103 protein-coding genes, 1 tRNA gene and 1 pseudogene are annotated in these 115,343 nt (G+C 61.5%); 61 read left to right on the top strand and 44 right to left on the bottom strand.

Translation table 11 applies throughout. The features are described from left to right. Positions 1–19: 19 nt before the first annotated feature. Entirely contained in the window at positions 20–967 is a 948-nt protein-coding gene (locus tag SFY93_RS01335; RefSeq protein WP_320445785.1) for a GlxA family transcriptional regulator, read from the top strand. Positions 968–979: 12 nt separating this feature from the next. On the opposite strand, the gene SFY93_RS01330 is transcribed toward SFY93_RS01335, so the two are convergent. Both SFY93_RS01330 and SFY93_RS01325 read right to left on the bottom strand, forming a co-directional pair. Continuing rightward, positions 980–1,942 carry an acetyl-CoA carboxylase carboxyltransferase subunit alpha gene (locus tag SFY93_RS01330; RefSeq protein WP_093757526.1) on the bottom strand — a complete coding sequence of 321 codons (963 nt, stop codon included), beginning with the start codon at positions 1,940–1,942 and terminating at the stop codon, positions 980–982. A gap of 138 nt (positions 1,943–2,080) precedes the next feature. Continuing rightward, positions 2,081–2,731, bottom strand: coding sequence for a DedA family protein (locus SFY93_RS01325; protein WP_320445784.1), 651 nt, complete (start codon positions 2,729–2,731; stop codon positions 2,081–2,083). A 297-nt stretch (positions 2,732–3,028) separates the two neighbouring features. On the opposite strand from SFY93_RS01325, the gene cobS reads away from it, so the two are divergent. The 3 genes from cobS to SFY93_RS01310 all read left to right on the top strand — a co-directional run bounded on the left by cobS (position 3,029) and on the right by SFY93_RS01310 (position 7,139). After that, on the top strand, positions 3,029–4,036 hold the full coding sequence (cobS, locus tag SFY93_RS01320; protein WP_068729504.1) for a cobaltochelatase subunit CobS: 1,008 nt from the start codon (positions 3,029–3,031) through the stop codon (positions 4,034–4,036). A 97-nt stretch (positions 4,037–4,133) separates the two neighbouring features. Then, positions 4,134–6,035 carry a cobaltochelatase subunit CobT gene (gene cobT / locus SFY93_RS01315; protein WP_231078892.1) on the top strand — a complete coding sequence of 634 codons (1,902 nt, stop codon included), beginning with the start codon at positions 4,134–4,136 and terminating at the stop codon, positions 6,033–6,035. A gap of 51 nt (positions 6,036–6,086) precedes the next feature. Then, complete coding sequence (locus SFY93_RS01310) at positions 6,087–7,139, top strand: esterase-like activity of phytase family protein (RefSeq protein ID WP_320445783.1); 1,053 nt, start codon at positions 6,087–6,089, stop codon at positions 7,137–7,139. Positions 7,140–7,143: 4 nt separating this feature from the next. Here the strand turns inward: SFY93_RS01310 and SFY93_RS01305 are convergent, their stop codons facing one another. The 3 genes from SFY93_RS01305 to SFY93_RS01295 form a co-directional block, all read right to left on the bottom strand. Then, positions 7,144–9,873: a bifunctional diguanylate cyclase/phosphodiesterase gene (locus tag SFY93_RS01305; RefSeq protein ID WP_320445782.1), complete on the bottom strand. Its 2,730-nt coding sequence runs from the start codon at positions 9,871–9,873 to the stop codon at positions 7,144–7,146. A 124-nt stretch (positions 9,874–9,997) separates the two neighbouring features. Continuing rightward, on the bottom strand, positions 9,998–11,488 hold the full coding sequence (locus SFY93_RS01300; RefSeq protein ID WP_320445781.1) for a diguanylate cyclase: 1,491 nt from the start codon (positions 11,486–11,488) through the stop codon (positions 9,998–10,000). Positions 11,489–11,728: 240 nt separating this feature from the next. Further along, positions 11,729–12,478, bottom strand: coding sequence for an SDR family NAD(P)-dependent oxidoreductase (locus SFY93_RS01295; protein ID WP_320445780.1), 750 nt, complete (start codon positions 12,476–12,478; stop codon positions 11,729–11,731). Positions 12,479–12,827: 349 nt separating this feature from the next. Between SFY93_RS01295 and SFY93_RS01290 the strand changes: the two genes are divergently transcribed. Continuing rightward, the gene (locus SFY93_RS01290; RefSeq protein ID WP_231078897.1) at positions 12,828–13,754 is read left to right on the top strand and encodes an AraC family transcriptional regulator; all 927 of its coding nucleotides are present in this window, start codon (positions 12,828–12,830) and stop codon (positions 13,752–13,754) included. 296 nt (positions 13,755–14,050) lie between these two features. Continuing rightward, positions 14,051–14,683, top strand: a complete 633-nt coding sequence (locus SFY93_RS01285) for an HAD-IA family hydrolase (RefSeq protein ID WP_320445779.1) — start codon at positions 14,051–14,053, stop codon at positions 14,681–14,683. A gap of 166 nt (positions 14,684–14,849) precedes the next feature. Here SFY93_RS01285 and SFY93_RS01280 read toward each other — a convergent pair whose 3' ends face one another. The 3 genes from SFY93_RS01280 to SFY93_RS01270 all read right to left on the bottom strand — a co-directional run bounded on the left by SFY93_RS01280 (position 14,850) and on the right by SFY93_RS01270 (position 16,805). Further along, the gene (locus SFY93_RS01280; protein WP_320444434.1) at positions 14,850–15,788 is read right to left on the bottom strand and encodes an IS110 family RNA-guided transposase; all 939 of its coding nucleotides are present in this window, start codon (positions 15,786–15,788) and stop codon (positions 14,850–14,852) included. Positions 15,789–16,054: 266 nt separating this feature from the next. Then, entirely contained in the window at positions 16,055–16,387 is a 333-nt protein-coding gene (locus SFY93_RS01275; protein ID WP_175368097.1) for a PepSY domain-containing protein, read from the bottom strand. 244 nt (positions 16,388–16,631) lie between these two features. After that, positions 16,632–16,805 carry a DUF2283 domain-containing protein gene (locus tag SFY93_RS01270; RefSeq protein ID WP_349255062.1) on the bottom strand — a complete coding sequence of 58 codons (174 nt, stop codon included), beginning with the start codon at positions 16,803–16,805 and terminating at the stop codon, positions 16,632–16,634. A 128-nt stretch (positions 16,806–16,933) separates the two neighbouring features. Between SFY93_RS01270 and SFY93_RS01265 the strand changes: the two genes are divergently transcribed. The 5 genes from SFY93_RS01265 to SFY93_RS01245 all read left to right on the top strand — a co-directional run bounded on the left by SFY93_RS01265 (position 16,934) and on the right by SFY93_RS01245 (position 19,305). Then, a complete protein-coding gene (locus tag SFY93_RS01265) occupies positions 16,934–17,377 on the top strand; it encodes an SRPBCC family protein (RefSeq protein WP_320445778.1) in 444 nt (147 codons plus the stop codon). A gap of 60 nt (positions 17,378–17,437) precedes the next feature. Beyond that, a complete protein-coding gene (locus SFY93_RS01260; protein ID WP_320445777.1) occupies positions 17,438–18,091 on the top strand; it encodes a dihydrofolate reductase family protein in 654 nt (217 codons plus the stop codon). Positions 18,092–18,423: 332 nt separating this feature from the next. Further along, positions 18,424–18,690 carry a hypothetical protein gene (locus SFY93_RS01255; RefSeq protein WP_320447661.1) on the top strand — a complete coding sequence of 89 codons (267 nt, stop codon included), beginning with the start codon at positions 18,424–18,426 and terminating at the stop codon, positions 18,688–18,690. A 251-nt stretch (positions 18,691–18,941) separates the two neighbouring features. Continuing rightward, positions 18,942–19,124: a hypothetical protein gene (locus tag SFY93_RS01250; RefSeq protein ID WP_320445776.1), complete on the top strand. Its 183-nt coding sequence runs from the start codon at positions 18,942–18,944 to the stop codon at positions 19,122–19,124. A 49-nt stretch (positions 19,125–19,173) separates the two neighbouring features. After that, positions 19,174–19,305, top strand: a complete 132-nt coding sequence (locus tag SFY93_RS01245; RefSeq protein ID WP_320445775.1) for a helix-turn-helix domain-containing protein — start codon at positions 19,174–19,176, stop codon at positions 19,303–19,305. A 131-nt stretch (positions 19,306–19,436) separates the two neighbouring features. On the opposite strand, the gene SFY93_RS01240 is transcribed toward SFY93_RS01245, so the two are convergent. Both SFY93_RS01240 and rpmB read right to left on the bottom strand, forming a co-directional pair. Then, a complete protein-coding gene (locus tag SFY93_RS01240; RefSeq protein ID WP_320445774.1) occupies positions 19,437–22,829 on the bottom strand; it encodes a P-loop NTPase fold protein in 3,393 nt (1,130 codons plus the stop codon). Positions 22,830–23,091: 262 nt separating this feature from the next. Further along, a complete protein-coding gene (rpmB, locus tag SFY93_RS01235; protein WP_089267758.1) occupies positions 23,092–23,394 on the bottom strand; it encodes a 50S ribosomal protein L28 in 303 nt (100 codons plus the stop codon). A 372-nt stretch (positions 23,395–23,766) separates the two neighbouring features. Between rpmB and SFY93_RS01230 the strand changes: the two genes are divergently transcribed. From SFY93_RS01230 to SFY93_RS01210, 5 genes are all read left to right on the top strand, one after another. Then, positions 23,767–24,738, top strand: coding sequence for a DUF3108 domain-containing protein (locus SFY93_RS01230; RefSeq protein WP_320445773.1), 972 nt, complete (start codon positions 23,767–23,769; stop codon positions 24,736–24,738). Between the two features lie 515 nt (positions 24,739–25,253). Beyond that, positions 25,254–28,721 carry a helicase-related protein gene (locus SFY93_RS01225; protein WP_320445772.1) on the top strand — a complete coding sequence of 1,156 codons (3,468 nt, stop codon included), beginning with the start codon at positions 25,254–25,256 and terminating at the stop codon, positions 28,719–28,721. A 48-nt stretch (positions 28,722–28,769) separates the two neighbouring features. Continuing rightward, the gene (locus SFY93_RS01220; protein WP_320445771.1) at positions 28,770–29,039 is read left to right on the top strand and encodes an RNA-binding S4 domain-containing protein; all 270 of its coding nucleotides are present in this window, start codon (positions 28,770–28,772) and stop codon (positions 29,037–29,039) included. Positions 29,040–29,190: 151 nt separating this feature from the next. Next, positions 29,191–29,529, top strand: coding sequence for a ferredoxin FdxA (fdxA, locus tag SFY93_RS01215; protein WP_068730400.1), 339 nt, complete (start codon positions 29,191–29,193; stop codon positions 29,527–29,529). Between the two features lie 259 nt (positions 29,530–29,788). Beyond that, positions 29,789–30,853: a CarD family transcriptional regulator gene (locus SFY93_RS01210; RefSeq protein WP_414717033.1), complete on the top strand. Its 1,065-nt coding sequence runs from the start codon at positions 29,789–29,791 to the stop codon at positions 30,851–30,853. 84 nt (positions 30,854–30,937) lie between these two features. Here SFY93_RS01210 and SFY93_RS01205 read toward each other — a convergent pair whose 3' ends face one another. Together SFY93_RS01205 and SFY93_RS01200 are read right to left on the bottom strand one after the other, a co-directional pair. Next, positions 30,938–32,401, bottom strand: a complete 1,464-nt coding sequence (locus SFY93_RS01205; protein ID WP_414716832.1) for a M48 family metalloprotease — start codon at positions 32,399–32,401, stop codon at positions 30,938–30,940. A gap of 101 nt (positions 32,402–32,502) precedes the next feature. Then, a complete protein-coding gene (locus tag SFY93_RS01200; protein ID WP_320445770.1) occupies positions 32,503–33,291 on the bottom strand; it encodes a thermonuclease family protein in 789 nt (262 codons plus the stop codon). A 231-nt stretch (positions 33,292–33,522) separates the two neighbouring features. On the opposite strand from SFY93_RS01200, the gene SFY93_RS01195 reads away from it, so the two are divergent. The 4 genes from SFY93_RS01195 to SFY93_RS01180 all read left to right on the top strand — a co-directional run bounded on the left by SFY93_RS01195 (position 33,523) and on the right by SFY93_RS01180 (position 38,534). Further along, the gene (locus tag SFY93_RS01195) at positions 33,523–34,692 is read left to right on the top strand and encodes an ABC transporter substrate-binding protein (protein WP_414717128.1); all 1,170 of its coding nucleotides are present in this window, start codon (positions 33,523–33,525) and stop codon (positions 34,690–34,692) included. A gap of 52 nt (positions 34,693–34,744) precedes the next feature. Further along, complete coding sequence (locus SFY93_RS01190) at positions 34,745–35,533, top strand: enoyl-CoA hydratase (RefSeq protein WP_320445768.1); 789 nt, start codon at positions 34,745–34,747, stop codon at positions 35,531–35,533. Positions 35,534–35,535: 2 nt separating this feature from the next. Next, positions 35,536–36,297, top strand: a complete 762-nt coding sequence (locus tag SFY93_RS01185; RefSeq protein WP_414717032.1) for a VOC family protein — start codon at positions 35,536–35,538, stop codon at positions 36,295–36,297. Positions 36,298–36,407: 110 nt separating this feature from the next. After that, entirely contained in the window at positions 36,408–38,534 is a 2,127-nt protein-coding gene (locus SFY93_RS01180; protein ID WP_320445767.1) for an acetate--CoA ligase family protein, read from the top strand. A 100-nt stretch (positions 38,535–38,634) separates the two neighbouring features. On the opposite strand, the gene SFY93_RS01175 is transcribed toward SFY93_RS01180, so the two are convergent. From SFY93_RS01175 to SFY93_RS01165, 3 genes are all read right to left on the bottom strand, one after another. Further along, positions 38,635–39,441 (bottom strand): enoyl-CoA hydratase/isomerase family protein, encoded by an 807-nt coding sequence (locus tag SFY93_RS01175; protein ID WP_320445766.1) that lies wholly within the window; start codon positions 39,439–39,441, stop codon positions 38,635–38,637. A 133-nt stretch (positions 39,442–39,574) separates the two neighbouring features. Then, positions 39,575–40,735 carry an acyl-CoA dehydrogenase family protein gene (locus tag SFY93_RS01170; protein WP_320445765.1) on the bottom strand — a complete coding sequence of 387 codons (1,161 nt, stop codon included), beginning with the start codon at positions 40,733–40,735 and terminating at the stop codon, positions 39,575–39,577. A gap of 27 nt (positions 40,736–40,762) precedes the next feature. Next, positions 40,763–41,827 carry an acyl-CoA dehydrogenase family protein gene (locus SFY93_RS01165; protein ID WP_320445764.1) on the bottom strand — a complete coding sequence of 355 codons (1,065 nt, stop codon included), beginning with the start codon at positions 41,825–41,827 and terminating at the stop codon, positions 40,763–40,765. A gap of 256 nt (positions 41,828–42,083) precedes the next feature. Between SFY93_RS01165 and SFY93_RS01160 the strand changes: the two genes are divergently transcribed. Then, positions 42,084–42,869, top strand: a complete 786-nt coding sequence (locus tag SFY93_RS01160) for an SDR family NAD(P)-dependent oxidoreductase (RefSeq protein ID WP_320445763.1) — start codon at positions 42,084–42,086, stop codon at positions 42,867–42,869. 74 nt (positions 42,870–42,943) lie between these two features. On the opposite strand, the gene SFY93_RS01155 is transcribed toward SFY93_RS01160, so the two are convergent. Together SFY93_RS01155 and SFY93_RS01150 are read right to left on the bottom strand one after the other, a co-directional pair. Beyond that, positions 42,944–43,213 carry a GlsB/YeaQ/YmgE family stress response membrane protein gene (locus tag SFY93_RS01155; RefSeq protein ID WP_184512203.1) on the bottom strand — a complete coding sequence of 90 codons (270 nt, stop codon included), beginning with the start codon at positions 43,211–43,213 and terminating at the stop codon, positions 42,944–42,946. Between the two features lie 27 nt (positions 43,214–43,240). Further along, positions 43,241–43,870, bottom strand: a complete 630-nt coding sequence (locus SFY93_RS01150) for a YidB family protein (protein ID WP_089267854.1) — start codon at positions 43,868–43,870, stop codon at positions 43,241–43,243. Between the two features lie 133 nt (positions 43,871–44,003). Between SFY93_RS01150 and SFY93_RS01145 the strand changes: the two genes are divergently transcribed. From SFY93_RS01145 to SFY93_RS01135, 3 genes are all read left to right on the top strand, one after another. Further along, entirely contained in the window at positions 44,004–45,020 is a 1,017-nt protein-coding gene (locus tag SFY93_RS01145; protein ID WP_320445762.1) for a 2-dehydropantoate 2-reductase, read from the top strand. 474 nt (positions 45,021–45,494) lie between these two features. Next, positions 45,495–45,752 (top strand): hypothetical protein, encoded by a 258-nt coding sequence (locus SFY93_RS01140; RefSeq protein ID WP_244628328.1) that lies wholly within the window; start codon positions 45,495–45,497, stop codon positions 45,750–45,752. 310 nt (positions 45,753–46,062) lie between these two features. Beyond that, positions 46,063–46,527, top strand: a complete 465-nt coding sequence (locus SFY93_RS01135; protein WP_320445761.1) for a CAP domain-containing protein — start codon at positions 46,063–46,065, stop codon at positions 46,525–46,527. A gap of 21 nt (positions 46,528–46,548) precedes the next feature. On the opposite strand, the gene SFY93_RS01130 is transcribed toward SFY93_RS01135, so the two are convergent. Together SFY93_RS01130 and SFY93_RS01125 are read right to left on the bottom strand one after the other, a co-directional pair. Further along, positions 46,549–47,274, bottom strand: coding sequence for a hypothetical protein (locus tag SFY93_RS01130; RefSeq protein ID WP_320445760.1), 726 nt, complete (start codon positions 47,272–47,274; stop codon positions 46,549–46,551). Positions 47,275–47,611: 337 nt separating this feature from the next. Further along, complete coding sequence (locus SFY93_RS01125) at positions 47,612–47,980, bottom strand: hypothetical protein (protein WP_320445759.1); 369 nt, start codon at positions 47,978–47,980, stop codon at positions 47,612–47,614. A 204-nt stretch (positions 47,981–48,184) separates the two neighbouring features. Between SFY93_RS01125 and SFY93_RS01120 the strand changes: the two genes are divergently transcribed. Next, positions 48,185–48,261: transfer RNA gene (locus SFY93_RS01120), tRNA-Arg, on the top strand. Positions 48,262–48,321: 60 nt separating this feature from the next. Here the strand turns inward: SFY93_RS01120 and SFY93_RS01115 are convergent. Both SFY93_RS01115 and SFY93_RS01110 read right to left on the bottom strand, forming a co-directional pair. Then, on the bottom strand, positions 48,322–51,051 hold the full coding sequence (locus tag SFY93_RS01115; RefSeq protein ID WP_320445758.1) for a bifunctional diguanylate cyclase/phosphodiesterase: 2,730 nt from the start codon (positions 51,049–51,051) through the stop codon (positions 48,322–48,324). Positions 51,052–51,157: 106 nt separating this feature from the next. Next, positions 51,158–51,907 (bottom strand): GntR family transcriptional regulator, encoded by a 750-nt coding sequence (locus tag SFY93_RS01110; protein WP_092150091.1) that lies wholly within the window; start codon positions 51,905–51,907, stop codon positions 51,158–51,160. A 227-nt stretch (positions 51,908–52,134) separates the two neighbouring features. Between SFY93_RS01110 and SFY93_RS01105 the strand changes: the two genes are divergently transcribed. The 23 genes and pseudogenes from SFY93_RS01105 to SFY93_RS00995 all read left to right on the top strand — a co-directional run bounded on the left by SFY93_RS01105 (position 52,135) and on the right by SFY93_RS00995 (position 73,724). Continuing rightward, entirely contained in the window at positions 52,135–53,376 is a 1,242-nt protein-coding gene (locus SFY93_RS01105) for an alpha/beta hydrolase family protein (protein ID WP_320445757.1), read from the top strand. A 2-nt stretch (positions 53,377–53,378) separates the two neighbouring features. Further along, the gene (locus tag SFY93_RS01100) at positions 53,379–54,026 is read left to right on the top strand and encodes a cysteine hydrolase family protein (RefSeq protein ID WP_320445756.1); all 648 of its coding nucleotides are present in this window, start codon (positions 53,379–53,381) and stop codon (positions 54,024–54,026) included. A gap of 37 nt (positions 54,027–54,063) precedes the next feature. After that, positions 54,064–54,948, top strand: coding sequence for a polysaccharide deacetylase family protein (locus SFY93_RS01095; RefSeq protein WP_320445755.1), 885 nt, complete (start codon positions 54,064–54,066; stop codon positions 54,946–54,948). After that, on the top strand, positions 54,945–55,652 hold the full coding sequence (locus SFY93_RS01090; RefSeq protein ID WP_320445754.1) for a fumarylacetoacetate hydrolase family protein: 708 nt from the start codon (positions 54,945–54,947) through the stop codon (positions 55,650–55,652). The genes SFY93_RS01095 and SFY93_RS01090 overlap by 4 nt, the downstream gene beginning before the upstream one ends. 2 nt (positions 55,653–55,654) lie before the next feature. After that, the gene (locus SFY93_RS01085; RefSeq protein ID WP_320445753.1) at positions 55,655–56,539 is read left to right on the top strand and encodes a polysaccharide deacetylase family protein; all 885 of its coding nucleotides are present in this window, start codon (positions 55,655–55,657) and stop codon (positions 56,537–56,539) included. 19 nt (positions 56,540–56,558) lie between these two features. After that, positions 56,559–57,410, top strand: coding sequence for a branched-chain amino acid ABC transporter permease (locus tag SFY93_RS01080; RefSeq protein ID WP_320445752.1), 852 nt, complete (start codon positions 56,559–56,561; stop codon positions 57,408–57,410). Beyond that, positions 57,407–58,369 (top strand): branched-chain amino acid ABC transporter permease, encoded by a 963-nt coding sequence (locus tag SFY93_RS01075; protein ID WP_320445751.1) that lies wholly within the window; start codon positions 57,407–57,409, stop codon positions 58,367–58,369. Before SFY93_RS01080 ends, SFY93_RS01075 begins: the two co-directional genes overlap by 4 nt. Positions 58,370–58,414: 45 nt before the next feature. Next, entirely contained in the window at positions 58,415–59,674 is a 1,260-nt protein-coding gene (locus SFY93_RS01070) for an ABC transporter substrate-binding protein (protein WP_320445750.1), read from the top strand. A 62-nt stretch (positions 59,675–59,736) separates the two neighbouring features. Then, entirely contained in the window at positions 59,737–60,492 is a 756-nt protein-coding gene (locus SFY93_RS01065) for an ABC transporter ATP-binding protein (protein ID WP_320445749.1), read from the top strand. Continuing rightward, positions 60,485–61,189: an ABC transporter ATP-binding protein gene (locus tag SFY93_RS01060; protein ID WP_320445748.1), complete on the top strand. Its 705-nt coding sequence runs from the start codon at positions 60,485–60,487 to the stop codon at positions 61,187–61,189. Before SFY93_RS01065 ends, SFY93_RS01060 begins: the two co-directional genes overlap by 8 nt. A 7-nt stretch (positions 61,190–61,196) precedes the next feature. Continuing rightward, complete coding sequence (locus tag SFY93_RS01055) at positions 61,197–61,391, top strand: hypothetical protein (protein ID WP_147421581.1); 195 nt, start codon at positions 61,197–61,199, stop codon at positions 61,389–61,391. After that, a complete protein-coding gene (locus tag SFY93_RS01050; RefSeq protein WP_320445747.1) occupies positions 61,391–62,776 on the top strand; it encodes an amidase in 1,386 nt (461 codons plus the stop codon). Before SFY93_RS01055 ends, SFY93_RS01050 begins: the two co-directional genes overlap by 1 nt. A gap of 16 nt (positions 62,777–62,792) precedes the next feature. After that, on the top strand, positions 62,793–63,782 hold the full coding sequence (locus tag SFY93_RS01045; RefSeq protein WP_320445746.1) for an amidohydrolase family protein: 990 nt from the start codon (positions 62,793–62,795) through the stop codon (positions 63,780–63,782). A 48-nt stretch (positions 63,783–63,830) separates the two neighbouring features. Further along, positions 63,831–64,469, top strand: a complete 639-nt coding sequence (locus SFY93_RS01040; RefSeq protein ID WP_320445745.1) for a flavin reductase family protein — start codon at positions 63,831–63,833, stop codon at positions 64,467–64,469. A 116-nt stretch (positions 64,470–64,585) separates the two neighbouring features. Then, positions 64,586–64,936 carry a VanZ family protein gene (locus SFY93_RS01035; protein ID WP_320445744.1) on the top strand — a complete coding sequence of 117 codons (351 nt, stop codon included), beginning with the start codon at positions 64,586–64,588 and terminating at the stop codon, positions 64,934–64,936. Positions 64,937–65,279: 343 nt separating this feature from the next. Continuing rightward, positions 65,280–66,182, top strand: coding sequence for a LysR family transcriptional regulator (locus SFY93_RS01030; protein ID WP_320445743.1), 903 nt, complete (start codon positions 65,280–65,282; stop codon positions 66,180–66,182). A 154-nt stretch (positions 66,183–66,336) separates the two neighbouring features. Continuing rightward, on the top strand, positions 66,337–66,771 hold the full coding sequence (locus tag SFY93_RS01025) for a TadE/TadG family type IV pilus assembly protein (RefSeq protein WP_089267729.1): 435 nt from the start codon (positions 66,337–66,339) through the stop codon (positions 66,769–66,771). A 12-nt stretch (positions 66,772–66,783) separates the two neighbouring features. Continuing rightward, positions 66,784–68,442, top strand: coding sequence for a TadG family pilus assembly protein (locus tag SFY93_RS01020; RefSeq protein ID WP_320445742.1), 1,659 nt, complete (start codon positions 66,784–66,786; stop codon positions 68,440–68,442). 70 nt (positions 68,443–68,512) lie between these two features. Next, positions 68,513–68,878 carry a ribbon-helix-helix domain-containing protein gene (locus SFY93_RS01015; RefSeq protein WP_320445741.1) on the top strand — a complete coding sequence of 122 codons (366 nt, stop codon included), beginning with the start codon at positions 68,513–68,515 and terminating at the stop codon, positions 68,876–68,878. Between the two features lie 114 nt (positions 68,879–68,992). Further along, positions 68,993–70,574 (top strand): annotated as a pseudogene (locus tag SFY93_RS01010) (methyl-accepting chemotaxis protein). A gap of 55 nt (positions 70,575–70,629) precedes the next feature. Beyond that, positions 70,630–71,259 carry an NUDIX hydrolase gene (locus tag SFY93_RS01005; RefSeq protein ID WP_320445740.1) on the top strand — a complete coding sequence of 210 codons (630 nt, stop codon included), beginning with the start codon at positions 70,630–70,632 and terminating at the stop codon, positions 71,257–71,259. A 74-nt stretch (positions 71,260–71,333) separates the two neighbouring features. Continuing rightward, on the top strand, positions 71,334–72,314 hold the full coding sequence (locus SFY93_RS01000; protein ID WP_320445739.1) for a Bug family tripartite tricarboxylate transporter substrate binding protein: 981 nt from the start codon (positions 71,334–71,336) through the stop codon (positions 72,312–72,314). 216 nt (positions 72,315–72,530) lie between these two features. Further along, positions 72,531–73,724 (top strand): hypothetical protein, encoded by a 1,194-nt coding sequence (locus SFY93_RS00995; protein ID WP_320445738.1) that lies wholly within the window; start codon positions 72,531–72,533, stop codon positions 73,722–73,724. Positions 73,725–73,778: 54 nt separating this feature from the next. On the opposite strand, the gene SFY93_RS00990 is transcribed toward SFY93_RS00995, so the two are convergent. From SFY93_RS00990 to SFY93_RS00970, 5 genes are all read right to left on the bottom strand, one after another. Beyond that, complete coding sequence (locus SFY93_RS00990) at positions 73,779–74,558, bottom strand: DUF4167 domain-containing protein (RefSeq protein ID WP_320445737.1); 780 nt, start codon at positions 74,556–74,558, stop codon at positions 73,779–73,781. Positions 74,559–75,052: 494 nt separating this feature from the next. After that, positions 75,053–75,928 (bottom strand): peptide chain release factor N(5)-glutamine methyltransferase, encoded by an 876-nt coding sequence (prmC, locus tag SFY93_RS00985; protein WP_320447659.1) that lies wholly within the window; start codon positions 75,926–75,928, stop codon positions 75,053–75,055. Positions 75,929–75,939: 11 nt separating this feature from the next. Continuing rightward, a complete protein-coding gene (gene prfA / locus SFY93_RS00980) occupies positions 75,940–77,025 on the bottom strand; it encodes a peptide chain release factor 1 (RefSeq protein ID WP_320445736.1) in 1,086 nt (361 codons plus the stop codon). 55 nt (positions 77,026–77,080) lie between these two features. Beyond that, a complete protein-coding gene (gene ptsP, locus SFY93_RS00975) occupies positions 77,081–79,348 on the bottom strand; it encodes a phosphoenolpyruvate--protein phosphotransferase (RefSeq protein WP_320445735.1) in 2,268 nt (755 codons plus the stop codon). A gap of 266 nt (positions 79,349–79,614) precedes the next feature. Next, entirely contained in the window at positions 79,615–80,868 is a 1,254-nt protein-coding gene (locus tag SFY93_RS00970; RefSeq protein ID WP_089267720.1) for an aspartate kinase, read from the bottom strand. Positions 80,869–81,023: 155 nt separating this feature from the next. Between SFY93_RS00970 and SFY93_RS00965 the strand changes: the two genes are divergently transcribed. Together SFY93_RS00965 and ubiG are read left to right on the top strand one after the other, a co-directional pair. Beyond that, on the top strand, positions 81,024–81,491 hold the full coding sequence (locus SFY93_RS00965; RefSeq protein WP_120287359.1) for a PH domain-containing protein: 468 nt from the start codon (positions 81,024–81,026) through the stop codon (positions 81,489–81,491). Positions 81,492–81,506: 15 nt separating this feature from the next. Continuing rightward, positions 81,507–82,265 (top strand): bifunctional 2-polyprenyl-6-hydroxyphenol methylase/3-demethylubiquinol 3-O-methyltransferase UbiG, encoded by a 759-nt coding sequence (ubiG, locus tag SFY93_RS00960; protein ID WP_175368066.1) that lies wholly within the window; start codon positions 81,507–81,509, stop codon positions 82,263–82,265. Positions 82,266–82,302: 37 nt separating this feature from the next. Here ubiG and SFY93_RS00955 read toward each other — a convergent pair whose 3' ends face one another. Then, positions 82,303–83,136: an MBL fold metallo-hydrolase gene (locus SFY93_RS00955; RefSeq protein ID WP_320445734.1), complete on the bottom strand. Its 834-nt coding sequence runs from the start codon at positions 83,134–83,136 to the stop codon at positions 82,303–82,305. Positions 83,137–83,355: 219 nt separating this feature from the next. Here SFY93_RS00955 and SFY93_RS00950 point away from each other — a divergent pair, with 219 nt between their 5' ends. Next, positions 83,356–84,279, top strand: coding sequence for a GAF domain-containing DNA-binding protein (locus SFY93_RS00950; protein ID WP_320445733.1), 924 nt, complete (start codon positions 83,356–83,358; stop codon positions 84,277–84,279). Between the two features lie 217 nt (positions 84,280–84,496). Here the strand turns inward: SFY93_RS00950 and SFY93_RS00945 are convergent, their stop codons facing one another. Then, positions 84,497–84,667 carry a hypothetical protein gene (locus SFY93_RS00945; protein ID WP_320445732.1) on the bottom strand — a complete coding sequence of 57 codons (171 nt, stop codon included), beginning with the start codon at positions 84,665–84,667 and terminating at the stop codon, positions 84,497–84,499. Here SFY93_RS00945 and SFY93_RS00940 point away from each other — a divergent pair. The 5 genes from SFY93_RS00940 to SFY93_RS00920 all read left to right on the top strand — a co-directional run bounded on the left by SFY93_RS00940 (position 84,651) and on the right by SFY93_RS00920 (position 95,028). Further along, a complete protein-coding gene (locus SFY93_RS00940; protein ID WP_320445731.1) occupies positions 84,651–90,707 on the top strand; it encodes an autotransporter-associated beta strand repeat-containing protein in 6,057 nt (2,018 codons plus the stop codon). The genes SFY93_RS00945 and SFY93_RS00940 overlap by 17 nt on opposite strands. Positions 90,708–90,818: 111 nt before the next feature. After that, positions 90,819–91,718, top strand: a complete 900-nt coding sequence (locus tag SFY93_RS00935; RefSeq protein ID WP_320445730.1) for an EamA family transporter — start codon at positions 90,819–90,821, stop codon at positions 91,716–91,718. Between the two features lie 91 nt (positions 91,719–91,809). Beyond that, complete coding sequence (locus tag SFY93_RS00930; RefSeq protein WP_320445729.1) at positions 91,810–92,571, top strand: thermonuclease family protein; 762 nt, start codon at positions 91,810–91,812, stop codon at positions 92,569–92,571. A gap of 132 nt (positions 92,572–92,703) precedes the next feature. Beyond that, positions 92,704–93,651, top strand: coding sequence for an AAA family ATPase (locus SFY93_RS00925; protein ID WP_320445728.1), 948 nt, complete (start codon positions 92,704–92,706; stop codon positions 93,649–93,651). Positions 93,652–93,654: 3 nt separating this feature from the next. After that, the gene (locus SFY93_RS00920) at positions 93,655–95,028 is read left to right on the top strand and encodes a VWA domain-containing protein (protein WP_320445727.1); all 1,374 of its coding nucleotides are present in this window, start codon (positions 93,655–93,657) and stop codon (positions 95,026–95,028) included. A 9-nt stretch (positions 95,029–95,037) separates the two neighbouring features. On the opposite strand, the gene SFY93_RS29635 is transcribed toward SFY93_RS00920, so the two are convergent. The 3 genes from SFY93_RS29635 to SFY93_RS00910 all read right to left on the bottom strand — a co-directional run bounded on the left by SFY93_RS29635 (position 95,038) and on the right by SFY93_RS00910 (position 97,097). After that, positions 95,038–95,586, bottom strand: coding sequence for a hypothetical protein (locus SFY93_RS29635; RefSeq protein WP_414717127.1), 549 nt, complete (start codon positions 95,584–95,586; stop codon positions 95,038–95,040). Positions 95,587–95,677: 91 nt separating this feature from the next. After that, the gene (locus SFY93_RS29630) at positions 95,678–96,580 is read right to left on the bottom strand and encodes a cytochrome c biogenesis CcdA family protein (protein ID WP_414717031.1); all 903 of its coding nucleotides are present in this window, start codon (positions 96,578–96,580) and stop codon (positions 95,678–95,680) included. Between the two features lie 94 nt (positions 96,581–96,674). Next, complete coding sequence (locus SFY93_RS00910; RefSeq protein ID WP_320445726.1) at positions 96,675–97,097, bottom strand: organic hydroperoxide resistance protein; 423 nt, start codon at positions 97,095–97,097, stop codon at positions 96,675–96,677. 152 nt (positions 97,098–97,249) lie between these two features. Here SFY93_RS00910 and SFY93_RS00905 point away from each other — a divergent pair, with 152 nt between their 5' ends. From SFY93_RS00905 to SFY93_RS00895, 3 genes are all read left to right on the top strand, one after another. Then, positions 97,250–97,720, top strand: coding sequence for a MarR family winged helix-turn-helix transcriptional regulator (locus SFY93_RS00905; protein WP_231078961.1), 471 nt, complete (start codon positions 97,250–97,252; stop codon positions 97,718–97,720). A 93-nt stretch (positions 97,721–97,813) separates the two neighbouring features. Further along, on the top strand, positions 97,814–99,025 hold the full coding sequence (locus SFY93_RS00900; RefSeq protein WP_320445725.1) for an amidohydrolase family protein: 1,212 nt from the start codon (positions 97,814–97,816) through the stop codon (positions 99,023–99,025). 68 nt (positions 99,026–99,093) lie between these two features. Continuing rightward, on the top strand, positions 99,094–100,683 hold the full coding sequence (locus tag SFY93_RS00895) for a gamma-glutamyltransferase family protein (RefSeq protein ID WP_320445724.1): 1,590 nt from the start codon (positions 99,094–99,096) through the stop codon (positions 100,681–100,683). Here SFY93_RS00895 and SFY93_RS00890 read toward each other — a convergent pair whose 3' ends face one another. From SFY93_RS00890 to SFY93_RS00845, 10 genes are all read right to left on the bottom strand, one after another. Next, positions 100,684–102,276 carry a class I adenylate-forming enzyme family protein gene (locus SFY93_RS00890; protein WP_320445723.1) on the bottom strand — a complete coding sequence of 531 codons (1,593 nt, stop codon included), beginning with the start codon at positions 102,274–102,276 and terminating at the stop codon, positions 100,684–100,686. Positions 102,277–102,414: 138 nt separating this feature from the next. Continuing rightward, entirely contained in the window at positions 102,415–103,341 is a 927-nt protein-coding gene (gene dmeF, locus SFY93_RS00885; RefSeq protein ID WP_320445722.1) for a CDF family Co(II)/Ni(II) efflux transporter DmeF, read from the bottom strand. Positions 103,342–103,352: 11 nt separating this feature from the next. Continuing rightward, positions 103,353–103,628 (bottom strand): metal/formaldehyde-sensitive transcriptional repressor, encoded by a 276-nt coding sequence (locus SFY93_RS00880; RefSeq protein ID WP_320445721.1) that lies wholly within the window; start codon positions 103,626–103,628, stop codon positions 103,353–103,355. Between the two features lie 96 nt (positions 103,629–103,724). Next, positions 103,725–105,260 (bottom strand): SpoVR family protein, encoded by a 1,536-nt coding sequence (locus SFY93_RS00875; protein WP_320445720.1) that lies wholly within the window; start codon positions 105,258–105,260, stop codon positions 103,725–103,727. Then, on the bottom strand, positions 105,257–106,528 hold the full coding sequence (locus tag SFY93_RS00870) for a YeaH/YhbH family protein (RefSeq protein WP_170849644.1): 1,272 nt from the start codon (positions 106,526–106,528) through the stop codon (positions 105,257–105,259). Before SFY93_RS00870 ends, SFY93_RS00875 begins: the two co-directional genes overlap by 4 nt. 25 nt (positions 106,529–106,553) lie before the next feature. Further along, positions 106,554–108,497 (bottom strand): PrkA family serine protein kinase, encoded by a 1,944-nt coding sequence (locus SFY93_RS00865; protein ID WP_089267701.1) that lies wholly within the window; start codon positions 108,495–108,497, stop codon positions 106,554–106,556. A gap of 352 nt (positions 108,498–108,849) precedes the next feature. Continuing rightward, entirely contained in the window at positions 108,850–109,308 is a 459-nt protein-coding gene (locus SFY93_RS00860) for a DUF1178 family protein (protein ID WP_089267700.1), read from the bottom strand. Next, positions 109,305–110,204 carry a carbon-nitrogen hydrolase family protein gene (locus SFY93_RS00855; RefSeq protein ID WP_320445719.1) on the bottom strand — a complete coding sequence of 300 codons (900 nt, stop codon included), beginning with the start codon at positions 110,202–110,204 and terminating at the stop codon, positions 109,305–109,307. Before SFY93_RS00855 ends, SFY93_RS00860 begins: the two co-directional genes overlap by 4 nt. Next, complete coding sequence (gene grxC / locus SFY93_RS00850; protein WP_068729362.1) at positions 110,201–110,476, bottom strand: glutaredoxin 3; 276 nt, start codon at positions 110,474–110,476, stop codon at positions 110,201–110,203. Before grxC ends, SFY93_RS00855 begins: the two co-directional genes overlap by 4 nt. Before the next feature lie 30 nt (positions 110,477–110,506). Then, complete coding sequence (locus tag SFY93_RS00845) at positions 110,507–111,316, bottom strand: ComF family protein (RefSeq protein WP_414717030.1); 810 nt, start codon at positions 111,314–111,316, stop codon at positions 110,507–110,509. Between the two features lie 77 nt (positions 111,317–111,393). On the opposite strand from SFY93_RS00845, the gene SFY93_RS00840 reads away from it, so the two are divergent. After that, on the top strand, positions 111,394–112,242 hold the full coding sequence (locus tag SFY93_RS00840) for a methyltransferase domain-containing protein (RefSeq protein ID WP_320445717.1): 849 nt from the start codon (positions 111,394–111,396) through the stop codon (positions 112,240–112,242). On the opposite strand, the gene SFY93_RS00835 is transcribed toward SFY93_RS00840, so the two are convergent. The 3 genes from SFY93_RS00835 to SFY93_RS00825 form a co-directional block, all read right to left on the bottom strand. After that, a complete protein-coding gene (locus tag SFY93_RS00835; RefSeq protein WP_120287336.1) occupies positions 112,239–112,637 on the bottom strand; it encodes a (deoxy)nucleoside triphosphate pyrophosphohydrolase in 399 nt (132 codons plus the stop codon). The genes SFY93_RS00840 and SFY93_RS00835 overlap by 4 nt on opposite strands. Continuing rightward, the gene (gene argJ, locus SFY93_RS00830) at positions 112,634–113,881 is read right to left on the bottom strand and encodes a bifunctional glutamate N-acetyltransferase/amino-acid acetyltransferase ArgJ (RefSeq protein ID WP_320445716.1); all 1,248 of its coding nucleotides are present in this window, start codon (positions 113,879–113,881) and stop codon (positions 112,634–112,636) included. The genes SFY93_RS00835 and argJ overlap by 4 nt, the downstream gene beginning before the upstream one ends. A 149-nt stretch (positions 113,882–114,030) precedes the next feature. Continuing rightward, complete coding sequence (locus SFY93_RS00825; protein WP_176454733.1) at positions 114,031–114,333, bottom strand: hypothetical protein; 303 nt, start codon at positions 114,331–114,333, stop codon at positions 114,031–114,033. A 200-nt stretch (positions 114,334–114,533) separates the two neighbouring features. Here SFY93_RS00825 and SFY93_RS00820 point away from each other — a divergent pair, with 200 nt between their 5' ends. Beyond that, positions 114,534–115,010, top strand: coding sequence for a hypothetical protein (locus tag SFY93_RS00820; protein WP_320445715.1), 477 nt, complete (start codon positions 114,534–114,536; stop codon positions 115,008–115,010). Positions 115,011–115,343 lie beyond the last annotated feature (333 nt).

Below are 115,343 nucleotides of genomic sequence, written 5' to 3'. Positions count from 1 at the left end.
GTCCTGGGGGAGCGAACACATGCAGCGCATCGGCCTTGTTGTTTCCCCGGGGTGCTCGCCCATCAGCCTTGCGGCGATGTCGGTCTTTGAACTGGCCAATATGCTGACCGATCCGCCCACCTACGATCTGCATGTGTTGTCGGAGCGGGGCAGTCAGGTCGGCACCTCGCTGGGCATGAGTTTGACCACCGAACCGTTCAATGCGGTTGATGCCTATGATACGCTGATCATTGCCGGCGGTCTGACGGTCGAATCTGCGACGCCCGGCCTGATCGATTTCGTGCGACAGGCGCCCAAACATGCGCGGCGTGTTGCGTCCATCTGTATCGGCGCCTTCGTGCTCGCCGAAGCCGGCATTCTCGATCAACGGCGCGCGACCACGCACTGGTTCTATGCGCGCGACATGCAGAAGCAATTTCCGAAAGTGAGGGTCGATGAAGACCGCATCTTCGTGAATGACGGTCCGGTCTGGACCTCGGCCGGCATGACCGCGGGCATCGATCTCGCACTGGCGATGGTCGAGGCTGATCTCGGCGAGGACGTCGCACGCAACATCGCGAAAAAGATGGTCGTGTATCACCGCCGTGCCGGCGGTCAGTCGCAGTTTTCCGCGCTGCTGGAATTGGCGCCGAAGTCGGACCGTATCCAGAAGGCGCTCGCTTTCGCGCGCGACAATCTGCAAAAGCCACTGACGGTGAATGATCTCGCCGATGCTGCGAGCCTGAGTCCGAGGCAGTTCAGCCGCGCCTTTCACGCCGAGACAGGCCAATCGCCCGCCAAGGCCGTCGAGCATCTGCGGCTGGAGGCCGCGCGGTTGATGATGGAGCAGAGCCGGCATCCCATCGACACCGTCGCGCAGCAGACGGGGTTTGCCGATCGTGACCGCATGCGCCGCGCATTTCTGCGCGCCTATGGCCAGCCGCCGCAGGTGATCCGCCGAAATGCGCGGTCTCAGATGGACGCGTGAGAGAACGTCAGCTCAGCCGATCTTGCGGCCGATATCCAGAAACTTCTGCCGGCGCTGCTGACGAATAGTCGCCGCGTCCATGCCGCGCATGTCGTTGAAGGCCTGGGCGATGGCGTCGCCGGTGATAGCAATCATGGCGGCGGGGTCGCGGTGGGCGCCCCCCGGCGGCTCTTTCAGGATGGAATCGATCACACCGAAGCGCAGCAAATCCTGCGCCGTGATCTTCATATTGGTCGCGGCTTCCTGCGCCTTGGATGAGTCGCGCCACAGGATCGACGATGCCGCTTCCGGCGAGATCACGCTGTAGATGGCGTGTTCCAGCATCAGCACCTTGTTGGCGGTGGCAATGGCGATGGCGCCGCCCGAGCCGCCTTCGCCGATGATCACAGCGACATTGGCAACGCCAAGGCCGAGGCAGGCATCGGTGGAACGTGCGATGGCTTCAGCCTGGCCGCGCTCTTCGGCGCCGATGCCGGGATAGGCGCCGGCGGTGTCGACCAGCGACAGCACGGGAATGTTGAAACGGTCGGCCATCTCCATCAGGCGAACGGCCTTGCGGTAGCCTTCGGGGCGGGCCATGCCGAAATTATGCTTGAGGCGGCTCTCGGTGGTGTTTCCCTTTTCCTGGCCGAGCACGCAGACGCTCTCGCCGCGGAAACGGCCGAAGCCGGCCACCAGCGCTTCATCTTCGCCGAATTTCCGGTCGCCGGCGAGCGGCGTGAATTCGGTGATCAGCGCTTCCACGTAATTCATGCAATGCGGGCGCTGCGGATGCCGCGCGACCTGGGTCTTTTGCCACGGCGTCAGGTTCGCATAGAGCTCGTGCAGCGCGGCGACGGCCTTGTCCTCGATGCGCACGATCTCTTCGCCGATGTCGCTGCCGCTGGCGGCCAGCGTGCGCAATTCATCGATCTTGGAATCCAGCTCGGCGACGGGCTTTTCAAAGTCGAGATAGCTGCGCATGGGTTCGGACATTCACTGGATATGGGAAGGACGGACGGCGGGCGAAACTGCCGGTGCAGGCTTTTCAAGTCAATCGGGGCTGCAAGTCAAGCCGCGAAGGTGTCATTTACTTTGAAAAATCAAAGAGATATTTCAACGTTCAAGCGCCTTTTATGACGTTTCCATTGCTGTGTTGCGCTTGCGGCGATGCCACCACCAGATGGTGGCGCCGGCCAGCACGGCCGCCACGATCACGGCCTGAATCCAGTAGTGTTTGGCTTGGCCTTCGAGGCCGGCAATGCCGCCATAGCGGTCCAGCACCGACACTGCGAGCACGCCGGGTAACACGTGCGCCGGCGCCCAGAGCAATGCTGCGGAGATGTTTACGGCATAGAATTTCGTCGGTGCGGTCCCCAATGCTCCGGCCGTGACCGGCACGAAAGCGCGGATGGGCGGAACGAAGCGGCCGAGGAACACGGCCAGCGTGCCGAAGCGATGGAAGAAGGCCTCGCTCTGCGCCACCACGCCTGGGTAATTCGATAGCGGCCACGCGTCGAGCAGTTGCCGTTGCCGGACATGCCCGATCCAGAATGCGATCCCGTCGCCGAGCACTGCGCCCGCCACGGCGGCCACCAGCACCGCCACCAGATCGAGGTCGCCTGCCGGGATCAGGGCGCTCAGCGCCAGAATGACCGTGGTGCCTGGGATGAATGTTCCGAGCACCGGCACGGCTTCCAGCAAGGCAGCGAGGAAAATAGTGAGGTAGCCCAGCCAGGCATGCGCGGCGACAAAATGGGTCAGGGAATCGATGAAGGACGTCACGAAATTCCGATCCAGCGCGGGGTGCCTCAGCCAACTGACCGCATATATGATTGAAATGGCCGGCCGCGCCGTTCGATTCCCAAATACCGCTGCAAATTGATCGACCCGGAGCATCGGCTGATTCGCAGGGCAGACTTCCAAAAATTGCCGTTAGAACCTATCTCGATGATAACATTCGGGAACTTTGATGAAGAGCTGGGCTTTGTCCAGCCGCGGCTCTCTGATACGTTCCACAAAGCACCCCATCCGCAGCCATTACTAGACTGGTTTCGGGATATCCGGGACCACGGAGGATTGATGACCGCCGCCTCGACCAAACTGCAAGAAAAGACCGACGCGTTGATTGGCATTCCCGACAAGATGGTGTCGGTGCGCAAGTTGTTCGGCATCGATTCCGACCTCGAAGTGCCTGCCTTCTCCGAATCCGATCCGCATGTGCCGGACACCGATCCCGATTACCGGTTCGATCGCGCCACCACGCTTGCCATTCTCGCCGGCTTCTCGCGCAACCGCCGCGTGATGGTCACGGGCTTCCACGGCACCGGCAAATCGACCCATATCGAGCAGGTCGCTGCCCGCCTCAACTGGCCGTGTGTGCGCGTCAATCTCGACAGCCACATCAGCCGTATCGACCTCGTCGGCAAGGACTCCATCGTGGTCCGCGACGGCAAGCAGGTCACCGAATTCCGTGACGGCATTCTGCCCTGGGCGCTGCAGCACAATGTCGCGCTGGTGTTCGACGAATACGACGCCGGCCGTCCGGACGTGATGTTCGTCATTCAGCGCGTGCTGGAAGTCTCCGGCCGCCTGACGCTGCTCGACCAGAACAAGGTGATCAAGCCGCATCCGGCGTTCCGTCTGTTTGCGACCGCGAACACCATCGGTCTCGGTGACACGTCGGGCCTCTATCACGGCACGCAGCAGATCAATCAGGGCCAGATGGATCGCTGGTCGATCGTCACCACGCTGAACTATCTGGCGCATGACGAGGAAGTCGAGATCGTGCTGGCGAAGGCCAAGCACTATCAGAACCCCGAGGGCCGCGACATCGTCAACAAGATGGTGCGCCTCGCGGATCTCACGCGTAACGCCTTCGCCAATGGCGATCTGTCGACGGTGATGAGCCCGCGTACGGTGATCACCTGGGCCGAGAATGCCGACATCTTCAACGATATCGGCTTCGCGTTCCGCGTGACCTTCCTGAACAAGTGCGACGAACTCGAGCGTCCGCTGGTCGCCGAATTCTATCAGCGCTGCTTCAATGCAGAGCTGGCGGAAAGCTCGGTGAATGTGGCGCTGAGCTAAGACGTCTTCTTCCCCTCTCTTCCAAGAGAGGGGAATGCACCTCCGCATTCAATCGGTTGCTCCCGCATGCGCGGTGACGACCCGCGCAAAGGCTGCGATGAGCACGACGACCACCAACAAATTCCGCCCCGGCTCCAAGGAAGCGCCGACCGAGCCGTTCAAGCGCGCGGTGACGTCGTGTTTGCGCGCCATCGCCAAAGCACCGGAGCTTGAAGTGACCTTCGCGGCCGAGCGGCCGGGTCTCTCACCGGGCAAAGCCCGTCTTCCTGAACCCGCGCGAAAAATGAGCAAGCGCGACGCCGCCATCGTGCGCGGCCACGCGGATTCGATCGCGCTCAAACTCGCCTGTCACGATCCCAAGGTTCATCGCAAGCTGATGCCGGGCAATCCACAGGCGCGCGGCGTGTTCGAAGCCGTCGAGCAGGCCCGCGTGGAAGCGCTCGGGTCGCGCCGCATGGCCGGCGTTGCCAAGAACCTCACGGCGATGCTCGACGATCATTTCCATCGCGGCAAGTTCGACGAAATCACCGACCGCGCCGATGCGCCGCTGGCCGATGCGTTGGCGATGCTGGTGCGCGAGCGCCTGACCGGCATGGCGCCGCCGGCCGCCGCGAAGAAGATGGTCGACCTCTGGCGGCCGGTCCTCGAAGACAAGATCAGCGATCGCCTCGACCAGCTCGATCGGTTCGCAGAGAACCAGGCCAAGTTCGGCGATGCCGTGCATGACCTGCTGTCGGCGCTGGAGCTCGGCGACGATCGCAATGCCGAGCCGGATGACGAGGAGAGCGAGGACGACGAGCGCCAGGGCGAGAACGATCAGGCCGGCGCCGAAGGCTCGCCGGAGAGCGACGCCTCCCAGGAAATGAGCGCCGATCAGGCGCAGCAGTCGTCCGACGAAATGTCTGACAGTTCGATGGAGAGCGCGCAGGCGTCTGCCTCGGATACGTTCGACGAAGACGGCGAGATGGGCGACGACGAGACGCCCGGCGAAGCCACGCGTCCGAATTCGCGCGGCGCGAACGAGCCGCGCGGTCCCGAATATCACGCCTTCGCGCCGAAATTCGACGAGGTCATCGCAGCCGAAGACCTCTGCGATCACGACGAGCTCGAACGGCTGCGCTCCTATCTCGACAAGCAGCTCGCACATCTGCAGGGCGTCGTCGCGCGCCTCGCCAACCGCCTGCAGCGCAAGCTGATGGCGCAGCAGAACCGCGCCTGGGACTTCGACCTCGAAGAAGGCATCCTCGATCCCGCGCGCCTGTCGCGCGTGGTGACCGACCCGCATCATCCGCTGTCCTTCATGCATGAGAAGGAAGCGACCTTCCGTGATACGGTGGTGACGCTGCTGCTGGACAATTCCGGTTCGATGCGCGGGCGCCCAATCACCGTGGCTGCGACCTGCGCCGATATTCTCGCGCGCACGCTGGAGCGCTGCGGCGTCAAGGTCGAGATTCTCGGCTTCACGACGCGCGCCTGGAAGGGCGGGCAGTCGCGTGAGGCGTGGCTCGGCGCCGGCAAGCCGGCCAATCCCGGCCGCCTCAACGATCTCCGTCACATCATCTACAAGTCGGCGGACGCGCCGTGGCGCCGCGCGCGCAAAAATCTCGGCCTGATGATGCGCGAAGGTCTGCTCAAGGAGAATATCGACGGCGAGGCGCTCGACTGGGCGCACAAGCGACTGCTCGGCCGTCCCGAGCAGCGCAAGATCCTGATGATGATCTCGGACGGCGCGCCGGTGGACGACAGCACGTTGTCGGTCAATCCCGGCAACTATCTGGAACGCCACCTGCGCCACATCATCGAAGAGATCGAGACCCGCTCGCCGGTCGAACTGATCGCCATCGGCATCGGCCATGACGTGACGCGCTACTATCGCCGTGCCGTGACCATCGTCGACGCCGAAGAACTCGGCGGCGCCATTACCGAGAAGCTGGCGGAATTGTTCAGCGAAACGGCAGGGCCGGCACCGACCCATGGTCGGCGACGCAAGACGCATTAGGCTTTACAGGATGGGTTTTGCTTTGCTCTACCCATCCTCCAGGGCCATCGTTTGACCGCTCATCTCACCCGTCGTCATTTTCTTGCAGTCGCGGCTTCAGCAGCCGCGCTGCCATCGCTTGCCCGTGCGCAGCCCGTGCTGGCGCCGGCAACGCCATCGGCCCGTGCGCCGGTGTCGATCGAGATCGAAGCGCGGCCGATCCCGGCTTTCGATACGCGCGATCGCGCGCATACACGGTTCGGGTCGCTGCAATATCGCAGCGGACTAGTCCTGACGTCGCGCTACAAGGACTTCGGCGGCATCTCCGGTCTTCGCCTAGATGACAAGGGTGAGGGTTTCATCGCCATCAGCGACAAGGGCAACTGGTTCACCGGCAAGATCGCCTATAGCAGCGATGCCATGGTCGGCATTATCGATGTCGAGGCGGCGCCGATGCTGGGCGCCGACGGCAGGCCGATCACCGCGCGCGGCTGGTACGATACCGAGTCGATCGCGGTGGACGGACCGACGGTCTATATCGGCCTCGAACGCGTGCATCAGATCCTGAAATTCGACTTCGGCCGCGATGGCGTGCGCGCCCGGGGCGAACCGATCCCGCAGCCGCCGGGCATGCGCAAGCTGCCCAGCAATGGCAGTCTCGAAGCGCTGGTGATGGTGCGCAGGGACAGGTTCAAGACCTCGCCGCTGGCAGGCATGCTGCTTGCGATCTCGGAGCGCGGGCTAGACAGCGCCGGCAATATTGCGGCCTGGATCATCGGCGGGAAGGCGCCGGCGAACTTCTCGGTCCGCCGCACCAAAAATTACGACATCAGCGATGCGGCGCTGCTGCCATCCGGCGATCTGCTGCTGCTCGAACGCAAGTTCTCGCTGTTCGGCGACACCGGCGTCCGCATCCGCCGGATTCCCCTCGCATCGATCGTGCCGGACGCCGTCATCGACGGTCCCACCATCTTCGATGCGGATCTCGGCTACGAGATCGACAATTTCGAAGGGCTCGATGTGCATGTCACGCCGGAGGGCGACACGGTGCTGACGCTAATCTCGGACGACAATTTCTCGATGCTGCAGCGAACGCTGCTGATGCAGTTCACACTGCTGGAATAGGCGGTCAGGCTGCCGCCTCGGCCTTGTTGGCCTGATGCGCGATCAACAGATCCCGCAATTCTGCTGCAGGTCTCGCGGCGCTGAACAGATAGCCCTGCATCTCGGTGCAGCCGAGCGCGCGCAGCAGCTCCTTCTGCCGGGGCGTTTCGACGCCTTCGGCTGTCGTCGTCATGTTGCGCGAACTCGCGATATTGACCACGGCCTGCACGATCGAGGACGACCCCTGTGCATCGGCGATATCGGTCACGAAACAACGGTCGATCTTGATCTTGTCGAACGGGAAGCGCTGCAGATAGCTCAGGCTCGAATAGCCGGTGCCGAAATCGTCCAGCGCAATGCGCACGCCGATCTCGCGCAGCCCGTGCAGAATTTCCAGTGCGGTTTCGTCGTCGCGGATCAGCACGGCCTCGGTGATTTCGAGCTCCAGCCGCCGTGCCGGCAGACCGGAAGCGGCGAGGGCGGCGGTCACCTTCAGGGCGAGCGACGCGCAGCGGAACTGGACCGGCGAGACATTGACCGCCACCCGGACGTCGTCGGGCCAGCTGGCAGCCTCGGCGCAGGCGGTGTTCATCACCCATTCGCCGAGCTCATTGATGATGCCGATATCTTCGGCGACCGGAATGAACTCGGCCGGTGAGATCATGCCGCGTTCGGGATGACGCCAGCGCAACAAAGCCTCGCAGCCCACGATGGTGTCGTCGCGCAGCGTCAGCAGCGGTTGATAATACACTTCGAAGCCGCCTTTGGCGAAGCCGCCATCACCGGCGGCGTGACGCAGTTCAAGCTCGAGCGAGCGACGGGCCTGCACACGCGCATCCATTTCGGGTTCGAAGAAACGGAACGTGCGGCGGCCGTCGGCCTTGGCGCCATACATGGCAAGGTCGGCATTCTTGAGCAGCGTATCGAGGTCTGCGCCGTCGCGTGGCGCCAGCGCGATGCCGATCGACGCGTCGGTGAGCAGGCTGTGGCCGAGACAATCGAATGGCTGGCGGATCGCATCATAGATGCGGCCGACGAGATCTGTGATGTCGGCATGGCTCTCGACGCCGGTCTGCACGATGGCGAATTCGTCACCGCCGAGCCGCGCTACCACGTCGGAGCCGCGCACGCAGGCGCGCAGCCGCAGTGCAATGCCCTTGAGCAGTTCGTCGCCGACGGGATGGCCGAGCGAGTCGTTGATGCCCTTGAATTCGTCGATGTCGATATAGAGCACCGCGCATTGCGCGCCGCGCGCGACGCGCTTCAATTCGCGTTCGAGCTCGTTGCGGAATAGCGTGCGGTTCGGCAGGTCGGTCAGCGCATCGTAATGCGCCAGATGCGCGATCTTCTCCTCGGCATTGCGCCGCTCGGTGATGTCTTCATGGGTCGCAACCCACCCGCCATCGGCCACCGGCCGCGACGAGATCTGGATGGTGCGGCCATCGGCGGTCTGCATGATCTGGATGTGCGACCGCCCGACGTCGCGCAACACTTCCGCCACATAAGCGTCAACGCTGCCAGCGAATGAGCCCGTGTCCTTGCGATGCGCGATCACGTCACGGAACGGCCGGCCGGGTGTGATGACCTCGCGCGACAGCCCGTACATGTCGAGATAGCGCTGGTTGCACACCACCACGCGCGCCTGCGCGTCGAACAGCAGCAGGCCCTGCGTCATGTTGTTGATGGCGGTGTCGAGGCGGTTCTTCTCCAGCGTCATCTGCAACTGCGCTGCACGGTTCTGCCGCTGGATGTGACGGATCATCAGATAAAGCAGGCCTGCCAGGATCAGGGCCGACAGCGTCGCGAGGGTCACGAGAAATTTGGTCTGGTCGCGCCAGTTGGCCAGTGTGCCCTCCACCGTCGTGGTTGCGACCAGCGCGACCGGAAAGTTTTGCAGCAGTCGGATCGAGCCGAGCCGATCGATATTGTCGATGGGGCTGACGGTGCGGATGGTCGCTGGCGCGTCGCTGAAGCGCAGGTGCTGCAGCAGCGGGCCGCTATTGAAAACCTTGCCGATCGCCGAGGGCGTCTGCGGGTAGCGCGCCAGCAACGTGCCATTGCGGTGGAACATTGCGATGGTCCCGTTTTCGCCGAGCGAGACGGAGGCAAAGAATTTTTCGAATTGCTGCGGTTCGACGCTGCGCGTCACGATGCCGAAGAATTCGCCCTTGGGCCCTGTAATGCGACGTGCGAACAGCGTCTTCCACCGGCCGGTGATGCGGCTCAGGACGGGCTGCACGATCTCTTCGTCCTGAGTGAAGGTCTGCGATTTGAGTTTCTGGAAATATTCGCGGTCGGCCAGCACCAGATCCGGTCCGGGCCAGGCTCCTGTCCAGTTGACCAGACGGCCTTCGGCATCGAGAACGGTGATGTCGTTGACGAATTCATCATCCACCTTCGACTTCAGCATCATGTGGGATTCGTAGCTCGACATGCTGCTGGCAAAGCTGTGGACCGACATCACGCCGTTGGCGAGAAGATGAGCCGTGAGGCTCTTCTGGATGCGCTGCAGATCCTGGAACTGCTGATCGAAATGCCGGCTGAGCAGCAGCACGGTGTTTTCAAGTTCGCGGTTGGAATTGTCGATCGTGCGCTGGCGGAAATTGTTCACGGTCATCGCCGTGCCGGCGGCAATGGTGACGATCAGCACGGCGCCAACGAGCACGAGCCAGCGCACCGGCGCGCGGCGTGTCGTCGAGCGCCCGTCGCTATGTTCGGCGGAGCCCGGCGCTGAAGCGCGCACGTCGTTCGTCATTCGCCTCCCCAGCAGCCGCATGGATCCCTACCCCCGTGCATAGGAATACCCGGGCAAGGGTGGAAGACGCGTTAGGAAGTCAGGTGAACTGCGGGTTAATTACAACCGTACAAATGGTATCATGTTACGCAGCAAGGCTTTTCTGCCGCGGTGCGACCGGCCATGTCTGGTTGCGACCGTGCGCTTTTGCAGCATAGAGCGCACTGTCGGCATTGCTGATCAGGTCGTTCGACGTGGTCAGCGATGACGGCACGAGACACGCTGCGCCAACGCTGATCGTCGTCGTTGTCATGCCGTCGCGCTCGAGATGGCCCACCTCGATACGGATTCGTTCGCCGAGTTCGATGGCGTCGGCCAGAGAGAGGCCCGGCAGGATCAGCGCGAATTCCTCGCCGCCATAGCGCGCGGCGCAATCGCTGGCGCGTTTGGCATGCCGGGCGATGCTCCAGGCGATCCCGCACAGAACGAGGTCACCGGCCTGATGGCCGAAATTGTCGTTGAACACCTTGAAGTGGTCGGCGTCGATCATCAGCAGCGAGATCGGCGCGCGGGCGCGCTGGGCGCGCTGCCATTCCTTGTCCAGCACCACATCGAAATGGCGTCGGTTGGCAAGGCCGGTGAGGCCGTCGGTCATGGCGAGGCGCGCCATCCTGTCTTCCGTCTCGCCGCGCTTGCCCATCTCGCGCGCCAGGGTCAGCATCAGCGCGCAGGCGATCAGGCCGAGCGCGGCCATGGCGCCGCCGATCTGCAGCGCATCCTTGCGCCACTGGCCGAAGATCACGTCGGTGGACCGCCCCACCATCACGATCAGCGGATGCGAGCCTTCACGCCAGACAAATAGGCGCCTCACGCCGTCTACGGCGGAATCGCCGATATGGGAGCCGGAGAAATAGGCCAGCGCTTTCTGTACGCCCGGGACCCGACTGAGATCGCGGCCGATGATCTCCATGTCGAACGGTGCGCGCATGATCAACACGCCGTCCTGCCGGATGACGGAAATCAGGTCGTTCGGCTCGAGCTGCAGGCGATCGGAGATCTCGTGGAAATAGCTGTAGCGGATGAAGCCGGCGACGATGCCCAGAAAAGTTCCGTCGCGCGCCGCGATGCGGCGGCTCAGCACGATGCCGTAACTGCCCTGATGCAGCATCGGCTTGGAGATATAGAGGCCGAACAGCGGATCGCGCTTGTGGACCTTGAAGAATTCCTCATCCGCGAAATTCTGCGGCTTCGGATCCAGCGTCGACGAATCCAGCGTCACGTTGCCGGCGACGTCCGTGACCTGGATGGCGCCGAAGTGGCGCGCGGTGGCGGCGTGGTCGAACAGGATCAGTTGCCGCATCGGCCGCGAAATCTCGACCAGTTCCGGCGAGGTCATGTTGCTGACCACGTTGCGCAGCGAGAGGTCGTAGAGTTCCACATTGCGGGCGACATCGGCATCGATGCTGGAAGCGAGGTTGCCGAGCGTCTGGTGCGCCAGCTTCTCGTCGCCGCGCCGCATGCTGAGCAGTACGCTGCCGCAGATGACTGTGAATCCGACAACGACGATCGCCGCAGCGGCCAGCAGCCAGCGCGGGGAGATCCGGCGGGTCGTCTCGGATGTATTACGGGCCAGCATTGGCTTTCGTCGATCAAAAAGGACTGCGTTACAATCACCGACGCATAGCATCAGAACCGGTAATTCTTTGACAGCTACGCGGTGATCAACAGTTTCGTTTCGCCGTTTTGTGACGGGCGGTTAATAGGATGTGAAAGAAATCGAGACGCTTTGGTCGGCGAATGCGCAAAAAGAAATATGGGCGTGCCGCGCAGGCACGCCCATAAACGTCGGGAGGAACCTGGAAAGCGGGTTCCCGCATCACCGCATGGCGCCGGCCACCATGATGTCGCGGCCGGAACGATCAGCACTGTCGTCGCAGGTCAGCGCCACGGCGATGTCGGCGATACTGTCGGGCGCGTGGTTGCGCGCAGCGGGCAAAGCGATGAACTGCCGGTTCCGCACGCTGCCGTCGAGCACGTCGATGGCGGCGGGTTCCTCCGGGCCGAGCATGCCGGGCGCGATGGTGCTGACGCGGACATTGCGCGTGCCATAGGCGCGCGACAGCCCGCGGGTCATGGCATCGATGGCGGCGTCGGCGCCGGGGTCCGGCAGCGATGCGGGCGCTGTCGGAATGCCATCGAGCGCGGTGAGATTGACGATACTGCCGCCGGCGACGCCGAACATCCGCACCGCCTCCTGGCACAGCAGCATGGCACCGAACACTTTCAGCTCGCGCTGCCGGTGCAACTCGTCCTCGGACACCACGTCCGCCGCCTCGCTGCGCGCGAAGGCGCCGTTGTTGATGAGAATGTCGAGCCGGCCGAAGGTCGCCGCGATTTCCTCATAGAGCCGCCGCACGTCCGGCCAGCGGGCGATGTCGCCCTGCACGGCGATGGCGCGGCCGCCGCGCCACACGATTTCGGCGACCACGCGCGCCGCGCCGCGGGGATCGTCCGCGTGATGCACGATCACTGCCGCGCCTTCTGCGCCGAAGCGCCGTGCAATGCCCGCGCCGATGCCGTCCGCGGCGCCGGTCACGAGCGCAACTTTTCCTGCCAGTCTTGTCATGGCATGTCCTTAGATCTGGATGATGTCTGTCTTGATCGTTAGTCGTGTGCGTAGATTTTGAGGCGGAATCGATCCCGGCGTGATCGCGCCCCGACAACAGTCTGGACGCGCAAGGCGGGGAGTTCGACCCGATACCCGTATGGCCTGGCAGATCCGAGGCCCGCGGGCGGCTCGCCGATCTGCTCTGTGGCTGACGCTGTTATCGCAAACGCAGCCGCGTCGGTGTTAGCGCGATCCTGCATCTGTTTTGCACGATCCTGCAAAAGTGATCCCGCAGCCATTTCCCTGCCACGGCACTGCACCTAGATACACCTCGGCATAAAAGGCCTGCCGCTTGAGGGGTTTGCGTGTGACCGAGACGATTCGTGAGATTGCCGACATCATTGCCCGTTACGCCGCCAATGGCAGCGACCATCCGACCGGCCTCGCCAGCCTCTATCTGAAGCGGCAGACCGAGCCGACGCAGCTCGTGCATACCGCGCAATGGCCGTGTTTCGGCCTCGTGGCGCAGGGCGCCAAGCGGCTGCAACTGGGCACCGAAACCTACACCTATGCCGCCGGCGATTATGTGCTGGTATCGCTCGATCTGCCGATGTCGTCCTGCATCGTCGAGGCCTCGGAAGCGCAGCCGCATCTCGGCATGGGCTTTGCGATCGATCCGCAGCTGTTGAAGGAGGTGCTCGGCCGGTTCGGCAACGGCCATGCCGATGCGCCCGCGCATCCGCAGCTCCCCGAGCGCGGCGTTGTCGTCGCCAAGGCCTCCGCCGATCTGCTCGACGCCACGCTGCGGCTGCTCCGCCTGCTCGACCGGCCGCAGGACATTCCGGTGATGGCGCCGCTGCTCGAACAGGAAGTGCTGTATCGCCTGCTCGTCGGCCCCTATGGCGCACGTCTGCGGCAGATCGCGCTGGCCGAGAGCCCGAGCAACAAGGTCGCCAAGGCGATCTCCTGGCTGCGCAGCAATTATGCCAGCCCGCTCCGCATTGAGGATCTCGCCGACCGCGTCGGCATGAGCGAATCGTCGCTGCATCACAATTTCAAGACCGTCACCGCGATGACGCCGATGCAGTATCAGAAGCAACTCCGCCTGCACGAGGCGCGCCGCCTGATGCTGGTCGAGCGGCTCGATGTCGGCAGCGCCGGCTATGCGGTCGGCTATCAGAGCCCGTCGCAATTCTCCCGCGAATATGCCCGGCTCTACGGCCAGCCCCCGATCCGCGACGTCGGCTCCGCGCGCGGCCCGGTGCTCGGAGGCGAGGCCCGCGTCGCGGGGTAGCTCTTTCTTCCCTCTCCCCCAGGCGAAGCGAAGCTTCGCTAGGCGGGAGAGGGTGGCGCGTAGCGCCGGGAGAGGGGGACTTTCCGCACGCGCGGAGTTCGCTTCAGCCGCGCTCCGTCCTCTCCCCACGTCATTGCCGGGCAGCGCGAAGCGAGCTTCGCTAGATGACCCGGCAATCCACCTTAAGCCGCGAGCGCAGACGAAGATGGATACGCGGGTCAAGCCCGCGTATGACGTCGGAGTGTGAGGCGGCGTGGTCGATTCATAAAAGCGGCCGGGTAACAAAAGGGAAGAACATGATCTCTGCGGTGATCTTTGATTTCGGCGGGGTGATCACCTCCTCGCCCTTCGAGGCCTTTGCGCATTACGAGCAGAGCCATGGCCTGCCGAAGGACATCATCCGCCGCACCAATGCGGACAACCATTTCGAGAATGCCTGGGCGAAATTCGAGCGCGCCGAAATCGATCTCGCCACCTTCGATGCGCTGTTCGCCGCCGAGTCCAAAGCGCTCGGCGCCGAAGTGCCCGGCCGCGATGTGGTCAAGCTGCTGAAAGGCGAGATCCGCCCGGAGATGGTCGAGGCGCTGCGCCGCATCAAGCAAACATTCAAGACCGGCTGCATCACCAACAACCTGCCGGCCAATGCCATGGGCTCCACCGACGGCCGCGCGCTCTATGTGGCCGAGGTGATGGTGCTGTTCGATCACGTCATCGAGTCCGCCAAGATCGGCCTGCGCAAACCCGATCCGCGCATCTACACGATGATGACCGACAAACTCGCAGTCGATCCGAAGACTTGCGTCTATCTCGACGACCTCGGCGTCAACCTCAAGCCCGCGCGCGAGCTCGGCATGACCACCATCAAGGTGACGAGTGGTGCGCAGGCGCTGGCCGAGCTCGAAGCCGCGACGGGATTGAAATTGAGGTAGGCGCTGACGCTACTCCAGTGTCACGACGCACCGTCGGTCATGCCCCCTCTCCCCTTGCGGGAGAGGGTCGGGGAGAGGGGTAGCCACAAACTCCGTCGCCCGCGGCCCCCTCTCCCGGCGCTACGCGCCACCCTCTCCCGCAAGGGGAGAGCGACTGTCTTTTTGGTCAAGCGTTTTGATGCTGCCATGGGGTCTTGTCTCGCAGGATGGCGTTGAGGATGGTGAGCAGCTTGCGGGCGACGGCGATGATAGCGACGAGCTTGGGCTTGCCGGCGGCGACGAGCTTGTCGCGGAACAGTTTGAGCTGCGGATTGAAGCGGGCGGCCACCATCGCTCCCATGAACAACACGCGGCGTACATTGGCCCGGCCGCCGCCGATGAAGCTCTTGCCGCGCCACTGGCCGGATTGCCGGGTCCATGGCGCCAAACCGGCGAGAGCCGCAATCTGACGACGATCGAGTGTGCCGAGCTCCGGCAGTTCGGCAATCAGGCTGCGCGCGATGGTCGGACCGATGCCGGGCACCGACGCCAGCAAGTCTTCTTTCTCGGCCCAGGCCGGCGATCCCCGCACGTGATCGCCGATGTCGTCGTCCAGTTCGGACAACTCCTTCTCCAGTGCCTTGTGGAGCCGGGCGATGCTCTTCTTCAGGCGCGGATTGCTGACGCGCCGCGCACGCTGGCCTTCCGCGGCCATCATCTCAACGATCTGGCGCCGACGCGCCACCAGATCGGCTAGCAGCCGCGTCGTGGCATCGGGAAGCGGCCGCAGTTGCGGTTTGGTCGCCTCGGTAAAATGCGCGATCACCATGGCATCGATCGGATCGGTCTTGGCGCGCTTGCCGAGGGCGTTGGCAAAGGCGCGCACCTGTGCCGGATTGACCACCACCACAGGCAGATCGGCGCCGGCCAATCCTGCGGCGACCACCGTCTCGAAGCCGCCGGTCGCCTCGATCGCCACCACCAGTGGCGGTCGCGCTTTCAGCCGCGCGATCAGATCATCGATCCCCGCACCATTGCGGGCAACCGCAAAACTCTCACCGCCCGGACGCATCGCCACGTCCAACCGATCCTTCGACACATCGATGCCAACATAAATCGCGTCCATCTGATCCCATCCTTGCGCAACCGGGCTTGCTGAGCGGCCCAAGCGACTGTTCGGGTTCGATGGAACGGCAAGCAAGGACCCGCGCTCTCCCACGGGCTTGGTGTCCCTCAGGTTACTCGGTCTCCCGCCTGCCACCGCTCCGCATAGCTTAGCAGAAACGGCGGGAGGCAAGTTACAAGGGGAGCCATTCGCGTCGGCGCCTCAAAAGCACACACAAAAAACAAACGGCGCGCTCATCGCGCGCCGCTTGCTCACTTCCCACCCGATCAGATAATCGACCGATCCACATGGCGCACTTCGCCGGTGCGCGCATCGATGTCGACCTGGATCCACTTGCCGTATTGATCGCGGCCCTCGATCTCCCATTCGTTGTCATCGAAATGGGTGTTCTGCACCGTCACCACGCCGATCCCCGAGGCGATCGCCAGCGCATCCTGCAGCGTCAGCGGGCCCGATGGCACCACCACGGCGGCCCGCGGGGCGGGCTGCCGCATATAGACGTCGGCGGCGAACGCCGGCGCAGCCGAACCGAGCGCGCCCGCCAGTGCCAGCGGAAGCAAGGCCTTCGAAAATACGGCCTTCTTCAAAATCTGTTGCATCGAAATCTCCTCATCTGTCCCACGCGCCGCATGCGGCGCAACCGGGTTAAGAACGGTGCACGCTGCACTGCGTTCCCGGAGGAAATGAGGCGATTTGGTGCGGGAAAAGCGGTGATGCGCTATACTGGCAGCAGCACATCAGCACTCTCACGAATGAGATTTTTGGTCGAGGTCAGTGATGACAAAGAAAGCTGGCAAAGCGTTGGTGAAAAACCGCAACGTCCGCGGGTGAGGGGCCTTGCGCTTACTCTGCTGCGCTCACCGCTGGCAGCGCGAACGTCTCGATGCGCGTGAGGTCGCGCTTGCCGAATGCCTGATCGATAGCGAAGCCCACCACATCGCCGTTGGCATCGAGATCGACCATCAGCCCTGCGACGATTTCCCGGCTCCCGGCGCCGGGCGCATCCTTCAGCGCGATATAGAGACTAGGATTTTTATTCCGCTGAGATGTCGGGGCCTGGCGGCCCCGTTCGTCATGGATGTATCGGGCGGCGGAAGCTGCCCGCCGGACGACAACCGAAGTAACCGAGCCACAGGAAGAAGCCCATGCCCAGCACGATCCGTCTGCATCGCGTCATTGCCGCCAGGCCGCAGAAGCTCTATCGCGCGTTCCTCGAACCAGACGCGATTGCGAGTTGGCTCCCACCCTACGGATTCACATGCACCGTCCATGAGCTGGATGCGAAGGTCGGTGGCCATCACAGGATGTCATTCCGGAACTTCACCACGGGCGGCAGTCACGCCTTTGGCGGGACCTATCTGGAGCTCGTTCCCGGTGAGCGTCTCGTCTACACCGACCGCTTCGATGATCCCAACCTGCCGGGCGAGATGAAGGTCACGGTGACGTTGAAGGCCGTGTCTGTCGGCACGGAGGTGAACATCGAGCAGCAGGGCGTGCCCGACGTGATCCCGCCCGAGGCCTGCTATCTCGGCTGGCAGGAATCCCTGCGCAAGCTCACGAAACTCGTCGAGCCCGAGATCAATCAGTAGCGCTGTCGCTTCCGGAACGGCTTGGGGAAATTCAATCAACAGCAGGAAGGAGCGCCAGCCATGGCACTCGCCCGTGTCCAACATGTCTCCGTCTCGCTCGACGGTTTCGCCACCGGCGAAGGCCAGAGCCTTGACGCGCCGTTCGGCCATGCCGGCGAGCGGCTGCACCAATGGATGTTCGCGACCCGATGGGGGCGCCAGATGCTCGGCCAGCCCGGCGGCACGGCGGGCATCGACGACGCGTTCCTGCGGCTGTTCGCGCCCGGGATCGGCGCCGAGATCATGGGCGCCAGGAAGTTCGGTCCTCCCACATGGCATGAGGATCCGGACTGGAAAGGCTGGTGGGGTCCCAACCCGCCGTTCCACACGCCGGTCTTCGTTCTCACCCATCATCCGCGCGCATCGATCGAAATGGAGGGCGGCACGGTGTTCCACTTCATCGACGCTTCGCCTGCCGAGGCCCTTGAGACCGCCCGCGAGGCTGCGGCCGGCAAGGACGTGCGCATCGGCGGCGGTCCCACCACGATCCGCGACTTCCTTGCCGCCGGGCTCGTCGATCACATGCACATCGTGGTGGTTCCGATCCTGCTTGGCCGCGGCGTGCGCCTGTGGGATGGCGTGGAGGGTCTTGAGAAGGACTACGAGATCGAGACGACATGCTCTCCCGGCGGGGTCGCACACATGACATTCGCTCGAAAGCACCAACCGCTATGAGAAACTGCGCCAGAAACCGATCCCAAAATCCCATGTCGTCGAACTGCCGAAGGCGTTCGGTAACGGCGCGCTCCACGACATGAGGAACCGATGGTCCGTTTGGCGTAGGGGAGTGCCGAGACCACCAGATCGATGATGAGCGTTTCGTCGCAGCCTGTGATCGGAATATTCGTAAAGCGCCTCAGGTCGCGCCGGGGCAGCCTCGGGAGGCCGGGGCTGGCTGGCGCGATGCGCGGAAACTGCAATGTTGCATTGCGGTATTGAACTGTTGCAATGCAGCAAAAGAAGTCTAGGCTCCCTCGTTCAATCCTACGAGGAGATTAACAGTGAAGATGACCTTATCGATCGCCGTCGCGGCCGTGATCTCGATTGCGGGTGGCTGCGCCGGCTTCGCTGCGGAGTTGCCGACCTATGGATCGGCGGGTTTGCCGATATCGGCGGTGCAGGTTCGCGTGCTGGGAGCTGCGAACGTCCAGGAACAGTCGGCGGCGCCAACCTCCACGGCGTCCGTGCATCAGCTGAGAGTTCTGGCACCGCGGACGGAAATGACGACCGCGACGGCACCAACCCGGACCGAAACCGCTCGCTCACTTCGTTGACCGGCACCTCGTACCGATATCGCCGCGTCTTTCATTTTCGAAAGGGCTTCGCGTGCACATCAGGGCGGTGCCGCACCTCTCCCCGCCGGGGAGAGGTCGCCGCGTCTTCGCGGCGGTGAGGGGGCTCAGGGCAGACGGGCGATCCATCTGCTCAATGTTACCAATCCCGTGATATCTCTATCAGACGAGAGGTTCGCGATGACCTCGACAGCTAAAAAACCCGACTAACAAAGGGCGCGAAAAAGCGTGCGATGACGGCCGGCAAAAAGGCCGGGACAACACGCGTGAAAAAGGGCAACACGCGCCTGACCCTGGAGCTGCTGGAAACGGCGCGTCACATGCACGCCGGCGGTGTTCTGACGGACGTTGTCCGCGACAAGATCACGATGCGTCACCTCGGCGGTGCCGCCACTCTTGCAGATCGGGTGAACTGACGGGCGCGGACATCAAGGCGCTTGCGAGCAGGCCAATCTCAGCCAGGCGGTGTTTGCAAGCTACCTGAAGCTGACGGTCGGCTATGTCTCCAAGCTCGAGCGCGGCACGGAAAGCCCGAAAGGACCGACGCTTGTGCTGCTCGATGTCATCCGCCGCAAGGGCTTTGAGGCGATTCTTTGAGTGCGATAAGAGCCGTGAGTTGCGCGCGCCGCGTGCGGCGCAACCGGGTTAAGAACGATGCACGCTGCACTGCATTCCCCGGAGGAAATGAGGCGATGTAGTGGAAGATTGTAAGGAGAGGTAGTGTGAATCTAGTCCGTCCTTTCCTTATCCTCTTCCTTATCCTCTCCGCTATCCTCACTCCGTTGTTCGGCTTGCTTTCGCTTCTTGGTGAGATTGATTCCGAGCGATTTCGCTACTGTAGTTGCGGGTTCGGAACTTTCAGATTCAGAAAGAGCGACTAATTTTTCGACTACGTACTCTTTAGTTGATCGATCCGCTCTTGATATCCATCCCTTTATTTCTGCTTTATTCTCTGCAAACCAAGGTGTGCTTGCGTCTAATCGATCAACGAGTGGCAGCACAATTTTTCGAACGGCGTCGTCCGGTCGACTTCTAAAATCGCCTCCGGTCAGAAGGCGACTCTCGCCAGCAAGGATGATGTCTGTAGAATGGACGTTCGATGGCGCGTTCAGAATCTTATCTTTTATCTCTTTTAGAAGGATGTCTGCTCTGTTTTCGTCGAGCAGGCCCATGACGATAAACCAACTTTTTATCTTCGAGAGGCTAGCCGCACCATTTTCTAATGTGCTTTCAAATGAGGCCATCAGTCCTCGAAGAAGAGAGTCTCCCATCGTGCTTCCTTGACCGCCAAACTTCACCGCATTCAAAATGGCGGGCATCGGGTCGGCGCCGTCTAAAAGTCGACCGGACCATTCCGTTTCGTCGAAGTTAGAAGCCTTTTTCAGTACTAACTCTCTAAAATGCTCGCCTGTCGTTGTGTCCTTGGAGATAAAATAATTTACTATGCTACACTTACTATCATTTAAATCACCATCCTCCATGCATTCCCAAAACGTTTCGTATTCGGGAAGCTGCTCGATGAATGCCGCCTGATCGTTTGAATCTAGGAGATTTGCATAGATTGGGAGCCGTTCGACAATATCGCTGACAGGCAGGCGACCGAGTGTCTTCGCCCGCACTCTCTTGGAAAATATCGGTTTTAGGATCTTTGATATCTCTGCATTCTTGCCAGAAGAGGCCACAAACTCAGCGAACGTTCCGTATAACCGAATTCTATTATCGACGATGTCGTAGAGTTCAGGGCGGTCATTCAACGTCGTCGTCATATCGGCAGCTAGTTGCCGCCCGGCCTCCGAGTTTCCTATGGCCGTCGGCTGTTGAAAGGTTGGGTTCACGAGAATCAAGAGGCAAATCAATGCTGCCTCAAGTTCGCGTTGGTTCTGACTGTGTGCATTATATAGTGCATCCAGCAGTGTACCTTCCGACAGCGATTTTAGTTTAGCGTTTAGCGCTTTGTTCGGTGCAAGCATCCGCATTCGACCAAGAAGGTCGAGCGCATTCATGTCAGCTACGTCATTTCGAGCGCCAGCTTCAATATGCTGACCGGCGGCGTCTACTAGAGGGCTCCAGTCCCAAGAGGTCTTTATTTTCGACAGCTTCTGCAATCTGGGTACAGAATCGAGTTTAAAGCTCGAACCCGAGGCGTCTAAGGACGCCTGATTGATAACGGCGGCGATCGTCGAGCTCGGCCGAAGGTAGCTTAAGAGGATTGAATCAACGGCGGTAAGGTCTGCTACACTTAGGAAGAATGTTGCATCGCCAGGAACTCGAAGAGTTTGAACGTCTGTTCTTGCGTTAGCAGTTCCGCGAACTATTGCCTCAGCCGAAGCTTGCCAGTGCTTCGCGTTATTTTCGATTGCGGGAAATGTATCGTGTACTCCTTGCAGGGTTGCTTCGACCCGATAAGTGAAAAGCGGCTGCTCATTTGCTGGACAGCTAACCAGCTGCGCCGTAATCCCCGAGGCCGTGAGAGGCGACATCTCACGCCACGGCTTCGGATTGGAATAGCTGGTTCGTAGAATCTTCTCGATTTCGATAAGTCTGGGGGAGCGCTTTAAGTCTGCGGCCGCCATTAGAGCGGACGCCCTGGCGCCAAGCTCTATGTCGTATGGTTGCTGTGTCAGCCCATCTTCGATTGCCTTCTGAAGCACCGCCTCAAATCCTACCGCAACGGATAAGTCCTTGAAGAAGGCGACCTCGTCATCTGAGTTGTCATAGAGGGACGAATTTATCTTCGGGAGAAGTAAGACTTGAAGCACCCGGTCAGGGGGGACACCGTAATGTATGGCTGCAATACCTTCCGCCCAGCGCTCATCAAATCGCTTTATGTAGAGATCGTCTGAATTCAGGTACCGCTGGAAGTCGTTTTCGATGCCGGGGCGATTTATGGCATAATAGCATAGTGTGCTGAAGGGTATTTCATTTTGCCACTGCGACTGGAGGGTCGCTATTTCGTTTATCAGAGCGTTTATGTTCCGTGGGGTAACGCCGCTGCTCGTTTCAATAATCCAAACCTCGTAGAGTTTAGTCGCGATAAAGATGTCTTCATCTGTAATTCCGTTGAATGTATTGCGTAGTTTTTCGGCCAGATAGCCGTGCCAGCCAGACTGAACTGGTGGATTTACTCGAAAAACTAGATCGAAAGTCTTGTCGATAAACGACTGGGCAAGCTCCTTGGCATCCTCCTTGGCCTTGCCATACATTTTATGAATGGCGCTTGGATCTAGAGGTAGCAGGACCGTCGGCGATCCCTCAGTCTTCTGCGCTTGGTTGAAATTTTTCGTTTCATCGACGAAGAAGCTGCGAACCGTGGACCAAATGGCAATAGCCTCTGTCTCAGGTATTCGATCAAGGTTGTCGATAACGAAAACAAAACGGCGATCGGTAGCTTGAACGCTAGCCATAACTCGCTTGAATACCTCTTGAAATTCAATTGCAGTGGGATCAGGCGTTTTTATTGTTCTCGTTTTGATGCGTTCGACTGCTTTGTTCACAAACATTGAAAACACGGCCGTAGTGTCACCCGTCCTTCGAAGCAAAACGTAAGCTGCGATCGCAGCAAAAACCGGAGCTGCTATCAGAAAATACCCAATAGTCGCTACTGAGAGTGTGTGCCCAAACCACGTTGTGGTCAGTTTGCTGTCCGCAAGTTTCCATCCGTATGCAGTGATCAGAAGCGATGCGGTGATCAACTTGCCTGGTAGGGTGAGAGTGGGAGTTGTTGTTATGTCATTGTCTTCAACACGGCGATTTAAGCGATCTAAATCGTACTCCCACTCCTTGGCCGTCGTTAGCCCCTGTGAGACGAGGAAGCGGATAAGGCTTTCGATGAATGATCGCCTAGGCGGGTCGTTTTGATGAAGCCACGTGTCATAGGTGAAAAAGAATGTTTTCTTATTATCGAGGTCCGGTTGACCTAGTTTGCCTTCTACAAGTCGAACGATAGTGGACTTGCCGCTGCCCCATGGCCCGAGGATGCCAACTACTCGAGTCTGAACCGATGACTGTATGACGCGAGCTATGACTCTTGCGACCCGTTCATGTGATCCAAAGAAGTCTTCCGGAGCAGCTTGATCGGATATGAAGGTAGGGGAGGCAATCTGAGTGGCTTCGTGGTCCATACTTCCCCCAGGTTGTTGGACATCAAGCGCCGTAGTCTCCCACGGCACTTTGTCTTTCCAGTATTCTTCTTGTTAATTTGCAACTAGCACGATTCTTGCGCGCGGGCGAAGCTTGTCGGGCGTCCGCGTAGCCATTTAGGCGCATGGCACGATTCCAAGACTTTCGATTGATCGCACTCGATCTCGCAGTCGCACGCAAAAACGGCCGGATCTCGCGATCCGGCCGTTCTGAATTCTAAAACTTAAAGTCCGATCGAAGCGATCAGGCCGCGACTGCTGCGGTCTCGGCCTTCTTCTTTTCGATGGCGCGCTTGAGCAGCACGGCCTTCTGGGAGAGCTCGCTCTCGCGGGCCTTGATCAGATAGGCGTCGAAGCCACCGCGGTGGTCGACCGACTTCACGGCATTCGCCGACACGCGCAGACGCACGCCGCGGCCGAGCACGTCGGACAGGAAGGTCACATTGACCAGGTTCGGCAGAAACCGGCGCTTGGTCTTGATGTTCGAGTGGCTCACCTTGTGGCCCACCTGGGGGCCCTTCAGTGTCAGTTCACAGCGCCGAGACATGGCGAAAATCCTCTGTCATCCCCGCAGCTAAAAGGCGAAGAGCCCAAAGCCGGGCAGGGGGTCAAAAATCACGTCCATTTCAGGAGTGGCGGACGTATAGGGGGCTTGGCCGCGATCGTCAAGATATCCGGCCAGCGAAAGTCGCGGCAAAACCGGCAAAAGCCTGCGCTTTCGGGGGCTGTATAGCCCGTCCTACGAGCGGAAACCACATGGAATCTGGCGCGGTTCCCATCATATAAACGACGTATTCGGGCCGGAAACAGGTCGCTCCAGCCCAATTGAGCGATGCGGCCCTGCGCCTTTGGCCGGGGATCGCCGACCAGGTGATATCAGCAAGTGAGCCTTCGCACGCCCCGCTTTGTGACCCGACCGGTGACCACCCCGCGGACCGCCACGCCTGCAAGAGTGCGATTTGCGGGCTTTGGCGCGCGTTTCGCCGTCGCCGCGGGCCTGATGCTGCCGGTTTTGCCGGTGGAGGCCTCGGCGCAGGCGCAAGGCCAGATCCAAAGCCAGACGCAAGGCCAAGCTCAAGGCCAGAGCCCGGCCGCCGTGCCGGTTCAGGCCCCCGCGCAAGCGGTGTTGGCGGGCGGCAAGCTTGAAGCCAAATATGAAGCCAGCCTCGCCGGCATTGCGGTGGGCAAGGGCCAGTGGGCCATCGACATCAACGAAGACCAGTATTCCGCGACCGCCAGTGGCGGCACCGCAGGTCTGCTGAAGGCATTTGCCGGCGGCTCGGGCTCCGGCCAGTCCACCGGCCGCGTGGTCGCGGGCGCGCTGGTGCCGTCGAATTATCAGGCCGTCACCACCTCCGCGAAGAAGTCCGAGACGATCAAGATGCTGATCACGCCGGGCTATGTGAAGGAGTTCTCCATCGAGCCGGAGCCGCCGCTCGATCCCGAGAAGATTCCGATCACCGATGCGCATCGCCGCAACGTGATCGATCCGATGACCGGCTCGCTGATGCGCGTCGGCGGCACCGGCGAATTGCTGACGCCGGATTCGTGCCGCACCGGCGCGTCGATCTTCGACGGCCGCATGCGCTACGATCTCAAGCTGGACTACAAGCGCATGGAAAGCGTGAAGGCCGAGAAGGGCTATCGCGGGCCTGCCATCGTCTGCGCCGTCTATTTCACGCCGATCGCCGGCTATGTGCCCGACCGCGCCGCCATCAAATATCTTGCCGCCCAGCGCAATATCGAAGTGACCCTGGTGCCGATCGCCGGAACCCGCGTACTGGTGCCCTATCGCATGGTGGTGCCAACCCCGCTCGGCGTTGCCATGCTGGAAGCCACCGAATTCGTCACCACCCCCGCGCCGGCCAAGGCCGTGGCGAAGACGAACTGAGAGAACGAGGCAAGTTCTAAAGGAGGCGGCTCCACACACCGGCCTCATCCTGAGGAGCCGCGCCCTTGCGCGGCGTCTCGAAGGATGGTGACGGGTCTTGGCCCCGCCAGCTCATGGTTCAAGACGCGCGAAGCCGCGCTCCTCACCATGAGGGACCGAGACGGGACGCTGCCGCAGCTTGGCCGCAAGACAAAGTGCGCCATCGCAGCATCGTCGCAAACGCGCCGCAGGATTTGCGCAGGATCCCGGCTTGACTCAAAGCCGGTTCGGAGTCCGTGCGCTGTTCATAACTTCGGGGATTTGTCGGCCCTTGTTGCGCTGTCACAAACTTGATCTAGTCAGTCTCGGAGAATGTCAGCGCGAGATGTTGGGGTGACGCGGCCAGGGAGGTGCCGAGTCACCGATTCGGGCCGCTTTCGTTCCGGACTCGTTCCAAACCATCAAAAAGCGCGGCTCTGAAGCGTCGTAACCTGTCTCGGTCTTGACAGTCGGCGACGCGGAAATATCTGAAAAACATGGCCTTTTTGTCTTCTCCGCCCACGCTGTCCAACGGCAGGGCCCCCGGCGCCGGCGTCACCGCAGTGCTCGGCCCCACCAATACCGGCAAGACCCATCTCGCCATCGAGCGCATGCTCGCGCATTCGTCGGGCATTATCGGCCTGCCGCTGCGGCTGCTGGCGCGCGAGGTCTATAATAAAATTTTGGACCGCGTCGGCCCCGAAGCCGTGGCGCTGATCACCGGGGAAGAGAAGATCAAGCCCGCCAAGCCGCGCTACTGGGTGTCCACCGTCGAGGCGATGCCGCGGGATCTCGACGTGTCGTTTCTGGCCGTTGATGAAATCCAGATCGCCGCTGATCTGGAGCGCGGTCACGTCTTCACCGATCGCATCCTGCATCGCCGCGGCCGCGACGAGACGCTGCTGCTCGGCGCCGCCACCATGCGCCCGATCATCGAGCGGCTGCTGCCCGGCGCGAGCATTGTGACACGGCCGCGTCTGTCGCATCTGGAATTTGCCGGCGATCGCAAGATCACGCGGCAGCCGCGCAGGACAGCGATTGTCGCGTTTTCGGCCGACGAAGTTTACGCCATCGCCGAACTCATCAAGCGCCAGCACGGCGGCGCGGCAGTCGTATTGGGCTCGCTGTCGCCGCGCACCCGCAATGCGCAGGTCGCGATGTTCCAGAACGGCGACGTTGACTACCTAGTAGCAACCGACGCGGTCGGAATGGGCCTCAATCTCGACGTCGACCACGTCGCCTTTGCCAGCGATCGCAAATATGACGGCTACCAATTCCGCCGCCTGACGCCGTCGGAATTCGCGCAGATCGCCGGCCGCGCCGGCCGCGCGACACGCAACGGTACCTTCGGCACCACAGGCCGCTGCGAGCCGTTTGAGCCGGAGCTCGTCAATCAGTTGCAGAACCACATCTTCGAGCCGGTGAAGGTGCTGCAATGGCGCAATTCGAAGCTGGATTTCTCATCGATCGCGTCGCTGCAGGTGTCGCTAGCGGAGGTGCCGCGCCACGAGGCGCTGACCCGTGCGCCGATCGCCGAGGACCTGCGCGTGCTCGATCATGCCGTCCGTGACGTCGACGTGCGCGAAATGGCGCAGGGCAAGGCCGCCGTCGAGAAACTGTGGGATGCGTGCCAGATTCCAGATTACCGCCGCATCGCGCCCGCTGCACACGCAGAGCTGGTAGTCACTATCTTCAACTTCCTGATGCAGCGTGGGCGCATCCCCGATGCCTGGTTTGGCGCTCAAATCGCGCAAGCGGACCGAACCGATGGCGATATCGACACATTATCGGGCCGAATCGCGCAAATCCGGACCTGGACATTCGTGGCAAATCGTCCCGATTGGCTCTCAGATCCTGATCATTGGCAGGGAATTTCGCGCGAATTGGAAAATAAACTGTCAGATGCCCTTCATGAGAGGCTCACTGAGCGTTTCGTTGATCGTCGTACCAGTGTATTGATGCGCCGCTTGCGGGAAAACACGATGCTGAATACTGAAATTGGTAAGACGGGCGAAGTGATCGTAGAGGGCCATGTAATTGGCCGTCTCGACGGATTTACATTTTTGCCCGATGCGGCCGAGGCTGGCTCGGATGCGAAGGCCTTGCAGGCCACGGCGCTGAAGGCGCTGGCCGGCGAGATCGACGCGCGCGCCGAGAAACTCGGCAATGCACCGGACGATCAGTTCGTGCTCGCCTCCGACGGCACCATGCGCTGGACCGGCGATGCGGTGGCCCGTCTGGTCGCAGCCGACGATGTGCTGCATCCCCGTCTCCGCATCATCGCTGATGAGCGCCTCTCCGGCGCGCCGCGCGATGCGGTTCAGGCTCGCCTCGATCTCTGGCTGAAGACGCATATCGAGAAACTGCTCGGGCCGCTGTTCGATCTCACCAAGGCCGAAGACATCACCGGCATCGCGCGCGGCATCGCCTTCCAGCTCACTGAAGCGCTGGGCGTGCTGGAGCGGCAGAAGATCGCGACCGAGATGAAGGACCTCGATCAGCCGTCGCGCGCGACCTTGCGCAAATACGGCGTGCGCTTCGGCGCCTATCACATCTATATCCCTGGCCTGCTGAAGCCTGCGGGGCGTTCGCTCGCGGCGCTGCTCTGGGCGTTGAAGCAGGACAATGTCGACATGTCGGCGCTGTCGAGCGCACAGCATCTCGCAGGGTCGGGCCGTACATCCTTCCCGGTCGACAAGCTGCTCGATCGCGATGCCTATCGCGTGCTGGGCTATCGCCAGTGCGGGGAGCGCGCCGTGCGCGTCGATATTCTCGAACGTCTGGCCGACCTGATCCGTCCTGCATTGGCGTGGCGTGAAGCGTCGCCCGGCGAGAAGCCCGCCGGTGCGTTCGATGGCCGCCACTTCGTGGTGACGCAGGCGATGACCTCGCTCACCGGCTCGGCCGGCGAGGATTTCGCCTCGATCCTGCGTGCCCTGGGCTATCGCATGGAGAAGAAGACGCCGCTGCCGCCGGCACCGCCGAAGCCGGTCGCTGCGACGACGCCGATTGAGGTCAAGGCTGACGACAACACCGGCGATCAGCCCGACGCCCTGGTAGGACTTGCCGAGTCTGACAAGCCCGGTGAGGACAATGTCATTGCGGTCGAGGCTGCCGCTGAGGCGGCCGAGACGGCTGAGATCGCGGCTACGGATGTCGCACCTGCCGAGGTTGCGACCGAAGCAGCCCCGGCCGAGGAAGCTGCAGCCGCCCCGTCGGCATCGCTGTTGCCTGAAGTCGCGCTGGTGCCCAGCACCGCGCCTGAGGCTGCGCCCGTTGAAGAGACGGCTTCCGTCGAAGCGCAGCCAGAGCCCGCTGCGGCCGTTGCCGAAACCGGGACTGTTGCCGAGACCGCAGCGGCTGATGCTGCTGCGCCTGCCGAGAGCGACCCCGCTGCGGCGGTTCCTGCCGTCGCTGCCGAGCCCGAACTGGTCGAAGTCTGGCGCCCGGGTGGCCGTTCGGAAGAACGCCGTCCGCCGCGCCATGACCGCAACCGCCACCATCGCAACACCAACGCCCCGCAGGGCGCTGCGCAGTCGGCTCCCGCCGAAGGCGCCGTGGCCGATGGCGCGCAGCGTGAGCGGCACGATCGCGGAGGTCAGGGCCGCCGCGATCGCAACAATAACAACGAGTTCCGCCGTCCGCGCAGCGATGCACCGGCCGCCGCGGTCTCCGCTGAAGGTGCGCCGAACCGCGACAACCGTGGCAATCGCGGTAACCGCGACGGCAAGCCGGGCGAGGGTGGCCGTCCGCCGCGTGAGCGCGAACGCTTCCAGGGCAAGGGTAAAGGCCCCTTCAAGGGCGGCGACAAGGGCCGCGAGGGCCGTGGCAACGACCGCGGCGGGGCGACCCGTCCGTTCGCCACATCGGCCGCACCGCGCGAACGGGACCGTCCGATCGATCCGAACTCCCCCTTCGCGAAACTCGCCGCGCTCAAGGAACAGCTCAGCGGTCGCAAGGATTGATACAGGTCATGTGAGGCGGCGCCGTGCCGCCATTTGGTGGTGTGTCGATTGGAGCGCCAGCGTCTCGATAAATGGCTGTGGCACGCGCGGGTGGTCAAGGCCCGCACCAGTGCCGCTGCGCTGGTGGAAGGCGGTAAGATTCGCATCAATGGCGAGCGCGAGAAATCGCCGAGCCACGGTGTGAAGATCGGCGACGTGCTCACGGTCGCGCTGGATCGCACCGTGCGGGTGATGAAGGTCGAGGGCTTCTCGGAACGGCGCGGCGATGCCACTGCGGCGCGCGTGCTCTATACCGATTTGCAACACGTTCCGGAGTAACTATCTAGGCCAGATGCCGCGTCCAACGATGGTTTCGTGGCAGGCTTTTCCCTTGGTCGAAATGCCCTGACCTATGCCGGCCGCATCCCTTGCGGCAGCGGGGTTGGTGCGCTACGCAAACACTGAATATCGATCGTTTCCGGAGTTCTGGATGACTTACGTCGTCACCGACAATTGCATCAAATGTAAATACACCGACTGCGTCGAAGTCTGTCCCGTGGACTGCTTCTACGAGGGTGAAAACATGCTGGTCATCCATCCGGACGAATGCATTGATTGCGGTGTCTGCGAGCCCGAATGCCCGGCGGACGCGATCAAGCCTGATACCGAAGGCAATATCGAGAAGTGGCTGCAGATCAATCTGGAACACGCCAAGACGTGGCCGAACATCACCCAGAAAATCGACGAACTGCCCGAAGCCAAGGAATTCGATGGTCAGGAAGGCAAGTACGAGAAGTATTTCTCGGCGGCGCCTGGTAAGGGCGACTGAGTTCCCCGGTCACAGCGATCAAGCAATTGATTGGGTGACCCCGATACCCCCAGCCACACGAAATTTACCCTAGCCCCGATTATGCCCCGGAAGCGGCCGCCCAGCGGCTGCGACAGGGCATAAATCATTGATTTTTGCGGGAAATGTGCTATAATAGGCACAATTCAAGAAGCTGGACCATGTGGTGCCGCTCGATTTGGCCCTGCCGGGTTCCCGTTTAAACATCAAACAGGGGCGTGGCGGTTTCCACGCGCAGGCTGTGTCACAGAAAACGCGTAAAAAGAGTGTTTCCAAGGCTGCTGTTTCGAAGAAGGCTACTGCTTCGAAGGTTTTGGATCCGAAGGCTTCCAAGAAAACAACTGCGGCGAGCCGCGTTGTGAAGGGTCCTGCTGCGAAGAATTCTGTCACCAAAGGCCGTGCCCGGGCCCCTGTCAAGGACACCCGGACCGCCGCGAAGGCTGCGGCTGAAAAGTCCTCCAAAAATAAAAGAAGTGCAATGCCCAACAAGACTGCGAAACCTGCCCCGAAGGCTGCTGCTTCGAAGACCACTGCCGCCAAGCCTGCTGCGCCGAAGACGGCTGCGAAGGCTCCTGTGGCCAAGGCTCCGGTTGCTGCGCCCGCTGTGAAGGCTGCTGCGCCGAAGGAAGCTGCCAAGGTTGCTGCAAAGCCCGTGGCCGCCAAGCCGGCGCCCGCTGCGGCTCCGCGCGTCGAAGAGCCGAAGAAGCCACTGACCCAGCGTCAGGGCTTCAAGACCAACGAATTCGTTGTCTATCCGGCGCATGGTGTTGGCCAGATCCTCGCCATCGAAGAGCAGGAAATTGCAGGCGCCAGGCTTGAACTCTTCGTGATCAATTTCATGAAGGACAAGATGACCCTGCGCGTTCCGACCGCGAAGGTCGCGAATGTCGGCATGCGCAAGCTGTCCGAGCCCGCGCTGGTCAAGCGCGCGCTGGAGACACTGAAGGGCCGTGCCCGCATCAAGCGCACCATGTGGTCGCGCCGCGCACAGGAATACGAAGCGAAGATCAACTCGGGTGATATCGTTGCCATCGCCGAAGTGGTCCGCGATCTGTTCCGCTCCGACTCGCAGCCCGAGCAGTCCTACAGCGAACGTCAGCTGTATGAAGCAGCTCTCGATCGTCTGTCGCGCGAAATCGCTGTGGTTCAGCACGTCACCGAAACCGAAGCGGTCAAGGAGATCGAAGGCCAGCTCGCCAAGAGCCCGCGCCGTGGCGCCAAGGCCGAGGCAGGCGCCGAAGCCGGTGCTGACGAGGCCGACAGCGATGGTGACGATGATGTCGCCGCCGCGGACGAGGCTGCATAAGCAGCGTCTCGCAAGTTGAATACGAAAAGCCCGGCCGAGAGGCCGGGCTTTTTTGTTGTCGATGAGCAAGTACTTGGGTGGATCTCAATCCACCACGACCTTGACGCGGTCGCGGGCTTTCACGCTGGCATTGTTCTCGAGCCCGTTCAATACGCGGAAGCGCTCCAGTGGACGATCGACGCCGCTCATGCGATGCGACAGTGACTCCACGGTGTCTCCGGGCTGCACGGTGATCACCTTGATGCGCAGCGGACGGGCGGCCTGAATCTCGGCCAGGGTCAGGCGGCGGAACGAGTTGACGGTGTCGCGGGCGTTGCGTTCGCTCTCGGTGCTCTTCTGCTTGGCAGCGAAGATGAAGCGGTAGACGTCGCTGCCGAAGCGCAACGCGTAAACGCGGAATTGCCACTGGTCGCCGCGCGCGATGGCGGACGCTGCCGGGAAGCCGTTGATGGTCAGTTCTTCCGTGGTGGCTTTGTCGACATTCTCCATCCATCCGGAATTGAGGTAGTCGCTCAGCGTCTGTTCGGATGGTACGCGGACCACGTCGAAGCGCATGGCCTGATTGCCGCCTTCGCGCACGCCGATCACCGCCTGCGCCGTATTGTCGAGGGTGAAGGCCTCCGGCGCCTGGAAGGTGAAGCCGAGCTTGGGATGCAGGAAGCGGCGGCCCCGCACGAAACCCTCGCTCGGGTCCTCGCCATAGACGATGCCGTCGATGGCCGAGAGATAGGTCTCGCGATCGCGCTCGCCGCCGTCGGGCGAGGAATATTGCCGCGCATTGGCCTGCGCGTTCTGCACGCGCTCCGGCGTTGCCGGATGCGAGGACAGGAAGTCCTGCGCGCGGGGGTCCAGCGGTGTGCGGCTGGCCTTGAGCGCGGCGTTACGCTCCATCGCCGCGAGAAAGCGCGACGCGCCATAGGGGTCGAACTTTGCGCGGGCCGAGATGCCTACGCCTATGCCGTCGGCTTCGAATTCCTGCGCGCGAGAGAAGCTCGCCATTGTCAGTTTGGATTTGGCGAGCGCGAGCGCAGTGAGATCGGGATCGCTGCCCATATCGGTGACGACGCGCGTGACGATCGATGCCTGCCGTGCCTGCTCCTCGCGGATGGACGCGTGTTTGGCGAGCACATGCGCCATCTCGTGCGACAGCACCGATGAAATCTCGGATGTATCACTGGCCAGCGCGATCAGGCCGCGCGTGACATAGAGTTGTCCGGTCGGCAGGGCGAAGGCGTTGACGGCGCCCGAATTGAGGATCGTGACCTTGTAGGCCAAGTCCGGTCGCTCAGAGGCTGCGACCAGCCGATCGACGGTCTTGGTGATCAGTGATTCCAGCCGCGGGTCGTCATAGGCGCCGCCATAGGATGCGAGGATGCGCTCGTGTTCTTTCTCGGCGGCCGGGGTCTGCACCACGGCAGGCTTCGGCGGCTTGGCTGGCACCGTCGGCTTGACCGACGAGGCGGCCTCGAACCGGCTGGCATCGCCGCAGGCCGATAGAGCGAGCGCGGCGCACAGCAGGGCAGGCGCAGCCCAAAGGCGGCGGCTCAAGCTGGTTTGCCGTCCCACACCCGTCACGTCGTCCACTCTCTGCCCAAACAGCCCATTCGCCCAAATCATCTTCGCTCAAGCGGTCTTGCTGCCCAAGTGGCCTACTTGTCCCCGACCACTTCGATCTGCCACACCCCGAGCGCCTCGATCCGCGGCCCGCCGCGCCTCTCGATCCATCCCCGAACGCGAATATGTCGTCTTTCCAGGGACTTAAGCATAATTCCTGCCGTCTCGAAGGCGGCTATCATGCGCCTTGAAACGGTCACCGCAAAGTCCTCAGTCCAGCGACGCCCGAAATTGACGTAGGTCACCGTCCCGGCCTGGCGAACCGACAGAACCCGCCCCTCGACCACCCCGAAACGCCCCACATCGGCCAAGATATCGCCGGGACTTTCCGCGTTTTTTATGACGTTGGTTTGAGCCCAGATTCCGCGCTTCAGCCGGCGGGCCCAGCCTTCTGCAGCGGCGAGTTCCGCCGCACAGGCCTTGTCGGAAATCGCGCCAGAGGCGAGGGCGGCGCCCTGTGCCAGAAGCTGCGCCTGGAGCGACGGCGCAGTGGGATCGACGAAGACAAAAGCCGGTTGTCGGCCGTAGCGATCCGGCATGTCGCTTTCGCCGTACAAGGTGACATTACGGCCGGAGGCCAGTGCGAAGAGATCATTCGTCGGCCCTGATGAGTTTGCGATCGGCTCGATCCCCGCCAGACGGATCACGTTGCCGTCGCTCAAACGCAATGTTCTGACATCGATCACGTCGGCGACACGACCTTCGCCCTGGGCGGCGAACATGCAGGCCGCCGACGCAGATTGCGCGGATGTTGAAATGGCGATCACTGCCAGCAACAGCGTTGCGGCATGCGACACGTCACACTTTGCTGATGCGGCACGCATCACGCCACCTTGCGAGCTCCGGTCAACCTCTCGTCTATCATAGCCAGCAATCCATTCCGCTTTGCGGAAAACCTTGATGTCTTTGCAGCTATTCTTGGCAGCGCCGCCGCTTGCCGCTCTTGTTCCATTGCGGCATGATCGCGATAACAACAACACCGCGCACGAACAACAACGGCGCGTCTGAGGGAGGGACTTTTGAAGAAGATCATTTCAGGTCTGCTGGCGTCAGCAATGGCATTCGCGGCCACAAGTGCCATGGCGCAGACCAAGCCGCTGAAGCTCGGTGCAATTCTCGATATGTCGGGCCTGTATGCCGATATCACCGGCGTTGGCAGCGAGACCGCTGCTAAGATGGCTGCGGAAGATTTCGGCGGTGAAGTGCTGGGCCGTAAGATCGAGATCATTGCTGCGGACCATCTCAACAAGGCCGATCTGTCCGCCAACATTGCGCGCGACATGCTTGATAATCAGGGCGTCGAGGCGATCATCGACGTTGCGGCATCGGCGACCGCGCTGGCTGCGAGTGAAATCGCGCGCGCGCGCAACAAGATCATCATCTTCAACGGTCCAGGCTCAATCCGCCTCAGCAACGAGGCCTGCGGCCCCTATACGGTGCATTATGTGTTCGACACTTACGCGCAGGCCAATGTGACCGGTCTCGCCACGGTGAAAAACGGTCTCGACACCTGGTTCTTCCTGTCAGCCGACTATGCATTCGGCGCGGACCTTGAGAAAGACACCACGGCCGTCGTCACCAAAGCTGGCGGCAAGGTGCTGGGCTCGGTCAAGCATCCGCTGAATACGTCGGACTTCTCGTCCTTCCTGCTGCAGGCGCAGAGCTCCAAGGCCAAGGTCGTCGGCCTCGCCAATGCCGGCGGTGACACCATCACCGCGATCAAGCAGGCGGCCGAATTCGGCCTGACCCGCAGCGGTGGCCAGAAGCTGTCGCCGCTGCTCGCCTTCATCTCCGACATCGACAGCGTCGGTCTCGATACCGCGCAGGGCCTGATCCTGGCGGAAGCGTTCTACTGGGATCTCAATGACGAGACGCGCGCTTTCACCAAGCGCTTCCAGGAGCGCACCAAGCGCGTGCCGACATCGGCCCAGGCCGGCGTCTATTCATCGGTGCTGCATTATCTGAAAGCGGTGAAGGCCGCCGGCACCACGGACTCGGCGCCAGTCATGAAGCTCATGAGGGAGACGCCGATCAACGACATGTTTGCCAAGAATGGCCGGATTCGCGAGGATGGCCGCATGGTGCATGACATGTACCTGTTCGAGGTGAAGAAGCCGTCGGAATCCAAGGGCCGCTGGGACGACTACAAGCTGCTCGCGACCGTTCCCGCAGAGCAGGCATTCCAGCCGCTGGAAGCCTCGCGCTGCCCGCTGGTGAAGAAGTAATCGTCGGGGCCCGAAGCTTGCCGGACGATCAAGAACAACAAGGAGCGCAATGATGAGCGACATCGTCCTGCAGGACCTCGACAACGGTCTTCTGACCATCACCATGAATCGTCCGGATCGGCGCAATGCGCTCAATCCAGAGATGACACAGGGCCTGGTCGCGGCGGCCCGCCGCGCGCAGGAAGATCACGACGTCCGCGCCGTGCTCATCAAGGGCGCGGGCGGCACGTTCTGTGTCGGCGGCGACGTCAGGTCGATGGCGGCTGGCCGCGCGCCGCTGCCGTTCGAGGCCAAGCGCGCCAACCTGCGCCGCGGCATGGAAGTGTCGCGCATTCTGCACCAGATGGCGAAGCCGGTGGTGGCGCAGCTGGACGGCGCTGCCGCGGGCGCTGGCCTCTCCATCGCGCTGTCTTGCGATCTGCGCGTCGCCGCAAGCTCGGTGAAGATCACCACGGCTTTCGCCAAGGTTGGCTTCTCCGGCGATTATGGTGGCACCTATTTTCTGACCAAGATGCTCGGCAGCGCCAAGGCACGCGAGCTCTATCTGATGTCGCCGGTGCTCTCCGCACAGGAAGCGCTGGCGCTCGGCATGGTGACCAAGGTTGTCGACAACGCCGAGGTGGAGACAGCGGCGCGCGACCTGGCAATGTCACTCGCGCAGGGCCCGAGCATCACCTATGGCTACATCAAGACCAACATCAACAATGCCGAGACGATGACGCTCGAAGCCTGTTTCGACGGCGAGTCGATCCATCACACCCGCTGCAGCGATACCGACGATCACAAGGAGGCCGCCAAAGCCTTCGTCGAGAAGCGCAAGCCGGTCTTCAAGGGGCAATGATCATGAGCCAGATGCGGTTGCGGCAAGTTTGTCTGGTCGCTCCGCATCTGGAGCCGGTGGTGAGCGATATCGCGGCCATTCTCGGCCTCGATATCTGCTACCGCGACCCCCATGTCGGCAAATACGGCCTCGAAAATGCACTGATGCCGGTTGAGGCGACGTTGCTCGAAGTGGTCGCGCCAACGCAGCCGGGCACGGCGGCCGGGCGGTTCATGGAGAAATCCGGCGGGCGCGGCGGCTATATGGTGATCCTGTCCTGCGAGGATCCTGACGAGCGCGGGCGCTTCGCCGCCAGCATCGGCGTGCGCACCGCCAATGTGATCAATCATCCGCCCTATCACGGCGTGCAATTGCATCCACGCGATTGCCGGGCCGCCTTCATCGAGTTCAATCACACCAAAGACAGCGACGACGATTTCGGGCCGTATCCACCGGCCGGTCCGGACTGGCAGGAGGCGATCCGCCACGACATCACGCGCGCGCTCACCGAGGTCGAGCTGCAGAGTCCGGACCATTACGATCTGGCGCAGCACTGGAGCAATATCATCGGCGTGCCGCTGACCTCGGCCCGCAACGACGATCCGCAGATCGCGTTCACGAACGGCTGTTTGCGCTTCGCCAAGGGCAAGGCAGAGGCAATGACCGGGCTCACCTTTCGCGTCAACGACGTTGCGCAGGTGCTCGGCAGTGCACGGGCGCGTGGCTGTCCTTGCGCCGGGGATGCATTTCTGCTGGCCGGGGTCACGTTTCGCGTCGTTGCGTGATTGCGGCAATCGCCGCACGATCCCTTCTTGTTCTGACGCGTTTCCTTCATGCGAACCGGTATCCACTTCGCTCGGAAACGCTATGGCAACAACAATAAACGGGAAACGCCATGACTGTGACACGTCCGCATCCGCTGGACTCGTTCTTCAATCCATCTAGCATCGCCATTATTGGCGCCTCCCGCGATGTCACGAAGATCCCGGGCCTGCTTCTCTCCTTTCTGCGCAAAAACCAGTTCTCCGGCGCGATCTATCCGGTCAATCCGAACTATCCGGATATCGATGGGCTCGCGTGCTATCCGACCATCAAAGCCATTGGGCAGCCGATCGACCTCGCCATCGTGATCATTCCTGCGCGCGTCGTGCTCGGCGCGCTTGAGGAGTGCGCGACGCTCGGCGTCAAACACGCGATCATCATCTCCTCCGGCTTTGCCGAGGAAGGTGGCGATTCCATCGCCATGCAGGATGCCATCGCGGCGTTGGCGAAGCGCACGGGAATGCAGATCTCCGGACCGAACGCCGAGGGGTACTACAACCAGATTGCCGGCATCGCCGCGACCTTCAGCCCAACCGTTGATGTGAAGCCGGATCAGCCACGATTGATCGCCACGCAAAAGCGGATCGGTATCGTCGCGCAATCCGGTGGCATCGGCTTTGCGATCTATAACCGCGCCAAGTCGCTCGGCATTGCTCTGAGCACCGTGATCTCGACCGGCAACGAGTCCGATCTCGGTGCAGGCGAATTCTTCGATTACATGGTGCAGGATCCGGCGACTGACGTGATCCTGCTGTTCATCGAGGGCATTCGCGACGTCGACAAATTTCTCGCCGCGGCTCGCAAGGCGGCGGAGCTCGGCAAACCGGTCATCGTTGTAAAGGTCGGCCGCTCCGGTGCTGGCGAGCGCGCAGCAGCCTCGCATACCGCCAGCATGGCGGGCTGGACGGCCGCCTATGATGCGGTGTTCGCGCGCTATGGATTCATCGTCTCCAACGATCTTGACGAAGCGGTGACCATCGCCGCCGTGCTGACCACGTCGCCGCTGCCGAAGGGCGACCGCGTCGCTGTCGTCACCGTCTCGGGTGGCGCAGGTATCTGGGGCGCTGATGCGGTGTCGGTGCAGGGGCTGCAGGTGCCCGAATTGTCGGACGGCGTTCAGGCGACGATTCGCGGGCTGATCCCGTCCTACGGGTCGCCGTGCAATCCGATCGATATCACGGCCCAGGCGGTGCATAGCGGCGGGCTGCAAAAGACCATTGAACTGCTCGACAGGTCTGACGAGGTCGATGCAATCCTGGTGGTCATCTCGCTGTCGAGTGAGACGCGGATGCCGTTCAAGACGCCGGAGCTGAAGCCCGTCATTGCTGCGCAGAGCAAACCGATCGTGTTCTGGTCCTATACGCTGCCGTCGAACTTCGCGCGCACCGGTCTCGCCGAATCCGGTGTGGTCGTTTTGTCCGGCCTCACCCATGTCAGTGTAGCGTTGCGGCGACTTGTTGATCACGCAAGATTCAAACTTGTAGAGCCGGTTGCTACAGCGGCACCTGCGCAGAATGATCTGGCTGAGCATCTGACCGCGCCGACGCTCTCCGAGTATGACAGCAAGACGCTGTTGCAGATTGCCGGTGTCGCGCTGCCAAGCGAGGTTCTTGTCACCGACAGATCATCGCTGGATGCAGCGATTGCCAAGATCGGCTTCCCGCTGGTGATGAAAATCCAGTCGCGCGACATTCCGCACAAGACCGAGGTTGGCGGCGTCAGGGTCAACATCACCACGAAGCATGAAGCCGTAGCTGCCTATGACGCGCTGACCGCCAGCGCCCGGCAGCACCGACCGCAGGCCGCGTTGCAGGGCGTGCTCGTTTCGCCGATGGCCAGGAAGGGTGTCGAGATCATCGTGGGCACACTGCTGGACGAGACCTTCGGGCCGATGGTGATGGTCGGTCTTGGTGGAGTGACGGCGGAATTGTTCAAGGACGTGGTCTATCGCCCGGCGCCCGTGAGTGCCGCTGAGGCTGCTTCCATGCTAGGCGCACTCAAGGCCGCGCCGTTGCTGAACGGCTTTCGCGGTGCGCTGAAGGCCGACGTGTCCGCAGCAGCGGAGCTGATTGCACAGATCTCGCAGCTTGCGGCGCAGTTCGAGGACGAGATCGCGGAGATCGAACTCAATCCCGTGCTCGTGCATCCGGCTGGCGAGGGCGTCACCATCGTCGATGCGTTGGTGGTGAGGAAGGGGTAGCGCGGCCGTCAAATAAAAATGGCCGGGGCGTCTAGCGAAGCTCGCTTCGCGCTGCCCGGCCATTTCACAGTGAGGTTTGAAAAACAAACCCGACGGGGACTTACCGCCCCTTGAAGTTCGGCACCCGGCGCTCGGCGGTTGCTGCCACCCCTTCCTTGAAGTCTTCGGTGGCACGTAGGCGTGTCTGCTCGGCCAATTCATGCTCGGTCGCCTTGGCCACGCGGTCAGCGAGGCCACCCCGCATGGTAGCACGGGTCGAGAGCAGGCCGAGCGGCGAGCATTCCGCGATTTCTTCCGCAAGCTTGATGGCGGCGTCGCGGACCTCAGCCTGCGGCACCAGCACATTGGCGAGGCCCATCTTCAGGGCTTCCTCACCGCCGACGCGGCGCGACGTATAGAACATCAACTCCGCATTGTTCTTGCCGACCACTTCGGTGAGCGCGACCGTCAGGCCGAAGCCGGGATGGAAGCCGAGCTTGGTGAAGTTGGCTGCGAAGCGGGCTTCCGGGCAGGTGACGCGAAAATCGGCCGACACGGCAAGGCCGAGCCCGCCACCGATAGCTGCGCCATGAACGGCGGCGACGATGGGTTTCTTGGCGCGGAAGATGCGTACGGCTTCCATATAGAGATGGCCGATGGAACCGAGATTGTCGGCGGGGTCGCCGCTCTTGGCGGCCGCTTCGGTTTCCTTGCGGTTGGGATCGCTGAAATCGGCGCCGGCGCAGAACGCTTTGCCTTGCGCGCACAGAACTGTCGCGCGGATTTCGGGATTGGCATCGATCTCGTCCAGCGCATTGGCGATCTGCTGGATCAGCAGGATGTCGAAGAAGTTCAGAGGCGGCTTGCGAATCTCGATGATCGCGATGTGGCCGCGGGCCTCGACGGCGATGTCTTTGTACGTGGTCATTTGTTTCCTCGTCATTCCGGGGCGCGCCCGGCGCTTGCCGGGTGTGAACCCGGAATCTGGATGTGTTCAATCATGTCGAGGCTCCGGGTTCACACGCGCAAGATGCGCGTGCGCCCCGGAACGACGAGTTATTTCAGCGCAGACCAAGTCCGCGCGCGATGATGCCGCGCAGGACTTCGGTGGTGCCGCCCTGAATGGTCAGTTTTGGCGCCGTCTTGATGGCGAAGCCCAGCATCTCGTCCAGCGTGGCGTGATTAGACGCACTGTCGTCGACGAAGGCTGCGAGTTCGCGCACGCGATGCGGCAGCTGCTGCTCCCAGATCGTACCGATATCCTTGACGATGGACGCTTCCACCACCGGCTCCTTGCCGGCCTGCAGCATGCCGGCCACCGACACCGACATGCGGCGCATCGTGTGCAGCTGTGCGACGAGGCGGCCGATGCCTTCGGCGCTGCGAGTGTCCGGCTCCGGGCCGACAGCGCGGACCAGTTCGGTCAGCACGTAGTAGGTCTCAAGGAAACGTTCGGGGCCGGATCGCTCATAAGCGAGCTCACTGGTGGCCTGTTTCCAGGCGCTGTCGATCTCGCCCAGCATGTGGTCGTCCGGCACGAAGTGATCGGTGAAGACGACTTCGTTGAATTCGTACTGGCCGGTGATCTGCGCGATCGGGTTCACGGTGATACCCGGCTTCTTCATATTGACCAGAAACTGCGTCAATCCGTGGCGGCGATTTTCCTTGGTCGGGGCCGATGTGCGGAAGATTGCGATCATGTAGTCGGCCATATGGGCCGAGGTCGTCCAGATCTTGCTGCCATTGATCAGCCAGCCGCCATCGGTCTTGGTGGCCTTTGTCTTGGCGGCAAAAAGATCGGAGCCCGAATTGGGCTCGCTCATGCCGATGGAGAAACAGACCTCGCCGCGGCAGATGCGCGGCAGGATATCCATCTTGATATGTTCGGGCGCATATTTCAGCAGCACCGGGCCGCTCTGGCGGTCGGCGACAAAAAAGCGGCGGACCGGCGCATTGGCTACGCGCATCTCCTCGGTAACGACGTAGCGTTCGAGGAACGAGCGCTCGTGGCCGCCATATTTCTTGGGCCAGGTCATGCCGAGCCAACCGCGCTCGCCGACGCGCTTGCTGAATTCAGGATTGTCCGAGTCCTCGCGCTGGGGCTTGTGCGGATCGAAAGTGCCGGCGGCGATTTCCTCGGCGAGAAAAGCGCGCACTTCCTTACGCAGCTGCTCGCATTCGGGCGGCAGGCGGATCGGATCGAAACGAAGGGCAGCAGTCATGTGAAGGATCTCGTTTCTTGTGTTCGATCAGCGCGACGCGACCAGAGGCCACAGCTCGTCGGCACCGCGCGCAGCGACCAGTTTGCCGAGTTCGACTGCCCAGTAGCTTTCGCTGCCGAAATCATCGCGCCATGCCAATGCGCGCAGCGTATAGCGATGAAGGATGTGTTCCTGCGTGAAGCCGATGGCACCAAGAACCTGATGCGCAATGGCGGCGCCCTTTTCGGCGGCCTCGGAGCAACGGATCTTTGCAGCGGCGGCCTCGAGGAAGAGCGCGTCATCGAGCGGTGCGCCGCTGGAGAAGGCGTCAGCCGCGGAGCTGGCAGCGGCGAGGGCTGCCGAGGTCTCGCCTGCGAGTTTCGCCAGATTGTGCTGCACCGCCTGGAACTTCGAGATCTTCTTCTCGAACGCCACGCGCTCGCCAGAATAGTTCACGCCGATGCCGAGCATGGTTTCCATTGCACCGGCAATCTGCTGGCTGCGCACGAGTGCGCCCATCAGCAACAGCGCTTTCTGATCGAAGCCCGATGGCGCAGATCGAAGGGTGACCGGCCTCACAACGTCGAAATGCACCGTGTCGGACGGATCATCGGCCAGACCGAGCCCGGCTTCAATCCGGCAGGCGCTGGCGTCCACCAGCGCAATAGAGGCTCCGCCGATGCCGGAGGCGACGATGGCGATGTGTTTCGCATCCCTCGCGAACGGCACGCCGCGCGCGCGGCCGGTAATTGTACCATCGGCGTTGAGCGTGAGGCGATCGCGCGGGCTTGCCGGCGCGACGGTCATCATGCCTTCGGGCGATTTGATCTGGGCCTGCGCGAGCAGCCAGCCCGCCAGCATGGTCTCGGCGAGCGGCACCGCAACGCCGGCGCGGCCGGCGACGCTGAGGACACTGAAACCTTCGGCCATGCTGGTGCCGGAGCCGTCGCACTCTTCAGGCACCCATGAGAGCGGCAGGCCAGCATCTGTCAGTGCCTGCCAGAGCGGCGCTTTCCAGCTGCCGTTCTTGTCGTGATTGATGGTCTGTGCGTCAGCGAGATCGGCGAAAATACGTTCCGCGGTTTCCGCAACGATATTGTCTGCGTCCGTCAAGGCGTTCCCCGTGTGCTAGCGCATCTCATTCGGCAGGGAATGCCGGGCATGGGCGCTGCCACTTTTCTTGCATTCATGATGCGGAAAAGGTGGAAGGAAGACAAGCGGGCTGGCCGCAGAGGGGCCTGCGGTGGCGGCATGATGTGTTGGTGCAACGCAATTTAATTCCGCAAAGCGAACTTGTGTCGCGTTGTATACCAGCGCGACCGCATTATGGTAGATCGCATCAGCGGCAGAACAAGCAGAGGAAATGCAGATGGCAAGTGACGGTTTGTGCGTCGTGATTACGGGGTCGGCATCGGGGCTTGGTGCGGCGACTGCGGCCATTCTCGCCAAGGACGGCGCCCGTATTGTCATCAACTATTCGTCGAGTCAGAAGGAAGCCGAAGCCACTGCCGAGCTGTGCCGCGATGCGGGTGCAACCGAAGTCATCGTGGTTCAAGGCGACGTATCGAAGGACGATGATTGCAAGAACATCGTCGCGGTCGCCCAGCACTGGGGGCGGCTCGATGCGCTGATCAACAATGCCGGCATGACCAAGCATGTGCCGCATCACGATCTCGATGGCCTGTCCGCGGAAGATTTCCAGCGCATCTACGCGGTCAACACGATCGGGCCCTATCAGATGGTGCGTGCGGCGCGCGCCTTGCTCGAAGCCGGCGCCAAGGCGTCGGGTCGCGCCTCGGCCGTCGTCAATGTCTCGTCGATGGCCGGTATCACAGGCGGCGGTTCGTCAGTCGCCTATGCCGCCAGCAAGGGCGCGCTGAATTCGATGACGCTGTCGCTCGGCCGTGCACTGGCTCCGTTGATCCGCGTCAATACGGTCTGCCCTGGCTATATCGATACGCCCTGGTTCACCAAGGGACGCGGTGCGGACGGCGCTGCTAAAGTTCGCGATGCCGTGATCGCGCGAGTTCCGCTGAAGGTGGCCTCGACCGCGGAGGACGTCGCTGCTCTGATCTGCTTCCTCGCCACGCCGCCGTCGAGCAACATGACGGGCGAATTGGTGCGGATGGATGCCGGCATGCATCTGCTGGCCTGATTGGAAGCCTGCGTCAAACAGCAAAAAGCCTCGGGTGAAGCCCGAGGCCTTTTTTCATTTCGATTGCAGGCAGATTAGCGATTGCCCGGATCTGAAATCACGTTACGGGCGACCAGCCTGTTCCAGATGAACAGCACCACCAGCGCGCCGATAGTGGCAGTGATGAAGCCGGCACCCTGGTTCGGGCCGTAATGGCCGATCTGCTGGCCTATGAACGTCGCCAGGAATGCGCCGGCAATACCCAGGATCGTGGTCAGAATGAAGCCGCTGGGATTGTTTGGCCCCGGTGACAGAAGGCGGGCGATAATGCCTGCGACAAAGCCCACAACGAGAATCCAGATCATAGCAATATCCCCTCTTCTAAGTGCGCGTTAAACCCAGCTGGACTTAACTTCGTCTTCCGTGGGTAGCCGGCCATGCGGTGTGAACTGATTAACGGCATCGGGCAGTTCGTTGCTCAGCTCCGCGAGAAGCTGCTCGCGGGACATGCCGGTGCGCGACGTCAGTTGCGCGATCTGATCCGCGCCAAGTGCGGCGCCGAGATCATTAGGCGAGATCTGCTTGTTCGGGCCGGAGCTGACCCAGGAATCCGCGGCGTCGCCATGGCCGTTCTGCTGGAACTGCTTAAGCAGGTCGCCGAGGCCACCGCTGAGCACGCTGCCGGCGGCACCGCCCGCCAACAGACCGCCGAGCGGGCCCTTCAGAAGGTCGCCGAGGCCGCCACCGCCTGCTGCAGTGCCAGAATTTCCGCCAAGAAGGCCGCCAAGCATACCCCCAAGGCCGCTATCTTGCGCGCTGGCCTGCGTCGTATTCGGCGGCGGGATTTCTTGCGAGTGCCCCTGTGCCGCCGGTTGGCTACCAGTGAAGTGCTTGTAGCCTTTGTAGGCGAGCAGCGCGAGGATCGCCATCGTCATCGGCGACATGCCGCCGCTCTTGTCGTCGGGATCGCTGGGGCCACGCGGCCCGTTGGCCATGCCATTCAGAATGTCGAGCAAACCCATGATCATCTCCTGTTCTGCCAGCCCGGCGAAAGCATAGCTGCGCGGTATGACGCCTACAAGGCGCGTCGGTTCCGCCGATAGGCAGCGCTGCGGTACTTTGCTAGTAACGGATGCTGGATGAACGGGAGATGACGTGATCGAAACGCGGCCCATTTGTATCGCCGGTGCCGGCAGTATCGGCTGTTTCGTGGGTGGCATCCTGGCGGCAGCCGGCCGCGACGTCGCCATACTGGCGCGGCGGCGCATCGTGGACAGCATTGAGGGGCACGGTCTGAGGCTGACGAGCTTCGAGGGACTTGATCAACGTCTCGCCCCCGACCAGCTGCGGCTGTCGGATGACCCCGCCATCATGAGCGAGGCGAAGATCATTCTGGTCGCGGTCAAGAGCGGCGATACGGCGGAGATGGCGAGGCTGATCGCGGATCATGCAGCGAAAGACGCGATCGTCGTCAGCCTGCAGAACGGCGTCGGCAATGTCGGAGTCCTGCGCGCAGCTCTGCCCGGGCGCCGCATCCTCGGCGGAATGGTGCCATTTAATGTCATCGCAAAGGACGATGGTCATGTTCACCGCGCAACGTCCGGAAACATCGTAGTCGAACGCGATGGGGCCGATACCGCTTCGGAGCTATCCGTGCCGCATCTTGCCGTCCTTGCGAGCGACGATATCGTCGGTGTCCAGTGGGGTAAGCTGCTGGTCAATTTGAACAACGCGCTCAATGCGCTGTCGGATATACCGCTGCGGTCGCAGCTTGCACAGCGCGCGTGGCGCTCGTTATTCGCCGATCAAATGGCGGAAGGCCTGGCCGTTCTGAAAGTCGCCGGTATCAAGCCGATCTCGGCGACGCCGATCCCTGCGCGACTAACGCCGCATTTGCTGCGGCTACCTGACGGCCTGTTCAATATGCTGCTCGGGCGGACGATGAAGATCGACGCAAATGCGCGCTCGTCCATGTGGGAGGATCTGCAGCGCGATCGACGCACCGAGATTGACTATTTGCAGGGTGTCGTCGTTGAGCTGGCGGCGAAATATCAGATCACGGCTCCGCTATCGCTGCGCGTGATGACACTGATCAAGCACGCAGAGACGTCAGGCAGGGGATCGCCCGCACTCACGCCAGATCAGATTCGCAGTGAACGTGACATTGATTGAGCCGAAGGGACTGTTGGACCGGCTTCGGCGCTATCATTACGAGAATGTTACTATTCGTTTCGGCTACTATCGGCGGACTCAACTATCCGAATGCTCCAATTGCGTCTGCCGGTCAATGCGATGGTACCATTATCCGTTGCATTCGCATCAAGCCGATGATTATCCGTTAAATATCAATTGCGGATACGCGTCGGTGAATTCTCAGTAAATGAGATGTAAAGAGTCTTTTAGCCCGTTATTCGCAGACGAGTAGCAGTTCGCGTCGTGAAGAAGGCTCGCAGGAGTACGGCTGGTTCAATACTGAACATCATGATGTGACATCAGGGGCTATGTCATTCGCGACATCTTTAGTATAGAAGGCCGCGTGATTTGACGGTGGTTCGCGCTTCGCGCGCCGGGCTGGGCGTTTGATCCTTTCATATCATCGGCAAAGCGTGTGCCGGTCGAATTATTCAACTAACAATCGGAGCTACAATGGCCAAGAAAGCGAAAAAGAAACTCGTCCGTCGCGAGTATACCAAGGAAGACGTGAAGATCCTGAAGGCGCATTCGAAGGCCCAGACCCCGCTCGAGAAGATTTCCAAGGAGATGAAGCGCACCGGTGGTTCGCTGCGTCAGAAAGCCATCAAGCTCGGCATTCCGCTCGGTCATCGCCGCCGCAAGGCGAAGAAGGTTGCCACGAAGGCCGCCAAGGTGAGCAAGACCGCAAAGGCCAAGAAGGCCAAGAAGTAAGTTTTCGTTCTGAACGAAGCCGGCCTGAAGCGCGTTAGCACTTCAGGCCGTTTTCTTGGATGGAGCGATCGATGCGAACCCTGCTTTTGAAAGTCTTGGAGCGGAAATCCTTCGCCGCTATCGCTGTGGCCATGGCTATATTAAGTATCGGTGCCGTCGCACCTGCATTTGCGGTCCCTCCAACGGTCACCCCGTCGCCGGGGTATGATGCCCGGCTCGCCGAGCAACGAAGCGCGGCTGAAGTGCAGGCGCCTGCCCATGCCCGCAAGCCGCTGCCGCGACCTCCTGCGCAACGTCGTCGGTATAGTCATTGAAGCTGACCCGTGAAGTGATTGTCATGAATTACAGCCCCATAAGGTTGTTTGTGCTGTGTGGGGTGTTGGTCGCGGCAACCATGGTCGAGGCCAGAGCGGCTGATTATGCGAGCCAGATCAGTGCCTTTCGCCGAGCGCACAGGCTTTCCTCTGTCACGCTGGACAGTAAACTGAACGCGGTCGCGCTTGCCCAGGCGCAGGCGATGTCATCCAGTGGCAAGGTCAGCCACGAGGTCGGCGGTGTTTTCTCCGCGCGTGTGGGGAAGCTCCGCAAATCCAAAGCAGCAGAGAATATCGCGGCGGGCTTCCTGACATTTCCCGAAACGTTGAAGCAATGGGAAGAGAGCCCAGGTCATCGCGACAACCTGCTCATGTCCGGCGCACGCAAGGTCGGCGTCGCTTACGTCGCCAATCCCAAGTCGCCCTACCGGATGTTCTGGGCGATGGTGATCACGGATTAATACTCGAGGGGTTGTTATGTCTCAGGTGCGCTTGGTCTTGGCCGGCGCGGGCGTGCCGAATAGCGCGTCCTTGATGTCTTTCAGCCCCGATGACAATTTGGACCATCCGCAGGCAAGCGGCTCGATCGCGCAGTCCGGCTCCTTGGCGCGCACTTTGGGCCGAGGCCTAGGTAGCACGACAGGCTTCGCATCGCTTGGGGTTTCCGCGGTCTGCCGAAAGTCCGTTTCGAGCGCAGCCTGGGTTTGCGCCTCGCGCTGCTTTTCAGCGAAGGCCGCGACGATGACGCTGCGACGCTGATTGTCCAGATAGATCTTGTACTGCTCGTCGATGGCCTTCTGCTCAGCCGTGGTTGGGTTCGGGCCAGCGATATCAAAGCTGCGGTTCTGCATGAAGTCGTGATACGTATAGCCGCCACCGCGCTTGCGCCGTCCCGCGAATTTGCTTTCGCAATCCGACAGCGCCACAGCCTTGGCGTCTTTCGAAGCCGTCGATTTTTCGATGCGCTCGGCGCAATCTTCATAATCCGCAGGCGCGGCAGTCCACCATTGCGCACGAGCAGGCGAAGACATCAACGCGAGACCGGAGAGTGATGCGGTCGTCAGTAGCGCAAATATGAGTGACTTGTATGCGGACAAATGAGCCACGTGGGTTCCGATGTAGATAACAAACCCAATTCTCGCCATTTGTGGGCCATTTTTCAACCTCGGATGTGTTACTTCTCCCCGCTTTTGGAGCAAGTGCAGCATGACTGCATCAGTGCGGTCATGTGGTAGGCAGACCGGCGTTATTTCGCGATACAACGCTGATGTAGAAGTGTTTTCAGGGAGAGATCTGTTGCTGCTCTCATATCACTGAAATTGATGACTTCAGAGTTTTGAGTCATTCTTGACAGTAGTTTTCGGATCGCGCTGCTACTCGACGGGCAATCACCTACACGGGACCACACGTAGTTTGCGAAGCGACGGGCTCACGTCCGATGGAGCGGTGTTGTCGTTTCGTTTCGTGCGCCTGGAACTCTATCCGATAACAGACACGAAAAAGGGCGGTCCTTGGGGCCGCCCTTTTTTTCAGATGTCAGTTGTATTACTGGCAGATGTGTCGTCGGCCGTCCTCGCCGCGGAACCAAGTTCCCGGCTGACACACGAAGCCCATGCGCTGTGCGTAGGAATCGCGCGGGACGCCATTGTAGCCATCATAGGAATTGTAGCTGTTCCGGAACGGCGCAGTTGCGATGGCCCCGGCGGTGCCCACAGCCGCACCCGCTACACCGACCGCGCCGCCAACCACGCCTGCTGCAACGTCACCCGGCCAGAAGCCCAAATCACGATAGCCGCTATCGACCGTACTGGCGCGATCTTCCTGCGTGGCCTGCGCCCGGCGATTCATCGGGTCCTTTGCCATCACTGGTGTAGCGATCAAGCCAGAGACCACGGCAGCAGCAAGAAGTTTCATCTTTGTCGTGCGGGATTCTCCATCGTTATTATGACAACCAGCCAACGACGGGCGGTCCGAGACGTTCCGCGATAGATGTCCCGATCTTTTAAGGGCATGTGACGCCGGTTCCCGCCCCGTCCTATTTGAACTGCCAACGGGTAGCGATGATCGAACGGCTCTGGTATGGAACTGTCCATGCCCGGTGTTCCTGACCGGGATCGCGGTCCCGTAGCTCAGCCGGATAGAGCGACGGTTTCCTAAACCGTAGGTCGCATGTTCGAGTCATGCCGGGATCGCCAGCTTTCCTTCTGTTTAATCCAAAACAGGCCATTTTCGCGACGACTTCGGACCTCCTGGCGTCAGGCGACAGCGATCTCGCGCTTCTGGAGCATGGCGCGAATCTCTCGTGACGGCTTGGCGGCACTGAAAAGAAAACCCTGCATCTGGGTACAACCGAGCATGCGCAGTGCGTCGAGTTGGTCGGCTGTCTCAACGCCCTCCGCCGTGGTGATCATGTTGCGGGCGGCCGCGATGGTTACAACCGCCTGTACGATCGATGACGATCCGCCGGGCGCTACGATGTCCCGGATGAAACTGCGGTCGATCTTGACCTTGTCGAACGGGAATCGCTGCAGATAGCTGAGCGATGAATAGCCGGTCCCGAAATCGTCCAGCGCAATCCCGACACCGATGCCGCGGAGCTGATGGAGGATCGCGAGCGCCATCTCATCATCGCGGATCAGCACTGTTTCCGTGACCTCAAGTTCGAGTCGGTGAGCTGGCAAGTTGGCTGCCACGAGGGCTCGAGTGACATTCAAGGCCAGGGCCTGCGTCGTGAATTGAATCGGTGATACATTGACAGCGAGCTTGATCGGCGCCGGCCAGGAGGCGGCCTCAGCGCATGCCGTTCGCAATACCCAATTGCCGAGTTCGGTAATCAGGCCGGTTTCTTCGGCGATCGGAATGAACTCTGCCGGTGAAACCATGCCGCGAACCGGATGCCGCCAGCGGAGCAACGCTTCGCAACTAGTAATCTCGTTGCTGGCGATATCGACGACGGGTTGATAGTGAACCTCAAGTCCGTCTTCCGCGAGCGCCTTCCGCAGATCCTGCTCCAGCGCGCGCCGCGCCCTTGCGCCTTCATCCATGGCAGGCTCGAAGAAGCGAAAGGTGCGCCGTCCAGCGGCCTTGGCGCTATACATTGCGAGGTCGGCATGTCTCAGCAATTCGTCGAGATCGGAGCCGTCATCGGGAGCTACAGCGATTCCGATGCTGGCATCGGTCGTGATCTGGTGACCAAGGCATTCATAGGGCTGCCGGATGGCGTCATAGAGCGGCACCACCAGATGGGTGACATCGCTGCGGCGGGCAATTCCCGTATGCACGATGGCGAATTCGTCGCCGCCAAGTCGCGCGACAAAGCCCGCATTACCGACACAGCTGCGCAGCCGCGTGGCCACGATTTTCAGCAGTTCGTCGCCGATCGCATGACCGAGCGTGTCATTGACGCTCTTGAACTCATCGATATCGATATAGAGAATCGCAAATCGCGCGCCGTCGTGGAGCGTTGCGATTTCCGCTTCGAGGCGCTCACGGAACATCACCCGATTGGGGAGATCTGTCAGAGCGTCGTAATGCGCAAGATGGGCAATGCGCTCTTCCGAACGTTTGCGATCGGTGATGTCCTCGAGCGTCGAGGCCCAGCCGCCGTCCCCCGATCTCTGAACGAGGATCTGGATCGAACGACCATCCGGCGTGGTCAGTAGCGTATCGTGGACAGGGCCTTCAGCAACGCTTCGCAAGAACGACGTGCAGTATTCGTCGACATCGCCGATGAAGGTTCCGTTGTCCTTGCGATGCTGGATGAGGTCGCGGAAATAGCAACCTGGCTTCACGATCTTGTCGGATAGTCCGAACATGTCGATGAAGCGCTGATTGCAGACGACCAACCGGCCATAGGCATCGAACAACAGCAGGCCCTGCGTCATATTGTTGATTGCAGTATCGAGATGTGTCGATTTTTGCGCCAGCATCCGTTCGGCCGAGCGGTGCTGGCGGTTCAGCTGCCGGACGATCAGGAACAGCGTCGCCAGGATCACCAATGCGGCAAGTGTCGCACCGATGATTTGATATTTGGTCTGCTCGCGCCAGTCATGCAGGGCCGCGGGCATGCTGGTGGTCGCGACGATCATCACGGGAGCCGCCGCGAGGCGCCTTGCGGAGCCCAATTCGTCTTCCCCGTCGATGGGGCTGATATAGTGCCCCGTCGAGGTTGCGCCCGTCGACCAGAGGTCCTTGAAGACTGAGCTGTTGCTGAGGTTCTGGCCGATAACGGTCTCGTTCTGCGGATAGCGAGCAAGCACGGTGCCGTTGCGGTGGATCATCAAGATCTTGGCGTCTTTTTCGAGCGCGAGGGATGCGAAGAAGCTCTCGAAGTGAACCGGCTCGACGCCGCGGCTGATGATGCCCATGAATTCGCCGTGGCGTCCGATCAGCTTGCGCGAAAACACGGCGGTCCATGCACCAGTCACCCTGCTGATGACGGGTTCGGCCAATACGACCGCGGGCCCGTTGTCGGCCTGCAGCGTCTGGAAATGCTGACGGTCGGCAATGTCGATGGCAGGCACCGGCCAGGTTTCCGATGAGTTGAGCAGCTTGCCTTCGGAATCGAACAGGTTGATGCCGCCGACATAGGGCAGGCTGCTGAGCTTGGTGCGTAGCATGCGGTGGACGTCGATCCCCGACATCAGATGCTGATAGGCGGCGCTGTTCTGGATGTTGGCCGACTTCATATAGGTGATGACGTCGTTCTGGATGCCCTGCAGGTCTCCGAACTGCTGGTCGAAGTGTCGTGCGACCAGCAGAACCGTGTTGTCCAGTTCGCGCTTCTTGCTCTCGATGGCGCGGTCTCTGAAATGGACGGTGATGTAGGCCGTGCCGATGGCGATGGCGGTAATCAGCAGGCAGCCGCACAGGATGAGGCCTTGGATCGGCCCGCCTTGAAATCGGAAACGGCGCAGCGCGGCGAAGCCAGCAGGGCCGCCAGCGCCATCAGACCGTTCCCCCGACTTTGCGTCGTTTTGCCCCATGCGTAGTTTTGTACCGGGGGGACCGCCAACACGCCGTTACGAACTTCGGTGAACGATGGGTTAAGATGCTGCGCCATAACGACGATTTCGATACGACGCCGGCGGCCTATCCCGCCGCCGAACCATTAACGATATCGGCCTGCTCGCCGCGCTCGATCAGCGATTTGACCAGCGAGGATTTCACGCCGGAGACGTGTTCGCGCATCAGTACCTCCGCGCGCCAGGGCTCGCGGGCCATAATGGCGTCGTAGATCCGGTGGTGATCATCATGACGCCGGCGCACGTCGCGATGCTCGAAGGCGACGATGTTGCGGCTCGATGACATCGGCACGTGGTGGCAGATCCGGATCATCTCCGCCAGCATGCGGTTACGGGCGGCGCCCAGCAGGGTGTCGTGGAAGTCGCCATTGATGCCGCGATAGATGGTGAGATCGCCTTCCGCAAACTCACCGCGCGCCAGCAGTTTATCGCCGGCGACAAGGCTTTCCTCGATGATGGCGCGCTCCTCGGCGCTCAGTCCACGTTCGGCGGCGAAGCGTGCGGCCACGCCTTCCAGCGATGCGCGAATTTCATAAGCATCGACGATGGCCGAGAGCGGGAATTCACGGACGGTGAAGCCGCGATTGGGGGCGTAGTCGAGCAGCCCTTCGCCGGCCAGTGCCTGCAAGGCGGCCCGGACGGGGGTCCGCGAGACCTCCAGCGTCTTGCTGAAACGAACTTCGTTGATCCGTTCGCCTGCGCTGACCGTGCCATCCAGAATGGCGTCGCGGATCTGATCCGTCACCGATAGCGACCGGTTAGCGGCGCGGCCGGGGCCGCCAGCTTCAGGCGGCGGCAAGGGGGATGAGTCGGGCATCGGTGGTGCTCCGCAGCAAAGTGAATACAATTCAATCCGAGTGTGATCCGTCTTTGCTACTCAGCATACAGGAAAGCGCAATTTTACTGCATAAATATCGCGCATAAAGGGGAGGCAATTCGCGGAAATGATGAGCATCTGAAAAAGTGTATGTAATTCCGATTGACTCGTGACCCGAACCCGCAATGATGCGGTCACGTTCACAAGAAGCAGGCGGTACGCGTCTCATGGCGGCAGGGAAGTCGATCGGCGAAAACGCCATCGAGGAGATCACGGCGGATCGCACCCCGCACTATGAGCCGTTTGGCTGGCATCACTGGCCGGAGCATCCCTGGCTTGCCTATCAATTCCGCCGCGGTCTCGGTGAGACCCAGGAGGGCGGCGGCAGCGTGTCCGAGGTGATGCGGGCCGGTTCGCGGATGATCCCGGGCGACCTCGAAAGCTGGCATAAAGAGTGGATGGTGATCGCGGATGCCAATTGGCAGCGCGGCCTTTCCGAAGAAAAGCTCGGCCACATCCGCACGGCGATGAACTGTTTCCTGCGGGCCGCCGACTACTACCGCCAGGCAGAATTTCATCTCGAGCCGACCGATCCGCGACGGCTGCCGACCTTCGAGAAGATGGAAGCCTGCTCGAATAAGTTCATTTCCTATCTCAATCCGCCCGGCGAAGTGGTCGAAATCCCTTATGAGCCGGGCAAGCCGATCTGCGGCTACTTCATCCGTGCGCCATTTCCGGGGGACAAGCTGCCGGTGCTGATCTGCATGGGCGGTCTCGACTCCATCAAGGACGAGATGTGGTTCATGCAGGCCCATGGTTGCCTGCAGCGCGGCATCTCGGTGCTGATGGTCGATCTGCCCGGGCAGGGCGGTACATTGCGCCGCCACGGTCTTGCGACCCGCGCCGATACGGAAGTGCCGGTCGGCAAATGTATCGACTGGCTCGAAAAGCGCGCCGATGTCGATAGCTCGCGCATCGCGGTCTGCGGCTCCAGCATGGGCGGTTACTACGCCGCGCGCGCCGGCTGTTACGAGCATCGCCTCGCGGCGGTGATCTCGCACGGGGCTGTCTGGTCGGTGCATGACATGTGGGGCCAGAAGGGCGACGACTTCGGTCTGGCGATGCATATCCGCTGGGTATTTGGCGCCAAGACCATGAAGGAAGCTCATGAGCTGATGGAGCCCTTTACGCTGAAGGGTCATCTCGAGCACATGAAGTGTCCGTATCTCGTGCTGCATGGCGGCCACGACGTGCTCACGGTGACCGCGGCGCGCTCGACCTATGACCACGCCATTGCCAATGGTGTCGATGCGACGTTGCGCGTGCTTGAGCCGGATGAGACTGGCGCTGAACATTGCCAGCACGACAATCCCACCATTGGCCAGGAAGTGCTGGCCGACTGGCTCGCCGACAAATTCAAGATCGATCAGCGCGCGTTGCTGAAGACCTCATTCAACCCGCTGGTGTGATCATGAATCTCGGTGTCAATCAAATCAAGGCGGCCGTCGTTGCGATCGACCTGCATCGCGGTCATCTCGACATGTCGGTGGCGACCATGCCGACGACGCCGGATGTCGCGAAACAGGTCATTGCCTCTAACAAGCGGTTGTTTGACTGGTGCCGTAGTGTCGGCATTCCTGTGATCCACCAGGTCACGTCCTATCGCGACGAGGCCGAGATCCGCGCCAACCCGTTCTGGCGGACCCGCGCCGAGGATCCAAAAGCAACGCGCAAGAATGTGATGCGGCACAATATCATGGGCGGCCCCGGCTGCACCGTGATGCCGGAGCTGCTGGACCCCAGCGACTTCATCGTCAACACCAAGAAGCGCTACGACTGCTTCTTGGGCACCGATCTCGATTTCGTGTTGCGTTCGCACGGCATCAATACGCTGCTGATCACCGGCGTGAATACCAACTCCTGCGTGCTGGCGACGACGACGGCTGCCAATGTGCGGGACTACTCGGTAATCGTCGTCGAGGACTGCGTCGATAGCATGGACGGGCCGGAGTTGCATGCCGCCGGCCTCGCCTGCATCCGCACCGCCTTCGGTTTCGTGATGGATACCGATGCGGTGATGCAGCTCGATGGCCTCAAGGGTGCAGGACGCGCCGCATGATCCCCTACAATCTCTCATTTTCGAAGGGCATCCAGCCATGACCGGTCCCATGCAGCCGCGCGAGCGCTGCGACTATTCCGCCATCGTCGATCGTCCCAAGCTGAAGCTGCCGGGCAACGCCCGCATGATCGTCTGGACCATCGTCAATCTCGAGGTCTGGGATATTGCCAAGCCGATGGCGCGCCAGGTGCTGCCGGCGCCGACCGGCATTCCGCTGCTGCCAGATGTCGCCAATTGGGGCTGGCACGAATACGGCATGCGTGTCGGTGTCTGGCGTTTCTTCGATCTCTACAAGAAGCTCGGCATCAAGCCGACGCTGTCGATCAATGCGCGTGTCTGCGAGGATTATCCGCGCGTGGCCCAGCAGGCGAAGGACGCTGGCTGGGAGTTCATGGGCCATGCCTATGAGCAGGGGCCTATCCACAAGGAAGCCGACCAGAAGGCGATGATCAACCGCTCGATGGATGTGATCGAGAACTTCACCGGCAAGCGCCCGGTGGGTTGGCTGGGGCCCGGTCTTACGCAGACGCTGGAGACCCCGGAATTCCTCGCCGAAGCCGGCGTGAAATATATCGGTGACTGGGTCTATGACGACGAACCGACGGTGATTCGTACCGAGAAGGGGCCGCTTACAACGCTGCCTTACACGGTGGAGATGAACGACATCCCGATGATGATGGTGCAACATCACGAGAGCACGCAGCTCCTGAACCGCGCCAAGGATCAGTTTGATCGCCTCTATGCTGAAAGCGCCGAGCGGCCGAAGATCATGTCGATCGCGATCCACCCGTATATTTCGGGTCAGCCGTTCCGCATCAAGTATCTCGAAGCGATCTATGACTATGTGAACCAGTTTGAAGGCGTGGTGCATTGGAATGGTGCCCAGATCCTCGACTGGTACAATACCCAGGTGACCAAGTGAGCGTGACGTCCCAGCAGATGCTGCCCGCAATTCCCGTCACCGGCGTGCCGGTCGTGGGTGGCGGCTTTTTCCCCGTACGCCGCGTCTATTGCGTGGGGCGCAACTATCTCGACCACATCCGCGAGATGAAGGAAGCCGACGAGCGCGATCCGCCGTTCTTCTTCCAGAAGCCGCGCGACAGCGTGGTGCCGGACGGCGCGCGCGTGCCTTATCCGGCGTTCACCGAAGACTTCCAGTTCGAGGTTGAGCTGGTGCTGGCCATCGGACGCGGCGGCCGCGATATCGCGGTGGAGGATGCGCTCGATCACATCTGGGGTTATGCCGTTGGCATCGATCTCACCCGTCGCGACCGCCAGCGCGATGCCCGCGATATGCGACTGCCTTGGGAAATGGGCAAAAGCTTCGACGCGTCCGCGCCTTGTGGCGAAATTGCGCCGGCTCGCGATGCCCGGCATTTCAACAATTGCGCGATCACGCTGTCGGTGAACGGCGTCGAGAAGCAGCGCGGCGATATCGGCCAGATGATCTGGAGCGTGCCGGAGATCGTGGCGCAGCTGTCGAAGCAGATGAAGCTCGAGCCGGGCGATCTCATCTATACGGGCACGCCTGCCGGCGTGGGTCCCGTCGTTCCGGGCGACGTTATCGACGCGCGGATCGAAGGCCTGCCGTCGCTCGGCATTACCATCGTTAAGCCGGAGACCTGATCATGTTGCCGACCGAACGCATTTCCTACTCGCCGATTGACGCTCGTCCACCGCTGAAGCTGCCGAATGGCAAGCGCATGGCAGTGTGGATCATCGTCAATGTGGAGGAATGGGACGCCAAGCAGCCGATGCCGCGTACGGTGCTGACACCGCCGGCCGGCGGCTCGCCGTCGCCGGACGTTCCGAACTGGGCCTGGCACGAATACGGCAATCGTGTCGGCTTCTGGCGCATGCTGAAGGTGTTCGACGACTACAAGCTCCCCGCCGCGCTGGCGATCAATGGCTCGGCAATCGCTGCTTACCCGCCCATCGTCGAGGCAGCCAAGGCGCGCAACTGGGAATTCATGGGTCACGGTTTCACCCAGCGCAATATGCAGAAGGTTGAGAACGAACGCGAGGATATCCGCAAGACTGCCGACGTGATCGAGAAGGCCACCGGCAAGCGGCCGCGCGGCTGGCTCGGGCCCGGTCTGACCGAGACCTGGGAAACGCCGGATCTGCTGAAACAGGAAGGCTATGACTACGTCGCCGACTGGGTGCTCGACGATCAGCCGGTGTGGCTCAAGACCACGACGACGCCGATCGTCAACGTGCCCTATACGCAGGAATGCAATGACGTGGCGATGATGCTGATCCAGCATCACAAGGCGTCGGAATATTACGACCGGGCCATCGACCAGTTCGAGCAGATTTACGAGGATTCCGAGAATTCGGCCCGTGTCATGGCATTGGTTGTGCATCCCTACATCATGGGCGCGCCGCATCGCCTGAAGCATTTCCGCCGAATCTTCGAGACCATCCAGAAGAAATCCGACGTGGCCTTCATGACCGGCGAACAGATTCTCGATTGGTATCTTTCGGTCGGACCGAAAGCGCCAGCAGCATAGATCAGGCAAGCAGAAGGGCATGAGTCTCTTTCAACTCCTCAACGGCCTGACCTTCGCCGCGCTGCTGTTCGTGGTGGCGAGCGGCTTCACGCTGATCTTCGGCCTGCTGCGCATTGTCAATCTCGCGCATGGCGCGCTGTATCTGTTCGGCGGCTATATCGGCTATAGCGTTGCGGTGAAGACCGGCAGCTTTGTGCTCGGCGGCATCGGCGCCATGGCGGCGATTGCGGCCATCGGCTTCGTGCTCGATCAGGGATTGCTGCGCTTCGTGCGCGGCAATGAGCTGCGGCAGGTGCTGCTGACGCTCGGCGTCGCCTTTTTCCTCAACGATCTCGCGCTGGTGATCTGGGGCGGCGACAGCTTCACCGTGCCGATCCCGGAGGTGTTGCGCGGCGGCACGCGGGTGTTCGGCACCTTCTATCCGATCTACCGGTTGTTTGTGCTGGGGATGGGCATCTTCGTCTTCATCGGCCTGTGGGTGCTGCTCAATCATACAAGGCTCGGCGCGCTGATCCGTGCCGGCGTCGACGATGCCGAGATGGTCGAAGCCTCCGGCGTGAATATTCGCCGCGTCTTCCTCTTCACCTTCCTGTTCGGCTCGGCGCTCGCCGGCCTTGGCGGCCTGATGGGAGGTGCGTTCCTGTCGCTCTATCCGTCGGCGGACGCGGAAATCCTCACCTTCAGTCTCGCCGTCGTTATCATCGGCGGGCGTGGCAGCCTCGTCGGCGTCGGTGTCGGTAGCCTGCTGGTCGGGCTTCTGAATACGCTCGGTCAGGTGATGTTCCCCGAACTCGCTTATTTCGTGATCTTCGGCCCGATGGCGGTGTTGCTCGCATTCCGTCCGCTCGGCCTGTTCGGACGTGCCACATGACGCAGCCCGTATCCAAAACGACAGTTCTCGCCGGCATGACCAGCCGTGCGCTCGTCATCGCCGCGCTGGTGGTGATCGTCGCTGCCTGCCTGCCGATGGTGCTGTCGAGCTATCAGGTCGGCCTCGCCACCGAAGTGTTGATCTTCGGAGTCCTTGCCATGTCGATCGACATTCTCGCCGGTTTTGCCGGCCGGACGTCCCTCGGGCATGGTGCCATCTTCGGTGTTTCGACCTATGTCGTCGTTTATGCGACTGGCCAGGCAGGCCTGTCGCCTTGGGCGGGCTTCGCGCTTGGTGTGCTGGCCGCCACCGCGGTGGCCTCAGTATTTGCGCTGCTCGCGGTGCGCACCTCCGGCGTCTACTTCCTGCTGCTGACGCTGGCGCTCGGCATGATCGTGTGGGGTGTCTGCCTGCGCTGGACGCAGGTCACCGGCGGCGAGAACGGCATGCGCGCCGATGTGCGGCCGGCGGCCCTGATGAGCCACAGCGCGTTCTATTGGGCGGTGCTCGCTGGCGCCGTCATTGTATCTTTTGCCATGTGGCGGTTCGTGCGATCGCCGTTCGGCCTGACGTTGCGCGGTATCCGCGACAGTGAGAGCCGCATGCGCAGCCTCGGTTACAATGTGCCGCTGCATCTGTTCATCGGTTTCACGGTGTCAGGCATCTTCGCCGGTATCGCCGGTGGGCTCTATGCGATGTTCAACAATTTTGTCAGCCCCTCGACGGTCGCGCTCGCGCAATCGGTGGAGGGCGTGTTGATGATGATCGCGGGCGGTGTCGGCACGTTGTTTGGGGCTTTCGTCGGCGCAGCGGCGATCATCGTGCTGGAGAACATCGTCAGTTCCTACACCGAACGCTGGCTGATGGTTCTCGGCATCACATTCGTTCTCATCATGATCTTCGCCCCCGAGGGCATCATAGGCAAGCTGCGCGCGATCACTTCGCGCAAGGTGCGATAAGTCGGTTTTACGTTTCAATCGGGTTGCTCACGAAAGGACTTCGAGATGGATCGCAGGCAATTTCTCAAGAACACGACGGCGGCTGTCGCTGCCGCGGGCGTCGGCGTCGCTCCGTGGCGCTCCGCACAGGCTCAGGCCGGCCCGATCAAGATCGGTCTGTTGGCGCCGCTGACCGGCGTTGTCGCTTCGGGCGGCAAGGAAATGGTCGAGGGCGTGCAGTTCTATCTCGATCAGGTAAAGAACGGGATGGGCGGCCGCAAGGTCGAGCTGGTGATCGAGGACGATGCGTCGAATCCCGACACCGCTTTGCAGAAAGCGCGCCGCCTGGTCGAGCAGGGCAATTGCCACATGCTGATCGGCAATCTGCTCGCCAATACCGGCCTTGCTGTCGCCAACTACGTCAAGGGCACCGGCACGCCCTACTTCATTCCGATTATCGCGGCTGACGATCTCACCCAGCGCGGCCGCATCAAGAACGTAATCCGCGTCGCCGGCTATTCTGCCAGCGCCTTCACCCATCCGTTCGGTGATTGGGCCCTGAAGCAGGGCTACAAGAAGATCGCCACCATCAGCCAGGATTACACCTTCGGCCACGAACAGTGCGGCGGTCTCGCCCAGGTGTTCACCGAAGGGGGCGGGCAGATCGTGCAGCAGTTCTGGCATCCGCTGAACACTGCCGACTTCAGCCCCTATCTCGGCCAGCTTGCCGATCTCAAGGTCGACGCGATCTTCGCGATGGAGACCGGCGCGGACTCGACTCGTCTGATCCAGCAATATGCGTCGTTCGGTCTGAAGGAAAAGACGCCGCTGTTGATGGCGATGAACGGCACCGACCAGTCGGTGATCCGCACCATGGGCCCCGAATGCGAAGGCATCATCGCGGCGGCGCATTTCGCCGAAGGTTCGGACGTCCCGACCACGGCGAAGTTCGAGAAGGATTATGAGGCGAAGTACGGCAAGATCCCGTCGCTTTACGGCTTCTCGATGTATTCTGGCATGATGTGGATCGATGCCGCGCTGAAGAAGATGGGCGGCAAGGTCGAGGACCGCGAAACCTTTATCGATACGGTACTGAAGACCGAGCTCGACAATTCGCCGCTCGGCAAGACCGTGAAGTTCGACGACTACGGCAACCCGATCTACGACGTCTACATTCGCAAGGTCGTCAAGCGCGCCGACGGCAAATACTGGAACGTGCCGATCGAGACCTACCCCAATGTCTCGCAGTTCTGGAAATACGATCCGGCGACCTATCTAAAGCAGCCGCCTTACTCGCGGACCTTCCAGGGCATCAAGAAGACCTGATTCAATGTTGCTGACATCGAGGCGCGGCCGTGTCGCCGCGTCTCGTTCACTGGGAATTATTCGTGTCCGAACCGATCCTGACGCTGACAGATGTGGTAGTGGCCTTCGATGCCTTGCGGGCGGTCGATGGCGTCAGCCTGATTGTGCCGCGGGGCCAGCGCCGCGCCATCATCGGCCCCAATGGCGCCGGCAAGACCACGTTGTTCAATGCCATCGCCGGCGCGCATCCGCCGACCTCCGGCAAGATCACATTCAATGGGCATGATGTGTCCAGACTGCCGCCACACCGGCGTGCGCAGCTCGGCATCTCGCGCACCTTCCAGATCACCAATCTGTTCCCCACGCTGAGCGTGCAAGACAACATGATGCTGGCACTGCGCGGATTGAGGCCAAAGAAGTTTTCGCTGTTCGGCTCGCCCGATCCGGACGATAGCGAGGCTACGCGCATCGCGGGCGCGCTGAATGCCGCTCGCATCGCCGAACGCGCGGACATCATCGTCAAGGAAATGTCCTATGGCGAGCAGCGGCAGCTGGAGATCGCGATTGCGCTGGTGACGACGCCGACCATGTTGCTGCTGGATGAGCCTGCGGCCGGCCTGTCGCCGTCGGAGCGCTCGATGATTGCCGAGGTGATCCGCTCGCTCGACCCCGCGATTACCGTGATCCTGATCGAACACGACATGGATCTGGCACTCGGTCTGGTCGACTACGTCACCTGCATGTTCGAAGGCCGCGTGCTGGTGGAGGAGCCGCCGGAAGGCATCCGCCGCAACAAGCAGGTTCAGGAAGTCTATCTCGGGAAGCCGCGTCATGCTTGAGGTCAAGGATCTGCACAGCGGTTACGGCGACGCGGTCGTGGTGCGCGGTGCGTCGCTTGAGGTGCGCCCTGGCGAGATCGTGGCGCTGCTCGGCCGCAATGGCATGGGCAAGACCACCTTCATTCGCTCGATCATGGGCCTGACGCCGCCGCAGGTGTGCTCGGGCACGATTACCTGGCGCAGCGATAGCCTTATTGGTCTGCGTCCCCATGATATCGCCAATCGCAAGATTGCGATCGTGCCGCAGGGGCGGCGGCTGTTTCCGTCGCTGACGGTGACCGAACATCTGACCATGCTGAAGAGCGCGCGCGCCAAGGACGGCTGGACGCTCGATCGCGTATTCGGCATTTTCCCGCGGCTTGCTGAGCGCCGCTATCACCGCGGTGGTCAATTGTCTGGTGGTGAGCGCGGCATGCTGGCTGTGGGCCGTGCGCTGATGATCGACCCCGAACTGATTCTAATGGACGAGCCGTCCGAAGGCCTCGCGCCGGTGATGGTGCAGCACCTCGAAAGCATCATTCTCGATCTTAAAAAGGAAGGGCTGTCGATCCTGCTGGTCGAGCAGAATCTCTATAGCGCGCTGGCCGTCGCCGATCGAGTCTACATCATGGAGACCGGGCAGATCGTGCATCACGGCACGTCGCAGGAAATGAATGAGCAGACTGACGTGCTATTCCAGCGCCTCGGCGTGCATTGAGGTGATTATGAGCGAAGACCTGTTGCGTCAAGTCGCCGCCGAATTGAACAAGGCGCCTGGCGCCGCTGAACGCACACCGCGCATGACGGGACTGGTCGTGGAAAACAACACGCGCGTCGCGACTGCGGCTATTCAAGACATGGCGTTCGATTCGACGCCCTACGCCTATCAGGCGTGGCTCGCTGGCATGGACAAGCGCTGATGCAGAGCGCGATTGCAGCCCTTGATCTCTGCGCCCTCGCGGATGCTGTCGCTAAAGGCGAAGTTACGTCCGTGAAGGCGACAACGGTGGCGTTGGAACGGCTCGATCTGATCGGCCGCAAACTGAATGCCGTGGTGCGGCTTGACGACGAACGGGTGCTGAACGCGGCCGAAGCCGCCGACAAGTTGCGCGCATCGGGAGCGGCATTGCCAGTACTGCATGGCGTGCCCCTTGCACATAAAGACCTCTTCTATCGCGCCGGTGATCTGTCCGGTGGCGGCTCAAAAATCCGGGCGGACTTTCGCGCCGACGTGACAGCCACGGTGATCGCTCGGCTCGATGCCGCCGGCGCGCTCGATCTCGGCCGGCTGCAGCTGGCTGAATTCGCCATGAGTCCGACGGGCTATAACGAATCGCTGGGGCATGCACGCAACCCATGGAATCCGGGGCATGTGCCGGGCGGCTCGTCCTCCGGTTCCGGCGTCGCCGTCGCCGCGCGCCTCGTGACCGGCTCGCTCGGGACGGATACCGGCGGTTCATTACGTCATCCCGGCGCGATGTGCGGCCTGATCGGGCTGAAGCCGACCTGGGGACTGGTTCCGACCGATGGTGTGATGCCGCTATCTGCCGCACTGGATTGCACGGGACCTCTGGCTCGTACCGCACGGGATGCCGCGCGACTGCTGTCGGTGATCGCAGATCGCGACTATGAAGCGACGCTCGATAGGGGTGTGACCGGGATGCGCATCGCAATTCCCGGTGGGTACTACCGCGAGCTCGTGCATCCGGATGTGGCGACTGCGCTCGACGGAGCCGTGAAGACGTTGCGGTTGCTCGGCGTCACCATCGTCGAGACCTCGCCGCCGGATATGGCCTTGATCAACGCGCTGATGCAGGTCGTCATGAGCGTCGAGGCCGCGACGATCCATCGCCGCTGGCTGATCGACCGCCCGCAGGATTATGCCGATCAGGTGCGCTCGCGCATCGAGCCCGGCCTGCTCTATCCGGCGACCCGTTATGTGGAAGCGCTGTCGCTGCGTGTGCAGATCACCCAGCAATGGATCGCGTCCTGCATCGGATCCGCCGATCTCGCGCTGCTGCCGGCGATCTCGATTCCGGTACCGACCATCGCGGCGACCACCGAAGGCAATCCCGCCGACGTCGCTGCTGTGATCGGCCAGCTCACACATTGCACCCGCGGCATCAATTATCTCGGTCTCCCCGGAGCGTCAGTGCCGTGCGGCTTCGATGCGGCAGGTCTGCCGATCGCGTTCCAGCTGGTCGGCCGCCCCTATGCCGAGGCCGATATCCTGCGCGCCGCTCACGCCTATCAGGGCGCGACCGACTGGCATCAGCGTGTCCCCGCCAGTGCCGAACTAAACTAAGAAGAAGAGATTTCGAATGCCCATCATCGACATGCATACCCATGCTCTCAGCAAGCGCGTCGAGCCGTTGGTGGCCGGACATTACGATCCGATGGACAATCCCTATCGGCGCGACATGTCGCCGGCGAGCCGCGAAACTGATGCAGAGCAGGGCAAGCTGCTTCCGGGCCTGATGCTCGACATAGCCAAGCGCCGCGAGATGATGGCGAAGATGGGCGTCGACTTTCAGGTGATCGCGCCGGCACCGGCGCAACAGAACTACTGGGCCGACGAAGATTTGCAATGTGCGCTGTCGCGCGTGCAGAACGAAGACATTGCCGCGCTCGTGGCGCAGGATCCTGCACATTTCGCCGGGATAGGTACGCTGCCGATGCGGTTTCCCGGGCGTGCGGTGGAGGAGGCGGTTCATGCAGTCGAACAGCTCGGCCTGCGCGGCTTCCAGATCGATACCCGCGTCGAAAACCTCGAATTGTCCCATGCCTTGTTCGATCCACTCTATGCGCGGCTTGCCAATCTGCGCATACCGCTGTTCGTGCATCCCCTCGGCTTCTCCCATGGCCAGCGGCTCGGCGATTTCTTCATGGTCAACAGCGTCGGCCAGCCCATCGAGGAGACCATTGCGATCGCCCACTTCATCATGGGCGGCATTTTGGACCGGCATCCGGATCTCGACGTGGTTATCGCTCATGGTGGTGGTTTCTACCCATTCTACGCAGCCCGGCTCGATCACGCCTGGAAGGTGCGTCCGGAAGTACGCCGGCTCACGGCAGATGCGCCGTCGACCTATCTTAAGCGTCTCTGGTTTGACACCTGCGTGTTCTCTGCGGAGCTGATCGACAATCTGGTCAAGACGGTGGGCCTCGATCGCGTCATGATGGGCTCGGACTACCCGTTCGACATGGGGGACCCCGATCCGGTGGGGCTGGTCAACAAGGCCAAGCTATCGGACATTGATCGTCAGAAAGTCCTGTTCGGTAATGCGAGCCGGCTGTTTAAGATCGGATAAGCTCCTGCCTCGTTGCGGCAAGGTGCGGCACAAGAGGCAAAACCTGCGATGACGATCCACTTTGATTTCGCCAAGCTTAGCGCGCCGGAGCGCTACAAGTTGCTTTGTGGTCTTGTTGTCCCGCGACCGATTGCGTTGATCACAACCATTTCCGAGGCTGGCGTGGTCAATGCAGCGCCGTTCTCGTTCTTCAATGTGTTCTCCGAAAAGCCGCCGCTGGTAGTGGTCGGCCTGCAGGCCAGGTCCGATCTGTCGGTCAAGGACACGACCCGCAATGTGCGCGCCAATGGGTTGTTTGTTATCAATATGGTGGATGAGGCCCTTGCCAACGATATGGTCGATTGTTCGATCAGCTTCCCATCTGACATCGGTGAACTGGATGCCCTGCAGCTTCCAATGACGGCTGGCATCAATGTGCCGGTACCGCATTTGGCGAAGGCGCCTGCGGCACTGGAATGCCGAAAAGTGACAATGATGAACTTTGGCGCAGAACGCGACCTACTGGTCGGAGAGGTCCTGGGCATTCAGGTTCGCGATGGTGTTGTCGACCCCGTCACCTTGCGTACGGACTACGATCACTATCTTCCGGTCGCACGCATCGCGGGAACCACGTATGCACGGATGCAAGATCGGTTCGAGATCAAACCTGACAGTTTAGACACCTGGCAACTCCGCAACCCCCGCTGAGGGAGGTTTTGTCCGCGGAGTGCGTCGGAATGCCGGTGGTAGTTCTCTGCGCGTTCGATTAACCGTCAGAGGTGAGAAATTGCCGCTCCTGCGGTTGCATGGGATATGACTGCTGGATGTATCGGAAAACCGTCATTGTTGTCGCGTGGACTACACTTGCATTGATTGCTTTTGCGACTCTGTCACCGATCGGGCTGCGGCCGCATTTTGGCGGCGTCGGCCTTGAGCGCTTCGGCGCATTCGCACTCGTGGGCCTTTTGTTCGGTCTCGCTTATCCCCGCCATCTCTGGCTTGTCCTGACGCTCGTTGGGGGGGCGGCAGTCGGGCTCGAGGTGCTGCAACATCTGACGCCGGACCGGCACGGCGAGGTGCGGGATGCGCTGGTCAAACTTGCAGGCGGCGTCACCGGCATCGGGATATCGCTCGCGCTCCATCAGACCTTAAAACGATTTGTCACCTTAGGTTGAGAATGAGCTGCAGTACCTCGCTGAGGTACGCCAGTTTTTTCCGCGAATCGCGTTTGCTGAGTTCCAGCCTGCGCTATCCTGGATGCTTTGCATCTCGCGGCTTTAAAAAAATACGTGTAATCACGGTAGCGTTCTACCCGCGCCCCTCTTTGAGATTGCTAATGGCAGAAATCACACATGCCTCCACGTGAAAGTACTTGGCATGTGTAAAAAGACACCGATACAACTTGAGGAAGGTGTATGTCGTAGCGTCTACAATTTCGACGAGCCTAAGAAACGTTTCGGCCAGATTGATGTAGATGGCCGATGACTTTGGTGTGACGTCCCGAAGCGAACAATTCCGTTGCGTGGAGAGGACGTCGATCTCAAAGGACAACGTATTATGCATCGGCGGTACCAGCATTCGAGCATCCCAACCGAAATCATGCGATCGGTTGTCGGTATCTCCGAAGCCGGCAGCATCACCAAGGCCGCAAAGCTGCTCGGCCTGAGCCAGCCTGCCATCAGCTCGCAGATCAAGCGCATTGAGCACGCGGTCGGCGGCAGTATCTTCCAGAAGTCTGCCAACGGCTCATCGACGACAGAGCTCGGAAAGCTCGTTCTGATCCAGGCCAAGAAGATTCTGGAGGCGAACGACCAGTTGCTCTTGCTGCGTGGCGCTTCGCCCGAAGATCAGACCATCCGGCTTGGTCTGACCAACTTCTATTCGCAGCGCGCAATGGAAGGGATGAGCAAGGCGGCGATGAGCAATGTCTGCATCTATTCAGATAATTCGGCCGAGATCGCGAAAAGCATGCTCGACGGCTACATCGATGTCGGAGTGTTCCTCAGTATCTCCGATATGCCCGGGGATGCGGCCATCGATGTCGTCGCGCAACGCGACGATGAATTGACCTGGGTTCGATCCAGGGATTTTACGTTAAGCCCTGGCGCGCCCATTCCGTTGCTGACCTGGCCGGGGCAGATCGTGCATAACGTCATGATTCAGGCGCTTGAGCGCAAGGGCATGATCTATCGTATCGCATTTTCCAGCCCGGACTATCATGCACGGATCGAGGCTACGAAGGCAGGCATCGGCTTAACTCTGCTGCCAACGGCTCTGATCCCGGCGTCGCTCTTGGCGGCCAATGAGTATTATCTTCCAAAGCTGGCGATCCCCAAACTCGTACTATGCGCGCGCGAGGGCATTCGCAAGAAACACAGCATTCTAATAGAGGAACTGCACGTTAAATTCTTCAGTATATAGTTCTCCCATCGACGCGCGTATCAGAAAATGTGATCTCCTCATCAAATCCAATGCTATCATCCAACACAATGCAGGCATTTGAGATGATCGATCCCACCAAGTGGTAGCAGAAGTTGTATAGGTAGTTTTCACGCGGTCTTGCGAAGCTCAGCGCATGTTGAGATTCGATGCCAGTATGAAAAAACTCCTATCGTGTCGACGCGGTTCTTCCGCAGTCGAATTCGCGATGCTGCTTCCCGTCTTTCTGTCGATCGTTTTCGGCATCGTCGTCTTCGGGTCATATTTTGCGGTCGTTCACGGTGTTCAGCAGCTTGCTGCCGAGGCAGCACGTTCCTCTGTCGCCGGGCTGACCGAGACCGAACGTGGCTCGATCGCATCGACCTATGTCACGTCGAATGCCGCGACTTATCCGCTGATCAATGCGTCAAAGCTGAGCGTCAATGCGGCGACATCGTCGTCGAACGCAAACGTCTTCGTGGTCACGGTCAACTACGACGCGTCGACCATGTTCATCTATTCACTTCCTTTCGTGCCGATGCCTCCATCGCAAGTCTCGCGATCTGCCGCCATTCCCTACGGAGGGTTTTGAGCGATGGAACCGATGCGCGCACTTCTCAAGAGTTTCCGCACCGACCAGCGCGGAAATATTGCCATCATGTCTGCGGGCGGCATGATCCTGGCCGTTTGTTGTGCTGCACTGGGTGTCGATATTGGGACCATTGCCGCCGATCGTCGCAAGACGCAAGCTGCCACGGATCTCGCCGCGATCGTTGCGGCCAGCAACTTAAGCAATGCGACAAACGCAGCAAAGGCGGCGGTCACCAGCAATAACTATCCAGCCAGCGCTCTGGTCGGTGTAGAACTCGGAACTTACACAGCCAATTCCGCCGTCGCTACGCAAAGCCGCTTTGTCACGCCAGCGACTGGAACAGCCAATGCGGCGCGGGTCAGTCTTCAGACGGCGACGCCCCTCTACTTCAGCCATTTCTTTACCGGCAGCAACAATTTCACCATCAAGACAACGGCGACCGCAACAACGACGGCCATCGCGTCGTTCTCGATCGGTTCGCGATTGGCATCGTTAAATGGCGGCTTGTTGAATAGTGTTCTCGGATCAATGCTGGGCACGACCCTGTCGCTGTCAGTCATGGACTACAATGCGCTTCTTGGTGCGCGCATCGATGCTTTCACCTTCCTCTCGGCGCTGGCGACGCGCGTCGGTCTGACCGGTGTGACTTATGACACGCTGTTGAATTCGAACGTCAAGATCGGCGACGTTCTTGCCGCAGCGCTGAGCGCGCAGCAGGCTACCAATGGCAGCGGCACCGCGACCACCGCACTCTCGACGATATCGCAGGCTTCGGCATCTGTGACGACCAAGATTGCGCCTGGCAAGCTGATCGATGCGGGCCCCTACGCGAACCTGATTGTGGGCGTCAAGCCGAAACACGGTGTGAGCATCTCGCTTTACGATTTGCTACAGGCAACGGCTGGAATGGCTAACGGCACCAACCAGATCGCCACATCCGTCAATTTAGGTCTGCCGGGCATCGCCAGCGCGTCACTTACGGCGACTATTGGCGCACGGCCACAAGGATCCGGCTGGATTGCCGTGGGTACGCAGGGCGTCAGCGTCCATACAGCTCAGACACGGGTACTGCTATCCATCCAGTTGATTGGAAGTGGTTCGGCGTCACTGGTCAATCTGCCAGTTTATGTGGAGGTCGCGTCGGGTACTGCGACGCTGAACAAGGTCAGTTGCGGCTATCCCAACGTCAATACCTCGAGTGTCACGCTTGGCGTCACGCCGGGCATTGTCGATGCATGGATAGGTAACGTCACTGTAGCCGATCTCAACAATGTTACGACCAAGCCGAATCCAGGGCCGGCACCGCTTGTGAATCTCCTGGGCATTCCAATTGTGACGGCAAAGGCCCATGCGGGTATGGGCAACACCACGCCGGTCAGCGTCAATTTCAGCTATTCGGATATCACGTCACAGACGAAGAAGACCGTAAACACGACAAACTTCACGTCGTCCCTGACGGGCAGTCTGCTTGGCGACCTCAACATCAGTGTTCTTGGACTGGGTTTGGTGATCCCGGGTCTTGGTGGACTCGTCACCAGCATCATCAGCGGGGCAACCAGTTCAATCGATCAATTGCTAGCGGCAACGTTAGCAAGTCTCGGCGTCGGAATTGGACAGGCCGATGTTTGGGTATCCGGCATTCGCTGTGACGGCGCAGTGCTGGTGAACTGAATCAGTAACGCGTGAATTTCAATGCCATCTTTAACAGAAGAGGACTGATAAAATGGGATACGAATCTGCAATGAACCGCCCGAACGTTAACCGCAAGCGCTCGGTTGTCGTATCGAAGAAGCGCACTAGCGTCAGCCTGGAAGACAGTTTCTGGGCCAGCCTGCAGGCGATCGTTCGCATGGAGAATACCACCATCGAACACTATATCGAGAAGATCGAGCGCAAGCGCGAAACACCAAATTTGTCGTCTAACCTGCGTATCGCTGTACTCGAATATTTTCAGCAGATTGCTGCACGCAGCTTGACGGCCGGTACCGCCGATCAGCCGACTGTGAGCAGCAATGCCAAGTTGCATGACAATCACAACCAGCTGACTGAAAAGGTCGCGGCCTATTGGGGCCGTGCGGGATCACAGAATCAGCAGCTGGTCGACTAGGCCAGCTGCTCGAGTCTTCCAGTTTATTTGATTTGAGGAAACGACGCGCAGTGCCGCGCGACGTCGTTCGTCGACTATCTTACGACAACAGCCGTTTTGGCCACGGAGCGACAGATGTTTAACCGACAGAGCAAGACCGATTTGCAGAATGCGTTGGCGCAAGCGACCGCCATCAGTCGCTCCCAGGCCATCATGGAATTCAATCTCGATGGCACGATCATCAAAGCGAATGAGAATTTTCTCAAGGCGCTCGACTACACGCTCGATGAGATCAAGGGCAAGCACCACAGTATATTTGTGGAGCCTGCCGTACACGAGAGTGTCGCTTATCGGGAGTTCTGGGGTAACCTTGACAGGGTGAATTTCAGGCAGGGCAGTTCAAGCGGGTCGCCAAAGGCGGCAGGGAGATCTGGATCGAGGCCTCCTATAACCCGATCATGGACAAGAGTGGTAAGCCGTTCAAAGTCATCAAATTCGCTACAGATATCACGGCGCAGAAACTCGAAAGCCTCGAAGCCTCCGGAAAAGTGATCGCGATCAGCCGTGCGCAGGCGGCCATCGAATTCAATCTTGACGGAACTATCATTACCGCAAACGAGAATTTCCTGAACACGCTTGGTTACGCGCTGTCCGAAATACAGGGGCGGCATCACAGCATGTTCGTGGAAGCCGGTGAACGCGATGGCGCAGCCTACCGGGACTTCTGGGCGCGGCTCGGCCGGGGTGAGTATCAGGCGGCCGAATACAAGCGCGTCGGCAAGGGTGGCAAGGAAATCTGGATTCTCGCGACCTATAATCCGATTCTCAATGATGCCGGCAAGCCGTTCAAGGTTGTGAAATTCGCGACCGACGTGACCCAACAAAAGTTGCTTGCCGCTGATAGCAACGGCCAGATGGCGGCTATTCGCAAGTCGCAGGCGGTCATCGAGTTTCGCATGGATGGCAGCATCCTGACGGCAAACCAGAATTTCCTTGATACGGTCGGTTACACGATCGACGAAATCCGGGACCGGCATCACAGCATGTTTGTCGATCCGATAGAGCGATCTGGCGCGGCCTATGTAGAATTCTGGGCGAGCCTCAATCGCGGGACCTATCAGGCCGCGGATACAGACGCATCGGAAAGGGGGGCCGGGAGATCTGGATCCAGGCATCCTACAATCCGATTTTCGATCTCAACGGCAGGCCGTTCAAAGTGGTCAAATACACTGCCGATATTACGGCGCAGGCCATGGCCCGCTTGAAAGCGGAGCGCGCTCGTTCCTTGATCGAGTCGGTCGCTGCCGGCAGCGAAGAGATGAATGCATCGATCCGCGAGATCTCCGAGACGATGGTGAAGTCTCGGCAGACGGCAGAGTCCGCGGTGCAACAGGTGGAGGCGGCGGACATCGAGGCGCAGCGGCTCACCTCGGCTGCACATGCCATGGGAGGCATCGTTGGGCTCATCGGCGACATGATCGGCCAGATCAATCTGCTCGCCCTCAATGCGACCATCGAATCGGCTCGCGCCGGTGAGGCGGGGCGGGGCTTTGCGGTGGTGGCCGCGGAGGTCAAGAATTTGGCCAACCAGGCCAAGCAGGCGATCGAACATGTTAACGAGTTTGTGACCTCGACGGCGGCGGCCGTCGAAGAGCAGAGCACTGTGACCAGTGATATGTCGGACAACATGCAGCGCGCGGCATCTGAACTGGCCTGATGCGCTGAATTTATCGGCTTTGTTGGATCATCCGTGACTGTGCTATCAATCGCGGATGATCCTGCCGTTCAATGCCGCCACCCGAACAATGATCGAGACTCGCCTAGCCGCATTCACGCGGATCGACGAGGGCCAGTACGCTTCGGGGCTGAAGCGTGCGGCGGTGGCCCTCGTGATGGTTGAAGCCACGCCCGGATTGGAGACCTCGCTGTTGCTGACGTTACGCGCGTCCGGTCTGCGCGCTCACAGTAATCAATGGGCACCTCCTGGCGGTCGCTGCGATCCCGGCGAGACGCCCGTGCAGGCGGCAATCCGCGAGTTGCATGAGGAGCTCGGTCTGCAGCTTACGCGGGACGATGTCGTCGGTGTCCTCGACGATTACCCGACCCGCTCCGGCTATCTGATCACGCCTGTTGTCATGTGGGCGCAAGACAGCGTTCAATTGATGCCGAACCCCGATGAGGTCGCCTCGGTTCATCGCATTGCGCTGTCGGAGCTCGCGCGGCCGCAGGCGTTCGATTTCGTTGCCATTCCCGAGAGCGACCGGCGCCTGATCCGCTACAGTCATTTCGGCCACTTTATTCACGCGCCGACCGCCGCGCTGATCTATCAGTTCAGCGAAGTTCTTGCGGGTCGCATCACCCGTGTGGCCGAGCTGGAGCAGCCGGTCTTCGCCTGGAAGTAGCGTCACTGTTGCGAAGCGGCGTCATTTCGGCAACGATGCCACAACAAGAATGCGTTTCCGGGAGGATGTACGCCATGGCGACATGGAAGGGATGGCTATGCGCTGCGGTGGCAGTATGTGCGTGGCACGGTTCGACAGGACTTGCGCGAGCGCAGACCTATCCGGAACGCCCCGTCACATTGATCATCCCGTTCGCGCTTGGTGGCAGCACGTCGATCGTCGGGCGCGCCATCGCCGACAAGATGAGCGAGCCTCTCGGCGAGAAGATCATCGTTGACAATCGCGCGGGAGCCGGCGGCACCGTGGGGACGCGCGCCGTCGCCAAGAGTACGCCGGACGGTTACACCATCGGCCTCGGCTATACCGGAACGCTGGCGATCGGCCCTACGCTCTACAGCAAGGCCGGCTACGATCCGCGCAAGGATTTCGCACCGATCGGAATGATCGGCAATTCGCCGAACTCTCTGGTGGTGCACCCGTCATTTCCGGCAAAGACGGTTGCCGAACTGATTGCCTACGCGAAGGCGAACCCCGGCAAGCTCAATTTCGGCTCGGCAGGGGCCGGCACTGCCAGTCATATCACCGGCGAATATTTCGGACATGCCGCGGGTATCACCTTGGTGCATGTGCCGTACAAGGGAACCGGGCCGGCGCTGGTCGACCTAATCGGCGGGCATATTCCGATGGCCTTCGCGCCAATCCCCGCAACACATGCCAATATTGCTGGCGGACAATTGCGTGGGCTGGCAGTGACCAGCCTCACGCGCACGAGCCTGCTTCCGGATGTGCCGATCATTGCCGAATCCGGACTGCAGGGTTTCGATGCGTCGCTGTACTACGGCCTGATCGCGCCGGCCGGGACGCCGCGGCCGATCATCGACCGACTCAACAAGGAACTTCGCGCGGCGCTGGCCTCCGACGAGGTCAGAAAACGCCTGCAGCAGGATGGCACGGAACCGACGCCGGGCACGCCGGAAGATTATGCAGTCTTCATCGATCAGGACGAGACCAAATGGTCGCGGATCGTCAAGACCAGCGGCGCCAAGGAAGAGTGAGTCATTCCAATCGGTTGGGGGGGCTCCGTGCGTTCGAATGGCGCACTGGTGCGAGCCGATACGACGAGCATTGGAAAGACAATCTTCACCAAACTGCTCCAACGTTCTTCGGACAGAAACACCCTTGACCCTCATCGAGATCAACGCGGGGCGGCGTTCGGTCTCAATCATTTGCATTGATGCGGGCTCCGGCCAGCAGTTATCTCGACAGGTCTCATGTCTCATTCGATCCGCTCGTTGGCCATCATCGCTCCGGCCGTCATGTTATTGGCGTCGTCACCGGCGTATACGTTTGACTCGAACGCGCTGCCCGCAAGCGTCGCCAATGTCATGGCTCAGGGCGCTTCGCCACAGGCCATTGTCGAATACCGCCGCAAGCTTGCGGAATATCAGGAAGCGCGCGCGGCTTTCGACCAGGAGGCCGGTGCCTATTGGGATGCAATTTCTGAGAAGCGGAAGATCCGTAATGCCAAGCGCCGGGACCGCCAGCAGATCACGCTGAATGACTACGTGCTGGAACAGGCGCCGCTTTATGAAGGACCGAAGCGGCCGGTGAATCCGGAGCCTGAAGATACTGGTCCGCGCGTTCGCAAGGATCTTCCGGTGGTGGCGGATTTCCTCGCGGCGGCGAGGGAGCAATTCCAGTTTGTGCCGCAGCGGCCTGCCAACGAGATGGAGTTCAAGCGCGCCTATGCTCGTGCCGCTTTGCAGGCCGGGCTGACACGCGACATTGCGGTGCGCGTCTATTCTTTCGAGACCGGCGGTAATGGCGGCCATGACATGCAGTCGGGCTTGAACCCGTCACGTCCGGGATCGCGCGCGATTTCTACCGCGGTCGGCTATAATCAGCTGCTCACAGCCAATACGACGACGCTCGTTGCGGAACAGGGGCCTCAGATTCTGAAGGTGCTGACGGACAAGGCATCGACGCTCTCGGGCCCGCAGCGCAAGGCGATGGATCACAAGATCGCGGTCTTCAAGCGCATGCAGGCGACTGTGCGCACTGTCCCGCAAAACTGGAGCGCGCTTGAGAAGCTCGGCACGACGCCGCAGGGCTGGGCCATGCATGCGCTGGTGCTGGACATGGATATCGGCCCGCAATTGCAGGTCCACAAACTGCTGACGTCAGTGAATTTTGCCCGCGCCCGCGGGTTCGATCGTCCGCTCAGCGCGGCCGAACTGGAGATGATGAATCTCACTGGCGATGGCAACGGTTTCGATATGGTGACCATGCCGCAGGCGATGCGCGAACAGGTGCCGACGGCGAATTTCTTCCAGCGCGGCGGCTATGAGCGCAATCCGGTGGCGATCCGCCACAATACCGTGGCCAAGCTGCTCGCAGTCACCAACGCGCGGATGGACAGCAACAGCAATCTGCCAGGTGCAAAAGAATTGGCCGCGGCTTTTTGAGCCACGGCCAATCTATGCCTCGTGATGTGCGCTCTCGCCGGAGAGCGGCCGGGCTTATGAGTTGCCCGGATTGAAATCGTCGCTTGGTGCTTCTGCCGGCGCGCCAGCTGCAGCAACGTCGGGGCGAGGACCGTGCGGACGGCGGCGACGCCGCGGCGGGAAGCGCTCTCCACCAGCATTCTGTTCGAAGCCGCCTGGAGCAGCACCCGGCTGAGGCTGCGCACCACCCGTAATGAAAGAAGGCAGACGATCGACACCATCGCCGACCGGCATCATCGGCTGCGGCTGATATTGCGGCTGGCCCTGCGGCTGATTCTGCTGGCGGTGTTCGCGATGATTGTTCTCGCGGGGTTGATAGGGCTGTTCGCCGCGCTGCTGATAGGGCTGACCACCCTCACGCTGCGGAGGCTGCTCGCGCTGCGCAAAAGGCTGCTGTTGTACCGGCACGAAACCGGGCTCGGCGCCGAAGTTCGAGTAGCTCTCGCTCTCGTCATCGTTGTCCTCAGGCGGCATCTCGTTTTCGGTGCGCGGTTGCGGCTGATTCTGCCGGAACTGCTCCTGCGCGGCGGCGATGAGGCGGAAATAATGCTCGGCGTGCTGATAGTAGTTCTCGGCGGCAACGGGATCACCTGAGCTGCGTGCATCGCGGGCGAGCTGGACGTATTTCTCTGCGACGTGGGAGGCTGTACCGCGGATCTTGATGTCGGGGCCATTCGATTCGAAGACCCGGGTCATCGGGTTCTGGCCGCGCCGATTGTTATTGTTGTTGTTACTATTGTTGCGGTTGTTGTTGTTATTCCGCATCCGCTTGTTGTTGTTCTGACCGTTTCGCATGTGTCGCCTTCAGTTATCGATCCAGAGTGTCACAGAGCTATGTTTCAAAGAGATGATTGCCGCAGCACATTGCGGGATGCGGACGCGTCAAGCATCCGAATCGTCGTGCAGACCTTTGCTGCATCGAACTTGCCGTCATTCGCGTTCAACAAACACGCGTTCCCCAACCGTCCGCTGACCGTGCCAGTCGGACCAAATAACTCACCCGCCGAAACAAGGCCAAGCTTCTACGCGTGACGTTTTCTGTGCGTGAAGTTTAAAGCGCAATATCAGGCTTTCGTTCGCTTTGCGGTCGCGGGCAGCGCAGCTCTTTCAGCCATCGCGCCCAATTCAACCTGCCTGTTGGAACCTTTCACCCGGACGGGCTCTCTAGCGAGAATTCTGGCTTCCTGCCGTAAATCTACGGGGCGAGCCAACCCTGAACCGATGTTGTGACAGGAAGGTAGTCGCTCCCCGGGGATATTCCAAGTGGTTTTTTCTGTCGCAAGAAGGCTTTATCGGGGCTTTTTTTGCCCTGATACCGCCCTGCGAATGCCCCCAAGATCGGCTTTGGCCGGCCCCGGCAGGGTTAACCCCGATACCGTCATCAGACCGGCGACATCGTCGCTCTGGTCGTGGCCCACCTCGACCACCAGGAGGCCGCCGGGCACCAGCAACCGGGCGGCTTCGGGCGCGATGATTCGATAGGCGTATAGTCCGTCATTCCCGCCGTCCAAAGCGCGGAGCGGGTCGTGGTCGCGCACCTCGATGTCGAGGTCGGCGATGTCGGCCGAGGGAATATAGGGCGGATTGGAGACGATCAGGTCGAAGCCGCCGGCCAGGGCTGAGGCATAGTCGCAGACAACGAAATGGGCGCGCTCGATCAAGCCGAGTTGCGCAGCGTTGGAGCGAGCCGTCCGCAAGGCGTCGAGATTGATATCAGTCGCAATGCCGGTGGCGTTGGTTAACTCCGAAAGCAGCGCCAGCAGGATCGCGCCGGAGCCGGTGCCGAGATCGGCGATCGTAAACGGCCGGTCGCGCGGACCTCTCTCATCGAGAAGTTCGAGCGCCGCCTCGACGATGGTTTCGGTATCGGGGCGGGGCACCAGCGTATCGGGCGATAGCTGCAGCGGCAGGCCCCAGAACTCTTTCATGCCAAGGATGCGGGCGACCGGTTCGCCATTGATGCGGCGCTGGGCGAAGCGCGCAAGTTGGGCCGCTTCATTGGGCGTCAGGACCTGCTTTGCCGCCGAGATCAATCCGGTCAGATCGAGTCCGAGCGCGGCACCAGTCAGCAAGCGCGCGTCGAGTTCAGCGGAATCGATGCCCTGGGTGCGGAGCAGATTGGTCAATGAGCGTCGTGCGTTCTCGACGCTCTGTCCGGCGAACATGTCGCCGGCGCTCACGCCGCGTCGCCCTGGGCAGCGAGCTGTGCAGCCTGATGCTCTGTCGTCAGCGCATCGACCAGTTCGCCCAACGCTTCGCCGGCAATCACCTGCGGCAGCTTGTAGAGCGTGAGATTGATGCGGTGGTCGGTGACGCGGCCCTGCGGGAAATTATAGGTGCGGATGCGCTCCGAGCGGTCACCGGAGCCGACCTTCTCCTTGCGCTCGGCCGAGCGGGCGGAATCGATACGCTGCTGCTCGGCGTCATAGATGCGCGAGCGCAGGATGTTCATCGCCGAAGCGCGGTTCTTATGTTGCGAGCGGCTGTCCTGCATCATCACCACGATGCCGGTCGGGATATGCGTGATGCGGATCGCTGATTCGGTCTTGTTGACGTGCTGGCCGCCGGCGCCCTGGGCGCGCATCGTGTCGATGCGCAGGTCGTCCTGCTTGATGTCGATATCCACTTCTTCGACTTCGGGCATGACAGCGACCGTTGCCGCCGACGTGTGAATGCGCCCCTGAGTTTCCGTATCGGGCACGCGCTGCACGCGGTGTACACCGGATTCGAATTTCAACTTGGCGAAAGCACCGCGGCCCTTCACCTCGGCGATGATTTCCTTGTAGCCACCCATGGTGCCTTCGGACGCCGAAATCACCTCGACCTTCCAGCCGGCCAGTGCCGCAAAACGCTCATACATCCGGTACAGGTCGCCGGCGAAGAGTGAAGCCTCGTCGCCGCCGGTGCCGGCACGGATTTCTAGCACCACGTTGCGCTCGTCCATCGCATCCTTCGGCAACAGCGCCACGCGGATTTCCTGCGCCAGCGCCGCGATGCGTTCTTCCAGCGCCGGGCGCTCGGCCTGCGCCATCTCGCGCATCTCCGCATCGGTCGAAGTATCGGCGATCATCGCATCGATATCTTTGATCTCTGCAAGCGCACCGCGATAGGTCTTCACCGCGTCGATCAGCGGATTGAGCTCGGACAGCTCGCGCGTCATCTTCACATAATTCTCGGCGCTGACCTGACCCATCAGTTGTGCCTCGAGCGAGGCGTGATGTGCGAGGAGTACGTCGAGTTTGGTTTCGGGCAGCAGGGACATCGTGGAATCTCGGAGATCGCGGAAAGGGGAAGCGCGTCGTACGGGCAGAGCCTCGCTACAACGACAGTCCCTCGGCCTCAGCGAATTCGGTGAGCTTCTGCCGAATCGAGACGCTGCCCGAGGGGGCGTCGAGCAGTTGTGTCATCAGCGCCTCGGCCTTTTTGGCATCGAGGTCGAGAATCATTGCCTTCACGGGACCGTGTGCGGTGGCCGACAGCGACAGCGAGCGATAGCCCATGCCAATCAGCGCCAGCGCGCCGATCGGCTGCGAGGCCATCTCGCCGCACAGCGAGACGTGACGTTTGGCGGCGTCGCCCTTTTGCACGATCTCACGCAGTACGCGCAGGATCGGCGCCGACAGCGTATCGAAGCGTTCCGACACCTTGGCATTGCCGCGGTCGACAGCGAACAGGAACTGGAACAGGTCGTTGGAGCCGACCGAGACGAAGTCGACCTTCTTCAGGAGTTCGTCGAGCTGATAGACCAGCGCAGGCACCTCGATCATGGTGCCAACATCGATTCGCTCGGGCAGGGCATGACCATGCTGGCGCAAATAAGTCAGCTCGCGTTCGACGATCGCCTTGGCCTGATCGAACTCGGCCACTTCCGAAATCATCGGGAACATGATGCGCAGCGCACGCCCGCCGCCGGCGCGCAGCAATGCGCGGATCTGGCCGCGCAGCAGGCCAGGCCGATCGAGGCCAAGACGGATCGCGCGCCAGCCCAGCGCCGGGTTCTCCTCGACGATGGTCTCCATGTAAGGGAGCGCCTTGTCGCCGCCGATATCAAGGGTGCGGAACGTCACTGGCTTCGAGCCGGCAGCATCGAGCACCGCACGGTACAGCGCCAGCTGATCGCTCGAGCGCGGCAGGCTTTCGCCGACCATGAATTGCAGTTCGGTACGGAACAGGCCTATGCCCGCCGAGCCGGTGTCGTCGATATGCGGCAGGTCGATGATCAGGCCGGCATTGATCAGGAGGTCGACCTTCTGGCCGTCCTTGGTTACGCAGGGAAGGTCGCGCAACGCTGAATACTGCGCCTGTCTCCGCGCGCGGAAACGCACGCGTTCGGCATAAGCGGATTCGATCTCGGCGGAGGGCCGAATATAGATCGAGCCCGAGGTGCCATCGACGATGACGGCGTCCCCTGGATCAGCAATGCCCGGCGCATTCGCGACTTCACCGATCGCGGGAATGCCGAGCGCGCGCGCCACGATCGAGACATGCGAATTGGCCGTACCTTCCTCCAGCACCAGGCCACGCAGCTTCTTGCGATCGTAGTCGAGGAGGGCGGCTGGGCCCATCGCACGTGCGATCAGGATCGCATTGTCCGGCATCTGCTCGCGCGAGGGCGCGTGATCCTGGCCGACCAGCTGCCGCATCAGGCGGTGGCCGAGATCTTCAAGATCGTGCAGGCGGTCGCGCAGATAGGGATCGGTGGAACGCAGCATGCGCGCACGGGTATCCGACTGCACGCGTTCGACGGCGGCTTCCGCAGTGAGGCCGGTGGCGACCGCTTCGTGCAGCTTGTGCGACCAGCCGTGGTCATTGGCGAACATGCGATAGGCTTCAAGCACATCGCGGTGCTCGCCGCCGTCGGCGACGTCGCCGCGTTCCAGCATGCGGTCGAGGTCCGAGCGCAGCTTGGTCAGCGCCGTGTCCAGCCGTTTGATTTCCTTCGGCAGGTCTTCGGCGATGTAATTGGTGATGACGACGCGCGGCTCGTGCAGCACTACATGTCCGAGCGCGATGCCATCGGAAAGGATAGCGCCGGTCTTGTGCAGGGAATGCCGCGCAGCGGGCTCGGCGCCCGGCTGCGCCAGCGCCGATAGCTCGCCGGAGGCGATCATCTCGGCCAGCACCATGGCGGTGGTTTGCAGTGCCTCGACTTCTTCCTCGACATAAGTGCGCTTGGCGCGGTTCTGCACCACCAGCACGCCGAGCGTATTGCCGGCGCGCAGGATCGGCACGCCGAGAAACGAGTGATAGATTTCTTCGCCGGTCTCCGGGCGGAACGAGAACGCCGGATGGCTCTGGGCGTCGTTGAGATTGAGCGGTGTGGCTTCGGAGGCGACCAGACCGACCAGGCCTTCATGGGAGCTCAGCACGGTCTGGTGGACGGCGTCGCGGTTGAGGCCTTCGGTGGCGTAGAGCTCGAGTGTATTGTCGACGCGCAGTACGTATGTCGAGCAGACTTCCGCCACCATATTGGCGGCGATCAGCACCACGATCTTGTCGAGGCGTTCCTGAGCGCTGACCTGCTCCGCCATCACTTCGCGGAGCCGTCTCAGCAAGACTCGGGGGCCACCCGACGCGCTCCGCATGTGCCGACACCCTCCCCACGAGGCCGACACCTGACAAAAGCCGTGCGCCGACGCTAAGCCTCAGAAAACAATAGAATTTGCACCGCCGCGCAACAAGAGGCGCAGCGACAGAACCGTATCAGATTGTCCGAAACGGCGCCCTCAGCCGCAACGGCTGCCCATGCAGGCCGTATAGCGAATTGAGGCTTGTTTTGCCAAGCAAAACACCTGCCAGACAAGAAACACACCGTTCACATCAAAATAACGGATGTTTCAGGAAAAATTTTCTACGCTTTGTCGAGACCATACAGCGTGTGCAGGGTGCGAACCGCCAGTTCCGTGTAGGCTGTATCGATCAGGACAGAGAACTTGATCTCGGACGTGGTGATTGCCCGGATATTGATCTGGCGCTCGGAAAGGGCGGCAAAGGCTTGCGCGGCGACGCCGGCATGGCTGCGCATGCCAGATCCGATCACCGAGACCTTGGCGACATCGGTCGCGCTGTCGATGCGGGCATAGCCGATTTTGGCCTTGGCCGCCGTGATAGTCTCTTTGGCACGGGCATAGTCGGTGGCCGGGACCGTGAAGGTCAGGTCCGTGGTCTTGCCGTCCTCGGAGACGTTCTGGACGATCATGTCCACATTGATGTTGGCTTCGGCCAACGGCACGAAGATCGAGGCGGCGACGCCCGGCTTGTCCTCGATCTGGCGGACGGAAATCTGGGCCTCGTCCTTGGAAAAGGCGATTCCGGTAACGACGTGGCTTTCCATGATTTCCTCCTCGCTGCAGATCAGCGTGCCCGGCGGGGTGCCGTGCGGGTCGATGTCTTCGGGTTTGTCGAAACTTGAGCGCACGAAAATCGGCATATTGTGGGTCATGCCGAGTTCCACGGAGCGGACCTGCAGGACCTTGGCGCCCTGCGACGCCAGTTCCAGCATTTCCTCAAACGCCACCTTGTTCATGCGTTGTGCCTTCGGCACGACGCGCGGATCGGTGGTGTAGACGCCGTCCACGTCGGTATAGATGTCGCAGCGGTCAGCCTTGACGGCGGCGGCAATTGCCACTGCCGAGGTATCGGACCCGCCGCGGCCGAGTGTGGTGACGCGGCCGGTTTCGGCATGGATGCCCTGGAATCCGGCGATGACGGCCACTTCCTTGCGCTCCTTGAAGCGCTTGATGAGCTTGTCGCCGTCGATCTCGTCGATTCTGGCCGAGGCATGGGCGTCCGACGTCTTGATCGGGATCTGCCAGCCCTGCCAGGAGCGCGCCTGGATGCCGATGGTCTGCAGCGCGATCGCCAGCAGGCCGGCGGTCACGAGCTCACCGGACGCGACGATGGCGTCGTATTCCCGGGCGTCATGCATCGGCGACACTTCGGTGCACCAGGCCACCAGTTCGTTGGTTTTGCCCGACATCGCCGACACCACGACCGCGACCTCATGACCGGCATCGACCTCGCGTTTGACGTGCTGCGCGACGTTGCGGATGCGGTCGATGTTGGCGACGGACGTACCGCCGAATTTCATTACGAGCCGGCCCATGACGAGTGGTGCATTCCCTGACGACAGTGGGTAAAGATACCGCGCACTACGCACGCGGGCGAAAACGCGCGTATACATAGCGGCGAGGGTGGGGGCAAGCAACCCGGGCTCCTGGTCCCTTAGAACGCACCGAGACAGGGCATTTTGGACGGTTTATGGGGCGCTATATCGACGATATCCTGCAGCCGGGCGAGAAGGTGCTGTATTCCAGCAACTTGCACTGGGTGGTCTATGTCCCGGCCATCGCGGCCTGGATTGTCTCCGCGGCTTTGCTGGTCCTGACGCGTTACGCGATCAACGAAACCCTTGTTCTGCTCTGCCTGGCATCTTCGGCCGTAGTGGCCTTCGCGGCGCTGTACTGGTCGATGAAGGGCTGGTTCCAGCGCTGGACGACCGAGACGGATGTCACCACGCTGCGGGTCGTGCACAAGGAAGGCTTCATCACGCGCAAGACTTTCGAGATCAGTATCGACAAGGTCGCGAGCGTCAGCGTCAATCAGAGCATTCTGGGACGCATCTTGAATTATGGTGACATCGCCATCGAGAACATGGGTGATGATGAAGAAGTCATCAAGATGATCGCGTCGCCACTCGCATTTCGCAGCCACATCACAGCGCGATAGGACAACGGCTCCACAATGGCCATGCAATCCAGCTATTCCGATGCTTCCGCATCCTCCGTCGATGCCAGCGAAGTCGCGAAATTCTCGAAGCTGTCAGAGGAGTGGTGGGATCCGCGCGGCAAGATGGCGCCGCTGCACAAGATCAACCCGCTGCGCCTGACCTATATTCGCGACGCCGCCTGCCGCAAGTTCGATCGCAATGTTCGCAGCCTGAATTGCTTGAGCGGATTGCGCATGCTCGATATCGGTTGCGGGGCTGGTTTGCTCTGTGAGCCGTTCACGCGGCTCGGCGCACAGGTGATCGGCATCGATCCCTCCGCCACCAATATCGCCGCGGCCAAGTTGCACGCCGACAAAGGGCATCTGTCGATCGATTATCGTTGCACCACCGTCGAGGAGATGGACGTGCGTGAGCGCTTCGACATCGTGCTGGCGATGGAAGTGATCGAGCATGTAGTCGATGTTGGTGCTTTCCTCGATCGCTGCGCGTCGATGCTGAAGCCCGGTGGCCTGATGGTGGTCTCGACGCTAAATCGAAACTGGAAGAGCTTTGCGCTCGGCATCGTCGCCGCCGAATACGTGCTGCGCTGGCTGCCCCGTGGCACCCATCAGTGGGACAAGTTCGTCACCCCGGACGAACTCGCGCATCACCTGTCGCGCAACAAGCTGGAAATCACCGAACAGTCAGGCGTAGTCTACAACCCACTCGGTGACCGCTGGACGCTGTCGTCCGATATGGACGTGAACTATATGGTGGTCGCGGAAGAGGTCTAGCGTTTCTGTTCTGCCTGACCCCCGCTTCGACAGGTCGTCAAACCCCGTTGAGAATAATCACCGTCGGTGCCTTGGGGAGCGCATTGAGTGATATTGTCAGCGTTTGGGCGCTGCGCTGGTCGATTTCGAAATCTTTTCCGATCTTTGTCATGAAGTCGCTGAGCGGTGTCATGAAGCGATGCATGGGCAGCACCACCGAGGCGCGCAGCCGCTTGGTGATCTCGGATACGCCGTCGAGGGACATTGTGTAGCTGCCATCGATCGGCACCATCACGATGTCGAGCCGGCCGATCACGGCGAAGTGGCTCTCGTCGAGCTTGTGATGCAGATGGCCGAGATGGCCGATGCACAGGCCGGCAACCTCGAAGATGAAGATCGAATTGCCGTCCTTCACCATCTCGCCGCCGGCGTCATCGCCATAGTAGCGGCGGATGTCCGTCGTGACGTTGCGGATCAGCACATCGCCGATGCGCTCATGGATCTGCGCCGGCTGTCCACTCTCACCCCACCCATGCAATACCGTCTTGATGCGCGGGTCGGGATACAGCGTGTAATGGGTGCTGTGGGCCCGGTTCATCGTCACCACATCCGGGATCCGATCGAGCTTGTAGATGCCGTTATAGTCGGTGGCGATAGTCACGCCGCCGGGTGTGTCGATGTAATAGGTGGAGTGCCCGGCATAGGTGATGGAGACTTCATCGGTCTTCGCAGCAGTCCGACGCAAACTGACTGGAATTGCGAGTGGTGGCCGTGTGGCCATTGCCAGACACTCACTGCCGCGCGGGGCATTTTGCGCGAGTGCTGGGGTAACAACCCAACTCATTGCCCAACAAGTCAGGGTACCGAGGACAACAGGCAGAAATCGCAGCATGATCCGGCAGTCTCCGAATGCGCTTTGCTTCAATGTATCGCCAAAAGCGGACGCTGCAATGCTGGTTGTGGCGCCGACGACTGCCCAAGATCGCGGCGCATCGCACAGTGTGGATGCCCGGGTGCCGCGATGGAATAGTCGCCATTCTGCAGGGATTGACACGCTGCCGAAGGTAAGATGGTTGGGTAGGTCTTGTGATCACTACCGCGAGCATTGCAGTTGTCATCCGATTCAGCCCAGCCCTGGGAATTCGTTAGCCGCGATGATTGTGTTGCGGCGTCGCAATCCGACTGGGTGTTCGACACGGCGATGTTGCTGCTGACGCGGCCGCTTGATGCGGCGATTGCCGAGTTACTCCAAGTCATAGGCGCGGACGCCGAAGCAGATCGCGCATGGATGTTCGAATACGACGCCGACCATCTGCGCTTTCGCAACACCCATGAGTGGAGTCGCGGTGGGGTCGGATCCTTTGTGCAGGATCTGCAGCATGTGCCGGTCACCATGATCGGCTGGCTGCATCAACGGCTGGTCTTGGGGCAGGCTGTGATGGTCAATGACATCGAGGCACTGCCACGCAGCGCCGGTGCGTTGCGCGCTGAGTTTATCCGGCAGAACAACAAAAGCGTACTTAGCGTGCCGGTATTTCATGACGGTAGGCTCGTCGCCTGCATCGGTTTCGATGCGGTCGCAGCGCCGCGCCGGTGGTCAGATGAAATTGCTGATCTGTTTCGTTGTGCCGACCTCATCGCGGCGGCGCGCTATGGCCGGTCGCCGATCACCTCTGGTGGGGAAGATTCTCAGGCTGCGTATCCCGCACTGATCTACCTACGCCGCGCGCATGGCATTCTCGGCACGCCATTGACCGAAATCGTCGGCCTGCGCTCGTCGAAAGACTATACTGAGGTGTGGCTGGTGGATGGCGCGATGGTGCTCGATCCAAGGCCGCTGACACAGTGGCTGGGCCTGATCCCGCCGGGCTGGTTTGTGCGCATTCATCGTACGGCCGTCGTCAATCATCAGTTCGTGCGCGAGGTCGTGCGCCGGTCGAGCGGGGCATGGCAATTGCGCTTGCATGATTATGAAGACCATTGGCCGGTGTCGCGGGCTGGCCGAGCTGAGTTACGCGCGCATCTTGGCGTTTGAACGACACCAAGCGAGGTGAATGTGAGCACGTTAGCGACTCACATTCCGCGTGCCGATTGCTATCAATCGCGTGCTGATCACGACTTAACAAATCGTTAGCGACGTCAGTGTGTTGAGTATTTTCCGCGGTGTGTGTTGCTACGTTTCAACACGCGAAAAACCTGCAGGGCGTTCGTCGAACCTATAGGTCGATTCGTCGATCTTTGATTGCGACTCGTCATGCGATCGCGTGTCTCATGGAACTTCGCTCGCGTGGATCTGCGAGCTGGAGTTCGATCGTGAAGCTCCCGGTATTTTCAGTCGTCAGCGCAGCGTGCTGCAGCGGCTCGAGTACGAGCAGCGGCACCGGCGCGCGCCGTGCTAACACATTGATGTCGTCGACAGCCATGATGCTGTCGCTGTTGTCGCTTGCGGGTCCGGTGCTGATGGTCGCGGCGATTGCCTCGTCGCAAGCGGTTCATGCGCAGGCTTCGGGCGTCGGCGGAAATGGCGGAGCGCATGCATCCAGCAATCCCAAAGCGGGCGGAATAGGCGGTGTGATCGACCCCGCCAATGGAGGCGGCGGCGGCGGCGGTGGCGGCAGGAATGCCAAGAACGAGTCGCTGAAGAACGCTTATATCGGCAATGGCGGCAAGGGTGGCAGTGGTGCACATGCGAGTGGAGGGGGAGAGGGCGGCCTGGGTGGAAACCTGGGCTTCAACGGCTCGCAACTCCTGGGCGGTCAAATCCAGGGAGGCGCGGGATCGCCCGGGAAGCGTCCCCAGCGGCTCAAGGGTGGAGATGGCAGCAACTGGTTTCACGGAATGGGCCATGACGGCGGCAGCGGCGGCGGTGGCGGCGGTGGCGGCACCGGCGCGATATTCAGCGGGTCGTTCGTTCCGGGCAACCAGTTCATTGCGGGCGGCGCAGGTGGCAGTGGCGGAGCCGCCGCCGATGGTGGCGATGGTGTTGTGGCGTATTACGGAACCTTCATGGCCCCCGGCTACGGCGGCGGCGGTGGAGGTGGGGGTGGGGGCGGCGGCGGCGGAATAGGCCTCTACGCATCCGGACAAACCCTGGAAACGCTCGCTCCCGCTATCAAAGGTGGTTCGGGCGGTTGGGGTGGCGGCGGCGGCAATGGAGGCACGGGCGCGCCGGATAGTATCGGTAACTATTGCCCGGGCGGACAGCCGCCCTGCATCACCACCGCGACCGACGGCGGCGTCGGCGGCGATGGCGGCAGTGGAGGCAATGGTGGCAATGGCGGCGCCGGCATCGTCGTCGAAAGCGCTCGTATGACCGTCATTAGAAGCGGCGCCTCGGTGTTCGGCGGGACCGGCGGGACCGGCGGGGCGGGTGGATCGGGTGGCCAAGGCGTTTCCGGCGGCAATGGTGGCAATGGCGGCACTGGCGGAGCTGGCGGCACCGGCGTCGTGGTGGTGAACCCGGGGACGGTCCGCGTCGACAATGGCGGACTGGTGCAGGGCGGCGATGCCGGGGCCGGTGGGGCCGCCGGCCCGGGCGGCGGTGGCTGGGAGCTCAGCGCTGGAAGCAGCGGTCACGCCGGCGCGAATGGAGCGGCGGGAGCCGCCATCCTTGGGCAGAGTGCTGGCGTAACGGTCGTTTCGGCCGGAACGATCGAGGGCGGGCGAAACGTCGACGGATCGCGCGCTGCGGCGATTCTGTTCACCGGCGGCGGCAACAGGCTGGAGTTATGGTCCGGCTCGAACATTACAGGCGATGTCGTCGTCGGCTCGGATGCGAGCAATCCCAATATCTTTGCGTTGGGTGGCAATCAGGACGCGACTTTCGATCTCTCCGGATTGGGCACGAAGTATCGGGGCTTCTCGGTGCTGGAAAAAAATGGCGACGCCGTCTGGACGCTTTCGGGGATATCGGCATCCTTCACCGGCGATTTGCGCGCCAATGCCGGCAGCCTGGCCTTTGCTGGTGGCGCCAGACTGACGACGGCCAATGGCTATGTCGGCTATGACAGCGGCACCGATGCCAATGTCACCGTCTCTGGCCCAGGCGCATCGTGGCTCAATACCAATCTGTTCGTCGGCTATCGCGGCAGCGGCTCGCTCCTGATTGCCGACGGCATGCATGTGACTGCAGCTACCGCTTCAATTGGCAACGATGCGTCTTATGTCGCGCATGGCACGGTGAAGGTCGATGGCATCCGGTCGACGCTCGATGCCCAGACCCTGAAGATCGGCGCAGCTTCCGTCGGCGCGCTGACGGTGAGTAATGGGGGCGTTGCGAAAGCGCGTACGATTCAAGTAGGTGCCTCTGGTGTCAGCGGTGCGTTGAATATCGGATCCGAGCCCGGGGCAGCGGCTCTGGCGCCTGGTGTTGTGACTGGCCCGGTTGAACTTGCACAAAGCGGCACGCTCAATTTCAACCATACGAGCGGCGACTATTTCTTCAACAGTCTGATCACCGGCAATGGCGCGATCAATGTGCTGTCAGGCACCACGATCCTATCCGGTCGCAGTGCTGCTTTTACGGGCACCACGGAAATCCTGAGCGCAACACTTGGCGTGACCGGACAACTCGGTGGCACGGTCAATATCGATGCGGGCGGACGCCTCACCGGCAATGGCTCCGTCGGAGCCGCCACGGTGCTCAATGGTGGCACCCTCGCGCCTGATGGCACGGGTCGTCTGACGGTGAACGGCAACCTGTCAATGCTTGCCGGCAGCGCCTTCGATTTCAATCTGGGTCATTTCTCGAACGGAGCAGCCTCGACGACGTCAGCGAGTGTCTTCGTCAATGGCGATGTTTCGCTCCACGATGTAACCTTTAATATCAGTGGTACGGGCGAACCTGCGGTCGGTTACTATCGTATGATCAACTACACTGGCGGTTCGTCAATCTCCGGACTGACCATCGGCACGATGCCCCCGATCTCGGGGCTGTTTCCCGTCACCTATTCGATCGAAAGCTCGCGGCTCCATGTGGTCGATCTCATTGCTTCGCCCAATGGCACCGACATCCTCCAACGTTGGGATGATGCGTCGAGCGGTACTGCGGGTGGCAGCGGAACCTGGAATGCGCTTAATAACAACTGGTTTGATTTGGGCGGTGTTGCCAATACCCAGTGGGGATCCATTTATGGCGTCTTCAACGGCGCGGGCGGCACGGTCACGATAGATGGATCGCAGAAATTCTATGGACTGCAATTCGTCGGCGGTCTCTACAACCTTGTTCAAGGCACTGGCGAACTGCGGCCAACCGCGTTGTCCGGTTCGGACGGCATTGGTGAACTGCGTGTTCTGTCGGGCGAGACGGCGACAATTTCGGCTCCGATTGTAGGCGCCGGTGGTGTGAACAAGAGCGGTGGCGGCACGCTCGTGCTCGCCGGCACCAGTACCTATACTGGCGGCACGACCATCAGCGGAGGCAGGCTGCAGATTTCGTCGAATGCGAATCTCGGCGCCGCAACCGGCGGTCTCACCTTCGACAATGGCATCTTGCATACGACTGCAAACATCGCATCGGCGCGAAACGTGTCGTTGCTTGGCATCGGCGAGATCGATACCGACGCTGCAACGGCGCTGGTGCTCACCGGCACGGTGTCCGGCACCGGCAGCTTGATCAAGGCCGGCGACGGCACTCTGATATTGGCTAATACCAACAGCTGGACTGGTGGCATGCTGCTCGAATCTGGCACGCTGCAGCTTAGCGCTTCCGGTGCACTGCCCAACGGCAGTGACGTGATCGTCTATGGCGGCAAGCTCGATCTCAACGGCTACAACACTTCGACGAATTCGCTGATCGGCTTCGGCGGCGAGATCGCGCTCGCCAGTGCGCAACTGACGCTCAATCAGGCAAGCGACACAGTCATCGCAAGTACAATCACGGGCCTGGGCGGCAGCCTCGTGAAATCCGGCAGCGGCACGCTGCTGTTGTCTGGAGCGAATACTTACACGGGTGGCACGACAGTTTCCGGGGGCGCTGTTGCAGTTATCGCGGACGCTAATCTCGGCACGGGCACGCTGACGCTCTCGGGTGGCACGCTGCTGACGCTCGCCGATATCACGTCCGCGCGAAATATCGTGCTTAGTGGCACCGGCACGATCGAGACATTGTTCGGCACGACATTCTCGACAACAGGAAATGTCTCGGGTGCTGGCGCCTTGATCAAGGACGGCTGGGGTACGTTGGTTCTGGCGGGCGCCAACTCCTACAGCGGCGGCACGATGATCAATGCCGGTACGCTGCAGATAGGCAATGGCGGCACCACCGGCACACTGTCCGGCAACGTCACGAACAATGGCATCCTGGCATTCAACCGATCCGATAATTTCTCCTATAATGACGTCATTTCCGGTCCCGGCGCTTTCATTCAGGTCGGCGCAGGCCTTACGGCATTTGGCAATGACAACACCTACGGTGGCGGCACGTTGGTCTCTGCTGGTACGCTGCAGCTCGGCATCGGCGGCACAGCGGGCTCTATCATTGGCGATGTCATCAACAACGGCCAGTTCCAGATTTTTCGTTCCGATGTCTACACATTCGGTGGGACGATCACGGGAACCGGCATGTTTCGGCATGTCGGCACCGGTACGACGGTTCTGACGGCCGACAGTACTTACAGCGGTGGCACGGAGATCACACAGGGCATTCTGCAGATCGGTAATGGTGGTTTCACCGGATCGATCATCGGCAATGTCATCAACAATGGCGAACTTGTCGCGAAGCGCGACGGGCTGCTGACATTGGCGGGGGCCATCTCGGGCAGTGGTTCATTCACGCAGAGCGGTTTGGGTATCACGCGCCTCGACGGACTCAATAGCTATACGGGCGCCACCGACGTCAAGGCCGGAACGCTCAGCGTCAACGGCTCGATCGCCGCGTCGTCGCTGGTGAGCGTCGAACGCGGCGCGACGCTCGGCGGCAACGGCATCGTCAGCACCACACAGATCCAGGATGGCGGCATGCTGTCGCCCGGAAATTCGGTCGGGCTGCTGTCAGTACAAGGCAATCTGACATTTGCCGCAGCTTCGAGCTACATGGTCGAAGTATCTGGCTTGGCGGCGGACCGGACCAATATCACAGGCGCCGCGTCGCTCAATAATGCAGGCGTTCGCATCAGCTTCGATCCCGCGGCCTATGTGCGTGAACGCTACACTATTTTGAACGCCGCTGGCGGCATCACAGGCAGGTTCAGCCCAAATATCGTCAGCGACGAGCCGCCCTCGTTCATCACGACGCTGAGCTACGATGCTCAAAACGTCTATCTCAATGTCGATCTGAAGCTGACCGGTCTCAACATCAATCAGAACAACATCGCTTCGTCGCTGAATGCCTATTTCGGCAGCCATGGCGGCATCCCCTATGCGCTTGGGGCGATGGCGCCGGAAGATCTGACGCAGTCGTCGGGCGAACTCTCGACCGGCGTGCAACAGAATACCGTGCAGGCCATGACGCAATTCATGGGCGTGCTGACCGATCCCTTCGCTGCCAATCGCGGCCTCGCAACCGTGAACACAGCTTCGAATGCCTTCGCGGCGGCCGATCGTTCACCGACGTCCTGGCGCGACGCCTACGGTGCGATCACCAAAGCGCCACCCGTGGCGGTGAGCTTCGAAGCGCGCTGGAACGTCTGGGCTGCGGGCTTCGGTGGTGGTCAGGCGACCGACGGCAATACGGTCGTTGGTTCGCACAACAGCAGTAGCCGGATCGTCGGCATTGTCGTCGGTGCCGATACCTGGCTGTCGCCACAGACGCTTGCCGGCTTCGCCGTGGCTGGCGGCGGCACCAGCTTCGGTCTCGCTGACAATCTCGGCTCCGGTCACTCGGACCTGTTCCAGATCGGTGGCTTCATCCGCCATCACCAAGGCCCCGCTTATATCACAGCTGCGCTCGCTTACGGGTGGCAGAACATCACCACCGAGCGGCTGGTGACCATCGTCGATGCCGACCGGCTGCGCGCGAACTTCACCGCGCACGCTTTCTCGGCGCGCGCCGAAGCCGGTCATCGGAGCGTGCTGCCGTGGCTTGGCGGCGTGGGTTTGACGCCTTATGCCGCGGGCCAGGTCACGAATATCGACCTGCCAGCCTATGCTGAGACGCTTGTCTCCGGCGGCAATGATTTCGCGCTTAGTTACACCGGACGCAACGTCACTGCCACGCGTAGCGAGCTCGGCTTGCGCACCGACAAATCCTTCGCTCTCGACACCGCGTTGCTCACGTTGCGCGGGCGCGCCGCATGGGCGCATGACTTCAATCGCGATCGCGTCGCGCAGGCATCGTTCCAGTCGCTGCCTGGCGCGAGCTTCGTCGTCAACGGCGCGGCGATGGCGCCCGATGCGGCACTGACCAGCGCGAGTGCGGAGGTCATGCTCGGCAGCGGGCTGTCGGTCGCAGCGACCTATGAGGGCGAGTTCTCCAACCTCACCCGCAGCCATGCTGGCAAGGGCGTCGTGCGCTTCGTCTGGTAAGCCACGTCCGAGGCGGTCGCGATCGCATCGCAGGCATGGGCGCGGGCCGCTTGACCCTGCGGCGTGACGCAGTCAGGTTCCGCGCCATCGCTTGCGGACCCGTCCTGCCTCATGTTCACCATCGCCTCGCTCTGGATCCCCTTCACTATCATCGCCTCGCTGGGGCAGGTGACGCGCAATGCCATGCAGCGTTCGCTCACTGGGCCGCTCGGGACCTGGGGCGCGACCAACATCCGTTTCCTGTTCGGCTTCCCGTTTTCGATCGTCTTTTTCGTGGTGATCATCCTGGCAACGGGCGACACGGTGCCATGGCCATCAGCCGAATTCTGGCCGTGGCTGCTGCTCGGCGCGCTGAGCCAGATATTTGCAACCGGGCTCATGCTGGCGGCGATGAATGACCGCTCCTTCGTGGTGACCATCGCCTATCTCAAGACCGAGGCGATCCAGACCGCGATTTTCGGTTTCGTCTTTCTCGGTGACCATCTGACGGCGCTGAAGGTCGCGGCGATCCTGATTGCGACCATCGGAGTCGTCGTCACGGCGCTGCGGCCCGGTGCTACGCGCAACATCGCCAGCATCCGGCCGACCGTCCTCGGGCTGGTCGCGGCGGCGGCTTTTGCGCTGTCGGCCGTCGGCTTTCGCGGCGCCATCATCACGGTGCCCGGTGTCAGTTTCGTCACGGCGGCGTCCTATGCGCTGGTCTGGGCACTATTCGTGCAGACCTTGATCCTGACCATCTATCTGCTGGCCCGTGCCCCCAAGGTGTTGAGCGACATCCTCGGCCTATGGAAGCCATCGATGCTGGCCGGCTTCATGGGCGCAGCCGCCTCGCAATTCTGGTTCCTGGCCTTTGCACTTACGGCCGCCGCCAATGTGCGGACACTGGCGCTGGTCGAGGTGTTGTTCGCGCAGGCCGTCGCCTATTATTCGTTCAAACAGCCGTTGTCCGCTCGCGAATTGTCGGGGATCGCGCTGATTGTCGTCGGCGTGGCGATGCTGGTTGCGGTGTGACGGCGCAGTGCGTGTGATGTCTCTTTCGTGGGCGCGCATGCTGCGATAGGACTGATCGAAGCCCTCCCGTGCCGATCCCGAGACCAGATTGATGCGCATCCTGTCCCTGCTCTTCCTGCTGCTTGTCGCCAACCCGGCCTCGGCGGTCGAAGCCATCGTCAAGGACGGCGATACGATCCAGATCGGCAATGTCGCCTACAAGCTTGCCGGCCTGGACGCGCCGGAGGTCGATCAGCCCTGTGTCGATGAACATGCCGACAACTGGGCCTGCGGCATCGAGGCAAGGGACCAGCTGGTGAAACTGATCGGCAAGCGCGAGGTTCGCTGCGAGGACCTTGGCGAGGACAAGATCTACAAGAACCGTCGCGCCGGTCTCTGCAGTGTCGTTGGCGAGACGAGTAGTCTCAATCAGGCGGTGATCCAATCGGGCTATGCGGTGAGCATCGAACCGTCGGACAAGGTCAGCGCCAAGACCAGCCTCAAGCCCGATGAGACGGCTGCGAAGGACAAGCGCCAGGGTCTGTGGCGCGGGTGCTTCGTGACGCCTGCGGAGTTCCGCAGCAAGACCGCTGACAGCCCATTGCTCGGCTCGGCCTGCCGGAGCGACAAGGACAAGGAGCTACGCGCGGCGCTGTTTCCCACCGATCTCGCGATGCCGGCCGGCTGCAATATCCGGGCGAAACAGGTCCGGCGGGCCAAGTTTACCGGCCATGTTGGCGTCTATCTCATTCCCCAATGCCAGAATTACGCGACCCAGCCGAAGCCGGATCGCTGGTTTTGCAGCGAGGACGACGCCCGCGCCGCGGGGTACCGCAAGGCGCTCAACTGTCAGGCCCCCAGTCGCCGCAACTGAGCGATGAGCCGGTGGCGCTGGACGCCGCGGGCTGAACCACGTAGCAAATCAGGACGCCGGAATGAGCCGGGCGCGGCGCCCAAAACCTGTTTAAGGGGCTTATTCCAGTATGCGAAATCCGGAGTAAAGCGCGTGGCCGAGAACACCAGTTCAGCATCGATCGAAGCCGTTGAGCGCAGCCTGGCCTCTGCCGGCTATATTGCCAGCCGGCAGATCGCCACCGCTGTCTATCTCGCCGAGAAGATCGAGAAACCGATCCTGGTCGAAGGCCCGGCCGGCGTCGGCAAGACCGAACTCGCCAAGGCAATCGCCGCCTCGCGCGGCCTCGAGATGATCCGCATGCAGTGCTATGAGGGCCTCGACGAGGCCAAAGCGCTGTATGAGTGGAAATACGCCAAGCAGCTGCTCTACACACAGATACTGAAGGACAAACTCGGCGAAGTGCTGGGCGGCGCCGATACGCTCGACAAGGCGCTGGAGCAGCTGCATGATTTCGGCGACGTGTTCTTCTCCAAGGAATTCGTCGAGCCGCGTCCGTTGCTGCGTGCGCTGGAACAGCCGATGGGCTGCGTGCTCCTGATCGACGAGATCGACAAGTCCGACGCCGAATTCGAGTCGCTGCTGCTCGAAATCCTGTCCGACTTCCAGGTCACGATCCCCGAGCTCGGCACCGTCGTAGCCATCGTACCGCCGACCGTGATCCTGACCTCGAACGGCGAACGTGATCTTGGCGATGCCTTGAAGCGCCGCTGTCTGCATCTGCATATCGGCTTTCCCGAGCCCAAGCTCGAAGAGCGCATCGTCGAGACTCGCGTGCCTGGCGTGTCCACCACCTTGCGCAAGCAGCTTGTTGGTTTCGTCAATCAGGTCCGCACGCTGGACCTGAAGAAACTACCGTCGGTCAGCGAGACCATCGACTGGGCCAAGGTGCTCGTGCTGCTCGGTGCGTCCGAACTCGGCCACGAGATGGTCAAGGATACGCTCAACGTGCTGCTGAAATACGAAGGCGATATCGAAGCGACACTGCCGCAGGTCTCGGGCTTCGTTGCCAAGGCCGACCGGCAGGGCGCGTTCGGTTAGCCGATGCGTGACACCCTGCATCGTTTCTTTCGGGCGGCGCGCGGCGCCGGGGTGAAAATCTCGCCCGCCGAAAGTATCGATGCGATGCGCGCGGTCGCCGAGGTCGGTCCCTCCGATCGCGGCATCCTGCGCGATGCGCTGCTGCTGACGCTGGCGAAATCCGGCGAGGAGAAGGCGGCGCTCGCTGCCTGTTTCGATACGTTCTTCACCCATCCTGATTTCGACGCGCCGTCCGCGGCAAATGACGACGACGAGACTGGCGAGGGGGCAAGCGAGAGCGGGACCGACGCCGCGGCAGGTACCGCGTCGGCACAGGATTCGACCGAACTCGGTTCGCTCGCGCAGATGCTGCTGGCGCAGGACCGCGCCGCCATTGCCGCTGCGCTTTCAAACGCATCGAATGCCGCCGGCCTGACCGACATCCGTGTCTTCACCCAGCGGGGGCTGTTTGCTAGCCGGGTGCTCGAGCAGCTCGGGATCGCGCAATTGCGCGACGACATCGACGCGCTTACGACCCGCAATCCGGCAGATGCAGAACGGCTTGCAACGGCGCTCGGCAGCCTGCGCGAGACCGTCAGCGAGATGGTCGCGCAGGCGCTGCTGCTCTATGGCCGCGAGGAGAAAGAGGCGTTGCGCAATGAGATCCTGCGCAATGCGCCGATGGCGCGGCTGGAACAGCGGCAGATCGCGCAGATGCGCGTTCTGATCCGGCAGATCGCGCGGCGGCTGCGGGAGCGCTTCAGCAAGCCGCGCAAACGGCAGCGCCGTGGCCATCTCGATGTCCGCCGCACCATCCGCCGCAATGCTGCTTGGGGCGGCGTGCCGTTCATGACGGCATGGAAGCGCCGCCATCGCGACAAGCCGAAGATCGTCGCGATCTGCGACGTCTCGGGCTCGGTCGCGCAGGTCTCCGACTTCTTCCTGCTGCTGATCCACAGCCTGCATGAAGTTGTATCCGATGTGCGCTCCTTCGCTTTTTCCGGCAACCTGATCGAAGTCAGTGAAGTCCTGGAGAAGAACAAGCCTGAAGAGGCGATGAAGCAGATCATGTCGTCGGTTGGCTACGGCTCGTCCGACTATGGTCGCTCCTTCGTCGATTTCGAGAAGGGTTTCATGAGCGCGATCACGGCGCAGACCACGGTCATTGTGCTCGGCGATGCCCGCAGCAACAATCTCGATCCGCGCGCCGACATCCTGCGCCGTATCGGCGAGCGCTCGAAGCGGCTGGTTTGGCTCAATCCGGAAGGACGGATGGGCTGGGGCTTCGGCGATTCCGAAATGCCGCGCTATGCGACCTTCTGCAATGTCGTGCGCCAATGCGCGACGGCGCAGCAACTCGAGCGCGCCGTCGCGGATATCGTGGCGACCTATCAATAGCCGTCGTCATCAGCCGAAGGTGAAGGCATAGGCCCGCACGCCCGGATCGAGGAATTCGATTCCGAATGTGCGGTCGGTGACGTCGCCAACTTGCCGCACCAATTGATACAGTTTTGCATCCGTCACGGTGCCATATCCCTCGGCATCGGTATCGGTGCCATGGCTGGCGCCGGGTGCTGCGCCATTGATGGTGACGCGGAAGCGCACCGGCTTGCCGTCCGGCGATGGCCCAAGAACCAGATGCAGGTCGCGGGCGTGGAAACGATAGGCGATACGGCCTGACGCCTCATCGAGCTGCGCATATTCGCGGCCGATGGTCCATGTGCCGCCCAGCGTCCAGCGGTTCAGCGGTAGCATGTCGCTCCCGCGATAGAGGTTCGGCACGTCTTCGCGTGCGCCGCCCGGCGAGGTGAAGCCGCTGGCCTGCGCATAGCCGAGATAGGTCTCTGACGAACGGAGTTGCTCCTCGTCCGCGGCGACCTGCGTGCCTTCCGCCTGGATCTTCGCGGTTTCGCCGGTCGGCTTGTGGCCGGCTTCCGCGAGCAGCTGCTGGATCACCTGTTCGGACGTCGCGTAGTTGCCTTCACCGATCGCTTGATGACGGATGCGACCATCGGCACCGACGAAATAGAGGGCGGGCCATGCATTGTTACTGAAGGCGCGCCAGATCCGGAAGTCGTTGTCGATCGCGACGGGATAGCCGACGCCGAGCTTCGTCGTTGCGGTGTTGACATTGTCGACATTCTTCTCGAAAGCGAATTCCGGCGTGTGGACGCCGATCACGACGAGGCCCTGATCGCGATACTTCTCGGCCCAGGCGCGGACATGCGGCAGTGTCGATCAGCTTGCTTTCAAACGCCGTCGTTGACGGCAGTGATAGTTGCGTCAGCAGGCGCGTATCCAGCCCGGCCCAGATCGCGATGGCGCCGAGCACTACCGCGCCACCCAGCGCGCGACGCACGCCATCGCTCCATGGCATCAGCTCGCGCGCTTTGGCGAGCAAACGTCCGCCCAGTAGCATGCCGGCGGCGAGTGACGTTGCCGCACCAAGACCATAGGCGAGCAACAGCAACACGGTATCGATTCCCGGCCCGTGCAGTGCCGCGCCGGTGAGGATCAGGCCCAGCACCGGTCCGGCACAGGGTGCCCAGACGAGGCCCGTCGCGATGCCGAGCAGCAGCGAAGCGACCGGTGTGCGGTTTGCGTTTGCATCATTCTGGCCGGCCGAATCGGACAACTTCACACCGAGTAGTACTAGCGGCGCCATCAGCCGTGTGGCTAGAGTCGGCAACAGCAGTGCCAGGCCGAATAGCGTCATTGCGATGAGGGCGATGGTTCTGACATAGCGATTTGCCTCGATCGCCCAGTTGCCGGCGACAGAGGCGAGACTGGCGGCCACCGCGAAAGTCAGTGTGAGGCCCATCAGCAAGGGCAATCCGCTGCGGCGAAACGGCTGGTCCGCGCGGGCGAGAATGATCGGCAGGATCGGGAAGATGCAGGGCGATGCGATGGTGAGCAGGCCGGCTGCATAAGCGAGGATGAAGAGCGTCACGGTGATCTCCAGAAATACACGAGTGAAGCCGGCGACCGTTCGGGGGAGCGCCGCGATCCGCGGACCGGTTGACGGTCCGCGGAAGAAGGCGAGGTCAGATCAGGTTGATCGCGACATTGATGTTGCCGCGCGTTGCCTTGGAGTAGGGGCAGATCTGATGCGCGGCATCGACCACTTGGCGAGCGACGTCCGGTGCAAGGCCGGGCAGGCTGACATTGAGGCGGGCCTGCAGGAAGAAGTCGCCGCCGGTGGTGCCAAGGTCGACTTCGGTGTCGACGGCAACGTCGGCCGGCAGCTTGACCTTCAGATTGCCGGCGGCGCGCCCCATGGCGCCGATGAAGCAGGCGGACCAGCCGGCCGCGAACATTTGCTCGGGATTGGTGCCGGCGCCGGCCGAGCCGGGAGGCGACAGCTTGACGTCGAGCCGACCGTCCGAGCTTTGCGACGCGCCATCGCGGCCGCCGGTGGTGTGGGTCTGGGCGGTATAGAGAACCTTTTCAATGGTGGTCGTGGTCATGGTCGTAGCTCCTATTTGTATCGCACGCGATGCAATCGAGTGCGATACAAATAACGGCTCCGATCTATCTGTCAACTCTTCCGATTTAATCGCATCCGATATATATATGGATGCGTTAGGTCACGTTCTCGTGTCCTGACGGGAGTGCGGACATGTCATCAAGCAAGCTAAAATCGGTCAAATCCGAGCAGGCCGGGCCGAAACTGTCGGATTTCCTTTGCTTTTCGATCTATTCAGCCAATCTGGCCTATGGCCGGGCCTACAAGCCGATCCTCGAAAAGCTCGGTCTGACTTACACCCAGTACATCGCCATCGTGGCGCTGTGGGAGGAGGACGGGCAGACCGTGGGCAGCCTCGGCGAAAAGCTGTTTCTGGAGTCCAACACGCTGACGCCGATCCTGAAGAAGCTCGAAGCGATGGGCTATCTGCGCCGGCAGCGCGATCCTGGGGATGAGCGGCAGGTGGTGATCAGCCTGACCGACGAAGGCCGGCGGCTGCGCGAGAAGGGGCTGACCATGAATCTCGTGAAGGCATCCGGTCTTGAGCCCGACGAATTCAAGAAAATGCAGCAGGGCGTCGCCACGCTGCGCGACAACCTCATCAAGGCTGCGCGCGAGAGCTGACCGACGCATTGGCCATGCAGCGGCCGGCATGCGGGTGCATGCTGTGTCGTCCTCCTGTAACCTCGCGGCAGCAGATCAGTCCGAGAGGTTGGCGTGAGCGACATCGACACGATTTTTACGCAGGCGAAATTCGCAGACGGTAGCCTCAACGCGATTGCCGTCAGCGGCGGCCATATCACCTCGATCACATCCGGTAGTAATCCCGCACCGACAACCGCAGAGACCGTCGATCTCGGCGGCACGCTTGTGATCCCGTCCTTCGTCGAAGGCCACGTCCATCTCGACACCAGTTTCTACGGCGATATCTGGCGGCCGCATGTGCCGTATTCGAACGGCTTCAACGTGCAGGAACGTGTCGCCATCCAGGCCGACAACATGGCCAAAGCCGCGCCGATGACTGAGCGCGCGCAGAGCCAGCTTGAGCTTTGCCTCGGCCACGGCAGCACGCGGATGCGCAGCCATGTGATGGTCGACGGTTCGGTCGGTCTCAAATCGTTGGAGATCATCCTCGCCGTGCGAGAGGCGCATCGCGACCTCATCGACATCCAGCTCGTCGCCTTCCCGCAAAGCGGCATCCTGCGCAGTCCGGGCACGCCGGATCTGCTCGATGCTGCTTTCGATCTCGGCGCGAACGTGATCGGCGGTCTCGATCCCGGTGGCTTCGACCGCGATGTCGAGAAACATCTCGATGTGGTGTTCGGCATCGCCGAGCGCCGCGGTGTTGATGTCGATATCCATCTGCACGATCCCTCGATGCTCGGCATTTTCGAGATAGAACAGATTTGCGCGCGCACGCAGGCGCTGGGCATGCAGGGCCACGTCGCCGTCAGCCACGCTTATTCGCTCGGCGATGTCGCTCCTGATGTCGTGCAGCGAACAGCCGAGTTGCTGGCAGTGAGCGGCGTCGCCATCATGACCAATGCGCCGGGTGCGCGGCCGTTTCCACCGGTGAAGCTGCTGCGCGCGGCCGGCGTCACCGTGTTCGGTGGCTGCGATAACATCCGGGACTCCTGGTGGCCCTATGGCGACGGCGACATGCTCGGCCGCGCCATGATGATCGGCTATCGCTCCGGCTTCAACACCGACGAAGATCTGATGCTGGCCTTCGACATCGTCACGGCCGGTGGTGCGAAAGCGCTGCGGCTGGAAGATCACGGCCTCCGCGTCGGCGCCAAGGCCGACTTCGTCGCCATCGATGCACCGCACGTGCCGCAGGCCGTGGTCGATCTGCCAAGGCGCCGCGCGGTCTACAAGAACGGCCGGCTGGTTGCCCGGGACGGCGAGATTGTCGCCCGAAAAGCTTGAATCATCGGCTGGACGCGTTACGACTGCGCCAAACAAAGCTGGCATGCCACGAGTTCTGGAGACGACGAATGCTTGAAACACCGCGCGCGCGACGGGGCATGGTGACCTCGCCGCATCACTTGGCGTCGCAGGCCGGTCTCGATGTGCTCAAGGACGGCGGGACCGCTGTGGAAGCGGCGATCGCCGTAGCGGCGGCGCTCGCAGTGGTCTATCCGCACATGACCGGCATCGGGGGCGACGGCTTCTGGCTGATCGCCGAGCCCGGTAAGGCGCCGATCACGTTGGATGCCTGCGGTCGCGCCGGCGCAGCGGTGGACCTTGCTTACTATGCGTCGAAGGGCGCTTCGGCGATTCCGTTCCGCGGACCGCTCGCTGCCAACACCGTCGCCGGGACCGTGTCCGGCTGGCAGAAGGCGCTGGATGTTTCGAAGCATTGGCAGAAGCCGCTGTCGCGCGAACGCCTGCTCGACAGCGCAATCTATTATGCCGAGAACGGCATCGTCGTCACGCGCAGCCAATCCGAACTGACGTCTGAGAAATTCGCGGAGCTGAAGGACCAGCCGAATTTCGCCGGGACTTTCATGCCGAACGGGCAGGCGCCGGCCGAAGGCGATATCATGAAACTGCCGGCGCTCGGCGCGACGCTGAAGCGTCTGGCCGTCGAGGGCTTCGAGAGTTTCTACAACGGCAAGCTGGCCGACACGATCGCCGCTGATCTCGCCAGGGTCGCATCGCCCGTCACCGCGGCCGATCTGCAGAACCATCAAGCCAGCGAACGTCCGCCGCTATCGACCACCGTGCGCGGCGCGCAGCTGTTCAACATGGCGCCGCCGACGCAGGGCCTGTCGTCGCTGATGATCCTCGCGATGTTCGATCGCCTTGGTGTCACCCAGGCCGAAGGTTTCGATCACATCCACGGTCTGATCGAGGCCACCAAGCAGGCCTTCATCGTGCGCGACGAGCATGTCGGCGATCCCGATCACATGACGGTGGATCCGGCGTCATTCCTCGACGATGCGAAGCTTGACGAACTGGCGCGCCATATCGATCGCAAGATTGCGCTGCCGTGGCCGCATGTGCGCAAGCCCGGCGATACCATCTGGCTCGGCGTCATCGACGAACAGGGCCGTTCGGTGTCGTTCATCCAGTCGGTCTATTTCGAGTTCGGCTCCGGCGTCGTGCTGCCGGAAACCGGCATCTGCTGGCAAAATCGTGGCGCCTCGTTCCGGCTTGCCGAAAGTGGCTGGAATGCGCTGAAGCCGAGCCGCAAGCCGTTCCACACGCTCAATCCCGCGATGGCGATCTTCGATGACGGCCGTCGTATGGTTTACGGAAACATGGGCGGCGAGGGGCAGCCGCAGACGCAGTCAGCGGTGTTCTCGCGCTACGGCATGTTCAACATGCCGCTGCAGCAGGCCGTGACCGCGCCGCGCTGGCTGCTCGGCAAGACCTGGGGCGACGAGAGCGTCACGCTGAAGGTGGAGGATCGCTTCGATCCCGCATTGATCCAGCAGCTTCGGGCTGCCGGTCACGTGGTCGAGGTGCTCGGTAGCTATACCGGCACCATGGGCCATGCCGGCGCCATCGTGCTGCACGCCAACGGTGTGCTCGAAGGCGCGACGGACCCACGCTCGGATGGTGCTGTCGCCGCTTGGTGATCAGTTCGCCATCATCTTGCGTAGCTCGGTCTTGAGGATTTTGCCGTTAGCGTTGCGCGGCAGCGGCTCCTTCAGGAAGGTGATGGTGTCCGGCACCTTGTAGTCGGACAGTCGCTCCGCGCAGTATTTGTGGATGTCGGCCTCATTGCCGCCATCGGGGCTGTAGACGAAGGCGTGTACGCGTTCGCCCAGCACTGGATCCGGTTTTCCCACCACCGCGCTTTCGACGATTGCGGGATGATGTGACATCACGTTTTCAACCTCGGTACAGTAGATCTTGAAGCCGGCGCGATTGATCATGTCCTTCTTGCGGTCGACCACATAGACATAGCCGTCCGCATCCATGCGGCCGATATCGCCGGAGCGCCAGTAGCCGCCGACGAAGCCGGTGCGAGTCGCATCCGGATTGTCCCAATAGCCCGGCACGACCATCGCGCCGGCAATGAGCAATTCGCCGTCCTGACCGGCCGGCACCTCACGTCCTTCTTCATCGGCGACCACGATATGCGCGCCCGTCACGGGTCGCCCGACCGAATTGATCTTGCTGACGGGCGAGCCGGGCGGAAACATCGTCGCGGGTGATGAAGTCTCGGTCGAACCATAGGCATTGCACAGATTGAGCTTCGGCAGCACCTGCGCGAGGCGCGTGATGGTCGCTTCCGGCATCGGCGCCCCGCCGAAGCCGGCGATGCGCCAGGCCGTGAGGTCGTGGGTCTCGAAGTCCGGCTGCAGCAGGCAGAGATTGTACATCGCGGGCACCATTAGTGTGTAGGTCATGCGCTGGCGTGCCGCGACAGCGAGAAACTCCGGTGCCTTGAAGGTCGGCAGGATGACCGTCGTTCCGGCGACATTGATGGTCGCAAGGATCAATGCCACAAGCCCGGTGACATGCGATGCTGGCACCGCCAGCATGGTGACGTCACCGTCGTGCAGGCCATAGCCGTGCTGGAAGTTGAGCAGCGAATGGATGATGCTCGCATGGGTGAGCATCGCGCCTTTCGGGTTGCCAGTGGTGCCTGACGTATAGAGCAGAAAAGCGGTGTCTTCCTGATGGAGTTCGGGAAGCGCAGCGGCAGGCGCATCTTTCGTCAGCTCCGCAAAGGATGGCGCACGCCCGCTGCCGACCACCCACTGATTACGCAAGCCCGCACGTGGTGCGGGCAGGTTGGCCTCGCAGTCGGCGTCATAGACGAGCGCTGAAGCCCCGCACTGCTGCAGCACATAGTCGATCTCGGGTGCGCGCTGCCGCGTATTGAGCGGGACGACGATCATGCCGGCGCGGACGGCGCCGAGCGCGCAGAAGATGAATTCCAGGCAGTTACCGAGCAGTATAGCGATGCGCTCGCCCCTCTTGAAGCGGGAGGCGATCAGATTGCGGGCGACATTCTCCGCGACGTGATCGAGCTCCGCATAGGTGACGCGTTTTTCGCCGAGCACCATCGCGACGCCATCGGGCTTCCGCGCGACTGCGGCGCGCAGCATGACGTCGAGAGTCGGCGGACGATCGGAGAAACAGGTGACGACGCGTTCGCGGTAGAGAACTTCATGGCGGGTGGCCGGCGTTGAGGTGTCCGGCGCGATCTGTCCTTGCATGTCCGTCCCAGACGTTTTTTGCGCGCCGCAATCGGCACGTCCCGCCATTTGGCTGGCGATGATGACGTCAGGTTAATCAGCCATGCGGCAAATGCCAACCCGCTTCGCCGCATGGCTCGTGGAGATCTGCGTCCGGCGTTAGCGCGCTTCCACAGTCACGTGCTGCAATTCATGCACGGCGGCGAGGCGCTGCCGCACCGTCTCTGTGCTCGCTCCGCCGGCAAAGCCGACGATCGCGGCATGCGCACCGGGGCCGACGCGCCAGACGTGGAGGTCGAAGATGCGGGCATCGCCGGGGCGCTCGACCTCATCGCGGATTTCCTGCTCGAGATGCGGATCTGACGTGTCGAGCAACACGGCCGCAGTGTCGCGCAGCAGATTCCACGCCCATGCGGCGATGACGATGCTGCCGACGATACCCATCACAGGATCGAGCCAAATCCAGTCAAGATAGCGGCCGGCTAGCAGCGCGGCGATGGCGAGCACCGAGGTCAGCGCATCGGCCAGCACATGCATGAAGGCGGAGCGCATGTTGTTGTCGCGATGATGTGCGCTGTCGCGATGGTCGTGGTCATGGCCGTGATGATCGTGGCCGTGGTGATGATGTCCGCCGCTCAGCAGAAACGCGCTGGCGATATTCACGATCAAACCGATGACGGCGATCACCGTGGCTTCGCCGAAGGCGACTGTGGACGGATTGAATAGCCGCTGCACGGATTCGACGGCGATGCCGATGGCGATGATCGCCAGCACCAACGCGGAGGCAAAGCCGGCGAGATCGCCGACCTTGCCCGTGCCGAAAGTAAAGCGGCGGTTATGTGCGTTGCGGCGTGCATAGGCATAGGCGCCCGCGGCAATGGCGAGCGCCACGGCATGGGTCGCCATATGGAAGCCGTCAGCCAGCAGCGCCATCGAGTTGAAGACTGTGCCGGCAACGATCTCGCCGACCATCATCAGCGCTGTAAGGACGACCACCCACAGCGTGCGGCGGGTGTTCTCGTCATGATTGTCGTCCAGAAACATGTGCTCGTGGGACAGGTGGTCGATGTCGGCGTGGGTGCGCATGCTGCCGGTCCTTATTTCGCGTAGCGCTGGATAGCGGCGATGAGTTCTTCGGCACCGGCCGCACGGTCGTCGGCGCTGAGACCAGGATGGGCGACATGCTCGCGGACATGGTCCTCGATCAGTTCATCCATCAGCCCGCTGACAGAGCCGCGCACGCCTGCGACCTGATGCAGAATCGTGGCGCAGCCGGCGTCTTCGGTGATGGCCTTCTCAATGGCGGCCATTTGGCCGGCGAGCCGACGGACCCGGGCGAGCAGCTTGGTCTTGTTAGCGGTGAGATGCGACATAGGATAGTCCCCTACCCTATATTTCGTCCGAGCGAAAGTCCCCGCCCGGCGACAAGCCGGGCAAGGGAGTTTGCGGGAGGAAACGTAGGGGATCGATCAGGCGGCCGCGGCCATCACGCGAGGATGGGCGACGTGTTCCTTAAGCACCAGGCCGGAGGCATCGACCTCGGCAAGCGAGACGTCGTAGCTCCAGAGATCGGCGAGATGCTGCAGCACCCGCTTGGCGTCGGCCTCATTCAGCAGGGCGCCATTGAGCACCGAATGCTTCAGCATCAGCCGGCGATCGCCAGCGAGGTCGACGTCCACCACTTCGATATTCGCATCGATCAGGCCGACGTCGTACTGACGCGCCAGCACACGTCGGACGCGGCGATAGCCACGCTCGTCATGGATGGCGTCGACGCGGATGCCTTCCGACACGGCCGGGTCGTCATGCAGGTGGAACATCCGCATGTGGCGCATCAGTCGTGGGCTCAGGAACTGGCTGACGAAGCTCTCGTCGCGGTAGTTCGCCCAGATATCGCGCAGGACCGCCATTGCATCGCCTTTGCCGGCGATATCGGGAAACCACGCGCGGTCTTCGTCGGTCGGATCGGTGACGATTTTTTCGATGTCCTGCATCATTGCGAAGCCGAGCGCATAGGGGTTGAAGCCCGAGAAGCGCCGGTCATCGTAATTCGGCTGGAACACGACATTGGTGTGCGACTGCAGGAATTCCAGGAAGTTGCCGTCCGAGATCTGTCCGGTCTGATGCAGTCGGCTCATGATGCGATAGTGCACGTAAGTGGCCGTGCCTTCGTTCATCACCTTGGTCTGACCTTGCGGGTAGAAATATTGCGAGATGTGCCGGACGATGCGGATGAGTTCGCGCTGCCAGGTCTTCAGGCGCGGTGCGGATTTCTCCAGAAAATACAGCAGGTTTTCCTGCGGCAGGCCGAGCAGAGCGCGTCGTCGCTCCGCGCTGAGCAGTGAGGCACTCTTCGCCCGCCCCGTCGGCACCGTGCGCCACAGATCGTTGAACGAGGTTTCTTCGTGATTGCGGCGCTCTTTGGCGCGTTTTTCCTCGGCCCGCAAATCCAGCGATTTTTTGCCGGGATAGCGATCGACGCCGTGCGACATCAGCGCGTGCGCGGCGTCGAGTGTCTGCTCCACCGCGGCGCGGCCATGCTTTTCCTCGCACTGCGCCACATAGCCCTTGGCAAAATCGAGATAGTCGAGAATGCCGTCGGCGTCGGTCCACTGCTTGAACAAATAATTGTTCTTGAAGAAGTGATTATGGCCGAAAGCGGCGTGGGCGATTACGAGCGTCTGCATCGTCGCCGTGTTTTCCTCCATCAGGTAGGAAATGCACGGCGACGAGTTAATAACGATCTCATAGGCCAAGCCCATCAGGCCCTTGCGATAGGACGCTTCCTGATGGGCGAATTGTTTGCCGAACGACCAGTGCTTGTAATACAGCGGCATGCCTACGGACGAGTAAGCGTCCAGCATCTGCTCCGCGGTGATGACCTCGATCTGGTTCGGGTAGACGTTGAGGCCGAGCTCCTTTTCGGCAATCTCCTCGCAGGCATCGTGGATGCGCTGCAATGTGGTGAAGTCCCAGTCCGCGCCTTCGTAGAGACGGTCTGTCATGGAGCCACCCTCTCTTTGGCCTGGCGACGTTGAAACAGGTCGTGGAACACCGGAAAGATCTCGCTGCGGTCGTTGACCTTGCGCATCGACAGCGGTGCACCTTCCGCGCGCAGCCGCTGATACAGCGTCCACAGTGAGGATTCCGACATTTCGAACGGATGGCTGCCGGATTCGCCCACTTCCAGATAGGCGAAGAACTGCGTCACCGGCAGGATCATGTCCTTGAGCAGGCGGCCGGAGAGATCGCCATCGGCATAAGAGTTGTCGCCGTCCGAGGCCTGTGCGGCATAGATATTCCAGTCGGCGGGGCGATAGCGTGACTGCACGATCTCATGCATGGCCTGCAGTGCGCTGGAAACCAGCGTGCCGCCTGACGCGGGGCCATGGAAGAAGGTCTGCTCGTCGACTTCCTCGGCGCGGTCGGTGTGACGGATGAAGACGATCTCGACCTTGCGATAGCGACGCGTCAGGAAGACGTAGAGCAGCATGTAGAATCGTTTGGCGAGATCCTTCATGTGCTCGGACATCGAGCCGGAGACGTCCATCAGGCAGAACATGACGGCCTGCGCCACCGGCTTCGGCACGTTCTCGAAGCGGCGATAGCGGATGTCGATGGGATCGATGAACGGAATCCGCCGCATCTTGGATTTCAGCCGCGTGATCTCTGCCAGCAATTCGGGGCGGCGCTCGTCACTGCAATGCTCCAGTTCAGCTTCCAACTGTGCAATGGCCTCGGGTCGCGGTCGCTGCAGTGCAACCCGTCGTGCCATGGCCAAGCGCACGGTGCGGCTGACCGAGATGTTGGCAGGCGAGCCGGACGTCGTATATCCGGCGCGGCGCAGGCCTTCGTTTTCGACTTCGGCCAGCTTGCGCTTGGAAAGATCCGGCAGTTCCAGGTCGTCGAGGAAAATGTCGACGAACTCCTCCCGGCTGAGCACAAACCGGAATGCATCCTCGCCGTCGCCTTCACCGGCATCGTTCGATCTGCCGCTCTTCGATTGCGGCCGCTGAAGGTAATCACCTTCCACGAATTTCACGTTGCCGGGCAACACCCGGTCGCGAATGCCGCCTTCGCGATAGAACCGGGGCTCGTTCATCCCGTCGAGCGGGATGGACACTTCACCGCCTTCCAGGACGTCTTTGATGTCGCGGTCCTGGGAGGCTTTCTTGACGGCTCCCTGAACCAGAGCTTTCGCGCGTCGCAAGAACCGCTGGCGGTTCTCAAGACTCTTGCTACTCGGGTTCAGGCGTCTATCGACGATATGCATGGCCACGTTATGTTGGCTCCTTGCGTCAGCCGGCCTGTTTCACGCGCATATACCATTCGACGAGGCGGCGAACCTGGCGCTCGGTGTAGCCGCGAACGATCATCCGCGCGACGAAGTCGTCATGCTTTTTCTCGGTCTCGCCGTCCTTCTTAGATCCGAAGGAGATCACCGGAAGCAGATCTTCAACTTGAGAGAAGATGCGCTTTTCGATGACTTCCCTGATCTTCTCATAACTCGTCCAGGTCGGATTCTTTCCACCGTTCTGTGCTCGCGAGCGAAGCGAGAACTTCACGACTTCGTTGCGGAAGTCCTTGGGGTTGGCGATTCCGGCCGGTTTTTCGATCTTGCTCAGTTCCTGATTGAGCAATTCGCGATCGAGCAATTGTCCGGTGTCAGGATCCTTGAAGTCCTGATCCTCGATCCAGGCATCGGCATAGTCGACGTAGCGATCGAACAGGTTCTGGCCGTAGTCCGAATAGGATTCCAGATAGGCTTTCTGGATTTCGTGACCGATGAACTCCGCATAACGCGGCACCAGCTCGGCCTTGATGAATTCGAGATAACGTTTTTCAACTTCATCAGGCATCTGCTCCCTGCGGATCGCCTGCTCCAGCGTATACATCAGGTGCACGGGATCCGCCCCAATCTCCGACGTGTCGTGATTGTAGGTCGCGGCCAGAACTTTGAACGCGAAGCGCGTCGAGGCACCGTCCATGCCTTCATCAACACCGGCGGCGTCCTTGTATTCCTGAACGCTGCGGGCCTTCGGATCCGACTCTTTCAGGCTTTCGCCGTCATAGACCCGCATCTTGGCGAAGGTCGTCGAGTTCTCGTGCTTGCGCAGCCGCGACATCACGGAGAAGCGTGCCAGGGTTTCCAGCGTCGCCGGTGCGCAAGGTGCGGTGGCAAGTTCGGAGCCCTGAATAAGCTTCTCGTAGATCTTCTGTTCTTCGGTGACGCGCAGGCAGTACGGCACCTTGATGACGCAGATACGATCGATGAAGGCTTCATTGTTCTTGTTGGCCTTGAAACTCTGCCACTCGGACTCGTTGGAGTGGGCGAGAATCACGCCAGTGAACGGAATTGCGCCGATATTTTCGGTGCCGATATAGTTGCCTTCCTGCGTCGCCGTCAGAAGCGGATGCAGCATCTTGATCGGCGCCTTGAACATTTCGACGAATTCAAGCACGCCCTGATTGGCGCGGTTGAGGCCACCGGAATAGCTGTAGGCGTCGGGATCGTTCTGGGCGAAGATTTCGAGCTTGCGGATATCCACCTTGCCGACCAGCGAGGAGATGTCCTGGTTGTTCTCGTCACCGGGTTCGGTCTTGGCGATGGCGATCTGGCGCAATCGCGACGGCTGGATGCGGGCGACACGGAATTGCGAGATGTCGCCGCCGAAAGCTTCGAGCCGCTTGTAGCACCACGGACTCATGAGACCCGTAAGCCGCCGGCGCGGAATGCCATATTTCTCTTCGATCATCGGGCCGAGCGTGTCGGGATCGAACAGGCTGAGCGGGCTTTCATAAACCGGAGAGAGTTCGTCGCCAGCTTTCAGCACATAGATGGGATGGACTTCCATCAAGGCCTTGAGGCGCTCGGCAAGCGATGATTTGCCGCCGCCGACCGGGCCGAGCAGATAGAGAATCTGCTTGCGCTCTTCGAGGCCCTGCGCTGCATGGCGGAAGAAGGCGACGATGCGTTCGATCGTATCTTCCATGCCGTGAAAGCCGGCAAAGGCTGGATAGCTACGGATGGTACGATTCAAAAAAATACGGCCAAGGCGTGGATCCTTGGCCGTGTCTATCATTTGAGGCTCGCCGATCGCCGCCAGTAGGCGTTCCGCCGCGTTCGCATATCGCATCGGGTCCCCTCTGCAGGATTCCAGATACTCGGACATCGACATGTCCGTCTCACTTCGGGCTTCGTAACTTCTAGCGAACGCATTGAACAGAGAATCGTTGTACATGATCCCTCTCTCCTTGCTGGTCGGCCGTCCTGTTGGTCGCGATGCTCCTAAGGTGGTAACGGAACGCGTCTTTCCGATCGCGACTCAACATCAGCACTATAGCCTTCAGGACACATCCAGGTCCGAAATCGCGCAATGCGATCTGAGTGCATCGCGCGACTCATATTCAGGCACTTGCTTATAAGTTAGGCGAGTTTTGCCATGTCTCAAGGGCTAACAAAGCGATTGTGCACGCCTGTGACTCGAACGCCACAAAGTTGCCGTATGTGGGAAGCTTTCGGAATCATGTACCGACGGCGCAGTTTGGATGAGTCGAAACGCGCACAAGAATGCTGGTGAGCGGAGGTTGCGCTCAGTTCCGATCGCTGGGCAGGACAGGCAGCGGAGTCACCTCGATACCTTCATCAATCAGCGACCGTGCTTCATCCGGCGTCGCTTCGCCGTAGATCGGACGATGTTCGATGTCGCCATAATGCATCTTGCGAGCTTCGGTCGGGAAGCTTTCACCGACATTGTCCGCGTTTTTGGTAACGTGATCGCGCAGTTCTTTCAGCTTGGCGCGCAGTTCGGCTTCCTGCGGCGCCATCATCAGCGGGGCTGTGGTCTCGGAACCGGCGTCAGGGGCGGGTGCCGGGCGATTCTTGCTCTTGCCCACGATACGCGGGGCCATAATGGCCTTTTCGACCTTCACCGATCCGCAATTCGGGCAATTCACCAGCTTGCGCTTCACCTGGGAGTCATAGGCGCCGGAACTCTGGAACCAGCTTTCGAAAGCATGGCCCTTCTCGCAGCGCAGGTCGTAACGGATCATGTCGCTTGCCGGACAAGGTGCAGATAGTCTGGGCCCGATTTGGGATCGCTGACGCTGAAACGGCGGCCGTGCTGCAGGGACGGCACGGTCTTGCGCGCTTCCGTCACCTTCGCAGGATCGATTTTGGCCAGAATGAAGCCCGGCTCGATGCCGGTCGCTTCGGCCAGAACCACGCCCCATGGGTCGATAATCAGCGAGTGTCCATAGGTCGCACGCTTGTTCTCATGCACGCCGCCCTGCGCGGCCGCAAAGACGAAGCAGCCGGTCTCGATGGCACGGGCGCGCAGCAGCGTATGCCAATGGGCTTCGCCGGTCTTCTGGGTGAACGCCGAGGGCACGGTGAGGAACGATGCGCCGCTTTCGGCCAATGCGCGATAAAGCGCCGGGAAACGGACGTCGTAGCAGATGGTCAGGCCGATGCGGCCCCATGGGAGATCGGAGATGACGGCGGTCTCGCCCGGCTGATAATTCGCGGATTCGCGATAGCTCTCGCCGTTCGGCAGGTCGATGTCGAACATGTGGATCTTGTCGTAGCTCGCCAGGACATTGCCGTCCGGTCCGATCAGGAACGAGCGATTGGCGGCGCGTTCCGGGTTGGCCAGCACGGCCAGCGACCCGATATGCAGGTAGATCTTCAGCTCCGCGGCGAGCGCGCGATAGGCCTTCAGCGAGAGGTCGTCTTCTTCCGGGCGCAGATGTTCGAACAGCGCTGTGCGGTTGAGCTGCATCATGTTGCTCACTTCCGGCGTGAGCACATAGTCAGCGCCGGCGAGTACGGCTTCGCGGATCAGATGGCGGCCCTGTTCGAGGCTCGGCTCCGGCAGCAGGCCGGTGCGCATCTGCACCATTGCGGCGGTGAAGGTCTGGGGCTCGGACGTCGGAGATGTCTGGCTCATGAGGTGGCCTTCTCGCCTGCGATCATGGCGTCAAATTTGCCTTCGCGGTCCAATGCATAGAGATCGTCACAGCCGCCGATCAGGGTGCCATCGATGAAGATCTGCGGGAAGGTGGCGCCGGGATAGGTACGGTCGAACATTTCCTGGCGCAGCTTCGGATCGGTCGCGGTGTCGAAATGGGTGAATGCAGCTTTCTTGCGCTGGAGCAGCGAGATCGCGGCGCTGCAATAGCCGCAGCCCGGGCGGGTGTAGATTTCAATAGCGGCGGCCATCGGGTGCTCCAGTTGCAGGGAAGTGCCTGATTATATGGGGACCTTGTGGGCCTCCACAACCCGCGCAAAGACCAGCACATCGACCTGGGCCGCCTTGGCGCGCAGCAGCGCCCGTGCGCAGGCGTCCGTCGTGGCACCCGAGGTCAGCACGTCGTCGACCAAAATGACGCGGCGGCCCTGGATTTCAGCCCGGCGTTCAGGCGGGACCTTGAAGGCGCCCTGGACATTGCTGGCGCGCTCGCTGCGCGACAGGCCGATCTGGTGCTCGGTCGGGCGTATTCGCCGCAAGGCGTCGCGGGATATCGCAACGCCGCTCTGCCGGCCGATTGCCCGCGCCAGCGCGCCGGACTGGTTGAAGCGCCGGCTGAAGCCGCGCCGCCAATGCAGCGGCACCGGCACCAGAATATCGGCATCCGCGAGCAATTCCTTCCCCGCACGCGCCATCCAGCGACCCATGATTGGCGCGAGGTCTGTCCGGTCGTGATATTTCAACTGATGCACCAGCGTGCGTGCGACATCGTCATAGCGCACAGCTGCGCGGGCGCGCTGATAGGCCGGCGGATCGGCAATCGCCTGCATCGACAGGATGCCCGGGCCGGGATCGTAGACGAAGGGAATGCCGAGCCGGCTGCAGAATGGCGGCGCGATGAAGGAGAGCTTGCCCCAGCAGGCCGCGCAGACGCCTTCGCCGGCGACGGGTTCCCGGCAGGCGACGCAGAGCGTCGGCAGCGCGATGTCGAGCGCAAGACGGGCGGTTTGCGTCCATGCAGACCGGCAAAGCTTCAGCGCGCCGCGCAATTGCGCGGGGAGGGACCATGACATTGTCGCCTCGGCATCCATGGGTTGAAGGCTAGAGCCCTCCTGCGCCGATCTCAAGCGCGATTGCCAGATCCCTCGTCTTCGGCGTACCAAGCCGCATGGCTCAGACCCCGAATGCTGCACCGATCCTGTTCGACCGCGCTCTGCTGCGGGCGCGGCAGGCGCGTGCGTCGCGGCTGGGCGCCGAGAATTTCCTGCTGGATCGTGTCACCGCCGACATGGATGAGCGATTGCAGGCAGTGCTGCGCCAGTTCGACAATGCCGCTGACGTCGCGACGCCGGGCAACCGTCTGCGCGATGGTGTGGCCGGGCGTGTCGGCCATCTCACACATGCTGACGTGCCCGATGTCGAAAGCGATGGTCTCAATCTCGCGCCGGCGTCGCTCGATCTCGTCATCTCCGCGCTCGGGCTGCACTTCGTTAACGATCTGCCGGGCGTCATGGCGCAGATCCGCCGCGCGCTGAAGCCTGACGGCTTGCTGCTGGGCGCAATGCTTGGCGGCGACACGCTGACCGAGCTGCGGCAATCCTTCGCCGCGGCGGAAGCCGAACGCGAAGGCGGCATCTCGCCGCGCGTCGCACCAATGGCCGATCTGCGCGATGTCGGCGCCTTGCTGCAGCGCGCGGGATTTGCGCTGCCGGTGACCGATGTCGATCGCGTCGTGGTGCGCTACGACAGCGCCTTCGGTCTGATGCAGGATCTGCGCAGGATGGGCGCCACTAACGTGCTGGTCGAGCGCCGCCGGGCGCCGCTGCGCCGCGCGACGTTGCTGCGTATGGCGCAGATCTACAGCGAGCGTTTCGCCGACCCCGACGGCCGCATCCGCGCGACCTTCGACATCATCTGGCTGTCCGGCTGGGCGCCGCATGAGAGCCAGCAGAAGCCGCTGAAGCCGGGCTCGGCGAAAGCAAGTCTCGCCGACGCGGTGAAGGGGCTGAAGCCCTAGAGCAGATCGATCAGATGCGGGATCAGCGGGATATCCGCGGCCGGCATCGGATAGTCGCGCAGCTTGTTGGGGCGTACCCAGGCGAGGTTCTGACCTTCCCTGGAGATCGCGAGGCCTTCCCAGCGCCGGCAGATATAGAGCGGCATCAACAGGTGAAAATCCTCATAGGCATGGCTGGCGAAGGTCAGCGGCGCGAGGCAGGCTTCCTTCACGGTGATCCCGAGTTCTTCATCGAGCTCGCGGATCAGCGCGGCTTCCGGCCGTTCGCCGGGCTCCAGCTTGCCGCCGGGAAATTCCCACAGGCCGGCCAGCGCCTTGCCTTCCGGCCGCTGTGCGATTAGCACGCGGCCGTCGGGGTCGATCAGGGCGCAGGCGACAACAAGGACAAGTTTCACGACCGATAGTCGCCGTTGATGGCGACGTATTCCTTGGTGAGGTCGCAAGTCAGCACGCGGTCGCGGCCCTTGCCGAGGCCGAGGGCGACCTTGATCTGGATCTCCGGGTTCTTCATCGCGTTGGACACTTCGGTCTCGTTATAGGACGGATCGCGGGTGCCTGACTTGGCGACGCGGATGCCATTGAACCAGATCGAGAGCTTGTCTCGATTGGCCGGCTCGCCGGCCTTGCCGACGGCCATCACCACGCGGCCCCAATTGGCGTCTTCGCCGCCCACGGCGGTCTTCACCAGCGGCGAATTGGCGATCGACATCGCGATCTTGCGTGCCGAGGCCTTGGTGGTCGCGCCGTCGACGATGATCTCGATCAGCTTGCGCGCGCCTTCGCCATCGCGTGCGACCTGTTCGGCGAGGTCATTGAGAATGACGTTCAGGGCCTTCACGAAAGGCTTCAGCCTGATGTCGCTGGCCTTGGTGATCTTCGGTGCGCCCTGTGCGGCTGCCGCTCCGGTCGCGAACATCAACAGGGTGTCCGAGGTCGAGGTGTCGCCGTCGATGGTCACGGCGTTGAACGAATCTTCCACGCCGGCCTTCAGCAGTGCCTGCAATGCGGGGGCGCTGATCGGCGCATCCGTGAAGATGAACGACAGCATTGTCGCCATGTCGGGCGCGATCATGCCCGCGCCCTTGGCCATGCCGTTCATGGTGACCTTGGCCTTGCCGAGTTTCACGGTGGCGGTGGCGACCTTCGGGAAGGTGTCGGTGGTCATGATCGCTTTGGCGGCATCCATCCAGCCATCAGGTCCGGCGCTATCGGCCAGCGTGGCGAGAACACCGTCGAACTTGGTGGCGTCGAGCGGCTCGCCGATCACGCCGGTCGAGGCGAGGAAGATCTCGTTCGGCTTGCAGCCGACGGCCTTGGACGCGATGTCGCCGGTGAGTTTGGTCGAGGCCTTGCCGGTCTTGCCGGTGAAGGCATTGGCATTGCCGGAATTGACCACCAGCGCCTGCGCCTTGCCGTTCTTCAGCACCGCGCGGCACCACTCCACGGGAGCCGACGGACACTTCGACTTGGTAAACACGCCGGCTGCCGTCGTGCCCTTGTCCATCACCGCGAGCAGCACGTCGGTGCGGCCCTTGTAGCGGATGCCGGCGGCGGCCGTGGCGAGGCGCACGCCTGCGATGGCGGGCATCTCGGGAACGTCGGTCGGGGCGAGGGGGGAGACGGGGGACGGCTTGGCCATGAGTGCTTTCAGCTTTCGTAAAAAGATGAAGCGCTCTGTATCACCTCTGCCACCATGGTGGGAGAGGGCTTCGTGGCGAAGGGAGCAATGTCATGTCTCCGTCATGCGGCACCCGCTCGGTCGCGCATGATCCTGTCCGAAAACCGGTCCTAGCCCGGGCCGAATTTGAACTTGCCGTCGTCTTCGAGGAACGGGCCGCTGCGCATATAGAGCTGGCCGTTCTCGCCGATGAAGAAGAGCGTGTTCTTCGGCACTTTCTTGGCGCCCTTCAGCAAGAATTTGGCATTGTTGGTGCCCATCTTGTACGCGAAGGTCTTGCCTGACGCGTCGTAGCCATAGCCCATGTCGGGCGAGAGCACCCAAGGCGTCGGTGCCTGAGCAAGCGCAGGGCCGGCCAGGGCCGATGTCACCAGCGCCGTGGCGCATAGCATCGTAAAGGCTCGAGCGGTCATCCCAAATTCTCCGAAAAGTGTTTTTGAAAGTACATCGCGGCTGCGCGGTGGTCTTGAACAAATCACGAACGGTGACAGCCCGTCAATACGACATGCGGTCGCGACAGAGTTTGTTATTTCGCAAGCTTGGCCGGGCGACTATCTTTTGCATTCGGGCTAAGCCGGTCCACGACGAATGCGGCGATGGGGATGATTCGACAATGCGAGTGATCGTGAAAAGTCTTTTGGTTGTTGGCGCGGTGGTATTGGCGCCCGGTCTTGCTGCGGCGGATGATTTCAAGCTCAGCAACAACCAGCGTATCTCCTGCGGGCGTGGGCTTGCCGCAGGCAAGCTGAGTACGGCGACGTGCCGCTCTTATGCTTATCTCTTCAACGCCAAGACCTCGGAATATTTCCGTTGCTCGGTGTCGCTATCGATGACGCGTGATGCCAAGGAAGTCATCAACGTCCAGAGCGACGGCGCCTGCGTGAAGAAGCCGCGCGTGTTCGACACCGACTCCAGCTATTCCTTCGATGCCACGGAGACCGAGCCGCCGAACACCAATTCGTTCTTCGGCAATGGCGGCTTTGCCATGTGGGTCAGCGACAACACCCAGCGGAAGGTCCGTGGCTGCGTCACGATACCGTCGGGGCTCGGTTCGGACGTGTCGCGCTGTATCGACATGAAATTCGAGTAGGCGATCTTCTCCCCCATCCTACATACTCATCATTCTCCATCGTCATGGCCGGATGGCGCGAAGCAAGTTTCGCTGGATGTTTCGGCCATCCACGTCTTCCTTGAGGCTAAGACGTGGATACCCGGCATGCGCCGGGCATGACGACTGTGCGTGGGGCGAGCACACCGCGTCATCGCTGATTCAACTGTCAAACAGCCATGGTGCTTCAGACATGCGTCATCACCCCTGTTGTTTGCGGCGCGGGGGCGCCGTCGTGGTTTGCATTCCCGCCCCCTTGTGAGAGGGCGTGCGGAACGCCGGGTGCCCGTTGCACCCTTGGGCCTGATGCGATGC

It is taken from the genome of Tardiphaga sp. 42S5, from assembly GCF_034044155.1.
GTDB lineage: Bacteria > Pseudomonadota > Alphaproteobacteria > Rhizobiales > Xanthobacteraceae > Tardiphaga > Tardiphaga robiniae.
This window is presented reverse-complemented; position numbering and strand designations above follow the sequence as displayed.

Coding starts and splice junctions, on each gene's coding strand:
- SFY93_RS01335 (WP_320445785.1), top strand. CDS start 20: ATGCAGCGCATCGGCCTTGTTGTTTCCCCGGGGTGCTCGCCCATCAGC.
- SFY93_RS01330 (WP_093757526.1), bottom strand. CDS start 1,942: ATGTCCGAACCCATGCGCAGCTATCTCGACTTTGAAAAGCCCGTCGCC.
- cobS (WP_068729504.1), top strand. CDS start 3,029: ATGACCGCCGCCTCGACCAAACTGCAAGAAAAGACCGACGCGTTGATT.
- cobT (WP_231078892.1), top strand. CDS start 4,134: ATGAGCACGACGACCACCAACAAATTCCGCCCCGGCTCCAAGGAAGCG.
- SFY93_RS01305 (WP_320445782.1), bottom strand. CDS start 9,873: ATGACGAACGACGTGCGCGCTTCAGCGCCGGGCTCCGCCGAACATAGC.
- SFY93_RS01300 (WP_320445781.1), bottom strand. CDS start 11,488: ATGCTGGCCCGTAATACATCCGAGACGACCCGCCGGATCTCCCCGCGC.
- SFY93_RS01295 (WP_320445780.1), bottom strand. CDS start 12,478: ATGACAAGACTGGCAGGAAAAGTTGCGCTCGTGACCGGCGCCGCGGAC.
- SFY93_RS01285 (WP_320445779.1), top strand. CDS start 14,051: ATGATCTCTGCGGTGATCTTTGATTTCGGCGGGGTGATCACCTCCTCG.
- SFY93_RS01280 (WP_320444434.1), bottom strand. CDS start 15,788: ATGGACGCGATTTATGTTGGCATCGATGTGTCGAAGGATCGGTTGGAC.
- SFY93_RS01275 (WP_175368097.1), bottom strand. CDS start 16,387: ATGCAACAGATTTTGAAGAAGGCCGTATTTTCGAAGGCCTTGCTTCCG.
- SFY93_RS01265 (WP_320445778.1), top strand. CDS start 16,934: ATGCCCAGCACGATCCGTCTGCATCGCGTCATTGCCGCCAGGCCGCAG.
- SFY93_RS01260 (WP_320445777.1), top strand. CDS start 17,438: ATGGCACTCGCCCGTGTCCAACATGTCTCCGTCTCGCTCGACGGTTTC.
- SFY93_RS01255 (WP_320447661.1), top strand. CDS start 18,424: ATGACCTTATCGATCGCCGTCGCGGCCGTGATCTCGATTGCGGGTGGC.
- SFY93_RS01250 (WP_320445776.1), top strand. CDS start 18,942: ATGACGGCCGGCAAAAAGGCCGGGACAACACGCGTGAAAAAGGGCAAC.
- SFY93_RS01240 (WP_320445774.1), bottom strand. CDS start 22,829: ATGGACCACGAAGCCACTCAGATTGCCTCCCCTACCTTCATATCCGAT.
- rpmB (WP_089267758.1), bottom strand. CDS start 23,394: ATGTCTCGGCGCTGTGAACTGACACTGAAGGGCCCCCAGGTGGGCCAC.
- SFY93_RS01225 (WP_320445772.1), top strand. CDS start 25,254: ATGGCCTTTTTGTCTTCTCCGCCCACGCTGTCCAACGGCAGGGCCCCC.
- fdxA (WP_068730400.1), top strand. CDS start 29,191: ATGACTTACGTCGTCACCGACAATTGCATCAAATGTAAATACACCGAC.
- SFY93_RS01200 (WP_320445770.1), bottom strand. CDS start 33,291: ATGCGTGCCGCATCAGCAAAGTGTGACGTGTCGCATGCCGCAACGCTG.
- SFY93_RS01195 (WP_414717128.1), top strand. CDS start 33,523: ATGGCATTCGCGGCCACAAGTGCCATGGCGCAGACCAAGCCGCTGAAG.
- SFY93_RS01190 (WP_320445768.1), top strand. CDS start 34,745: ATGAGCGACATCGTCCTGCAGGACCTCGACAACGGTCTTCTGACCATC.
- SFY93_RS01185 (WP_414717032.1), top strand. CDS start 35,536: ATGAGCCAGATGCGGTTGCGGCAAGTTTGTCTGGTCGCTCCGCATCTG.
- SFY93_RS01180 (WP_320445767.1), top strand. CDS start 36,408: ATGACTGTGACACGTCCGCATCCGCTGGACTCGTTCTTCAATCCATCT.
- SFY93_RS01175 (WP_320445766.1), bottom strand. CDS start 39,441: ATGACCACGTACAAAGACATCGCCGTCGAGGCCCGCGGCCACATCGCG.
- SFY93_RS01170 (WP_320445765.1), bottom strand. CDS start 40,735: ATGACTGCTGCCCTTCGTTTCGATCCGATCCGCCTGCCGCCCGAATGC.
- SFY93_RS01160 (WP_320445763.1), top strand. CDS start 42,084: ATGGCAAGTGACGGTTTGTGCGTCGTGATTACGGGGTCGGCATCGGGG.
- SFY93_RS01155 (WP_184512203.1), bottom strand. CDS start 43,213: ATGATCTGGATTCTCGTTGTGGGCTTTGTCGCAGGCATTATCGCCCGC.
- SFY93_RS01150 (WP_089267854.1), bottom strand. CDS start 43,870: ATGGGTTTGCTCGACATTCTGAATGGCATGGCCAACGGGCCGCGTGGC.
- SFY93_RS01140 (WP_244628328.1), top strand. CDS start 45,495: ATGGCCAAGAAAGCGAAAAAGAAACTCGTCCGTCGCGAGTATACCAAG.
- SFY93_RS01130 (WP_320445760.1), bottom strand. CDS start 47,274: ATGCTGCACTTGCTCCAAAAGCGGGGAGAAGTAACACATCCGAGGTTG.
- SFY93_RS01125 (WP_320445759.1), bottom strand. CDS start 47,980: ATGAAACTTCTTGCTGCTGCCGTGGTCTCTGGCTTGATCGCTACACCA.
- SFY93_RS01115 (WP_320445758.1), bottom strand. CDS start 51,051: ATGGGGCAAAACGACGCAAAGTCGGGGGAACGGTCTGATGGCGCTGGC.
- SFY93_RS01110 (WP_092150091.1), bottom strand. CDS start 51,907: ATGCCCGACTCATCCCCCTTGCCGCCGCCTGAAGCTGGCGGCCCCGGC.
- SFY93_RS01105 (WP_320445757.1), top strand. CDS start 52,135: ATGGCGGCAGGGAAGTCGATCGGCGAAAACGCCATCGAGGAGATCACG.
- SFY93_RS01100 (WP_320445756.1), top strand. CDS start 53,379: ATGAATCTCGGTGTCAATCAAATCAAGGCGGCCGTCGTTGCGATCGAC.
- SFY93_RS01095 (WP_320445755.1), top strand. CDS start 54,064: ATGACCGGTCCCATGCAGCCGCGCGAGCGCTGCGACTATTCCGCCATC.
- SFY93_RS01085 (WP_320445753.1), top strand. CDS start 55,655: ATGTTGCCGACCGAACGCATTTCCTACTCGCCGATTGACGCTCGTCCA.
- SFY93_RS01080 (WP_320445752.1), top strand. CDS start 56,559: ATGAGTCTCTTTCAACTCCTCAACGGCCTGACCTTCGCCGCGCTGCTG.
- SFY93_RS01075 (WP_320445751.1), top strand. CDS start 57,407: ATGACGCAGCCCGTATCCAAAACGACAGTTCTCGCCGGCATGACCAGC.
- SFY93_RS01070 (WP_320445750.1), top strand. CDS start 58,415: ATGGATCGCAGGCAATTTCTCAAGAACACGACGGCGGCTGTCGCTGCC.
- SFY93_RS01060 (WP_320445748.1), top strand. CDS start 60,485: ATGCTTGAGGTCAAGGATCTGCACAGCGGTTACGGCGACGCGGTCGTG.
- SFY93_RS01055 (WP_147421581.1), top strand. CDS start 61,197: ATGAGCGAAGACCTGTTGCGTCAAGTCGCCGCCGAATTGAACAAGGCG.
- SFY93_RS01050 (WP_320445747.1), top strand. CDS start 61,391: ATGCAGAGCGCGATTGCAGCCCTTGATCTCTGCGCCCTCGCGGATGCT.
- SFY93_RS01045 (WP_320445746.1), top strand. CDS start 62,793: ATGCCCATCATCGACATGCATACCCATGCTCTCAGCAAGCGCGTCGAG.
- SFY93_RS01040 (WP_320445745.1), top strand. CDS start 63,831: ATGACGATCCACTTTGATTTCGCCAAGCTTAGCGCGCCGGAGCGCTAC.
- SFY93_RS01035 (WP_320445744.1), top strand. CDS start 64,586: ATGTATCGGAAAACCGTCATTGTTGTCGCGTGGACTACACTTGCATTG.
- SFY93_RS01025 (WP_089267729.1), top strand. CDS start 66,337: ATGTTGAGATTCGATGCCAGTATGAAAAAACTCCTATCGTGTCGACGC.
- SFY93_RS01020 (WP_320445742.1), top strand. CDS start 66,784: ATGCGCGCACTTCTCAAGAGTTTCCGCACCGACCAGCGCGGAAATATT.
- SFY93_RS01015 (WP_320445741.1), top strand. CDS start 68,513: ATGAACCGCCCGAACGTTAACCGCAAGCGCTCGGTTGTCGTATCGAAG.
- SFY93_RS01005 (WP_320445740.1), top strand. CDS start 70,630: ATGATCCTGCCGTTCAATGCCGCCACCCGAACAATGATCGAGACTCGC.
- SFY93_RS01000 (WP_320445739.1), top strand. CDS start 71,334: ATGGCGACATGGAAGGGATGGCTATGCGCTGCGGTGGCAGTATGTGCG.
- SFY93_RS00995 (WP_320445738.1), top strand. CDS start 72,531: ATGTCTCATTCGATCCGCTCGTTGGCCATCATCGCTCCGGCCGTCATG.
- SFY93_RS00990 (WP_320445737.1), bottom strand. CDS start 74,558: ATGCGAAACGGTCAGAACAACAACAAGCGGATGCGGAATAACAACAAC.
- prmC (WP_320447659.1), bottom strand. CDS start 75,928: ATGTTCGCCGGACAGAGCGTCGAGAACGCACGACGCTCATTGACCAAT.
- prfA (WP_320445736.1), bottom strand. CDS start 77,025: ATGTCCCTGCTGCCCGAAACCAAACTCGACGTACTCCTCGCACATCAC.
- ptsP (WP_320445735.1), bottom strand. CDS start 79,348: ATGCGGAGCGCGTCGGGTGGCCCCCGAGTCTTGCTGAGACGGCTCCGC.
- SFY93_RS00970 (WP_089267720.1), bottom strand. CDS start 80,868: ATGGGCCGGCTCGTAATGAAATTCGGCGGTACGTCCGTCGCCAACATC.
- SFY93_RS00965 (WP_120287359.1), top strand. CDS start 81,024: ATGGGGCGCTATATCGACGATATCCTGCAGCCGGGCGAGAAGGTGCTG.
- ubiG (WP_175368066.1), top strand. CDS start 81,507: ATGGCCATGCAATCCAGCTATTCCGATGCTTCCGCATCCTCCGTCGAT.
- SFY93_RS00955 (WP_320445734.1), bottom strand. CDS start 83,136: ATGCTGCGATTTCTGCCTGTTGTCCTCGGTACCCTGACTTGTTGGGCA.
- SFY93_RS00940 (WP_320445731.1), top strand. CDS start 84,651: ATGTCGTCGACAGCCATGATGCTGTCGCTGTTGTCGCTTGCGGGTCCG.
- SFY93_RS00945 (WP_320445732.1), bottom strand. CDS start 84,667: ATGGCTGTCGACGACATCAATGTGTTAGCACGGCGCGCGCCGGTGCCG.
- SFY93_RS00935 (WP_320445730.1), top strand. CDS start 90,819: ATGTTCACCATCGCCTCGCTCTGGATCCCCTTCACTATCATCGCCTCG.
- SFY93_RS00930 (WP_320445729.1), top strand. CDS start 91,810: ATGCGCATCCTGTCCCTGCTCTTCCTGCTGCTTGTCGCCAACCCGGCC.
- SFY93_RS00920 (WP_320445727.1), top strand. CDS start 93,655: ATGCGTGACACCCTGCATCGTTTCTTTCGGGCGGCGCGCGGCGCCGGG.
- SFY93_RS00910 (WP_320445726.1), bottom strand. CDS start 97,097: ATGACCACGACCACCATTGAAAAGGTTCTCTATACCGCCCAGACCCAC.
- SFY93_RS00905 (WP_231078961.1), top strand. CDS start 97,250: ATGTCATCAAGCAAGCTAAAATCGGTCAAATCCGAGCAGGCCGGGCCG.
- SFY93_RS00895 (WP_320445724.1), top strand. CDS start 99,094: ATGCTTGAAACACCGCGCGCGCGACGGGGCATGGTGACCTCGCCGCAT.
- SFY93_RS00890 (WP_320445723.1), bottom strand. CDS start 102,276: ATGCAAGGACAGATCGCGCCGGACACCTCAACGCCGGCCACCCGCCAT.
- dmeF (WP_320445722.1), bottom strand. CDS start 103,341: ATGCGCACCCACGCCGACATCGACCACCTGTCCCACGAGCACATGTTT.
- SFY93_RS00880 (WP_320445721.1), bottom strand. CDS start 103,628: ATGTCGCATCTCACCGCTAACAAGACCAAGCTGCTCGCCCGGGTCCGT.
- SFY93_RS00875 (WP_320445720.1), bottom strand. CDS start 105,260: ATGACAGACCGTCTCTACGAAGGCGCGGACTGGGACTTCACCACATTG.
- SFY93_RS00870 (WP_170849644.1), bottom strand. CDS start 106,528: ATGCATATCGTCGATAGACGCCTGAACCCGAGTAGCAAGAGTCTTGAG.
- SFY93_RS00865 (WP_089267701.1), bottom strand. CDS start 108,497: ATGTACAACGATTCTCTGTTCAATGCGTTCGCTAGAAGTTACGAAGCC.
- SFY93_RS00860 (WP_089267700.1), bottom strand. CDS start 109,308: ATGATCCGTTACGACCTGCGCTGCGAGAAGGGCCATGCTTTCGAAAGC.
- SFY93_RS00855 (WP_320445719.1), bottom strand. CDS start 110,204: ATGAGCCAGACATCTCCGACGTCCGAGCCCCAGACCTTCACCGCCGCA.
- grxC (WP_068729362.1), bottom strand. CDS start 110,476: ATGGCCGCCGCTATTGAAATCTACACCCGCCCGGGCTGCGGCTATTGC.
- SFY93_RS00845 (WP_414717030.1), bottom strand. CDS start 111,316: ATGGATGCCGAGGCGACAATGTCATGGTCCCTCCCCGCGCAATTGCGC.
- SFY93_RS00840 (WP_320445717.1), top strand. CDS start 111,394: ATGGCTCAGACCCCGAATGCTGCACCGATCCTGTTCGACCGCGCTCTG.
- argJ (WP_320445716.1), bottom strand. CDS start 113,881: ATGGCCAAGCCGTCCCCCGTCTCCCCCCTCGCCCCGACCGACGTTCCC.
- SFY93_RS00825 (WP_176454733.1), bottom strand. CDS start 114,333: ATGACCGCTCGAGCCTTTACGATGCTATGCGCCACGGCGCTGGTGACA.
- SFY93_RS00820 (WP_320445715.1), top strand. CDS start 114,534: ATGCGAGTGATCGTGAAAAGTCTTTTGGTTGTTGGCGCGGTGGTATTG.